The sequence below is a fragment of the Streptomyces sp. NPDC001231 genome (assembly GCF_042896885.1).
In the GTDB taxonomy this organism is placed as follows: Bacteria; Actinomycetota; Actinomycetes; order Streptomycetales; family Streptomycetaceae; genus Streptomyces.
In genome coordinates, this window is the sequence record NZ_JBIAXS010000005.1 from 53983 (window position 1) to 169325 (window position 115343).

A 115343-nucleotide genomic window follows, 5' to 3' on the forward strand; every position below is an offset into this window, starting at 1 on the left:
TCCATCGAGCCGACCACGAAGGACAAGAACGGCAAGCTCGTCTCGATGCACGGCACCCAGGTGATCGCGTTCTCCCCGAAGACCGACGCCGGATACGTCCTCTACGGCGAGGACGCCACCGTCGACGACTACACCAAGGACCTCCCCAGGATCGTCAAGGGGGAGAACCCGTGAGGCGGCCGGCACCGGCGGCGGCGCTCGTGGCCGCGGCCCTGACCGGTACCGCCCTGCTGACCGGCTGCGCCGCGTCCTCCGGGACCGGTGACGCGAAGGCCGAACTGTCCGTCCACTCCGCCTACATGCCCCAGCCGCTCTCGGCCGCGATGGCGGCCGGCTTCCTGACCATCGAGAACAAGGGCGGCGCCAAGGACGAACTCACCTCGGTCACCAGCGCCGAAGCCGAGGACGTCACCGTGCACCAGACCGCCGGCGGGGTCATGAAGGAGGCCGGCCCCCTCACCGTCCCCGCCCACGGGCGGCTCGTGTTCGAGAGCGGCGGCAACCACCTGATGTTCGACAAGCTGAAGCGCGCGCCCCGGCAGGGCCAGACGGTCCTCGTCGAACTGCACTTCGCCGAGTCCGGCACCGTCAAGGTCGAGATGCCGGTGAAATCGGCCACGTACAACCCCGCGACCGGACACTGAGGGAGGGACCACCTTGTCGCAGACCATCGCCCCACGCTTCCGGGCCCTGATGCTGCTGCTCATGGCCGTCGTCGGCGTGCTCCTCGCCGGAGCCGCCCCGGCCTCCGCGCACGCCGCGCTGACCGGCAGCGATCCGCAGCAGGGGGCGGTGGTCGACAAGGCGCCCGCCCAGGTGTCGCTGACCTTCTCCGAGCAGGTCGCCATGAGCGACGACTCGCTGCGCGTCCTGGATCCCAAGGGCAACCGCGTCGACGCCGGGAAGCCCGCCAACGTCAGCGGGACGACGTACGCCGTGCGACTGCGCAGTGGGCTGCCGGACGGCACCTACACCGTCGCCTACCAGGTGGTCTCGGCCGACAGCCACCCCGTCGGCGGTGCCTACACCTTCTCCATCGGCGCCCCCTCCAAGACTTCCGCCGCGGTCGGCGACCAGACGGCGGGCGGCGGGATCGTCGGGGGGCTCTACGGGTTCGGGCGGTACGTGTCGTACGCCGGCTTCGTCGTCCTGGCCGGCGGCGCCGCCTTCGTACTGGCCTGCTGGCAGCGCGGCTCGGGAGTGCGGGCGGTGCAACGGCTCGTCGTCTCCGGCTGGGTCGCGCTCACCGCGTCCACGCTCGCGCTGCTGCTCCTGCGCGGCTCCTACACCACCTCCGGAAAGATCGGGGACGTCTTCGACCTGACGCTCCTCGGGCAGGTGCTCCAGACCAAGACCGGGGCGGCCCTCGTCTCCCGGCTGCTGCTGCTCGCCGCGGCGGCGCTGTTCGTCGCGGTGCTCTTCGGGGAGTACCAAAAGCGCACGGACGACGAGAAGCGCGACCTGACCTTCGGGCTCGCGATCGGCGGCACCGTGGTCGCCGTCGGGCTCGCGGCCAGCTGGGCCATGTCCGAGCACGCCTCGACCGGGCTCCAGCCGGGCATCGCGATGCCGGTCGACGTCGTCCACCTGCTCGCCGTGGCCGCCTGGCTCGGCGGTCTCGTCGCCCTCCTGGTCGCGCTGTACCGGGCACCCGCCGAGACCCCGGTCGAGACAGCGGCCGTACGCCGTTTCTCCCAGGTCGCCTTCGGTTCCGTCCTGGCGCTGGTCGCGACCGGCACCTATCAGTCCTGGCGCCAGGTCGGCTCCTGGTCGGCGCTCACCGACACCCGCTACGGACAGCTGCTCCTAGTCAAGGTCGGTCTGGTGGCGCTGATGGTCGGCGTCGCCTGGACCTCCCGCCGCTGGACGGGCCGACTGGCGCAGACGGCCGCCGCGAAGGCTCCGGCCAAGGCACGCACGAAGGTCGCGGCGACCGCGGGCAGGAATCCCGGCCCGGACGCGAAGGCCGGGGCCGGGAAGACGGGGACCGGGAAGAACGAAACCGGGAAAGCCGGCGGCGGCAAGGCCAAGCCCGGTGGGAAGACGGCGAAGGGCGAGGCCGCCCGGCGGGCCGCCCAGCTCGCCCGGCAGCAGGCCGCCGTGGACACCGCACGGCAGAAGCGGCTGCGGGACGCCGACCCCCACCGCTTCGGGCTGCGCCGGTCCGTCCTGATGGAAGCGGGTGTCGCCGTCGTGCTGCTCGCCGTCACCACCGTGCTGACGCAGACCGAACCGGGGCGCACGGAGACGGAGGCCAGGACCGCCACGTCGTCGCCCGCGTCCTCGTCCTCGTCCTCCGGGGCGGGCGCGGTCACCCTCGACATGCCGTTCGACACCGGCGGCAAGGACGGCAAGGGCGTCGTACGGATCGACATCGACCCCGCGCGCGTCGGCGGCAACGAGTTGCACATCTTTTCCCTCGGGCCGAACGGGCGCCTCCGCGACATCGTCGAGCTCAAGATCGCCTTCACGCTGGCCGCGAAGGACCTCGGACCGCTCCCGGTGAACCCCGACCACGTCACCACCGGACACTGGGTGGCGAGCGGAGTACAGATCCCCATGGCGGGCGACTGGCAGGTCGTCGTGACCGTGCGGACCTCCGACATCGACCAGGTGACCGTCACCAAGAACGCGCAGATCGGCTGAACCGCACCATGACCGACCAGTCCACCCCGGAGGCCACCTCCCCGAACCCCTCGCCCGCCGCGACCGCGTCCGCGCGGGCGGGCACCGCCGCAGGAGCGGGCGTGTCGCGCCGGCGACTGCTCGGCACGGCCGGTGCCACCGGGCTCGTCCTCGGCGCGGCCGGCACGGGCCTCGGCTACACGGCGGCGCCCGTCGGTGCCACCCCGCTCACCTCGCTCGGCGCCGACCGGGCGAGGTTTCACGGGAAACATCAGCCCGGCATCACCGACGCCCTCCAGGCCCGCGGCCATCTCGTCGCCTTCGACCTCGCGCCCGGAGCGGGCCGCAAGGAGGCCGCCGCGCTGCTGCGCCGCTGGTCGGCGACGGCCGAGCGGCTGATGGCGGGTGAACCGGCCGCACACGACGACACCGACGTGGCCCGGGACGCAGGCCCCTCGGCGCTGACGGTCACCTTCGGCTTCGGCCACTCCTTCTTCGACCGGACGGATCTGCGCGGGCAGCGGCCCGGCGCTCTCGACCCGCTGCCCGACTTCTCCTCCGACCGGCTCGACAAGTCCCGCAGCAACGGCGATCTCTGGGTGCAGATCGGCGCGAACGACGCGCTGGTCGCCTTCCACGCCCTGCGCGCCCTCCAGAAGGACGCGGGCGGCGCCGCCCGCGTCCGCTGGCAGATGAACGGCTTCAACCGCTCCCCCGGGGCCACCGCGCATCCCATGACGGCCCGCAACCTGATGGGGCAGATCGACGGCACCCGCAACCCGAAGCCGGCCGACCCCGACTTCGACCAGCGCCTCTTCGTGCCCGCGAACGGCGAGCCGGCCTGGATGGCGAACGGCTCATACGTCGTCGTACGCCGCATCCGGATGCTCCTGGACGACTGGGAGAAGCTGTCGCTCACCCAGCAGGAGGACGTCATCGGGCGCCGCAAGTCCGACGGGGCGCCGCTCGGCGGGGGCACCGAGACGACCGCGATGGACCTGGAGAAGACCGGCAAGGACGGCACCTACGTCGTCCCGGTCAACGCCCACGCCCGGATCACCCGGCCCGACCAGAACGGGGGCGCGGCCATGCTCAGGCGCCCCTTCTCCTACCACGACGGCTTCGACGCCGACGGCACCCCGGACGCGGGACTGCTGTTCATCTGCTGGCAGGCGGACCCGCTGCGCGGCTTCGTACCGGTGCAGCGCAAGCTGGACCGCGGCGACGCGCTGTCGGCGTACATCCGGCACGAGGCGAGCGGTCTGTTCGCGGTCCCGGGCGGGGCGGCGAAGGGCGAGTACGTGGGACAGCGGCTGATGGAGGGCTGAGCACGGCGGGAGCAGGCGCGATCACACCCGTCACACCCGGTTCACCCGGGGGAGGGGCTTCCGTGAGACACGCGAGCCGGGTCCGGCCGAGGCCATTAGGGTGAGGTCATGCCAGCGAGCTATGCGTATCTCGGCCCCGAGGGCACCTTCACCGAAGTCGCCCTGCGCACCCTTCCCGAGACGGCCACGCGGGAACTGGTCCCGTACGTGTCCGTGCAGTCGGCGCTGGACGCCGTCCGGGCCGGCGCGGCCGAGGCCGCTTTCGTGCCGATCGAGAACTCCGTCGAGGGCGGCATCACCACCACGCTCGACGAGCTGGTCGCGGGCCAGCCGCTGATGATCTACCGCGAGGTGCTGCTGTCGATCACCTTCGCGCTGCTGGTCAGGCCCGGTACGACGCTGTCGGACATCAAGACCGTCACCGCCCACCCGGCCGCCCAGCCGCAGGTGCGCAACTGGCTCTCGGCGAACCTCCCGGACGCCGTCTGGGAGTCGGCCGCCTCGAACGCGGACGGCGCCCGCCTGGTCCAGGAGGGCCGCTACGACGCCGCGTTCGCCGGTGAGTTCGCGGCCGCGCGGTACGGGCTCGTGCCCCTGGAGACGGGCATCCACGACGCGGAGAACGCGCAGACACGGTTCGTGCTGGTCGGCCGGCCCGCTCGGCCCGCAGCGCCGAGCGGCACGGACAAGACGTCCGTGGTGCTGTGGCAGCGCGACGACCATCCCGGCGGGCTGCGCGACCTGCTGGGCGAGTTCAGCACCCGCGGTATCAACCTGATGCTGCTGCAGTCCCGCCCGACGGGCGCCGGCATCGGCAACTACTGCTTCTGCATCGACGCCGAGGGCCACATCAACGACCGCCGGATGGCGGAGGCCCTGATGGGCCTCAAGCGGATCTGCCTCCAGGTGCGCTTCCTGGGCTCGTACCCGCGGGCGGACGGCGACACGGCGGACGTACGGCCTCCGCTGGCCGGGACCTCGGACCAGGAGTTCGTGGCGGCGGCGGACTGGGTGGCACGCTGCCAGGACGGCCGTTTCTAGCCGGTTGTGCCGCGTCCGGCCGGTGCCGTCCGCGGATGCTGGTTGTCCACAGAAGTTATCCACACCCCCCTCTCTCGACCTGGGGACAAGTCGACACCCAACGGGGGGTCGGTCGACAAATCGCCCTTCAGCTCCCAAGATCGGTCGAGGCCCCACAGGTCACCCTTCGTCCACTCGTCTCCTTTGGTTCATCTTTTGGGGCGACCCCTTTCCGCCGAAAGTGGGCATCCGGGCACCTCGAGACAGGAATCCCTCCCTCCGCCCAACGCTTCTGGAGTGATCAATTCCGAAATCCACAGATCTTCCACACAGCCTGTGGATAACTCTCCGGAGGGCGTGGATCCCTGTGGACAACCCCGACCTCAAGTCCCCTTCCGCGCAAGGGAATCAGGTCAACCCGGCACCCGCCGCCTGCCTCGTTCCAGGGAAGCGGGGCCTGCCTCATTGACACCGGAAGCAATTCCTCCATAACGGTATGTAAGGCATGGTTCGGAATACTGGGTCGTGGGGTGGAACGTCGCACCGGTAGCCTTGACCGCGTGATTGACCTTCGTCTGCTCCGTGAGGACCCCGACCGTGTGCGCGCCTCGCAGCGTGCCCGTGGAGAGGACGTCGCGCTCGTCGACGCCCTCCTGTCTGCCGACGAGCGGCGCAGGTCGTCCGGCGTCCGCTTCGACGAGCTGCGCGCCGAGCAGAAGGCGCTGGGCAAGCTCATCCCCAAGGCCTCCGGTGACGAGAAGGCCGAGCTGCTGAAGCGTGCGAGCGGGCTCGCCGCCGACGTCAAGACCGCCGACGCCGAGCGCGACGCGGCCGACGCCGAGACCCAGGAGCTGCTTCTCCGGCTCGGCAACCTCATCCACCCGGACGTGCCCGTCGGCGGCGAGGAGGACTTCGTCACGCTGGAGACGCACGGCACGATCCGCGACTTCGCCGCCGAGGGCTTCGAGCCCAAGGACCACCTGGAGCTCGGCCAGCTCCTCGGCGCGATCGACGTGGAGCGCGGCGCGAAGGTCTCCGGCTCGCGCTTCTACTTCCTCACCGGTGTCGGCGCCCTGCTGGAACTGGCCCTGGTGAACGCGGCGATCGCCCAGGCCACCGCGGCCGGCTTCACGCCGATGCTGACCCCCGCGCTGGTCCGCCCCCAGTCGATGGCGGGCACGGGCTTCCTCGGCCAGGCGGCCCAGGACGTCTACCACCTCGACAAGGACGACCTGTACCTGGTCGGCACCTCCGAGGTGCCGCTGGCGGCGTACCACATGGACGAGATCATCGACGCCGACCGCCTGCCGCTGCGGTACGCCGGGTTCTCGCCGTGCTTCCGCCGCGAGGCCGGCTCGCACGGCAAGGACACCAAGGGCATCTTCCGCGTCCACCAGTTCGACAAGGTCGAGATGTTCTCCTACGTCACCCCCGAGGAGTCGCAGGAGGAGCACCGCCGGCTGCTGGAGTGGGAGAAGCAGTGGCTGACCTCGCTGGAGCTGCCGTTCCGCGTGATCGACGTCGCCTCGGCCGACCTGGGCGCCTCGGCCTCGCGCAAGTTCGACTGCGAGGCGTGGGTCCCGACCCAGGGCAAGTACCGCGAGCTGACCTCGACCTCGGACTGCACCGAGTTCCAGTCCCGCCGGCTCCAGATCCGCTTCCGTGACGGCAAGGCGGTCCGCCCGCTGGCGACGCTCAACGGCACGCTGTGCGCCGTCCCCCGCACGATCGTCGCGATCCTGGAGAACCACCAGCAGGCCGACGGCTCCGTGCGGGTGCCGGAAGTGCTGCGTCCCTACCTCGGCGGCCGGGAGGTCCTGGAACCGGTGGCCAAGTGAGACCCGCCGCCGGGCCGTTCCCCTACAAGCTGATCGCGACCGACCTCGACGGGACGCTCCTGCGCTCCGACGGCTCGGTCTCGGAGCGCACCCGTGAGGCGCTCGCCGCGGCCACCGCGGCGGGTGCCGCGCACCTCGTCGTCACCGGCCGCGCGGTGCCCTGGACCCGGCACGTCCTCGACGACCTCGGCTACCGGGGCCTCGCGGTCTGCGGCCAGGGCGCCCAGGTGTACGACGCCGGGGAGCACCGCCTGCTGACCTCGGTGACCCTGGACCGGCAACTGGCGGCGGTGGCCCTGGCCAAGATCGAGGCGGAGGTCGGTCCGCTGTACCTGGCGGCCAGCCGCGACGGTCTGGACGGCGAGGTACTGGTCGGTCCCGGCTACGCGGTCGCGGGCCCGCTTCCGGCGACGCCGTTCACGGACGTCGCGGAGCTGTGGAGCGCGCCCCTCAACAAGATCTACGTCCAGCACCCGGACCTCACGGACGACGAACTGGCCGACGTGGCCCGCCGGACCGCCGGCGGTTTCGTCTCGGTGACCATGGCCGGTGAGGGCATCGTCGAGCTGCTGCCGCTGGGCCTGTCGAAGGCCACGGGGCTCTCGCTGGCCGCGCGGCGGCTGGGCCTGAAGGCGGCGGACGCCATCGCCTTCGGCGACATGCCCAACGACGTCCCGATGTTCTCCTGGGCCTCCCGGGGCGTGGCGATGGCCAACGCCCACGAGGAGCTGAAGGCGGTCGCCGACGAGGTGACGGCCTCGAACGACGAGGACGGCATCGCGGTGCTGCTGGAGAAGCTGGTGGGCTGAGCCCTCGGTCTCTGCGGAGGATGCACGGATCGAACGTGCGCGGGGGTGACCCCGACCGCGGCTTGAACCAAGCCGGTGCCTTGCCACTCGGCCAATCCTCCGGGTGGGCGGCCCACGCGAAGGGATTCGCGTGCTCGAAGCGGCCGCCCCGGGCAGCTCCCCGTGCGAGGCGGGCTCGACGGAGCCGGTAGTTACTCCGGAGCCCGCCGCGGGCTGCCCTGTCGGGAGCTCGGCGTACTGCCGTGCATCGACATCGCCCAGCTCCTCTCCCAGAACGTGGCGCCGATGCGGTCCGGCGCGGTGAACACCACCACTGTGCCGTTACGACGGCTTCGACGCCACCGAATTACCGGGCGCCCCGGGCCTCTTCACCGCCGCCGCCACCGACGCCGGCGGGCCTTGCTGAAGAACCATCCGGCGGGCGGCTCGTCGGAGCGCCACGGCTGGGGCTCGGGCTCCTCGCGCCGCCAGCGCGCGGCGAGCATCCGCGCCCGGCCGGACGGCTCGGCGGTCCCGGCGGCGCGTATGAAGTCGGCGTCCAGGACGACGTCGTCCCACGTGTCCCCGGTCGTCCCCCGGCCCTCGCTCTCCGACACTTCGCCCGCCATCACGCCCTCCTGCCGCTTCATCCGCTTTGCCCAGTGTGCCCGGGTGAAGGTGAAGCCTCCGTCAAGGCCGGGCGGGACCGCCCGGCCTCGATCGGATGCCTCACTCCTCGCCGGCGAGGGTCAGCGATCGCAGTTTCTGCCCGGCGTACCAGGTGGCCAGGACGGTCACCACCACCAGCAGCACCGTCGCCGTCGGCAGCCCGACGTCGGAGGTGACCATGTCCCCGCCGGCGACCTTGTGCGCCACGGCCAGCGCCCACTGCTGGATGCTCAGCGTGCGCGCCCCGGGCACCAGGGAGCCGAACAACGCCTCCCAGACCAGCGCGTAGACGAGCCCGAAGACCACCGCGTGCCGGGAGACCGTGCCCAGCAGGAGGAAGAGGGCCGCGTAGGCGATGGAGGCGACCAGCGCGGCCACGGTGTAGGCAATGGCGATCTGCTGCCCGTTGCCGTTGAGGATCAGCCCGGCGACCAGGGTCGGCACCGCGGAGAAGACCATGGTCACCGCGATCGCCACGATCAGCTTGGTGAAGATGATCGTCGACCGCTTGAGCGGCTTGGACAGCAGGTACACCACCGAGCCGTCGTCGATCTCCGGCCCGATCGCTCCGGTGCCGGCGATGACGCCGATGATCGGCACCATGGTGGCGAGCGCGAACCCGCCCAGGACGTTCACCGCGGTCTGGTCGTCGGCTCCGGCGAGAGCGCGGACGGCCGCGGCGATCACGATGAGCAGCAGCGGCAGCGCGCCGAGGATGAGGGCCCGGCGGCGGCCGAGCAGGGCCCGGTAGGTGAGTCGGGCGACTGTGGGGTCGTACATCTTCGGCCTCCTACGCCGCGACCAGATACGAGAAGACGGACTCGAGGGACTCGTCGGAGGGCGAGACCGTGTGCAGCCGGATGCCGTGGTCCCGGGCCACCCGCGGCAGCAGGGTCGTGAACCGGCCGAAGTCGACGGCCTGGACGCGCAGCGCGCCCTCGGCGAGGTCGACCTCGATGCCGGACGTCGACGGGTCGGCGATCAGCGCGGCCGCCAGGGCGCGGTCGTCGCTGGAGCGCACCAGGTAGCGGTGCGGCCGGTCGGTCATCAGGCGGCGGATCCTGCGGAAGTCGCCGCTGGCGGCGTGCCGTCCGGCGACGACGACCTCGATGTGCCAGGCGAGCTGTTCGACCTCCTCCAGGATGTGGGAGGAGAACAGCACGGTGCGGCCCTCGTCGCCCATGCGCCGCAGCAGGTCCATCAACTGCATGCGCTGGCGCGGGTCCATGCCGTTGAACGGCTCGTCGAGCAGCAGCAGCGAGGGGTCGTGGACCAGCGCGGAAGCCATCTTGACGCGCTGGCGCATGCCCTTGGAGTAGGTGGAGATCTTCCGGTCCTGCGCGTACTCCATCTCGACGGTGGCGAGCGCCTTCTGGGCGGCCTTGGCGCCCAGGCCGTGCAGTTCGGCGTTGGCGACGACGAACTCGCGGCCGGTGAGGAAGTCGTACATCGCCTCCCGCTCGGGGACGATGCCGATGTGCCGGTAGATCTTCTCGTTGCGCCACACCGGCTGCCCGTCGAGGGTGACCGTGCCGGTGGAGGGGGCGAGGAAGCCGGCCATCATGTTGATCAGCGTGGACTTTCCGGCGCCGTTGGGGCCGAGCAGGCCGGTGACGCCGGGGCCGATCGTCATGGTGATGTCGTTGACGGCGACCACGTTGCCGAACCAGCGGGAGACGTGGTCGATGCTGAGGGTCGTCACAGTCCCACCTTCTTGTAGCGGCGCAGCAGGAGGCCGTATGCGGCGGCGATGAGGCCGAGGACGACGAGGACGTAGACGACGCCCTGTCCGCTGCCCGGGCCGGCGGCGCCGGGTGACGAGGAGGTCGCGCCGAGGAAGGCGGTCTGCACGCCGTCGACGAGGGTGACCGGTGAGAACAGGCCGATCCAGGGGATGGCGCCGGAGTTGTTCCGGGCCTCCGCGATGGCCTGGAGGGTGGAGACGGCGCCGTAGGAGATGACCAGTACGGCGATCACGGCGGCGATGCCGAAGCCGCGGCGCGGGGTGACGGCGGCGATGACGAGGCCGATGCCGGCGAAGAGCAGTGAGAGCAGTGCCACGGAGACGACTCCCTGGGCGAATCCCTTGGTCTGGTCGGCGAAGTCCATCTTGGCCAGCAGCGCGCCCACGTAGAGCACGAGCAGCGGGGCGGCGGTCAGGATGAACAGCGCGGAGGCCAGCGCCGCGTACTTGGCGCGCACGTAGTCGGCGGTCTCGATGGGCCGTGAGAAGTACAGCGGCACGGTCTTGAAGCGCAGGTCGCGCGAGACGGACTGGGGTGCCTGCGAGGCGATGTACAGGCTGATGACGCCCTGCATGATGATGGCGTAGCGCGTGTACTCGATGGGCAGGCCCTTGGCCTTGGTGGCGACCGCGACGGCGACGATGATGGCCGCGGGCACGCACATCACCACGAACAGCAGCATCGGCAGCACCTTGGACTTCACCGAGCGGCCGAGGCCGTAGGCGCCGCGCAGGGACTGCGAGTACAGCGAGCGGCGGGCGTAGGCGCGGCCGAGGCGGGGTCCGTCGTAGCTGCGGTAGCCGATGTTGTGGATGCGGGTCTGGTCACCCGTGGGCACTGCCGCGGTGGGTTCAACCGCCATGGCCGACCGCCTCCTTCCCCTGTGCGTCGCTCTGTTCGTCGCTGTCCCGGAAGACCTCCGAGATGTGGTGCCGTCGCTGCTCCATGCGCACCAGGCCGAGACCGAGGTCCGCGATCACGTCCCGCACCAGGTCGTACGTCTCCTCGCCCTGGGCGGTGAGCAGCAGGACGTGTCCCGCGCCCGGCAGGCCGGTGCCGTCCTGGGTCTCCACCCCGCGCGCGTGGAGCGCGTCGCGCACGGCTCGGGTGCCGTCCGGGTGCTCGTCGCTGTCGGTGACCTCGATGGCGAGGGTGGTCGTGGTCTGGGTGAAGTCGGTGGTGGAGCTGGAGCGCAGGAGCTTGCCGCCGTCGATGACGACCACGTGGTCGCAGGTGCGCTCCAGTTCACCCAGCAGGTGGGAGGTGACCAGGACGGAGATGCCGAAGTCGGTGTGGATGCGGCGGATCAGGCCGAGCATGTCGTCACGGCCGACCGGGTCGAGGCCGTTGGTCGGCTCGTCGAGGAAGACCAGCTGTGGATCGTGCACCAGGGCCTGGGCGAGCTTCACGCGCTGCTTCATACCGGTGGAGTAGCCGCCGATGGGGCGGTAGCGCTCCTCGTACAGGCCGACGTGGCGCAGGGTGTCCGCGGTGCGCTCGCGGGCGGCGGTCGGGGGCAGGCCGGACATGCGCGCCATGTGGACGACGAACTCGGTGGCCGAGACGTCGGGCGGCAGGCAGTCGTGCTCCGGCATGTAGCCGACGCGCTCACGGATGGCGGCGCCCTCGGTGGCGACGTCGAGGCCGAGCACCTCGGCGCGGCCCTCGGTGGCGGGGGACAGACCCAGCAGGATCTTGATGAGTGTGGACTTGCCGGCTCCGTTGGCGCCGACGAGTCCGGTCACACCCGGTCCGACGTCCACGGAGAGCCGGTCAAGCGCGGTCACCCGTGGGAACCGCTTGCTCAGGCTTTCGGTCGCGATCACAGTCACGTCTACGACGGTAGTGATCCGGACCACGCCGGTCGTCAGACCCCAGAGCCGTCTTGGAGTCCCCCTCGAGTATTACGGGGACCTTAGGGGTCGGGCCCCTGGGGGCCGGACGGCCTGCGGAGTCCGGATGCCGGAGACCGCACTGTTGACGACTGGTCTAACAACTGTCACAGTCGCCGGCGTCACGGCACAGCCACGTTCGGCAGCCGTATCCGACCTCGGTGGAGGAGAGCGGAGGAGAAGTGACGATGCTGAAGGGCGCGCGGGAACGCCGGGTGCGCACGGGCGGGGTCGAGCTGTGCGTGGCCGAACTGGGCGACGCACAGCGGCCCACGGTCGTCCTGGTGCACGGCTATCCGGACAGCAAGGAGGTCTGGTCGGAGGTCGCCGAGCGCCTCGCCGGCCGCTTCCACGTCGTGCTCTACGACGTCCGCGGCCACGGCCGCTCCACCGCGCCGCGGCCCCTGCGCGGAGGCTTCACCCTCGACAAGCTGACCGACGACTTCCTGGCGGTCGCGGACGCGGTGAGCCCCGGAAGGCCGGTGCACCTGGTGGGGCACGACTGGGGCTCGGTGCAGTCCTGGGAGTTCGTCAGCGTCCGGCGCACCGAGGGCCGGATCGCCTCCTTCACATCGGTGTCCGGGCCGTCCCTCGACCACTTCGGCCACTGGATCGCCGAGCGCGTCAAGCGCCCCACCCCGCGCCGGGTGGGCCGGCTCCTCGGCCAGGGCGCCAAGTCCTGGTACGTGTACCTGCTGCACACGCCCAAGCTGCCCGAGCTGGCCTGGCACGGCCCGCTCGGCAAGCACTGGCCGGGCATTCTGAGGCGTGTCGAGAAGGTGCCCGGCGACGACTACCCGACCTCGTCGCTGCCCCGGGACGCGGCACACGGCGCCTGGCTGTACCGGGACAACGTGCGGACCCGGCTGCGCAGACCACGGGCGGACGCCCACGCGCACGCGCCGGTACAGCTCATCACCCCGCTCGACGACGCCTTCCTCTCGGAGAGCCTGTACGACGACCTGGAGCAGTGGGCTCCCGGCCTGGTGCGCCGCACGCTCCCCGCCGGGCACTGGATCCCGCGCACCCGGCCCGACCAGCTGGCGGCCTGGATCACCCAGTTCGTCACGGCCACCGAGGACGGGCAGCCACGGCCGGCCGCCACCGGGAAGTACACCGACCGCTTCGCCGGGCAGCTCGTGCTGGTCACCGGCGCGGGCAGCGGCATCGGACGGGCCACGGCGTACGCCTTCGCCCAGGCCGGCGCGCGGGTGGTGGCCGTCGACCGGAACGCCGAGGCCGCGGCTCGCACCGCCGAGCAGTCGCGGCGGCTCGGGGCGCCGGCCGCCTGGGCCGAGGCGGTGGACGTCTCCGACGAGCAGGCCATGGAGAAGCTGGCCGAGAAGGTCGACGCCGAGTACGGCGTGGTGGACGTCCTGGTGAACAACGCGGGCATCGGCCTGTCCGGCTCGTTCTTCGACCACACCACCGAGGACTGGAGGAAGGTCCTCGACGTCAATCTGTGGGGAGTGATCCACGGCTGCCGGCTGTTCGGGAAGCGGATGGCCGAGCGGGGACAGGGCGGCCACATCGTCAACACCGCGTCCGCGGCCGCGTACCAGCCCTCGAAGGCCCTGCCCGCCTACAGCACCTCCAAGGCGGCGGTGCTGATGCTGAGCGAGTGCCTGCGCGCGGAGCTGGCCGGGCAGGGGATCGGCGTCACCGCGGTCTGTCCCGGCTTCGTCGACACCGCCATCACGTCCACGGCGCACTTCGCGGGTGTCCCCGCGGAGGAGGAGAAGCGCCGGCGGCGGCGCGCGGCCCGCCTGTACGGACTGCGCGGCTACCCGCCGGAGAAGGTGGCCGACGCGATCCTGCGCGCGGTCGTGCGCGACGAGGCGGTGGTACCGGTGACGCCGGAGGCCCGTCTCCTCCGCGCGATGTCCCGCTTCACCCCGCGGGCGCGGCGCCGGCTCGCACGGGCGAAGCCGCCGCTGGGTACCGCGGATCCGGGCCAACACCCCTGAATCGGAGACCAGTTGTCCACAGCTTCGCGCCTCTTTCCTGTGGACAACATCACTTGGCTGTGGATCAAACCTCCCGGGCGGAATTGACCTGCGTGATCCGCGTCTCTCCCGGCAGGCTGATGGCATGGACGAAAGACGCACCGTGAAGGTGTCGAAGTACCTCGCCAAGCACCTTCGCCACCAGCCCGAGAGGATCGGGCTCACGCTCGACGAGGGTGGCTGGGTCGAGATCGACGCGCTGATCAGGGCGGCGGCCGCGAACGGCTTCCGGTTCAGCCGTGAGGAACTGGACCACGTGGTCGCCACCAACGACAAACGGCGCTTCGCGGTCGAGGGCAGCCGCATTCGCGCCAGTCAGGGACACAGCATCGGCGTCGACCTCGGACTGCCGGCCGCGACACCGCCGCCGTACCTCTACCACGGGACCGTGGCCCGCAACCTGGAGGCGATCCGCAGCGAGGGGCTGCGGCCCATGAACCGGCATGACGTGCATCTCTCGCCCGACCGCGAGACCGCGACCCGGGTCGGCGCCCGCCGTGGTCGCCCGGTCGTCCTCGCGGTGGACGCGGCCGCCATGCACCGCGACGGCCATGTTTTCCATGTCAGTGCCAACGGTGTGTGGCTGACGCAGTCCGTGCCACCCCGGTACCTGCGGTTTTCCGAGGCCCACTGATCCACTTCAGCCCATCGCCGTCGGCCTGCTGGGGTGACCGTTTCACGTGAAACAGCCGCGTGTGTTTAGGCTCGGGGTCATGAGTCTGCGTCTGAGCACCGTGATCCTTCCGTACCGCCGCTGGCACGAGGGCGGCCGTTCGGCATGGACGCGTGCCGAACAGCTCGGCTTCCACGCCGCCTACACCTACGACCACCTGTCCTGGCGCAGCTTCCGGGACGGCCCGTGGTTCGGGGCCGTGCCGACGCTGACCGCCGCCGCGGCCGTGACGGACCGGATGCGGCTGGGAACCCTGGTGACCTCACCGAACTTCCGGCACCCGGTCACCCTCGCCAAGGAGCTGATCTCCCTCGACGACATCTCCGGGGGCCGGATCACCCTCGGCATCGGCGCGGGCGGCACCGGCTTCGACGCCACCGCGCTGGGGCAGGAGCCATGGACGCCGCGGGAGCGGGCCAACCGCTTCGCGGAGTTCGTTCCGCTGCTCGACCGGCTGCTGACCGAGGACGGCAAGGACGGAGTGTCGCACGAGGGCGACTTCTACTCGGCGCACGAGGCGCGCAACATCCCCGGCTGTGTACAGCGGCCCCGGCTGCCGTTCGCCGTGGCCGCGACCGGGCCGCGCGGGCTGCGGCTAGCCGCTCGGTACGGGCAGGCCTGGGTGACCACGGGTGACCCGAAGCTGTACGAGAACGGCACGCCGGAGCAGTCCGTTCAGGCCATTCGCGCCCAGACCGAGAAGCTCGCGAACGCGTGTGCCGCGGCGGGCCGTGACGCCTCCGCGCTCGACAAGGTCCTGCTCACCGGATTCACCCCCGACCGCGGTCGTCCGCTCGAGTCCCTCGACGCGTTCGTCGACTTCGCGGGCCGCCACCAGGAGCTGGGTTTCACCGAGATCGTGATCCACTGGCCGATCCCCGACTCGGACTTCGCCGCGGACCAGAAGGTCTTCGAGCGGATCGCCATGGAAGCGCCCTCCCAGCTGACGTGACCGAGACAACCCCTCAGATGTGCGAACTATCGCACGATCGTGCGGACATATAGACGACAATGACGCGGTGACCTCAGCGACTCGACGGCCCGAGACCCCGGCCTCATCCCAGCTCTCGACCTCGTTCGAGCCGGGGGGCATCCCCGGCGTTCCGCCTCGGCTGATCGCCACCGATCTCGACGGCACCCTGCTGCGCGACGACAAGTCGGTCTCCCCGCGCACGATCGCCGCCTTGGCGGCGGCCGAGGAGGCGGGCATCGAGGTCTTCTTCGTCACCGGCCGCCCGGCCCGCTGGATGGACGTGGTCAGCGACCATGTGCACGGCCACGGTCTGGCGATCTGCGGCAACGGCGCCGCCGTGGTCGACCTGCACGGCGGTCCCGGCGCCCACCGCTTCGTGAAGGTGCGGGAGCTGGCCCGGCAGAACGCGCTGGACGCCGTACGACTGGTGCGCGAGGCGGCACCGGGCACGGTGTACGCGGTCGAGCAGACCTACGGCTTCCATCAGGAGCCGCTCTATCCGAAGCTGCACATGGAGATACCCGACGTCCTCGCGCCGGCCGAGGAACTGCTGGCGCCGGACGGAGTCGGAGCCGGGCAGCCGATCCTGAAGATCCTCGCCTACCACCCCACGCTGGACCCCGACGCCTTCCTCACCGTCGCCCGCCTCGCCGCCGGCGAGCACGTCACCATCACCCGGTCCAGCCCCAGCGCCCTGCTGGAGATCAGCGGTCCGGACGTCTCCAAGGCCAGCACTCTGGCCCTGTGCTGCGCCGAGCGCGGCATCTCGCACGACGAGGTCGTCGCCTTCGGCGACATGCCGAACGACGTCGAGATGCTCACTTGGGCCGGCCGGTCCTACGCCATGGGCAACGCACACCCCGCCGCGATCACCGCGGCGTCCGGACGGACGGTCGCCAACAACGAGGACGGGGTCGCTGTCGTCATCGAGCGGCTGCTGGGGGAGCGGCCGTAGCGGGCGGGCCGCCCGGGAGGACGGCCCGCGAACGGGCCGCTACCGCGCGCCCACCAGCAGCTCCGTCTGCGTCTCCCGTTCGACCATCCGCCGCAGCGGTCCCGGCAGCGCGGCCAGTTCCGTGTACGGTCCCCGCTGGACGACGCGCCCCTCATCGAGGACGATCACCTCGTCCACGGCCGCCAGCCCGGCCAGGCGGTGGGTGATGAGCAGCGTCGTACGGCCCTCGGTGGCGGCCAGCAGATCGGCGGTGAGCGCGTCGGCGGTGGCCAGGTCGAGGTGTTCGGCGGGTTCGTCGAGCACCAGCACCGGGAAGTCGGCGAGCAGGGCGCGGGCCAGGGCCAGCCGCTGACGCTGTCCGCCCGACAGCCGGGCACCGTGCTCGCCGACGAGTGTGTCGAGTCCGTCGGGCAGGGCGTCGACCCAGCCGAGCAGCCGGGCCCGAGCGAGGGCGTCCCGCAGTTCGGCCTCGGTCGCGTCCTTCTTCGCGAGCAGCAGGTTCTCGCGGACCGAGCTGTCGAAGAGATGCGCGTCCTGGGCGCACAGCCCGACCAGCCTCCGTACGTCGTCGCCGTCCACGGCGTGGGCGTCGACGCCGCCGAGGGTGTACGTGCCCGTCTCCGCGTCGAGGAAGCGCAGCAGTACCTGGGCGAGCGTCGTCTTGCCGGAGCCGGACGGCCCGACCACGGCCACCCTGTGGCCCTGCTGGAGCGTCAGGTCGAGTCCGGCGAGCGCCGCCCGGTCCTGCCCCGCGTACCGCGCCGTCAGGTTCCTGACGGCGAGCGGGAACGGCGAGGCGGGCGCCGGCCGGGGCCGCTCCGGTTCACGGACGGGCTCGGGGGCGTCCAGGACCTCGTACACCCGCTCCGCGCTGCGGTGTACCCGGTGCCGGTAGCGCACGGCGAGCGGCATGCCGAGGACGGCTTCGAAGGCGGCCAGCGGCGTGAGGACGACGACCGCCATGGTCACGCCGCCGAGCCGCCCGTCGGCGACCGCCTGGGCGCCGACGAGGGCGGTCGCCGCGACGGTCAGTCCGGAGATCAGCGCGGTGAGCCCGTCGCCGAGCGCGGTGGCGGTGGCGGCACGCGAGGCGATCCGAGTGAGCAGCCGGTCGGCCCGTCGGGTCTCGGTGATACGGGCGGGCAGGGCGCCCGCGACGGTCAGTTCGGCGGTTCCGGTGAGCAGTTCGGTCACGCGGGTGGCGAGGGCGCCGCGCGCGGGGGCGAGCCGGTGCTCGGCACGCCGGGCCACGGCCACGGCGACCAGCGGGACGCCGGCCCCGGCCGCGAGCAGGCCGGCCGCGAGCACCGCCCCGGCCTCCGGAAGCAGCCAGGCCGTGAAGGCGACGGAGGCAGCGGACACGGTCAGGGCCGCGCCGGCGGGCAGCAGCCAGCGCAGCCAGTAGTCCTGGAGTGCGTCCACGTCGGCGACGAGCCGTGTCAGCAGGTCACCGCGGCGCATCCGGCGCAGCCCGGCGGGTGCCAGCCGCTCCAGCCTCCGGTAGACGGCCACCCGGGTGTCGGCGAGCATCCGCAGCACCGCGTCGTGCGAAACCAGCCGCTCCGCGTACCGGAAGACCGCACGCCCGATACCGAAGGCCCTGGTCGCGGTGACGGCCACCATCAGGTAGAGCACGGGTGGCTGCTGGGACGCCCGCGAGATGAGCCACCCGGAGGTCGCCATCAGCCCGACCGCGCTGCCGAGCGCCAGGCTGCCCAGCAGCAGGGCGAGGGCGAGTCGGCCGCGCCGGGGACCGGACATCGCCCGCACCCGGGCGAGGACGCCGCGCGCGACCGTGGTGGCCTCGGTCCCGGGTTCGACCGGAGCCGAGACCGGTCCGGGCTCCACCGTTCGCACGGGGCGTGCCTCGGCGGTGCGGGCCACGGCCGGAGCCGGCCCGGGGGACTCCGTCCCGTCTAGACGCACGACCCGGTCCGCCACGTCCAGCAGTGCGGGCCGGTGCACCACCAGGAGCACCGTCCGGCCCGCGGACAGCCGCCGCACCGCGTCCACGACCTCCGCCTCGGTCGCTCCGTCCAGGGCGGCCGTCGGTTCGTCGAGCAGCAGGACGGGACGGTCGGCGAGGAAGGCCCGGGCGAGCGCGAGCCGCTGCCGCTGCCCGGCGGAGAGCCCGACCCCGTCCTCTCCGAGCCGGGTGTCCAGTCCCTCCGGCAGCGCGTCCACGAACTCCAGCGCACCGGCGTCGGCCAGCGCCCCGCGTACGGCGGCGTCGTCCGCGTCGGGCCGTGCAAGCCGTACGTTCTCGGCGATGGTTCCCGCGTACAGGTGCGGCCGCTGCGGCACCCAGGCGATGCGCGAGCGCCACTGCTCCAGGTCGAATTCGGCGAGATCGGTCTCCGCGACGCGCACCCGGCCCGCACTGGGCTTCACGAACCCCAGCAGAACGTTCAGCAGTGTCGACTTGCCCGCACCGCTCGGCCCGACGAGCGCGACTGTCTCCCCCGGCCGCACCGAGAAGGACACATCCGTCACCGCGTCCGCGGACCGCCCGGGATAGCGGACGCTCACGTCCTCGAAGGCCAGGGCCCCGGCGGGCACGGCCCCGGTGCCGGAGTCCGGCACCGGGGCCTCCAGCACGGCGAAGATCTCCTCGGCGGCCGCCAGTCCCTCTGCCGCCGCGTGGTACTGCGCGCCCACCTGACGCAGCGGGAGGTAGGCCTCGGGCGCGAGCACGAGGATGACCAGCCCGATGTAGAGGTCCATGTCGCCGCTCACAAGCCGCATGCCGATCGTCACGGCGACCAGCGCCACCGACAGCGTGGCGAGCAGCTCCAGGGCGAAGGAGGACAGGAAGGCGATCCGCAGCGTGCGCATGGTCGCCCGCCGGTACTCCCCGGTGATGCGCCGGATCGACTCCGCCTGTGCCTTGGCCCTGCCGAACACCTTCAGGGTCGGCAGTCCCGCGACGACGTCCAGGAAGTGCCCCGACAGCTGGGACAGCAGCCGCCACTGGCGGTCCATGCGGGACTGCGTGGCCCAGCCGATCAGCATCATGAAGACGGGGATGAGGGGCAGGGTGGCGACGATGATGGCCGCCGAGACCCAGTCCTCGGTGACGATCCGGGCGAGCACCGCCACCGGGACGGCCACGGCCAGCCCCAACTGCGGCAGATAGCGCGAGAAGTAGTCGTCCAGGGCGTCGACACCCCGTGTCGCCAGGGCCACGAGCGAGCCCGTGCGCTGCCCGCTCAGCCAGCCGGGGCCGAGCGCCGCCGCACGCTCCAGCAGCCGTCCGCGCAGCTCGGACTTCACCGCCGCGCTCGCCCGGTGTGCGGCCAGCTCGGTCAGCCAGGAGACCAGCGCACGGCCACAGGCGACGACAACCAACAGCAGCAGAGGAGTGCGGAGTTCGGCGACCGGCATCCGGTGCTGGAAGGCGCCCACCACCACCTCGGCGATGAGCATCGCCTGGGCGATGACCAGGCATGCCCCGATGGCACCCAGCCCGACTACGGCCACCAGGAAGAGCCGGATGGCACGGGCGTGACGCAGAAGTCGCGGATCAATCGGTTTCATGGAGAACATGCCCTTCGGCCCCGAGGGTGTGTTTCACGTGAAACACACCCTCACCGGACTCAGTGCGCGGGTTCGGCGATGTGCTGCGTACCGATCCGCTTGCGGAACACCCAGTAGGTCCACCCCTGGTAGAGCAGGATGATCGGCGTGGCGATCCCGGCGCACCAGGTCATGATCTTCAGGGTGTACGGGCTGGACGAGGCGTTGGTCACCGTCAGGCTCCAGTCCGCGTTGAGCGTGGACGGCATGACGTTCGGGAAGAGCGACAGGAACAGCATCGCCACGGCGGCCACGATGGTGACGCCCGACAGCGCGAACGCCCAACCCTCGCGCCCCGCCTGGTTCGCCACGAGCGCGGACACCAGGGTGACCACCGCCACGAGAAGCGCTACCAGGCTCCTGCCGTTGCCCGTGTGGGCCTGGGTCCACAGCAGGAACGCCAACGCCGCCACGGCCGTCACCAGCCCCACGCGCAGAGCCAGCTTCCGTGCCCGCTCGCGAATGTCACCGACGGTCTTCAGAGCCGTGAACACCGTGCCGTGGAAGGTGAACAGCGTCAGGGTGACCAGTCCGCCGAGGAGCGCGTACGGGTTGAGCAGGTCTCCGACACCGCCGACGTACTCGAGGTTCCGGTCGATCTTCACCCCGTGCACGATGTTGCCGAAGGCCACACCCCACAGGAAGGCGGGGATCAGCGAGCTCCAGAAGATCGCGCTCTCCCAGTTGCGCTGCCAGTTCTCCTCCGGCCGCTTGGCCCGGTACTCGAAGGCGACTCCGCGCACGATCAGGCAGACCAGGATGACGAGCAGCGGCAGATAAAAGCCGGAGAAGAGCGTGGCGTACCACTCCGGGAAGGCGGCGAAGGTGGCACCGCCCGCCGTGAGCAGCCAGACCTCGTTGCCGTCCCAGACCGGGCCGATGGTGTTGATCAGCACCCGCTTCTCGGGCCGGTTCCGGGCGAGCAGCTTGGTGAGGATGCCGACCCCGAAGTCGAAGCCCTCCAGGAAGAAGTAGCCGGTCCACAGGACGGCGATGAGGACGAACCAGACGTCGTGCAGTTCCATGGCTGTGCAGCTCCCTCGGCCTAGTACGAGAAGGCCATCGGCTTGTCGGCGTCACGCTCGTCGCCGCCGATCTTCGTGGGCGGGTTGAGGTCGGCTTCCGTGAGCTCGGGCGGGCCGCCCTTCACGTACTTCACCAGCAGCTTGACCTCGATCACGGCGAGGACGGCGTAGAGCAGCGTGAAGACGGTCATCGAGGTGAGGACCTCGCCCTGGGAGACACCGGGGGAGACCGCGTGCCGGGTCTGCAGCACGCCGTAGACGACCCACGGCTGACGGCCCATCTCGGTGAAGATCCAGCCCCAGGAGTTGGCGATCAGTGGGAAGGCCAGCGTCCAGATCGCGATGCGCCAGTACCAGGTGGTCAGCCGCGGGCCGAGCGCCTTGTTCGGCAGCAGCACCAGATGCGGCACCTCGTCGTCGCCGACCCGCAGACGCTGCGGCAGCAGGAACTTCTTGCGGGTCAGCCACAGTCCCGCGAGGCCGATGGCGAAGGACGCCATGCCGAACCCGATCATCCAGCGGAATCCCCAGTAGGCGACGGGGATGTTGGGCCGGTAGTCGCCGGGCCCGAACTTTTCTTGCTCGGCCTTGTTGACGTCGTTGATGCCGGGGACGTAGGAGGTGAAGTCGTCGTTGGCCAGGAAGGACAGCAGACCGGGGACCTCGATGGCCACCGTGTTGTGGCCCTTGTCCACATCGCCGTAGGCGAAGATCGAGAACGGCGCCGGCTCCTGTCCGTCCCACAGCGCCTCGGCCGCGGCCATCTTCATCGGCTGCTGCTTGAACATGACCTTGCCGAGGACGTCACCGCTGACCGCGGTGAGCAGGCCGGCGATGACGACCGTGATCAGGCCGAGCCGCAGCGAGGTCTTCATCTCGCGCACGTGCTTCTTGCGGGCGAGGTGGTAGGCGGCGATGCCGACCATGAAGGCGCCACCGGTCAGGAAGGCGGCGGAGAGCGTGTGGAAGGCCTGGCTGAGCGCCGTGTTCTGGGTCAGCACCGCCCAGAAGTCGGTGAGTTCGGCGCGCCCCTTGGCCTCGTTGATCCGGTAGCCGACGGGGTGCTGCATCCACGAGTTGGCCGCGAGGATGAAGTACGCCGACAGAATCGTGCCGAGCGACACCATCCACATGCAGGCCAGGTGGATCTTCTTGGGCAGCTTGTCCCAGCCGAAGATCCACAGTCCGATGAACGTGGACTCGAAGAAGAACGCGATCAGTGCCTCGAAGGCGAGCGGGGCACCGAAGATGTCACCGACGAAGCGCGAGTAGTCCGACCAGTTCATGCCGAACTGGAATTCCTGCACGATGCCGGTGACCACGCCCATGGCGATGTTGATCAGGAAGAGCTTGCCCCAGAACTTGGTGGCCCTGAGGTACTTCTCCTTCTCCGTGCGCACCCAGGCGGTCTGCAGTCCGGCCGTCAGGGCGGCCAGCGAGATCGTCAGGGGAACGAACAGGAAGTGGTAGACGGTCGTGATGCCGAACTGCCAGCGCGCCAGTGTCTCCGGCGCCAAAGCCAGGTTCACGTCGTCACTCTCCTTACGTCACCGCGATCACGGCTGCGGTTCATCCCGATGTGCCCTGCACAACAGGCAACAATCGGACTCGCTTGTGAACGCGTTCACATTCACAAGCAATTATGGCGCACCTGCTTTCGAACAGCGAAGGGGGGTCCCCCCAAGCTCTGGGGGGACCCCCTCCTCATGAGATGCCGCGGCACCCTCGGCCGACCGAGGGCCGGCTCGGACCCGACCGGATCAGGCCTGCCGGACCAGGCCTGGCCGGCTCGGACCCGACCGGATCAGGCCTCCTTGCGGAACGCCTCCGCCGTCTTCAGGAAGATGTCGTTCGCCTCGGTCTCCCCGACGGTGACCCGCACGCCCTCGCCCGGGAACGGCCGGACCACCACGCCGGCCCGCTCGCAGGCCTCGGCGAAGGAGACCGTCCGCTCCCCCAGCCGCAGCCACACGAAGTTGGCGTGCGTCTCGGGCACCGTCCAGCCCTGGGAGCGCAGCGTGTCGACCACACGGGTGCGCTCGCACACCAGCGAGCCGACCCTGCCCAGCAGCTCGTCCTCGGCGCGCAGCGAGGCGATCGCCGCCTCCTGCGCCAGCTGGCTCACCCCGAAGGGCACGGCCGTCTTGCGCAGCGCCGCCGCCACCGGCTCGTGGGCGATGGCGAAGCCGACGCGCAGCCCGGCGAGGCCGTACGCCTTCGAGAACGTGCGCAGCACGCAGACGTTCGGCCGGTCGCGGTAGAGCGTCACCCCGTCCGGCACCTCGGCATCGCGGATGAACTCGCGGTAGGCCTCGTCCAGGACCACCAGCACATCGGAGGGCACGCGGTCGAGGAACCGTTCCAGCTCGGCCCGCCGCACCACCGTGCCGGTCGGGTTGTTCGGGTTGCAGACGAAGATCAGACGCGTGCGTTCGGTGATCGCGTCCGCCATCGCGTCCAGGTCGTGCACATCGCCCGGCGTCAGCGGGACCCGCACGGAGGCCGCCCCGCTGATCTGCGTGATGATCGGGTACGCCTCGAAGGACCGCCAGGCGTACATGACCTCGTCGCCGGGGCCGCTGGTGGCCTGGATCAGCTGCTGGGCGACACCGACGGAACCGGTGCCCGTGGCCACGTGCGAGGCCGGCACGGCGAACCGCTCGGCCAGCTCGTTGGTCAGGCCCGTGCACGCCATGTCCGGGTAGCGGTTGAAGGAGGAGGCGGCCGCAGTCACCGTCTCCATGACCCCCGGCAGCGGCGGGTAGGGGTTCTCGTTCGAGGACAGCTTGTACGCCACCGGACCGCCGGCCGCGGCGGGCTTCCCCGGCTTGTAGGTGGGGATACCCTCCAGCTCGGCACGCAGCTTCGGGCTTGTCTCGCTCACCGCAGTCCTCCTCGTGACCACCACCGGCATCCAATACTGCACACCTTATGAGGATTGGGCGCCGCTGCGTATGGGTCGGAAGCCATCACTCGTACGCGAGGCCCGACCTCGTCCGTCACACCGACATCCAGGGCGTCTTCATATGAATATGGATGAAATGGGGGGCGCGTCCACATATATCTATGCGCCGGTGGCTTGCGCCGTGGCGCGCATCCCTCGTGAAGGTGAGTTGAGACCTCTTCGAGACATCGAGGGGTCGGCAGGCCCATACGTGCCACCACGTCACGTCCTAACATGGCACCGGGTAACTGCCATGGTTTCAAAGGCACTTGGGCCACAACGACCATGCAGAAACGTGCCTGTCAACGCGTGCATATGCGTCCGCACTACCCCACCGCAAGAGCCCTACTATCGGCTCGCCATGACAGCAGCAGGGAAGCACCAGGTGAGCCGCGCGGAAACCTCACGCCGAGGGAGCCGGCCGGGCCGGGCGGGCATCAGAGACGTGGCCGCCGCCGCCGGAGTGTCCATCACGACCGTCTCCGACGCCCTCAACGGCAAGGGGCGCCTCCCCGACGCCACCCGGCGCCATGTCCGCGAGGTCGCCGACCGGCTGGGGTACCGCCCCTCGGCCGCGGCCCGCACTCTCCGTACCGGCAAGTCGGGCCTCATCGGCCTGACCGTGACGACGTACGGGGATGAACCTTTCACCTTCACCGAGTTCGCGTACTTCGCCGAGATGGCCCGCGCCGCCACCTCGGCCGCGCTCGCCCGCGGCTACGCCCTGGTCATCCTGCCCGCGACCTCGCGCCACGACGTGTGGTCGAACGTCGCCCTGGACGGCACGGTCGTCATCGACCCCTCCGACCAGGACCCGGTCGTCAGCGAGCTGGTGCGGCAGGGCTTACCGGTGGTCAGCGACGGCCGCCCGGCCGGCGCGCTCCCGGTCACCGCCTGGGTCGACAACGACCACGAAGCCGCCGTCCTCGGCATCCTCGACCACCTCGCCGAGGCCGGCGCCCGCCGTATCGGCCTGCTCACCGGCACCACGACGGACACCTACACCCACCTGTCGACGACCGCCTACCTCCAGTGGTGCAAGCGCGTCGGCCAGGACCCGGTGTACGAGGCCTACCCCGCCCACGACCCGTGCGCGGGCGCCGTCGCCGCCGACCGGCTGCTGGCCCGCCCCGACCGGCCCGACGCCGTCTACGGACTCTTCGACCCCAACGGCACCGATCTGCTCGCCGCCGCCCGCCGCTACGGCCTGCGCGTCCCCGACGACCTGCTGCTGGTGTGCTGCAGTGAGTCCACGGTGTACGCGAACACCGAGCCGCCCATCACCACGCTCTCCCTGAAGCCGCGCCGGATCGGCACGGCGGTCGTCCAGCTCCTCATCGACGCCATCGAAGGGGTCGAGTCGGACCAACCGGTCGAGCAGGTCATACCGACCGAGCTGATCGTGCGGACCTCGTCCCAGCGGCGCACCCAGCGCAGGACGATCAGCCCGCCCCGCGCATCGGAGGGCCGTTAGGACAGGTGGCCGCGGGATTACCCGGGACACGGGTGACCGCGGGATTGCCGAAGACTGCCCAATCGGGGCGAAAGCCACGGTGAACCGGAGTCCAGTCCCGATTCACCACCCCTGGGTCATCACATGGCGCGATCCGCGTTCCTATGATGGGCCCACGACACCGCGGGCCGCTGCGACCAGGCAGTCCGAAGCGGTGCACAGGCAGCGCGATGGTGGAGGGGTCGATGACTCAGGGGGCCGGTCAGGGACCCGAGGTGGAGCGGACGGCTACGCTGCGCGACTTCCGGGTTCCCGCGTACGTGAACGAGACCGGTCCGTACGCCCACGGCACGCAGCCCGCCGAAACGGTCCGGCCGCCCGAGGAGGCCCCCGCGGCTCCCGCGGCTCCCGCGGCTCCCGCGGCTCCCGCGGCTCCCAAGGAGGGCTACCCGGCCGCGTACACGCCCACCGAGCGCGACCTGCCGGTCATCAAGCGCGGTGACACGCTTCAGGTGGCGGTCGACCCGGTCTCCGCGCCGACCCGGCAGTCCGTCACCGCCCCGGGTCCCCTCTACGTCGTCGGTGACGTGCACGGCTACCTGGATCAGCTGGTCGCCGCGCTTCAGGAGAAGGGGCTCGTCGACTCCGCCGGCCAGTGGTGCGCGGGCACCGCGCGGCTGTGGTTCCTCGGCGACTTCACCGACCGCGGCCCGGACGGCATCGGCGTCATCGACCTCGTGATGCGGCTGTCCGCGGAGGCGGCCGCGGCCGGCGGCTACTGCAAGGCCCTCATGGGCAACCACGAGCTGCTGCTGCTCGGCGCCAAGCGGTTCGGCGACACCCCCGTCAACTCCGGCGCGGGCACCGCGACCTTCCAGGCGGCCTGGCTGCTCAACGGCGGGCAGAAGTCCGACATGGACCGCCTCCAGGACCACCACCTGCAGTGGATGGCCCGGCTCGACGCCGTCGAGGCGGTCGACGGCTACCTGCTCGTGCACTCCGACACCACCTCCTACCTCGACTACGGTGCCTCGATCGAAGAGGTCAACGACACCGTCCGCGAGACGCTCACCCGCAACGACGCGAACGAAGTCTGGGATCTGTTCCGCAAGTTCACCAAGCGCTTCTCCTTCCGCGACGAGGGCGGCGCCGACGCCGTACGCTCCCTGCTCGATACGTACGGCGGCACCCGCATCGTTCACGGCCACAGCCCCATTCCCTATCTGCTGGGCGAAGTCGGCTCCGAGGACGGCGAGGAGTCCGCGGGTCCGGTCGTGGAGGGGCCGCACGTCTACGCCGACGGACTCGCCATCGCGATGGACGGCGGCGTGACCATGGCTGGAAAGCTGCTGGTCCAGCAACTTCCCCTCAACATCTGACCGTTCACCGGGCAGCCCGCCCGTGGAGACGACCGCGCAGGTCGGCATCCAATTTGTGGAAACCCCCTGTCACCGCGCGCCGTCACGGCTCTACCATCGGCTTATCCGTAGCAGGCTCCCCTCCGTTTCTGCCCGACGGCTCGCCGCCATGCGAGCCCCAAGCCCTACGGAGCATCGGGGGATGCACATGAACAGCGTTCCGCAGCACCTGTTGAGCGAGGACCGCCAGGAATACGAGCGGATCCTCGATGAGGCGCTGCGCTCCGCCCCACACCACCCGGAACTGGCCGCTGCCGGACAGCGGCTCAACTCGGAACAACTGCGCACCATGGCGCTGAGCGCCACCGCTGTCATAACGGCGGCCGCGGCGACCGAGTACCACCACTACGTCAAGGTCCGCGAGGAACTGCGCCGGCCGGCGCCGGCCGTCCCGTCCTCCCTCATCGAAGCCGACTCGGCCGAGCCGGGCGGGCCCCTCCGACCAGCCGCCACCATGGGCGATGTCGCCGAGACTCACGGCGCGGGCGCGGGCGCCGTGGTCGCGGTGCTCGCCCCCGTCCTCGCCGGGACCGCGGCGGCCCTCTTCCTGCTCGTCGGCTACATCCTGAGGATGCTGGACCCGACCCAGGCGTTCGCCCAGTCCATGATCACCACGGGCTGGGTGTTCGGCGCCCTGACTGCGGCCGCGATCCTCGCCGCCGCCGCCGGACTGCTGCTCACCGCGCTGCGCAACCGCCCCTCGCTCGACAGCGGCGCCTACGCCGAACTGGGCGAGGAGGTCGCCCAGGCCAGGGAAGCCTGGCAGGAGGCCCTGCTCGAACGGGGCATCCTGCCGTTCCTGCGCGACGCGCTCGCCGACCCCCGCTCCCCCACACCGGGGCATACGGGCCCGGCGGCACCGACCGGCCGCATGCCACAACTCGGCTATGGCCGACCAGGTTTCAGCAGCCCGGACGACGGAGCTCCGAGCCGCCGCCCGCGCTTCTCCAGTCCCGACTTCAGCAGCCCGGACTTCGGAGGCCCGGAACACCAACCGGAGTAACCAGCGCCCCGCGCCCTCACCCCGACCAGGACCGCACCCTCGCCCCCAGGGCCCGGCGCGCACCTGCCGGGCCGGGGCGCCGGGGATGCCCGCACACGGTGAGCGTCCGAGTGATCACCGGGTCCGGCCAAGCTCTCGCCCAGGGCCAGGAGCGACAGAAGCTGCACGGGACGTCCCGCCGATGCTGCCGCCTCCAGCTTGTGGTGGCCGTCGAGCAGGAAATGCGTCAGTCCCCAAGGGCGCGCAAGAGTCGGTCGAATGGATATCCGCCGCGGGCTGACAAAGATCCAGAGTCGAAACCGCCGGTTTTTCGGGACGAGTCGACCCGCCCTCCTTCGCAGAAGCAGCATGGGTCCATGCGGCCGGCGGCTGGGCAGCCCTTTGGCAGAAGAGCTACCCGGCCACTCCATCAGTCCGCGATGGGCAGGTACACCCGGTTCCCCGCCTGCGCGAACTCCTTCGACTTCTGCGCCATCCCCTCGGCGATCTCGGCCCGGCTGGCACCGTGTTCACGGCGGATGTCCTGCGAGATCTTCATCGAGTAGAGCATTACTGGAACTCCCATATGCGCTACGGTCGTTCCAGCAGCCCAGTCATGGACCGAGGGGGGAACACCGTGGGCAAGCGCGACGAGGTGATCAGCAAGCTGCGAGGCGTGCCGGAAGGACTGCCGTCCGTCGAGGAAGTACGCGCCATGCTGGCCGCCGATCCCAACCTGAAGTGCGTTGTCTGCTATGCACGGATCTCGTTCGACGGCCGGGTGAAGGACGCCCACGGCATCGAGGACCAGCACCGGGACATGACGGAGGCCGCCGGCAGATTCGGATGGCTGGTCGTCTACCGCTACACGGACAACGACAAGAGCGCCAGCAAGGAGAGCGTCGTTCGCGACGACTTCGAGCAGTTGCTCGCCGACCTTGCGGCAGGGGCGACGCCGGAGGGGTACCCGGTCCACGGCGTCATGGCCGTGAACGACGACCGTCTGTACCGGCGCCCGAGCGATTGGGAGCGGTACCTGAAGGCGTTCACCTCACAGGAGGGACGCGTCTACCACGACTCGAACGGCATCCAGGACCTGTACGCCGAGGGGTTCGAGATCAAGGGACTTGTGGGAGTCGCCATGTCCCTCAGCGAGACCAGGAAGAAGCAGCGGAGGAGCCGGAACAGCCACCGCAGCCGAGCGATCCGTGGACAGTCCGTTTCAGCGTGGCGCCCTTTCGGGTGGGAGAACGACAAGATCACGCTGCGCCAGAAGGAGGCCGAAGCGGTCCGGAAGGCCGTGCACGACGTGATCGCCGGGGCGTCGATCTCCGAGATCACCCGTCAGTGGAAGGAGGCCGGATTCATCACGAGCCGGGGAAATCCCTTCCAGTACCAGACCGTCAAGCAGGTCCTGATGAACGCGCGGCTCTGCGGTTACCGCGAGATCAAGGGTGAGCTTGTCCGGGATGGCGACGACCAACCGATCACCGGTGAGTGGGAAACGATCATCACCCCAAAGCAGTGGTTCGCTGTCACGGCCAAGATCAGGGAGCGGGGCGGTGGGACGGGAATGCCGCGCGGTGGCTTGGTTCACAAGTACCTACTGACCGGCATCCTGCGCTGCGGCAACGTACTGGAGGACGGCACGGTCTGCAACAACAAGATGATCGGGATCAAGGCGAACGACTGGCTCAAGTACGAGCACGCCTACATGTGCAAGAAGACCGTGGACGGTGGCTGCAACAAGACCTACAAGCGCGGCGACAAGACAGACGACGCCATCGAGAAACTGGTGATCGCCAAGCTGGAACAGGACGCGGCGACCAAGGCCCAGGACGTACCGGACTGGGACAAGGCCGATGCGCTCGAACGCGCCCTGAAGAGCCGCCGGGAGCTTGAACGCCGCTGGCACGACGACGAAGACACGGACATCGACGACGAGACGTTCTTCCGTAACCTCCCAGTCCTCGAACGTCGTATCAAGGAGTTGCGCGCCGACCAGAAGGCGCACGAGGCTTTGAAGGCGGAGGCCGAAGAGGCTACGGAGGACATCAGGAAGTCTTGGAAGCCGAAGACGCTCACGCAGAAGCGCGAGGCGATCAAGAAGGTCTTGGGTGCGGTGATCGCCGTGCCTGGCGGAAAGGGCAACAAGACCTTCGATCCGAATCTTCTCAAGCCTGTGTGGCGGACCGCCGAGTGAGCTGAAGTCCGAGGATCTCCCCCACGCTCCGAAGTTGATCGTCGGAGAGTGGGGGAGACTCGCGTAGCTGTCTGTCGATCCACGATCGCACTGCCGCCTGCTCGCCGTCCGTGTTGCTCGGTTCCTTCCGTGTCGCGCTCAGGCGCCATCACCGCCAGCCCTGAGAGATTCGGAAGCGGCAGCGCGGTTCTGCGCGATGTCCTCGGCGATTCCGGCGGCGATGAGCGCGGCGCCGGGGGTGTGGCCGGAGCCCACATAACGCCAGTCCCGTTCGGTGACCGCGCCTGAGATGTCGGCATGGCCCAGGTGGTGGGCGCGTTGGGCGCGCAACGCCGCGTAGGTGGTGGAGTAGGCGCGGGATTTGGTGAGGATGTGGCCCCGGTAGCCGAGCGTATGAGTCCAGGCACGCAGGCGGAGGGGGGCGTATTCGGGTAGGCCGCCGAGGCGCCAGCAGGTCCGCATGAGGGTTCGGGTGTGTTCGCTCACGGGTGCCGACTTGATGTCGTCCCAGGTCGAGAGCGGGTGGTCAGTGCCGGCGCCTGTGTCGCTCGCGCCTTTGGTGACGTACTTGGCGACGTACGCGGCAACCGCGTCATCGTCGGGTCCGTCACCGTCGGCGCGCAGGGGCCGGGCGTCGACCTGGGCGCCCCAGCGCAAGGCCAGCTCGCCCACAGCCGGGCTGTAGGAGGTGTGGACCAGGACCCGCCGGGCGGAGGCGCGTACGGCGTCGATGAGGAGTTCGGCCGTGCCCCAGGTCGGGGGTTCGTCTCCGGGGCCGGTCGGGCCGTCGAGGCGGACGACGGCATGGACGTGGACGGCCGCCCGCTTCTGGTACTCGGCGACGCGGGCGAAGGACAGCCGGGCGTGCGCTGCGAATCGGGACTGTACGAGGCCGACGGCGGAGGCGAGGCGCCGCCGGACGTCGATGACGAAGCGGTCCCACAGCTTGGAGGCGTGTGCGTGCCACAGCACGTGGGCGGTGTAGTCGTAGCAGTCCGGGCAGAGAGGTTGGCCGACGGCAGCAGCGTCCGGGGCGTGGACGGTGCCGCAGCCGAGGGACCGTCCGTGTTCGCAGGTGCCTCCGTCGCGGCGAGGGCGGCAGTTTTCCACAGCCCTGTTGACAGGGCCGAAGGACGGGGCGGTCAGGGTGACGAAGAGCCGGGGGCGGTGGCGGACGGTGGCGGGGACGTTCTTGCCGCCGAGGAGGCCTGCGCGGACGAGGTGGTAGGTGTCTCCGGCGTGGAGGTGGGAGCAGGCCGGGCAGATGGTTGCGCGTCGGTTGCGGCAGCGGACGAGGAGGCGTTCGCCGGGTTCGCTGCGGGTGTCGTAGTGGTGGAGGATCTCGCCGGTCGCACCGTCGAGGGTGGTGGTGGAGCCGGAGAGGTGGACGGGGTGGGAGCAGCCGCCGGTTGCGGTGATCTGCTCCAGCAGGCGGGGGAACTTCGGGTCTTGTGCGAGGCGGATGGCGTCGCGGTCTGCTTCGGGGAGCTGACGCAGGCGCGCCGCGCGGTCGAGGGCGGCGCGCCGGTCAGCCGGGGTGTAGTCCGGGGTGATGGTGGTGACCTTCCGGGATGGGCCGCCGTAGCGGCCGGGTGGGTGGTGGGTGGTGCGCTGTGGTTCATGGGGATCGCCTCCGTTGCGTGGTCGGGTCGGATGGGGTGGGGTTAGCGGATGGTTCCGGTGCCCCGGCAGACGCGGCAGCGCCGCTGTCGTCCGGTCCAGGTCTTGCGGGCTCCGTCGCCCTTGCACTGGGGGCACCTCACGCGGGGCATGGGCATGCGGTTGTGTCCTTTCTGCTCAGGGGTGGGAGAAGCCGTTGATCAGCCAGGTGACGAGGCCGTGGATGGTGAAGACCACGGGGGTCTGGCCGAGGTAGAGGCCGAAGAGGCCGACGCAGACCGCTTCCCAGGCGCGGACGTCGCGGGAGCGGACGAGTAGGACGGTGATGATCCCGAAGATCACCGCGAACGTGAACGCCGTACCTTCACCGATCACCTGTCGTCTCCATCCAGTGCCTCAAGGGCGCGTGTCAGGCCGGGCAAATCAGGGGTGAGGGCTGCGTACTTCCGGGCCGCCGCTACGGCTTCTTGCGTGGGGGTGAGGTGGGAGCGGGCGCGGCTCCAGCCGCCGTTCGGGCCGGTGCACACGGCCACGCCGCGTTCCTCCGCTGTGATCGACTGGGCGACGGTCACGGCGTCCTTGTTCAGGTCGCCGAGGGTCATCTCGGCGGTGCCGGGGTCGTTGACGCGGTGGCAGATGCGGCCGCCGAGCTGGGCCCGCAGGGCGGTGACGCCGGGGCCGAGGTCGGAGCCGACGCGTTGGCCGGCGACGACCAGGTGCATCCCCAGCGCGGCCCCGAGCTGGGCCAGCCGGAGCAGGAGCGTGGAGCACTGCTCGGCCTCCGCCTTGCTCTCGCGGGTGCCGTCGGACAGGTACAGCTCTGCGATCTCGTCGACCAGGACCACGACCGGAACGGGGCGGAGCTTGTCCGAGAGCTCCCAGATCGAGCGGACCCCGGCCGACCGGCACGCGCTCATCCGCTCCTGCATGTCGACGACGAGCGCGGAGAGCACGGCGACCGCTTCCCTGCGGCAGGTCGCCAGCCCGCTCAGCCGTGCGGTGAACAGGCCGAGTTCCATGCCGCCCTTGCAGTCGATGCCGACCAGTGCCACCGGTTGTTGGGCGAGCTGGGTGATCAGTCGTGCCAGCAGGGTGGACTTGCCCGAGCGGGTGGCCCCGGCGATGAGCCAGTGCGGGACGAGCCGCAGGTTCATCACCCACGCCCCGCCGGACTCCAGCACGCCTATCAGCGCGGAGAGGAGTTCGGCCGGTGCCGTGGCTAAGCCGGGCCGCTGCAGTGGATCCGTGGCCGTCGCGGTCAGCAGGACGAGCCCGCGTTCCGGCGAGGTGACCCGCACGGCGTGCACCTTCCACGCGTGCACGAACGCGTCCGCCGCCTTCAGGTACGTCGCCGGGGTCTGGCCCGCGTGCAAGCGCACGATCACGGTCAGGCCCATGCGGGTGGCGCGCGGGAAGGAGACCCGCGGAGCCACCGGCCGCAGCGGATCACCCTTCACCACCAGGTCCCCGAGCAGCCCGCGCGGCGGGCGGCGGGACACGGCGAGGTCGTTGAGCATGGCGACCTTGCGCCAGGTGAACACCACCCGGCACGCGGCGGCCGGGTAGCCCACGAGGTACCAGTGCCAGGCCGGACGGTGCTGGCGCACCAGGTCACCGACCACCAGCGCCCAGGCCAGCACGGCCAGGGCGAAGGCGAGGAGGATCGGCCCCATCAGGCGCCACCGCCCTTGGCGTGCGCCGCTGCGCCGGGCACGGGCGTGATGGCGTCGGCGCGGAAGCTGACGCCGTGCCGCTCGCCCATCGACCAGACGAAGGCCGTCAGCCCGGTGACCTTGACGATCTGCCCTTCCTCGATGCCCTTGGGTTCACCGGTCACGGCGATCTCGATGACGGAGATCCGCCGCCGGTCCTGCCGCACGGTGACGGCCACGGTGTAGACCGGGTTGCCGTCCCGGTCCTTCTTCACCTCCTGTGTCTCGGGGTTGCTGATCTTCGCTTCGGGTGCGATGGCGCATCGCAGTACGCCGAGGCGCGTCGTGTCCACGGGAATGGACTGCATTTCTTTGGCCTCCTTGGCCAGTCAAGACGCCAGCGATGTACTGACGTCACTTGTCCTTACGAGTTACGACTATGGAGTCCTGTACGGCGGGGGTGCAACTACTTATGCTGACGAGTGATGTCGCGCGTGCGACGTGCCTACGACCTCACCCGGAGAAGCCGAGATGACCGAGATCCAGCGCCCCGGAGCCCTCTACCAGCAGGTGGCCGCAGCGATCAGGGAAGCGATCCTCACCGGCGAGTTCGCCCCCGACTCCCTGCTTCCGTCCGAGGCCCAGCTCATGGCCCGCTACGGCGTCTCCCGCCCCACGGTCCGCAACGCGATCGCCGCACTGCGCGCTGAAGGGCTGATCGATGTCCGGCACGGCAAGGGCAGCTTCGTACGCTCCGACGGACAGCCGGCCCTCACTCTCGAACGGCGCATCAGCCACACCGCCGAAGGCAAGTTCGTCATGCCCAACGGCGACGCATGGCAAGAGGCCGAGGAGCCGAACACCTACCGCACCCACACGACCAAGGACATCGGCCGACTGCTTCAACTCGACGAGGAAGAAGCGCTGTTCGGCTGCGACCGGCTGCTCACCGACCCCGGCACCGGGACGCGCGCCATGCACCGCACACTGATCCCCTTCGAGATCGCCGAGGCTGTCCCGCTGCTCGGCAAGGAGCCGTGCAAGCCTCCGGCAGCGATCTACTGGGTACTCACCCAGGCCGGACACAAGCTGTCGTGGACCGAGACGGTACGCGCCCGCATGCCGCTGCCCGACGAACGCGCCACGCTCCAGCTCCCCGACGCGACCCCGATCCTGCACATGGCCCGCGTCACGCACGACACCGACGACCGCCCCCTGATCCTCGAAGAGCTGCGCATCGGCGCGGACCGCGCCGAACTCGCCTACCGGATCACCACCGACAAACAGCCCGCCCGACGCGCCCGCGCCTGACCGGCAACCGGCATCGGTCGAAACAGCCTTCACTTCCTCAAGGGCGCGCCTACGGCGCGCCGGGCCGCCCGGCCGCCCCGGCCGGGCGTGCGGCGTGGCCGCCGGTCCCGTCCGGTCGCCGGACGCCCCACGCCGCAGCCAGCCGGAGAAGCCGCAGCGTCGACCGGCCGTCGCAGGTTGGGGTGTGGGTGGCTGGGGATCGCCGGCCTCCGAGACTTTACGCAGCTCCCATGGGGCGAGCCTCGAAGAACAGGGGGCCCATCGGGCACAACCGCGGGCAGGTCCACTACCTGCCCGATTCGCCGGGCCAGCGTAAGGCCCCCTGTTCACTCGCCCCATGGCAGCTACTGCCCAAAGTCTCTCCGGCCGGCGACGTGCCCACGCGCACCGCTCACCAGCGGAAACACCCCTCACCGCGCACCACCGTCGCCATTGGCAAGCGCCTCCAGGAGCCCGGCAAGCCGGTCCACCGCGTTCGGCCAACCCGCCAGCCGCACGACCCCGCGCCCGCCCTCACCCGTCGAGGCGACCGCCCGCACGGCGGACAACTCAAAGCCTGCACCGAGCAGCGCCCGGTTCAACCGGTCGGCAACCTCCCGAGCCTCCCGCCAGCCCGCCACGTAGTCGACCCCCGGCACCCACAAGCCGTGGTCGACACCCATCACGTCATCGAGGCCATCGCTCAGCCAGCTCTCACCCGAGCCAGTCACCTTGCCCACCTCTGCCCTGATCTAGGTAACGGATCATCAACTCTGTTTGGTCCAGGGCGGACGAGCAGCACGACGGCCCCGGTACCATCAGGCACCGGGAACCGCCGTGTTCCCAGCCGGGCCACCCTTCGCTTTCCAGGGCTGATGGGGTGGCCCGGTCTCGGTATGTGGTTGTGAGGCGCGGCCCCCAGCCGAGAGGGGAGCTCCCGCGACCCGAGGGGCCGCGCCCGTGACCGGAGTAGGTCAAGCTCCGATCGGTGTCCGGTCCGCCGCCTGCTCCCGACCACGAAGAGAACCGCAGGCGGCGGATCGGAGATCATCAGCGCGGTCTGTGCTCAGCCCCGCCGTCCAGATCGAAGCGGCACCAGACCGTCTTGCCGCCCCCGTCTCCCGGCGTCCACCACACGGCCGTGGCCAGTCGCTGGGCGATGAGCAGCCCACGCCCGCTGTCCGGCAACACCGCCTCGGACAGTTCCGCCGCCAGGCCCGGTGAGAAGGTCTCGCCCACCGGGAGCAGGGGAGGCGTCGAGTCCTCATCGGCAATGCCGATGAACAGCCACTTCGGCCACACCTTGACAATCACGTCGATGCGCCGACAGCCACCCGGCCGAGCCAGATCCCGATCCGGCACCGCGTGGTTCACCACGTTTCCAACCAGCTCCGAGACGACCAGCCGGGCATCGTCCACCACGTCAGAGGCGCCCGCGCCCCGAAGGAACTCGGCCGTCTGATCCCGCGCGACACGTGCCGTGTTGCCGCACTCGGCGAAGAGCGTCAGCGTCAGGAAGTGTCCAGCGGAGGACGCGTTCGGCGCCACGAACCAGTGGGCGTACGCGTCCAACTCGCTCGCCAGGCGCTTGGCTTTCCCCGCATCCATCACGTCCCCTTCCGACCCTGAGGCGGTCCTCACGACACCGCTTGCTGCACGCAAGCCAGTACACGGCGGAACGTCTCTGACCGGGAGCGTTCACCAAGGGGTTCACGTGAACACCGGCAAACGCAAGGGGGTTCACCAATGAACCCCCCAACAAGAGACTGCTGTGAAACGATGAACACTCGCCGTCATTCTCGGGTTGGCAGGGGAGCATGAGCCGAGAGCCGAACGCGCAGTTGATCGCCGTCATGGACGAGGCCAAGGTCTCGAACAAGGGTCTGGCGAAGCGGATGCAGGACGCCGCCGCACAGCGCGGCGTGAGCCTCGGAACGACACACGTTTCCGTGAAGCGATGGCGCGAGGGTTCAGGCATCCAGCCGCAGGCAGCAGCGATCATGGCTGAGGTCCTGAGCGCCAAACTGGGCCGTCGCATCACGCCGGGCGATCTCGGCTTCTTCGATCTCGCGCGACCGGCCGCCCCTGAGCCAGTCGGCTACCCCAGCACGGTGCCGGAGGCGCTGTCCCTGTTGGGGAGCCTTGCCGACGAGCGCGCCGAAGCCCCGGCCGTCGATCAGCTGACCATCGCGGACGGAGATCTCAGCTCAGCGGTCCTGTCATGGATGATCGCGCGCCCCGACGGCATCCAGGCCGACCGTCCCACACACCAACGAGTCGGCATGCGCGACGTCCGCGCCATCAGAGACGCCGCCAGCATGTTCATGCAACTCGACTTCAAGTACGGCGGAGGCCACGGCCACAAAGCACTACGCCACTACTTCCGCCACGAGGTCCTGCCCCTGCTGAACACCAGCTACAGCGAGAAGGTAGGCACCGCGTTATTCGGGGCCGCCGCGGAGGTCTCGCAGTTGCTCGCATGGACCGCGTATGACACCGGAAATCACCGGCTCGCCCATCGCTACCTGACCTCCACTCTGCGCCTGGCCCAGGTCATCGACGACCGCATGTTCGGCGCCCGCATCCTCGGCAACCTCAGCCACCAAGCCAACTACCTCGGTCGCCACACCCAAGCGATCCAACTGGCCCGCGCCGCAGTGGAGGGCGCCAAGGGGCGGGCCACCCCACGCGCCATGGCGAACTACTCGGCGATGGAGGCCCGTGCCCTGTCCAACGCAGGCGACCGCATCGCGGCAGGCCGCGCGATGAACGAGGCAGAACGCCACTTCGATCACGCCGACACAGCCGAAGACCCCGCATGGCTCGCCTACTTCGACTCCGCGGAACTCATGGGCGAACTCTGCCACTGCTTCCGCGACCTCAAGATGCGCCGCGAAGCAGTCGAGCAAGCGCAGCGCGCCGTGGACAGCACCGATCCGAAGTACGCCCGCACCCTCGGGTTCTGCCGCATGGTGCTTGCGCAGAGCCAGCTACTGAATGGCGAGTTGGAGGCCGCCGTCACCACCGCGAGCCTCGCAGTCGACGGCGGCGACTCCCTCCAGTCCACCCGCTTCCAGCGCTACGTCACCGACTTCCAGGCCGAGGTGAGCGCCCACACGGCGAACCCGATCGTGGCCGCCTTCAACGACCAGGTGCGGGACGCACTTGCCCGCCTGGACGACGACGAGTAGCAGCTACCAGGGCCGCCAGTCCCGAGGCGCATCGTCGTTGCGCAGGCCAGCGATGCGCCGGCGGTACTCAGCCGCCGTCCGCTCATCCTCCTGCACGTTCTGCATGAGCCACGTCGTCATGCCGAACTCTTGCAGCCCCCGCAGCGTCTCGTACCCGGGCCAGTCACACAGGTCACGCCCGTACGCGGTCACGAAGTCGGCGTACTGCTCATCGGTCTGCCACCCAAGGCTGTGATGTTCAACGGCCGTGACCATGAGATCCCACTCGGGGTGATCGAAGCAGAAGGCTTCGAAGTCGATCAGGATGACCTGCCCCTGATCGTCCACCATGAGGTTCTGCACGTGCGCGTCACCGTGCACCGGACCCTTGGGCGTCTCGAAGCGCAGTTCGGCGTACTTGTCCTGGAGTTCGCGCCAACGCTTCCGAAGGAACACCTTGTCGTCTTCCGGGATCACGGCCCGGTCGAGCCGGCGCTGTTGTTTGTCGAAGGGATCGAACGAGGGAAGTTCAAGCCCGTCCGGCACCTTCAACGCGTGGAGATCCCGGAGGGTGGCCCCCAACTCCCCATACGCCGCCTTTCGGTCCCCCTCAGCGATCAGATGCCAGAAGGTCACGGGGTGACCGTCGGCTACGAACGGCTGCTCAAGATCCTCGACGATCCGAGCGGCCGGGAACCCCTCGTCTGCCAACCACCGGGAGACAGCGACCTCTTTGCGAGCTGTGGTGAGCCACTCCCGCCCACGAGCCACGCGCACGATCACCGGCACCGAAGCCAACCGGAACAACGCGTTTTCCCCGAGCCGGATCAGCTCCGCGCCCCTGTCATCGAGCCCCGCAGCCCGGCACGCGGCACTCATCACCCGCGCAGCCCCCGCCGACGTGAACCCCTCTTCCGATCGAGCAGCGTCAACCGCCATGCCCGTACCAGCTCCCCTAGTCGCGCGCGATCAACCGGCGCACGCCTATGGGTGACCAACCCGACGTGCACTGGACACACGACCACGACGGTACCCAGGAGAAGGCCGTCTCAGCGAGAGTAGGAGCCCTCAGCTTGGGAAGCTTAGGGCATCTAGATGAGCGGTTACTTGGCTGACCTGCGCGGAAATAGCGAGGGCGTCTGATCGTCCGCCGAGTTGGTACCCGGTGCTCCCCGCGGTTCCTCGCACATTCCGGCACGCGTCTGTCACGGATCGCTGTGCCCCAAACTCTCGACTGCGCAGTCACTGACGCTTGTTGCGCTGATCGGCCAGCCTATAGATCATCGGTAGGCCGCGACAGCAGCGATGGCTAGGGCTAGACAAGTCCCCGCAGCCCCACCGCCCACGAGGACGGCCTGCGCCAAGCCATTACCAGTTCGGCTCGATACGTACCCAGCAACGAACCCCACGTTCAGGGCGATCGAAAGAGAGAGCAGAGCACTGAGGACCAATGCGACGGACACCATCACTCCTGTAGGCCGACGTCGAGGTGAGACGACAGCGACCCTGGCTGTCCAGTGGCATGCTGCGCACCCGTTCACTCGAAACTGGACATCGTCGAGGCTCTGATCAGTGTTCACAGCATCACCGCTCGTCGTACGCTCAAGGTGTCCAGACAGGTAACTGGACAGCTGGACACGAGTGGTGGGGTGGCACATGGCCTCTGAGGACGGGACGCGCACTGCCGAGACCGACTTTGTCGAAAACCTTCGGTCGCTGGGAGCCCTGTACAGAGACTTGCTGAACCGTCAGCCTTCAACTCGTGTCCTCGCGCGAGCAGCCGGAGTTTCGCCAACGACTATCGGCAAGTGGCTTGAAGGTGCACAGGTCCCCCAAAAGCCGGACTGCCTCATGGTCGCCGTCAACGTTTTGCGCACTGAGGCTGAACGCCGAGGACTTTTGAACGCTGAGTCGATTCGGCTACTCGACAGCGCTGTCTGGGCTGAAGGCCACAAAGCCGTATTACTCGAAAGAGCCGCATTCACGGGTAGGCATATAGAGCGCACTCACGCGACATCCGAGCTTGCTCGGCAAGCCCGTCAAGACCGTATGGCCAGCTTGGTCGACCTACCGCGGCCGGTAACAGATTGGACTCCAGGGCAGCTCGGGGTTCATCCAGCCATCGCTGGTTTGCGTGCCCCCATTTCAGGCTTTGTGCTCCCCAAGTACATCATGAGAAGCCATGATGAGCACCTCCGGGCACAACTGCAATCAGCCAAGAATAGCGGCAGCGTTGAGTTGATAATCCTTCGCGGAGAGTCCTGCACGGGAAAAACGCGCAGCGCATATGAAGCTGTAAACGCTTGTCTTCCCGACTGGCAGCTATTGTTCCCTAAGGACACAGAAAGCCTCATCTCGGCGCTTTCCGCTGGCGCTGTTGAGCCGAATACAGTGCTATGGCTGAACGAAGCGCAAAACTTCCTACATGGAGACAAACGAGAGTCATGTGCCAGAGCCCTTCGCCGACGGCTAGAGGGGGTTGGTCCAGTAGTCGTCATCCTCACCTTGTGGCCCGAATATCACCGCTTGCTACTCTCGGGAAGCCACTCCTTGCCTGAAGGAAGTGCTCAGGTTAAGGCTCTCCTTGCTCAAGGATCCCTCCATGTCGTGCCGAACCGGTTGAATAGTGATGAAATTCAAATTCTGGAGCGTGACGCCAAAAGAGAGCCATCGCTGATTGCCGCTCGCCAAGCTGTCGGTGAAACCGGACGAATAACTCAGATGCTGGCAGCCGGCCCTGATCTCGTCGACCACTATCAGCATCCTTCTGGCACTTACGGCTGTTATGGGCAGGCCTTGATCTCGGCAGCAATAGACGCGCGACGACTTGGACTGCGAGAACCGCTACCCCTGAACTTCCTACTTGCAGCTGTACCGGGCTATTTGACTGATTCCCAGCGTGCAGAAGCCCCTGGCGATTGGGAAGAAAAAGCTGTTGCGTACGCGCATCTTCGAGTAAAGAACGTCACTTCAGCATTTTCCCTGACCCCAAAGAGTAAGGGAATTGGTCACATCCCCGGAGTAGTCGACATCGCAGACTATCTTCATTACTACGGGCGCAGAACCCGAGCACTCCTATGCCCTCCAGAATCTTTCTGGGAAGCCGCAACCTCTCAGATCCCTGATGCCCAAGAGGTCAAGCATCTAGTAGCGGCGGCTACGAGCCGTCTACGGATTGACCATGGGGCCGCTCTGGCTGATAGGGCTGCCGCTTTGGGGGACATGGGAGGTTTGTGGGATTTGGCTTTCCATAATTCAGAGGTCGGGAATTATCAAGAAGCTGAAAGGATCTTTCGTCAACTAGGTACGTCTGGAGATCCCGAGGCATGGCTCTCCCTGGCCTCTATGAAGGAGGATATCGGTCAGGTTGAATCTTCCCGGGAGATTTATGCCAAGGCGGCGGATATGGGTCACGTCGATGGACTGCGACAGTGGGCCGACAATGAATCGATCAATGATAGGGAGGAGACAGCAATATGGATCTACCGTCTCCTAATTTCTAAAGGTGACACTGAGTCCTTCTTCGGCTTGGCCTCCCTCCTCGCACAACGAGGACAGCTTGATGACGCGGAGGAACTTTATAGGGAGGCCGCGGGGAAAGGAGACGTTAGATCCGCTTACGCCCTAGTGCAGTTGCTTGAGGAGAGTGGGCGAAAGAATGAGGTTCAGGATGTGACCCTACCTAGCTCCACGCCAGAAGACCCTTCCGTCCTTTTGGATTTGATGCTGGCGCACGAGTGGAACGGCAAGATGAAAGAAGCGGAAGAGATTTTCTGGAAGCTCATCGAACTAGGGGAGGAGAAGTCGGCGGTATTTCTTCCATGGAGTCGAGCCTCAGGTAACGTTCCCGAAGCAAAGAGGCTTGCAATCGAGGCCGCCAGTCAAGGATTTTTGAAGAGTCTTGAGCATGTCACCGTTGAGTGCATGCGGCATCATAGAGATACAGAGGCTGAATGGCTGATCAATCGGTTGACCGAATTTGGCGGTTCACCAACCTCGCTGTCGGTTGATTACGCTCTCTATCTGGAGCGTAACGGGAAAAGCGAACAAGCTGAGCGCGTTGCAGAGGACGATGAGAGGCTCGGTACCTATACATTGTTGCAGCTTGCCAAACATCGAGCGGAGCGCGGACATGTTGCATCTGCTCGAAAGCTGGCGCTGGGGCTCCTTCAAGAGGGTGAGCAGCTAGCGCTCACATTTCTTGTTGAGCTTGAAGAAATGCAAGGCAATCTTGCAGAAGCTGAGCGGCTGGCTCGTATAGCGGTCGACGCAGGCGAATTCCGTACCCTTAAGAGTTTGGCTGAGAAATATCCACGCAACGAATCGCTCCAATCCCTACTCCGGTGCGGTATATAACCAGTGATAGAGGTCCCTAGCCCAAGATCTAGGGAAGCGTGCATGGAGGCGGCGGAAGCGGCGGGAGCGTACTCACACCCAGCCTCGTAGGCTGAGCGCCCCCGCCGAAGACTCGTTCTGGCCGTGGTTTCCGCAGCCAGCGCAGCAGCCACCTCGTCCTCGTTCGCCCCGGCCAGCGCCTCAATCACCCGATCGAGTGCCTGCTCACCTCAGTGCGCGTGACCACTCGAAGCCGGCGTCGGACCAGTGTTCTTGACCGTCAGAGGCAGCAGCTTCTTGCCGGTCAGGCCGAGTACCTCAACCCCTAATCGCTGGCCAAGTTCACTGTCAGTGGGTGGCGATAGACTTGGGAATTTCGCCTGCCACAGGCTGGAGACACAACATGTAGTGGCAAGCGGAGCTGACATGCCCACAAGTTGTGGTTGAGGCGAGACTTAAGCCAATGGCACGGGGTACGATCTGACGCAGCGTGAAAGACCCCAGCTCGGATGGGCCGAGTTGGGGTCGGCACTGCCTGAGCTGGGGTCTTCATGCGTTTCCTAGGCGCCTGTCGACCCTACATGGGGTCGACTTCCTCATGAAGTACTACGGCTCTTCAGGTCCGTGCCCAGCTCGAAGGGCAGGTGATCAGAAGTGGCTGCAAAGAAGATCAACCCCGGCACCCCCGCTCCGGACTCCGGTCAGTACCGTCCGGTCGGTGGTGGTAGCGAGGTGACTGCCGTTCAGGGGAAGCCTCTGCCGCCTACCCCGAAGCCGGGACAGGGCTGGAAGCTGGTCGACAAGACCAAGCACAAGCCCAAGGGCAAGTAAGTAGCGGAGGGGGCAGGCCCCTGGGTCTGCCCCCTCCGCTACGTCAGTCCGCGATCGGCAGGTACACCCGGTTGCCCGCCTGCGCGAACTCCTTCGACTTCTGCAGCATGCCCTCGGCGATCTCCTCCGCCGTGGCTCCCTCAGCCGCTGCACCGCCGAACCGCTCTGTGATGCTTTGGCTAATCTATGCTTGGATCAGTGCCCACACGCTCCCTACGCCCGGCAGCGAGCAACACATTCAAGGCACGGGTACAAGTTCACCGGGCCGGCCGAACTCCACGGCTCAGGCTGGGCTGAGAGCGCAGGGTCGCCAACCTGCGGTGAGCATCGGGTTCGGCCAAGCTCTCGCCCAGGGCCAGGAGCGACAGAAGCTGCACGGGACGCCCCGCCGATGCTGCCGCCTCCAGCTTGTGATGGCCGTCGAGCAGGAAATGCGTCAGCCCCCAGTGCACGTAAGAGTCGGTCGACTGGATATCCAGTGCGGGCTGACACAGGTCCAGAGTCGAAACCGCCACTGCCGTCGGCACCAGCCCCCGCCCCATCTGCTCGATGTACTCGTCCACCCTTTCCCGTTCGTTCCAGGACGGGGGAACCATCGGCACGACGAACTCATAGAGATGCGCGGCGTCATCGACCGCGGTCTCAAACGTGCGGTAGTACGGCGTGCGCGGGTGCTCCGGAAGTCCCCAGAACTGGTCGATTCCCCACGTGGCCACCTGCTCATTGCTGAAGTAGTCACCCTCCTGGCCCGGAGTGACCAGCCGTGGCTCGACACGAAGCAGCCAAGGGAGGTAGTCGCCTTCCGGCAGCAAGGAGCCGAACGCATCAAGGATGTCGTCGTCCAGGTCGGAGAGCCGACCGGCGAGGCGTTCCTGCATGCTCTCCAACGACAACGTCTGGTTGGCACCCTCAAGTCGCTGGAACAGGAACTGACACGTCCCACACCAGAAGGAGAGCTCGAACGCGGGATCTCCATCGAGTACGAGCAGCCTGCGCCGTGCCCCGGAGCCCGCCTTCTGGGGCTCTGCCTCGAACCGCAGCCTCGCTTCAGGCTCGGGCACTCCGATCCTGCGCGGTTCACCGATCATGTCCATCACGCCGACGACCGTACGAGACTCCACTGCCGCCTACGAACCAGTTTTTCGAGGCGAGTCGACCTGCCCTCCTGCGCAGAAGCAGCATGGTTCCATGCGGCCGGCGGCTGGGTAGCCCCGCTCAGCAGAAGAACTACCCAGCCGCTCCATCAGTCCGCGATGGGCAGGTACACCCGGTTCCCCGCCTCCGCGAACTCCTTCGACTTCTGCAGCATGCCCTCAGCGATCTCCTCCGCCGTGGCCCCCTCAGCCGCTGCACCGCCGAACCGCTCTGTGATGCTTTGGCTAATCTTCATCGAGCAGAACTTCGGGCCGCACATCGAGCAGAAGTGGGCCGTCTTGGCGGGTTCCGCCGGGAGGGTCTCGTCGTGGAACTCCCGTGCCGTGTCCGGGTCGAGGGAGAGATTGAACTGGTCCTCCCACCGGAACTCGAAGCGGGCGTCGGACAGTGCGTCGTCCCACTCCTGCGCGCCCGGGTGCCCCTTGGCGAGGTCGGCCGCGTGGGCGGCGATCTTGTAGGTGATGACGCCGGTCTTGACGTCGTCACGGTTGGGCAGCCCCAGGTGCTCCTTGGGCGTCACGTAGCAGAGCATGGCCGTGCCCCACCAGGCGATCATCGCGGCGCCGATGCCGGAGGTGATGTGGTCGTACGCCGGGGCGACGTCCGTCGTCAGCGGGCCGAGCGTATAGAACGGAGCCTCATCGCAGATCTCCTGCTGAAGGTCGATGTTCTCCTTGATCTTGTGCATCGGGACATGGCCCGGGCCCTCAATCATGGTCTGTACGTCCAAACGCCTGGCGATCCGGCCGAGTTCCCCGAGCGTGCGCAGTTCCGCGAACTGTGCCTCGTCGTTGGCGTCCGCGATCGAGCCGGGCCGGAGTCCGTCGCCCAACGAGTACGTGACGTCGTAGGCGGCGAGGATCTCGCAGAGCTCCTCGAAGTTCTCGTAGAGGAACGACTCCTTGTGGTGCGCCAGGCACCAGGCGGCCATGATCGAGCCGCCGCGCGAGACGATTCCGGTCTTACGGTTCGCGGTCAGCGGCACGTAGGCGAGGCGTACCCCGGCGTGGACGGTCATGTAGTCCACGCCCTGTTCGGCCTGCTCGATGACGGTGTCCTTGTAGATCTCCCAGGTCAGTTCCTCGGCCTTGCCGTCGACCTTCTCCAGGGCCTGGTAGAGCGGGACCGTGCCGATGGGGACGGGGGAGTTGCGCAGCACCCACTCACGGGTGGTGTGGATGTTGCGGCCGGTGGAGAGGTCCATGACCGTGTCGGCGCCCCAGCGGGTCGCCCAGGTCATCTTCTCCACCTCCTCCTCGATGGAGGAGGACACCGCGGAGTTTCCGATATTGGCGTTGACCTTCACCAGGAACCGCTTGCCGATGATCATCGGCTCGATCTCCGGGTGGTTGACGTTGGCCGGCAGCACCGCGCGGCCCGCCGCGATCTCCTCGCGGACGGTCTCGGGAGCAACGTTCTCCCGGATGGCCACGAACTCCATCTCCGGCGTGATCTCCCCGCGGCGCGCGTAGGCGAGCTGCGTCACCGCTCCTCCGTCGCGGCCGCGGCGCGGCTGGCGCGGCCGTCCCGGAAACACCGCGTCGAGGTTGCGCAGACCGCCGCGTGGCGAGGTGTGCTTGATCCCGTCGTCCTCGGGACGGACGGGACGGCCCGCGTACTCCTCGGTGTCGCCGCGGGCCACGATCCAGTTCTCCCGCAACGGCGGCAGGCCCCTGCGGACATCGGTACCGACGAGTGGATCGGTGTACGGGCCGGAGGTGTCGTACAGCGTGACGGACTGCCCGTTGGTGAGGTGCACCTGACGGACCGGCACTCGCAGATCGGGGCGTGAGCCCTCCACGTAGCCCTTGTGCCAGCCGATGGACTTCCCGGCCTCCCCGCCGGAGGCGTCGGAATCGATCCGCTCCGCGTCGCTGGAGATCTGCTTGGAGGCAGGCGTGCGTACGTCCTTGTTGGTCATGAGACCTACTCCCTACGCCGGCATTACCCGGTAACAGGTTCAGCGGTCGACGCAGCGGTGTCCGTCTGCCGGCGTTTCCTGTGAAACATCGCACGTTCCACGTGAAACATCGCAAAGACGGAGGTCAGCGCCCTCTCAGCCCGGTGCTCCGAGCTCCCGCGTGTGCAAAGGTGCCTCCACGCTAGCGTCATTTGTGGCGCGGTGAACAGTGGGCCTGTGCCGTTCTTGCGATGATCGGGCGGTGACCACGACAGAGCAGTTCCCCCATCCGCCGCCCGAGCCCCGACGCGGACAGGACTTCCGGCACGGCCAGGAAGCCACCGCCACGGGCCACGGACACGGACCCGCGACCGGTGGCGGGCACGGGCCGGGGAGCAGTACCGGGCACGGCCCGGGGAACGGCACCGGGCACGGCCCGGGGAACGGCACCGGGCACGGCCCGGGAAGCGGTGGCGGGCACAGTCACAGCCACGGACCGGCCGCACCCGTGTCGAAACACCTCCGCAAGGTGATCGCGGCGATCCTCATCCCGTTCGCCGCACTGGTGGCTGCCGGACTCGCCGTGCTGTGGCCCGGCGGCGCCCCGTCGCACGAGCGCACCGGGGTGGGCTTCGACCGGCAGACGCAGCAGGCCACCGTCGTCGAGGTGCTCCGGGTCAGCTGCCAGTCGGTGAACGCCTCCGGGGGCACACCGACCGGCGACACCTCCACCGCCGAGGGTTCCTCCGCGCAGCAGCAGGCCGGGAACTGCAAGAAGGCCACGATCCGGGTGGACGGCGGCAAGGACAAGGGCCGTACCTTCACCGAGATCGTGCAGCCCGACCAGTCCCGGCAGCTGCACCAGGGCGAGAAGGTCGTGGTCGCCTACGAGCCCTCGGCACCCAAGGACTTGCAGTATTCGGTCACCGACGTCAACCGGCGCTTCCCGATGGCGCTGCTGGCCGGTCTCTTCGCACTCGCCGTCGTGGTCGTCGGGCGGATGCGGGGCGTGATGGCGCTGGTCGCGCTGGCCATCAGCTTCCTGGTGCTGAACCTCTTCATCCTGCCCGCGATCCTGCAGGGCTCGAACCCTCTGGTCGTGGCGGTGGTGGGGGCCAGCGCCATCATGCTGATCGCGCTGTACATGTGTCACGGCCTGTCCGCCCGTACCTCGGTCGCGGTGCTCGGCACGCTGATCTCGCTGATGCTGATCGGCTTCCTGGGCTCGCTGTTCATCGGCTGGGCCGCGCTGACCGGCAACACCGACGACAGCACCGGTCTGATCCACGGCCTGTATCCGTCGATAGACATGAGCGGCCTGCTGCTCGCCGGTGTCATCATCGGCTCGCTCGGCGTCCTGGACGATGTGACGGTGACACAGACCTCGGCGGTCTGGGAGCTGCACGAGGCCAACCCCGCGATGGGCTGGCGCGGGCTGTACCGTGCGGGCATCCGTATCGGACGCGACCACATCGCCTCCGTCGTCAACACCCTCGTCCTCGCGTACGCGGGTGCCGCGCTCCCGCTGCTGCTGCTGTTCTCCATCGCGCAGAGCAGCGTGACGACCGTCGCCACCAGTGAGCTCGTCGCGGAGGAGATCGTGCGCACACTGGTGGGCTCGATCGGCCTGGTCGCCTCCGTTCCGGTCACCACGGCGCTGGCGGCACTCGTGGTCTCGGCCGACCGCACGGGACGGACGCAGGCCGCGGCACAGGCCACCCTGCCCGCTCCGACGCGCGGTGGAAGGGGCAGGCGTCGCAGGCGCTGACTGCGTACGCGGGGGCTGCTTGGACGGCCGACGAAGCGTTCCTGCACCCCCTGAGGCCGTGGCGAAGCGTTACACCACCACCCGCGTCCGCTGCCGTGACGCCTCAGCCCGCGCTCTGCTCCTCCGCCAGGATGCGGTCCAGGGCTTCGTCGAGGTGGGCGTCGAAGTCGGCCAGCGCACCCTCCTGGCCCAGGGGCACCAGCTTGTCCGTACGGTCCAGGAACGCCACCAGCGGCGCCGTCGAGGAGCGGAACAGCGCCCGGTCGCCGCCGACCTGAAGCCGGATCAGGACCTCGCTCAGCGAGTCGCGGCCGGCCGGTGAGATGCGCACGTCACCGTCCCCGCACGGCGTCCCCACCCCGTCGATCAGCAACTCCCGCCCGAACGCCCAGGTCACCGGGGCGTCTCCCGGCAAATGGAAGGTCAGCCGCACGGCATAGGGATCACAGGTCTCGTACCGCAACTCCACCGGGATGCGGAAGGAGAGCTCCTCGGACACGAGAAAGCTCATCATGACCTCTGCCTGTACGGACTCGCGCATCGCTACCCCGTTGTTTGCCGTCGACTGGCCGGGAATCCATCCCGCAACAATGGTGCATCTTGCTGAACGTGCACATCAGATCACAAGGAGTGAGTTTTCAGATACTGATAGAGAGCGCGAGGGAGCCCAGACGCCGCCCCACCTCGTGTTGCAGCCGACGCGCGGCGGGCAGCAGCCGGTCCGCCTGATGGGCCGGCAGGGAGAGGGCCATCGCGGCCGCCGTGGTGCCCACCGTGATGGGAATCGCCGCGCACACCGCCCCCAGCGCGTACTCCTGGCGCTCGGTCACCGGCTCCATCGGCCGGGCCCGTTCCAGGCGGCGCAGCACCGTGTGCTCGTCACGGACCGTGTACGGGGTGAGGGACCGCACGGGGTAGCGGTCGAGATGGTCGCGGCGGCCCCTGTCGTCCAACTGGGACAGCAGGCACTGGCCGATCGCGTGCGCGTGCCCGGTCTCGCGGAAGCCGGCCCATTCCTCGACTGCCGGGATGGCCGCGGTGGCGGAGACGCACATGAGCTCGATCTCGCCCTCGCGGTACATCGCGTAGTACAGCGGCGCACCGATGGAATCCCGCCACTGGGCGAGCGCCTCGACGATCGTGGTGCGACGTTTCTGCGCCGCTCCGCTGCTACTCAGCCGCTCGGCGGCCTCACCCAGGAAGAACAGGCCCCGGTCGCGGCGCAGATAGCCCTCGTGGACGAGGGTGCGCAGCAGGTGGTAGGCGGTGGGCAGGGCCAGACCCGTCTCACGGGCGAGCTGCTTGGCGGGCGCTCCGTGCTCGTGCCGCGCGACGGTCTCCAGCAGGCGCATCGCGCGCTGCACGGATCCGATGAGGGTCGGCGGCTGCTGGGGCCTCGGCTGCTCCGGGACTGTGGCCCTCGGCCGTTCCAAGGGGGCCGACGAACGTGGCTGCGCCGGGAGGGCCGTCGAGCGGGACGGCCCCCGGGGTGCGGGCGGCGCGTGCCGTTCTGCGGGTGCGGTGTCAACCGTGGCCAAGGGGTCACTCCCGTAGCGCGAGGGGGCAGCCGTGCGGGGAACACGAATGGGGGTGTAAGCCGCCCGCGGGGGCCGGCCCCCGCTTCGATCTCCGGACCTTATCCGCCTGTCACCGCACACGGACGGCTTGTCCGGGAAACTTCCCTCCCGCGAGGGAACCGGCGACTCCCGTTAACGGTTCACCGGTACCCCCTGGCACTCACCAGTCGCTGCGTGAGGACGATCCCGCCATGAACTTCCGCACGATGTAGATCAGTCCGCCGACCAGCGCGACGAAGATCAGCACCTTGAACAGCAGCCAGACCACGAAGCCGATCACGCTCGCTATCACGCCGCCGAAGACGACCAGAGCGATGACGGGCACCGCGATCCACTTCACCCACCACGGCAGACTCGCGAAGATCTCTCGCATTGCCCTCGTCCTCATCTCTTCGCCGGCGCTGTGCCGGGCCCTGTCGGCATCCCGCACCCCCCGGTGCGGGGCCCTGTCGATGTTCTGCACTCGATGCTAGAGCCGGGAGGGCGCCCCGCGGAGCCCTCGCACCCCTTGTCCTGCCCTGACCGGTCCCCTAGGGAACCCCGAGACGCCGCCTCAGGCTTCCGGGGGAGAGAACACCACCAGGACCCTCAGATCCTCGCTGATGTGGTGGAACTTGTGGGCGACTCCGGCCGGCACGTACACCACGCTGCCGCGGGCCACCTCGGTCGTCTCCGGACCGACCGTGATCGAGGCGCGGCCGCTCACGACGAAGTACACCTCGTCCTGGTTGTGCGGCTTCTGCGGGTCGTGCTCGCCCGCGTTGAGCGCGTACAGACCGACCGACATGTTCCGCTCGCGCAGAAACTGAAGGTAGGCACCCTCGTTGGCGGCTCGCTCCGCCTCCAGCTCGTCCAGTCGGAATGCCTTCATCGCCCTCGCCCGTACTCGTAGTCGATCTGGTCTGCCACGATCAGACACATGAAGAATTTCGTAGTCAAGACGATCGCCAACGCGGGCGCCCTGGCGGTCGCCGTGTGGCTGCTCGACAAGATCACCCTGACCGGCGACAGCACCGCCAAGAAGGCCGGCACGCTGATCGTCGTCGCTCTGATCTTCGGGCTGGTGAACTTCCTGGTCAAGCCGATCGTGAAGGTACTGACCTTCCCGTTGTTCATCCTGACGCTGGGCCTGATCACCCTGGTGGTCAACGCTCTGATGCTGCTGCTGACGTCGTGGGTGTGCGGCAAGCTCAACCTGAGCTTCCATGTCGAGGGCTTCTGGACGGCCGTCCTGGGCGGCCTGATCGTCTCGGTCGTCTCCTGGGCGCTGAACCTGGTCCTCCCGGACGAGGACTGATCCGAGGGGCCGAGGGAGCGCCCCGAGAGGGAAGTGGGCGGCGGGCCGCGCAGCGCTCGCCGCAGGACGACAGCAAGCGAAGGAAGGCAGAGCGGTATGAACGACTCCGCTGCGGACGACCCGAACGGCACCCGGGAGCAGACCCGTTTCCCCACCGGCGCCGGTGACGGCACGCGTGCGGTGCGGGCCGGGCTGCCCGAGCCGGTCAAGCACGAACCGACGCTTCCGGGACCGGTGTTCGCCGCCCACTTCCATCTGCCGGGCGACCCTACGGGCCCCTACACCTACGGCCGCGACGAGAACCCGACCTGGACGCTGCTGGAGCGCGCCATCGGCGAGCTGGAGGCACCCGGGCAGGACGGCGTCGAGACGCTCGTGTTCGCCTCCGGCATGGCCGCCATCTCGTCGGTGCTCTTCTCCCAGTTGCGCGCCGGGGACGCGGTGGTGCTGCCCAGCGACGGCTACCAGGCGCTGCCCCTGGTGCGTAAGCAGCTTCAGGAGTACGGGATCGAGGTACGCACGGCGCCGACCGGCGGGGACGCCCAGCTCGACGCGCTGGACGGGGCACGGCTGCTGTGGATCGAGTCCCCGTCGAACCCGGGGCTGGACGTGTGCGACATCCGGCGGCTGGTCGAGGCGGCACACGCGCGTGGCGCCCTGGTCGCCGTGGACAACACCCTGGCGACCCCGCTCGGGCAGCGGCCGTTGGCGCTGGGTGCGGACTTCTCCGTGGCCAGCGGCACCAAGCAGCTCAGCGGGCACGGCGACATCCTGCTGGGATACGTCGTCGGCCGCGACGGTGAGGCCATGGCGGCCGTACGCCGCTGGCGCAAGATCGTCGGTGCCATCCCGGGACCGATGGAGGCCTGGCTGGCCCACCGTTCGATCGCCACCCTGCAACTGCGCGTCGACCGGCAGAACGCCTCCGCCCTCGCTCTCGCCGAGGCGCTGCGCGGTCGGCCCGAGGTGACCGGGCTGCGCTACCCCGGGCTGCCCGACGACCCCTCCCACAAGATCGCTTCACGGCAGATGCGGCGCTACGGGTGCGTGGTGTCCTTCACACTGGCCACGCGTGCGCGTGCCGAGCACTTTCTCGACGCGCTGCGGCTCGTGGACCCCGCGACGAGCTTCGGAGGGGTGCGCTCCACGGCCGAGCGGCGAGGACGCTGGGGCGGCGACGCGGTGCCGGAGGGCTTCATCCGGATGTCCGTCGGTGCGGAAGACCCCGAGGACCTGGTGGCGGATGTGCTGCGGGCGCTGGACGAGTCGGCCGAGCCGGCTCGCTGACCGCCTCCCGGACGCCGGCCGGTCCCCACGGGCCCCTGACGGGTCTCCTGCGAGCCTCCCGGCGGTCTCCGTCCGTTTCCGTCCGTGCACAGCGGGCGGTCCGAGCCTCCCCCCTCGTGGCTCGGACCGCCCTCGGTTCCGCGCGCGAAGAACCGCGCAAACAAGGCTAGTTGACTCAGTGTCAGTGTCCAATCACGGTAGCGACAGGGACCTATCGACATATTTATAGTTGGGCGGGGCCGGGGGGTCACACCAAAAGGCACCAAGAGGGGTGGGCGTGCCATGGATCTGGCATTGCTGCGCACGTTCGTGACCGTGCACCGAGCGGGCTCCTTCACCCGCGCCGCGGCGCTCCTCGGTCTCTCCCAGCCGGCCGTCACCTCCCAGATCCGCACGCTGGAACGGCAGCTGGGACGTCCCCTGTTCCTGCGCCAGGCCCGCGGTGTGACGCCCACGACCATCGGCGACGAGCTCGCACACAAGGCCGCGCCGCACCTGGACGCGCTCGTGGAGATCACCGAGACCGGCCTCGACGACGAGTCCTCCCTGCGCACTCTGCATCTGGCCGGGCCGCCGGAGTTCATCGCGGAACGGGCCCTGCCCGCGCTGACCGGGCTGACCGGCGACGACGGGCAGGGCTTCGCGCTGCGCACCTCCTTCGGGACCGCCGAGGAGGCCCTGGACGGCCTGTCCGCCGGACATCACGATCTGGCCATCAGCACGGCCCGGCCCCGCGGCGGACTGCTCACGGCGGCTCCGCTGTGCGACGAGGAGCACGTCCTGGTCGCCGCTCCGCGCTGGGCCGAGCGAATCGATCAGGCGACACCGCGCCGCACGGTCGTGCCCGCCCTGGACACCGTCCCCGTGATCGAGGTCCACGAGTCGCTGCCCTTCGCCTCCCGCTACTGGGGCTCGGTCTTCGACGCCCGGCCCGCGGCCTCCGGCACGGTGATCGTCCCCGATCTGCGCGCGGTCCTGGCCTGCGTGGTGGCGGGCGCGGGGCTCGCGGTGCTGCCCCGGTATCTGTGCACGGCCGCCCTGGGGCGGGGGGAGATCGTGCCGCTGCACGAGCCGGCGGTGCCACCGCTGCGCACCTACTTCCTCGCGGTCCGTACCGGAACGCTGGCGATGCCGCACATCGCGCGGGCCCATGAGTGGCTGCTGCGGGCGGCCACCGCCTGGTGCTGAGCGGAGAAGAAGGGAGGACTAGAAAGGGAGGACTAGAAAGGACAAGGGAGGACAAGGAAAGCCGAGGCAGGAGAAGGGCGCGGCATGAGACCGGGGCGGCGTGCGATGTTTCACGTGGAACCAGCCGGGCCACATTTCTCCCATGACCGTCCGACCCGTGGTCAAGCGCACCGCCCGTGCCGTTCTCCTCGACGGTGACGACCTGATCCTGATCAAGCGCACCAAGCCCGGTGTCGATCCCTACTGGGTCACCCCCGGTGGCGGGGTCGAGCCGGGGGACGCGACCGTCGTGGACGCTCTGCACCGCGAGGTGCACGAGGAACTCGGCGCCAAGATCACCGACGTGGTGCCCTGCTTCGTGGACACCGTGGAGCACATCGGCGAGGACGGCGGCGCGACCGGTGTGAAGGTGCAGCACTTCTTCGTCTGCCGGCTGGAGTCCATGAACCCCTCCCAGCGGCATGGCCCCGAAGTGGACCAGCCCGCCGGCGAGTACGAGATCGTACGGGTGCCGTTCACCCGGGTCGGCATCGCCTCCGTCCATCTGGTGCCGCTGTCCCTGCGCCACTACCTGGACGGAAACATCGAGGGCGTGCGGGCCATGCACGCTCCCGACCTGGGCTGAGGAACGGGTCACCCGGGCGTGGCCAAAAGCACGTACGTCCGGTCCGAAACGGGTGGACGCCGAGGGGGTCCTTCGGACAGCCTGACCTGCGTGTCGACTCCTTCTCCCGCTCACTCCCCCATCCGCCGCCTGACGCTTCGCGATCTCACCGCCTGCGCCGACTTGTCCGAGAACCGGGGGTGGCCGCGGGAGGAGCACAAGTGGAGCTTTCTTCTGACGGCCGGGACGGGCTACGGCATCGACGACCCGGACGGAGGACTCGTCGCCGCGTGTGTCGTGAGCGAGTACGGACCGCAGGGCCGCCCGGATCTCGGCGCCATCGGCATGGTCCTGGTCGCCGAACGACATGCCCGCCAGGGCATCGGACGGCGGCTGATGCGCCACGTGGTCTCGACGATGGACAGCACCCCCCTGACCCTCCACGCGACCCCGCTCGGCCGCCCGCTCTACGAGGAGCTGGGCTTCAAGGTCACCGGCAGGGCGGAGATGGTGGTCGGGCCCTTCACATCGGACGAGTCGCGGACTCCTGTCGCCACGCGCGCGGCCACCGCGGCGGACCTCCCGGGCATCCTGCGGCTCGACGAGGAGGTGTTCGGCATTGACCGAACCCCGGTCATCACGCGACTGCCCGCGTTCGCCGACCAGTTGCGCGTCGCCGAGGAGCACGACCGGATCATCGGGTACGCGGCGGCCTGGCCCAACATGGACACCCATGTCGTGGGTCCCCTGATCGCCCGGGACACGGAAGCGGCCAAGGCCCTGATCGCCTCCCTCGCCGCCCGAACCGACCGCCGGCTGCGCACGGACATCGACGTACGCCACGAAGAGCTGCTGGCCTGGGTGACGGAACGCGGCCTGGCGCCGGTGATGCGCAATGACGTCATGATGTACGGCGTCGCGGAGCCGCCCGGGGACTGGACCCGCCGGTTCGCACCGCTCACCGTGGCGGCGGGCTGAGGCAACCGCTCCGGGCAAGCCGGAAGGGCGCAATAGTTGTGCACGCGCTATACCTTCAAAGGCTGTCTATCGTTGCGCTGCCCTATCCTGGATTCAGCCGCTCCGGGACGGAGGAAACGCCCATGACAGCGACGGACCCCGCGCTGACCGCCCTGGCCCAGGGCTGGTCCGCGCTCGCCCTGCTGCACGACAGGATCGAGGCACACGTCGAGCGCGCCCTTCAGGCCGGGCACGATCTCAGCGTGCGCGAATACTCGCTGCTCGACGTGCTCAGCCGGCAGCACGACGGTGAGGGCGGTCATCTGCAGATGAAGCAGGTCGCGGACGCGGTCGTCCTCAGCCAGAGCGCCACCACACGGCTGGTCACCCGGCTGGAGGACCGCGGTCTGCTCGAGCGCTATCTGTGCCCCACGGACCGCCGCGGCATCTACACCAACGTCACCGAAGCCGGTCTCAAACTCCTGGCCCAGGCCCGGCCGACCAACGATGGCGCCCTGCGCGAGGCACTCGACGAAGCCGCGAAGAACCCCGATCTGGCACCGCTGGTCCGGGCCGTCGAGTCCTTGCACGCGACCGCCCCGGCATAGACCTGCCCCGGCATGGCCCGGTGCGGGCCGGACCAGCCCATAGGGTGCGGGGCATGGAAGATCTCGCCATACGAGCCGCTGTCGCCGCCGACGTCCCCGCCATCGTGGCCATGCTCGCGGACGACCCGCTGGGGGCGCAGCGTGAGTCCCCGGACGACCTCGCGCCCTATCTGACCGCGCTGGAGCGGCTCAGCGCCGATCCCCACCAGCACCTGGTGGTCGCCGTGCGCGAGGACCGCGTCGTCGGCACGCTCCAGCTCACGATCATTCCGGGCCTGTCCCGGCGCGGCTCCACCCGGTCGATCATCGAAGGGGTCCGCATCCACGCGGACGAGCGCGGCAGCGGCCTGGGCACACGGCTCATCGAGTGGGCCGTCGACACATCACGACGCGAAGGCTGCCAGCTGGTCCAGCTGACCTCGGACAGGACACGCGCCGACGCCCACCGCTTCTACGAGCGGCTGGGCTTCGAGGCCTCGCACCTGGGCTTCAAGCTCCACCTGTGAGCACCTCGAACACGCCGAGGGGTGGGCGTTTCACGTGAAACGCCCACCCCTCAGGGCTTCCGGGCGCTATCCGATGCCGCGCCACCCCTCCGGGTCCACGCCGCCAGGCACGGAAGCGTCTACGTCGTACGGCTGACGCGTGAACACGAACGACCCGAGGTCCAGATGGTCCACGGACCCGTCCGGCCGTCGCACCACCCGCAGCACCTCTCCGGCGTAGTAGCCCTCCAGTCCCGTCCAGGTCCCGTCACCGTTCGACCGGAACCGCGAACGCCGGCCGTTGCCGGACAGCGGCTCCAACGAGGCGAATCCGTCGGCCGTCAGCCGCAGGCCGAACCCGTAGGTCCCCCAGTACCACTGCCCCGCCAGTTCCAGCACCGACGGCTCGACCTTCCGCAGCGGCCGCCAGGGCTCCGGGATCCGCGGCTCGGCGTCGGCGACGATCCGCACGAGGTCGGCCCCCACCGTGGCGACCGCCGGCCCGGACGTGCAGTTCGCCAGCACCACCGCGGCCACGTCGTCCTCCACACCGATGGTGAGTGAAGCCAGGAAGCCCGGAAGCGACCCGCTGTGCCCGACGAGGAGGCGCTCGCCCCACCGCCGCGCCTCGAGTCCCAGGCCGTACGCGTACCCGGACGCCACATCCGCCGCCTCGGGCGGAGCTGCCGGAGTCCTCATCTCCCGCAGCGACTCGGCGCTCAGCACCCCGTCGTCCCCCTGGACCAGGAAGACGGCGAAGCGGGCCAAATCACCTGTCGTGGACCACAGTTGCCCGGCCGGAGCCATCCGCCCGAGGTCCTCGGCGGGCTCGGGCATCAGCGCATCGGCCCAGGGATGCACGGCCCAGCCCTGCGCGTGCGGTGCCTCGGGGCGGGCACTCGTGCGGTGCAGAACCAGGGGTTCGAGCACTTCACGCCGCAGAACCTCCTCCCAGGGAGCGCCCCGCAGCTCCTCGACGAGCGCACCCAGCAGGGTGTAGCCGGGATTCGAGTAGTGAAACCGCCGGCCGACCGGATGCCGCAGCGGTTCCTCGCCCAGTACATCGGCCAGTTCGGGACGCAGCGACCCCGGCGATCTCTCCCACCAGGGCGCCGGCGACTCGGCTGCCAGCCCGCCCGTGTGCGCCAGTAGATCGGCTACGGTCGCCTCCCCCACGCCGGTGCCCGGCAGATGCTTCTCCAGCGGGTCCCCGAGGTCGAGCAGGCCCTCGTCGCGCAGCCGCAGAACGAGCACGGCGGTGAAGGTCTTGGTGATCGAGCCAATGCGGTACTGCGTGTTCTGGTCCGGTGCGTGTCCGTCCACCGACGTCCGCGCACCGTGCCAGACCGTCCGCCCGTCCCGCGCAACCGCGGCGACGAGCGACGGCACCCGTCCCTCGGTCTGGGCCACGGCGATCCGGTGCAGCAGCGCCCGGCGGGTACCGGGAAGCAGGTCATCCTGAGATGTCGTCATGCCCCCAGTCCACCCGGAGCGTCCGGCACACGTCGAGCAGATTTCTCCGAACGGCCACGGAGAGCCGTGCTCGGGCGGCCCGCGGGCGTGTAGGGTCTCGCCGCCGATGACATGTCGATCTTCTGTGACCTGCTGGTTCTCTGTTGTCTCACCGCGATGTCACCCAAGATCAGTCTCAGATCGATGCCATTTCCTCGGCGGAACGATGAGTCTGCGGCTGAGCCACCGAGCACGAGGACTACATGTGAGCTCAGATCGCGCACCGATGAGTTTCCCGCGCCGCGCCGGTCTGTACGCGTGAGACCGACTCACGGAAGGCTGGCGCCATGCGGAAACTGATCTACGGCATGAACCTGACCCTGGACGGCTACATCGCCGCGCCCGGCGACGACATCGGCTGGAGCGTGCCGAGCGACGAGCTGTTCCAATTTTGGTCCGACCAGTTGCAGGCGACCGACCTGTCGCTGTACGGGCGCAAGCTGTGGCAGACGATGAGCTCCTACTGGCCGACCGGCGACCAGCAGCCCAACGCCACCCCGGCGGAGAGCGAGTTCGCGCGCCGCTGGCGGGACATGTCGAAGGTGGTGTTCTCCTCGACGATCGACAAGGTCGACTGGAACACCCGCCTGGTCACCGGCGACGCGGTCGCCGAGATCACCCGGCTCAAGGCCGAGGACGGCGGCCCGATGGACATCGGCGGCGCGACGCTCGCCGGGGCGGCCATGCGGGCCGGGCTGATTGACGAGTACGTGCTGGCCACCGCGCCGGTCCTGGTGGGCGGCGGCACGCCGTTCTTCACCGCGCTGGACAACTGGGTGAACCTGAACCTGGTGGAGACGCGGACGTTTCCCGGCGGCGTGGTCCTGACCAGGTACGAGACGAGGCGCTGAGCGCCCGTCCGGGAGTCACGGGCCATATGCTCCGCGGGTGACACCCCCTGGGTGACCCGGACTACCGCCCGAGTCACCCAAACGAGTGAAGCCCCTGAACTGCAAGTCTCATGGCGGTGGCATTTCTGCCATCCATCTGCCAACTGCCCTGAGATTCTGCCAAGGCTTTTGAGACCCTACAGGTCGCCGGATCAGGTCTGTGCCATGTCCACGAACCGCGAGTAGTGGCCCTGGAAGGCGACCGTGATCGTCGCGGTCGGACCGTTTCGGTGCTTGGCGACGATCAGGTCGGCCTCGCCGGCGCGCGGCGACTCCTTCTCGTAGGCGTCCTCGCGGTGCAGCAGGATGACCATGTCGGCGTCCTGCTCAATGGATCCCGACTCACGCAGGTCGGAGACCATCGGCTTCTTGTCGGTGCGCTGCTCGGGGCCACGGTTGAGCTGGGAGAGCGCGATGACCGGGATCTCCAGCTCCTTGGCCAGCAGCTTGAGGTTTCGGGACATGTCCGAGACCTCCTGCTGCCGGCTCTCGGCACGCTTGGAACCGCCGGACTGCATCAGCTGGAGATAGTCGATCACGACCAGCTTGAGGTCGTTGCGCTGCTTCAGGCGCCGGCACTTGGCACGGATCTCCATCATCGACAGGTTCGGGGAGTCGTCGATGTAGAGCGGGGCGGCCGAGACGTCCGGCATCCGGCGGGCCAGCCGCGTCCAGTCCTCGTCGGTCATCGTGCCCGAACGCATGTGGTGCAGGGCGACCCGGGCCTCGGCGGACAGCAGACGCATCGCGATCTCGTTGCGCCCCATCTCCAGCGAGAAGATGACGCTGGGCAGGTTGTTCTTGATCGACGCCGCCCGCGCGAAGTCCAGCGCGAGCGTCGACTTGCCCATCGCGGGACGCGCGGCGATGACGATCATCTGACCCGGGTGCAGACCGTTCGTCAGCGAGTCGAAGTCGGTGAACCCGGTGGGCACACCGGTCATCTCCCCGCTGCGCGAGCCGATCGCCTCGATCTCGTCGAGCGCGCCCTCCATGATGTCGCCCAGCGGCAGGTAGTCCTCGCTGGTGCGCTGCTCGGTGACCGCGTAGACCTCGGCCTGGGCGCGGTTGACGATCTCGTCGACGTCGTCGTCGGCCGCGTATCCCATCTGGGTGATACGCGTACCTGCCTCGACCAGGCGGCGCAGGATCGCCCGCTCGTGGACGATCTCGGCGTAGTACGCGGCGTTCGCCGCCGTCGGCACGGTCTGCACGAGCGAGTGCAGATACGAGGCACCGCCGACCTTGTTGATCTCGCCGCGTCTGGTGAGCTCGGCGGCGATGGTGATGGGGTCGGCCGGCTCGCCCTTGGCATAGACGTCGAGGATCGCCTGGTAGATCGTCTCGTGAGCCGGCTTGTAGAAGTCATGGCCCTTGAGGATCTCCACCACGTCGGCGATGGCGTCCTTCGACAGGAGCATCCCGCCGAGGACCGACTGTTCGGCATCGAGGTCCTGTGGGGGAACGCGTTCGAAGGCGGAGCCCCCGTCGTCCCACGTGCCGTTCTCCCGGCCGCGGTCGTGCTGCTCGCCCCGGCCGCGCTCCGCGTCGGGGCGGCGACGGGAGGCGGGCAGACGATCACCTGGACCGCTGTCGGCCCACGGGTCGTCCAAGGGCTCGGAAATGCTCACCGAGCAGCCTCCTCCCGTCCGCCGAGCGGACCTCGCCGTGCCCCTCTTTTGTACGGGACGGCACTGACAAATGAGAGGCCCAACTCCGCTTCAGGCGCGTCAGGTTTATGACGCTTTGGAAGCCGGCGGACGGAGCGGGCGCCGGACCACGGTAGGGCCCAGAACAGCGTCAGCCAATCTGGTTATCCACAGGCCATGTGGACGAGCGCCCCGATGCTGTGGAGAACTCGGCGAAACCTGTGCACGAGCCGGTGGACAGCCCTGTGAAAAAGCCCTCGGCTCCACCCACAGGACCCCGTTGGCCTGCTGTTTTCCCGTCCACCGGCTGTGCAGAAGAAAAACTTTCCCAGTCGGACCAAGATCGCCTCGAACGGTACGCACAAGCGAACGCCACCAAACCTCAAGTAAGGACTGCAAGGGCTTTGCATCTCTTACCTGTGGACGATTACATTGGTGCTCATGACACAGGCCCCCGCACGCCGCCCGGCCACCCGGCGCCGGCACGACCGAGAGATCGTCGCGCTGGCCGTACCGGCCTTCGGCGCACTCGTCGCCGAGCCCCTGTTCGTGATGGCCGACAGCGCGATCGTCGGCCATCTCGGCACAGCGCAGCTCGCCGGACTCGGTATCGCCTCGGCCCTTCTGACCACCGCCGTCAGCGTCTTCGTCTTCCTCGCCTACGCCACCACGGCGGCCGTCGCCCGCCGCGTCGGCGCGGGCGATATCCGGGCAGCCATCCGCCAGGGCATGGACGGCATCTGGCTGGCACTGCTGCTCGGGGCCGCCGTCATCGCGGTCGTCCTGCCCACCGCGCCCACCCTGGTGGACCTTTTCGGCGCCTCGCACACGGCGGCACCGTATGCGACGACCTATCTGCGCATCTCCTCATTCGGGATTCCGGCCATGCTCATCGTGCTGGCCGCGACCGGAGTCCTTCGTGGGCTCCAGGACACCCGGACGCCGCTGTATGTCGCCGTCGCCGGGTTCGTCGCCAACGCCGCCCTCAATGTCGGGCTCGTCTATGGCGCCGGACTCGGCATCGCGGGCTCGGCCTGGGGCACCGTCATCGCCCAGTTCGGCATGGCGGCGGTCTACCTCTGTGTGGTCGTCCGTGGGGCCCGCCGGCACCACGCCTCCCTGCGGCCCGATCGGGCCGGCATCAGGGCATCCGCACAGGCCGGTGCCCCGCTGCTCGTCCGTACGCTCTCCCTGCGAGCGATCCTGATGATCGCCACGGCCGTGGCGGCCCGCCTCGGTGACGCGGACATCGCCGCCCACCAGATCGTCCTGTCCCTGTGGAGCCTGCTCGCGTTCGCCCTCGACGCCATCGCGATCGCCGGACAGGCCATCATCGGCCGTTATCTCGGCGCTGGCGATCCGGAGGGCGCTCGCGAAGCCTGTCGGCGCATGGTGCAGTGGGGGATAGCCGTCGGATTCGCCCTCGGGCTCCTGGTGATCCTGAGCCGACCGCTCTTCCTGTCGCTGTTCACCAGTGACGCCCTCGTCAAGGACACGGCACTGGCCGCACTGCTCCTGGTGGCGTTCTCCCAGCCGATCTGCGGCGTGGTCTTCGTCTTGGACGGTGTGCTGATGGGCGCGGGGGACGGACCGTATCTCGCCGGCGCCATGCTGGTGACCTTGGCGGTCTTCACGCCTGTGGCGTTGCTCGTTCCCCTTCTGGGCGGCGGGCTCACCGCGCTCTGGGCGGCCATGACGTTGATGATGACCGTGCGGATGCTGACGCTGTGGCTGCGTTCCCGCTCGGGCCGCTGGGTCGTCACGGGAGCGACACGCTGACCGTTTCACGTGAAACACCGCGGGCTGCCACGTTTCACATGAAACGCCGTTCCCGCGCCCCTGACCTCAGCGCCACTGACCCCAAGTCACGCGGAAGGGGGCCGCATCCTCGACGGATGCGGCCCCCTTCCCGACTACTCAAGCCGAGCGGAGTGCCTTACGCGGCGACGACCTCGATGCTGACCTTGGCGGCAACCTCGGGGTGCAGACGCACGGACGTCTCGTGACCGCCCAGGGTCTTGATCGGCGTGCCCAGCTCGATGCGGCGCTTGTCGACCTCGGGACCGCCGGCAGCCTTGATCGCCGAGGCGACGTCGGCCGGGGTGACGGAGCCGAACAGGCGGCCAGAGTCGCCGGAGCGGACGGCCAAGCGGACCTTCACGCCCTCGAGCTGGGCCTTGATCTGGTTGGCCTGCTCGATGGTCTGGATCTCGTGGATCTTGCGAGCACGACGGATCTGCTCGACGTCCTTCTCGCCGCCCTTGGTCCAGCGGATCGCGAACTTCCGCGGGATCAGGTAGTTGCGAGCGTAGCCGTCCTTGACGTCCACGACGTCGCCCGCGGCACCGAGGCCGGAGACCTCGTGGGTGAGGATGATCTTCATGTGTGGCTCACCCTTCCCTTAGCGCGCGGTGGAGGTGTAGGGCAGCAGCGCCATCTCACGGCTGTTCTTGACAGCCGTGGCGACGTCACGCTGGTGCTGCGTGCAGTTGCCGGTCACGCGACGGGCACGGATCTTGCCGCGGTCGGAAATGAACTTCCGCAGCATGTTCGTGTCCTTGTAGTCCACGTACGTGACCTTGTCCTTGCAGAAAGCGCAGACCTTCTTCTTAGGCTTGCGCACAGGCGGCTTCGCCATGGTGTTTCTCCTGTGTGATCAAGAAGTGTGGTACGGCCCGCCTAGAAGGGGGGCTCGTCCGAGTAGCCGCCACCGCCGCCGGAGCTGCCGCCCCAGCCGCCGCCACCCTGGTTGCCACCGGCGGGAGCGCCGGTCGCCCACGGGTCGTCGGCGGGAGCACCGCCGCCCTGCTGGCCGCCGCCGGGGCCACCGCCCCAACCGCCGCCACCCTGGCCGCCACCGCCGCCGCCGTAACCACCCTGACCACCGCGGCCCGAGGTCTTGGTGACCTTGGCCGTGGCGTTGCGCAGGCTGGCACCGACTTCGTCGACGTCCAGCTCGTAGACCGTGCGCTTGACGCCCTCACGGTCCTCGTAGGACCGCTGCTTCAGCCGGCCCTGCACGATGACGCGCATGCCTCGCTGGAGCGACTCGGCGACGTTCTCCGCCGCCTGACGCCAGACCGAGCAGGTGAGGAAGAGGCTCTCGCCGTCCTTCCACTCGTTCGTCTGGCGGTCGAAGGTGCGGGGAGTGGACGCGACGCGGAACTTCGCGACCGCCGCACCGGACGGGGTGAAGCGCAGCTCGGGGTCGTCGACAAGATTGCCGACGACCGTGATGACGGTCTCGCCTGCCATGGGGGAACCTCTCGGCGGGTTTGCTCTGGCTGCTTGCTACTCGAATCCCGAGATCAGCTGAGCGAAGGGCTCAGTGGGTCTCGGGGCGGAGGACCTTGGTCCGGAGGACCGACTCGTTCAGGTTCATCTGGCGGTCGAGCTCCTTGACGACCGCAGGCTCGGCCTGCAGGTCGATGACCGAGTAGATGCCCTCGGGCTTCTTCTTGATCTCGTACGAGAGACGACGACGGCCCCAGGTGTCGACCTTCTCGACCTTTCCGCCACCGTCACGGACGACAGAAAGGAAGTTCTCGATCAGCGGGGAGACAGAACGCTCCTCGAGATCGGGGTCGAGGATGACCATCACCTCGTAGTGACGCATGTGGAACCCACCTCCTCTGGACTCAACGGCCACGGTCGTTCCGTGGCAGGAGGGTTGTTATGCGTACGCAACAGTGCTTGCAGTACATCAGCCGCCACTGACAACGAGGGCCGGCTGACGGACTCTCCAGGTTGGCCGTGGCTCAGCCTGGGCAGACACCGTGCAGAACGTACAGACTACCCGCACACCCGCTTCCGGTTGAAATCGGGGCTCCGGACCCGTCAACCTGGACACCTCGGGTGTGCACCGCGCTAAGATGCGCCGCTTTTCGCTGGAGGTGCTCCATGGCACAGACGATGCGACCGAACACCGCCGCGGGTGGTGGCCTCTTCGCCACCGACGGCAAGTCCCACCCGGTCCAGGACACCCTGCTCGTGGTGACCCTGGTGCTGGGCGTGCTGGCGTTCATCACCGGGCTCCTCTTCCACAGCCTGCACCTGCTGAGCTCCTGGGCCGGTCTGGTGGGGATCCTCACCGGGGCGTACGGACAGTGGATCTCCGTGACGACGCGCGAGCGCTTCGGGCTGATCCTCGGCCTCGGCGCCTCCGCGGTCGGCTTCTATCTCGGCCTGGCGCACGGCGGCCTCTTCGGCGGCCTGTTCAGCTGACAACGGGCACGCCCGGCCGCTCCTTATGGACGGCGTCCGCCGGACACCGCGGACGCCGCCCGTATGACCGCACGCCCGGCGCCACGGCGGTGAACAGGCCGGGGCGAAGGTTGCGTGCGGCCAGTCTGCGCGCTCCCAGGGCGCAGTAGGCTTCGGCGCGAGAGCCGGAGCCCCTGTACCCATGGGGACACGCCAGCCCGAGGAGCGCCCCGAATGAGCCTGACCCTGAGGACCATCAGTCGAGAGCAGCATCTGGCCTACATCCAGAACCTGCCCGCGGCGAGTCACATGCAGGTCCCGGCCTGGGCAGAGGTCAAGGCGGAGTGGCGCTCGGAGAACCTGGGCTGGTTCGACGACCGCACCGGCGAACTGGTCGGCGCGGGTCTCGTCCTGTACCGCCAACTGCCCAAGATCAAGCGGTATCTCGCCTACCTGCCCGAGGGCCCGGTCATCAACTGGTTCGCGCCGAATCTCGACGACTGGATCCAGCCGATGCTGGCGCATCTGAAGCAACAGGGCGCCTTCTCGGTGAAGATGGGCCCGCCGGTGATCATCCGCCGCTGGAACGCCGAGACCATCAAGAAGGGCATCCAGGACTCGGACGTCAAGCGCCTGCGCGACCTGGAGGCCGACTTCATCGAGCCCCGCGCCTTCGAGGTCGCCGACAAGCTGCGCCGTATGGGCTGGCAGCAGGGCGAGGACGGCGGCGCCGGCTTCGGCGACGTGCAGCCCCGTTACATCTTTCAGGTGCCGCTCGCCAACCGGTCCCTGGAAGAGGTGCACAAGAACTTCAACCAGCTGTGGCGCCGCAACATCAAGAAGGCGGAGAAGGCCGGGGTCGAGGTCGTCCAGGGCGGCTACCAGGATCTCGAGGAATGGCAGCGGCTGTACGAGATCACCGCGGTGCGCGACCACTTCCGGCCCCGCCCGCTGTCGTACTTCCAGCGCATGTGGACGGCCCTCAACACCGAGGACCCCAACCGCATGCGGCTGTACTTCGCCCGGCACAACGGCGTGAACCTGGCCGCGGCGACGATGCTGATCGTGGGCGGGCACGTCTGGTACTCCTACGGCGCCTCCGACAACATCGGCCGTGAGGTCCGGCCCTCGAACGCGATGCAGTGGCGGATGCTGCGCGACGCCTACGCGCTCGGCGCCACCGTCTACGACCTGCGCGGCATCTCCGACTCGCTGGACGAGACCGACCACCTCTTCGGTCTGATCCAGTTCAAGGTCGGCACCGGCGGCCAGGCCGCCGAGTACCTCGGGGAGTGGGACTTCCCGCTGAACAAGCTGCTCCACAAGGCGCTCGACATCTACATGTCGCGCCGCTGACCTGACGCTCTTCGCTTCGACCCCGTCGACACCTTCCATACTTCTGATACACCGCACCCCCGAGAAAGGTTCCAGGTCCGGCCATGGCGCTCACGCTCTACGTCGACACCGCGCGCTGGCGGGCGCACCACAAGCACGTGCAGGAGCAGTTCCCCGGGCTGGTCCCGGTCTGCAAGGGCAACGGCTACGGATTCGGGCACGAGCGGCTGGCGGAGGAGGCCACCCGGCTGGGCTCCGACATCCTCGCCGTCGGCACGACGTACGAGGCCGCCCGCATCAAGGACTTCTTCAGCGGTGACCTGCTGGTGCTGACGCCCTACCGCCGCGGCGAGGAGCCGGTACCGCTGCCCGACCGTGTGATCCGCTCGGTGTCATCGGTCGATGGGGTGTACGGCCTCGTCGGGGCCCGTGTCGTCATCGAGGTGATGTCCTCGATGAAGCGGCACGGCATCAGCGAGCAGGACCTGCCGCAGCTGCACGCCGCCATCGAGAACGTCCGGCTGGAGGGCTTCGCCATCCATCTGCCGCTGGACCGCACGGACGGTTCGGACGCCGTGGAGGAGGTCATCGGCTGGATGGACCGGCTGCGCGCGGCCCGCCTGCCGCTGCACACGATGTTCGTCAGCCACCTCAAGGCGGAGGAACTCGTCCGGTTGCAGCAGCAGTTCCCGCAGACGCAGTTCCGTGCCCGTATCGGCACGCGGCTCTGGCTGGGGGACCACGAGGCCACCGAGTACCGCGGCGCGGTCCTGGACGTCACGCGGGTCACCAAGGGCGACCGTTTCGGCTACCGCCAGCAGAAGGCGGCCTCGGACGGCTTCCTGGTGGTCGTGGCGGGCGGTACGTCGCACGGAGTGGGCCTGGAGGCCCCCAAGGCGCTGCACGGCGTCATGCCGCGCGCCAAGGGCGTCGCCCGCGCCGGCCTGGCCACGGTGAACCGCAACCTCTCCCCGTTCGTCTGGAGCGGCAAGCAGCGCTGGTTCGCGGAGCCGCCGCACATGCAGGTGTCGATCCTGTTCGTTCCCTCGGACGCACAAGAGCCCAAGGTCGGTGACGAGTTGGTGGCCCATCTGCGCCACACCACCACGCAGTTCGACCGGCTCATGGATCACTGAGCCGTCCCCCCGAGCACCCGTTCTCGCACGACAGGCCGTACCCGGCAGTGCCGGGTACGGCCTTTCGCATGACCTCCTGAATCCCTGTTCGCTCAGAGCGAACCGCTCTGGGGTGCCGACGTGCCCTGTCCGCCCCACTCCACCTGCGGTCCGCCGAAGTCGGCCTCCCGGTGCGGCGGACGGGCCCGGGTGCCGAGGACGAAGACGTCCTCGGCACCGTCGAGGACACCGCCCGAGGGGTCGTCGTCGCCGGCGCGGCGCACCACGTCCCGTTCCGGCATGAGGATGTCGCGCACGACGACCGCGCTCAGGTACAGCGTGCCCAGCAGGTGCACGGCGATCGCCCAGTGGTAGCCGTCGGTCGGCAGACCCTTGTGGGCGTCTCCGCTGGTCGTGTACGCCAGGTACATCCAGATGCCGAGGAAGTAGGCCACCTCGCAGGCCTGCCAGATCAGGAAGTCCCGCCACTTGGGGCGGGCCAGCGCGGCCAGCGGGACCAGCCACAGGACGTACTGCGGCGAGTAGACCTTGTTGGTGACGATGAAGGCCGCCACGATCAGGAAGGCGAGCTGGGCGAAGCGCGGACGGCGCGGGGCGTACAGCGTCAGCGCCGCGATACCGAGGGCGCACAGCACCACGAGCAGTGTGGCCGTGGTGTTGACGAAGTCGGTACTCGGCGGGCTGCTCGAGTTCTGGGCCCAGATGAGCCAGAAGGAGCCGAAGTCGACACCCCGGTCATGGCTGAACTTGTAGAACTGCCACCAGCCCTCCGAGGCGAAGGCCATCACCGGCACGTTCACCACCAGCCAGGTGACGACGGCGCCCGCCAGGGCCTTGCCGAAGTCCCGCCACTTGCCCGCCCGCCAGCACAGCACGAACAGCGGGCCGAGCAGGAAGACGGGATAGAGCTTGGCGGCCGTGGCGAGACCCAGCAGGACGCCGAAGGCCACCGAGCGCCCGCGAGACCACATCAGCATCGCGGCGGCCGTCAGGGCGACCGCCAGCAGGTCCCAGTTGATGGTGGCGGTCAACGCGAAGGCCGGCGCGAGGGCGACCAGCAGACCGTCCCACGGTCGCCGGGCGTGTGTGCGGGCCACGCAGACGGCGATGACGGCGGCGCACACCATCAGCATCCCGGCGTTGACCATCCAGTACCACTGTTCCTGGTGCTGGATGCTGCCGCTGTGCGGGGTCAGCCAGGAGGCCACCTCCATGAACACCCCGGTCAGTACGGGGTACTCCAGGTACGGCATGTCGCCGGGGAGCTTGTCGAAGTAGGGCACGAGGCCCTCGGCGAAGCCGCGGCCCTGGTAGAGGTGCGGAATGTCCGAGTAGCAGGCCTTCGTGTACTGCGAACTCGCGCCGAAGAACCAGGCACCGTGGTAGCAGGGCACCTTCTGGACCAGGCCGAGGGCGAACATGCCGATCGCGACGAGCGCGACGACCCGTACGGGGGTCCACCAGGACCTCCCGAGCAGGACACGCCGCCCGACGGGGCCGCCGATCAGCTCACTGCCGGCCGCCGCGACCTCGTCCTCCTTGGTGGGCCGCACCGGGTCCGGCTCGTGCACGCTCGCTTGCGTCGATTCAGCACTGGGCATGGGGCACATCCTGCCGTACACGTCCGGGAAAAGGCCTAGGGCCGCCGCACCCGGCAGGTGCGGCGGCCCTCGTTTCACGTGAAACACCCTCGTGGGGCGGCCAGGCGGCTAGTTGCCCGTGCCTCCGAAGAAGCCTCCGTTGCCGTTGCCTCTGTTGCCGCCTCCGTTGCCGTTGCCTGAATCGGTCGGTGACGGCGGCGCGCTGACGCCTCCGTCCGTACCGCCGTCGCCCGTACCACCGCCGTTACCGTTACCGTTGCCGTTGCCGTTGCCGTCGCAGCCGAAGAAGCCGCAGCGCGACGGGGTCGGCGAGGGGGTCGGGCTGGGCTCGACCTCGCTGGGCGTGGGAGACGGTGTCGGGCTGGTCTCCTCGGTCGGGGTGGGCGAGGGCGTCGGCGTGGGGCTGGGCACCGGGTTGACGATCTCGCCGATGGGCTCGGGCTTCGGGAACTTCTCGGCCGGCACGCCCTGGAGCGCCTCCAGCATGTAGTCGTGCCAGATCTCGGACGGGAACGAGGCGCCATGGATCTTGTCCTGGCCACCCGTGCCGTACATCTCCTCGAACTTGCGCGACTTGTTCTTCTCGTTGTCGTCCAGCCGGAACATGCCGATCGCGGTGGACAGCTGCGGGGTGTAGCCGACGAACCAGGCGGACTTGTTCCCGTCCGTGGTACCGGTCTTGCCGGCCACCTCACGCCCGGGCAGCTGGGCGTTGGCGCCCGTACCCTTCTCGACCACGGTCTTGAGGATGTCCGTGACGTTGTCGGCGACGGCCGACGTGAAGGCCCGCGTGGGCTTGCCCTCGTGCTTGTAGACCTGCCCGTCCTTGCTGTTGACCTCCAGGACGGAGAACGGGTCGTTCTGCTCACCACTCTTGGCGAAGGTGGCATAGGCGCCCGCCATGCGGATGGCGCTGGGGTCGGAGATACCGATGGAGAAGGACGGGAAGCCGGTGCCGGTCAGGCTGTTCTCCTTCAGACCGGCATCGAGAGCGGCCTGCTTGACCTTGTCCAGGCCGACGTCCATGCCGAGTTGCACGAAGGCGGAGTTCACCGACCACTGCATCGCCTCGCGCAGGTCGATCATGTAGCTCGGGGGCTTTCCGAGCGACTCGTTACCGTCGTTGGTCTGCAGCCACTCCCCGTCCTTCTCGTCCCTCCAGACGGTCCCGTCGTAATTCTTGATCTTGAGCTTGTTCTTACCGCTGAACCGGCTCTTGGGCGACACCTGGGTGCGTTCGTCCTGTGACTGCGATTCGCCCAGGCTGGGGTCACGGACGCCGTCCCGCATGGCCGCGGCCAGTACGAACGGCTTGAAGGTCGAGCCGACCTGGGCACCGGTCGCGTCGGCGTTGTTGGTGAAGTGTTTGGTCGCGTCCTCACCGCCGTAGATCGCCACGATGGCACCCGTCTTCGAGTCCACCGAGGCCCCGCCGAACTGGACGTGCGTGTCCGTCTTCGGGCGCAGCTTGGGGTTGATGTTGGCCTTCTGGACCTTCTTGACCGCGTTCTCCAGCTTCGCGACCTTCTTCTTGTCGAAGGTCGTCCTGATCGTGTAGCCGCCCAGCCGCAGCTTGTCCGCGGTGATGCCGGTCTCGTCACTGTGGGTGACCAGATAGCTGTTGGCCAGGTCCACGAGGTAGCCGATCTGGCCGCTCAGCTGGGTGCTCGACCGGGGATTCTTCCAGTCGGGGAGCTTGGTGTACTTGGCCCGCTCGGTCGCGCTCAGATGCTGGCCCTGGACCATCTTGTCGAGCGTGTCCTGCATCTGCGTCAGGGCCCGCTGTGTGTTCTTCTCCGCGGTGGCACCGGTGGGGTCGATGGACGTCTGGCCCGCCGGGTCGTAGTACGTCGCGCCCTTGAGCATCGCGGACAGGAAGGCGCACTCGCCCGGGTTCAGGTCGATGGAGTCCTTGTTGAAGTAGGCACGCGCGGCCGCCTGGATCCCGTAGGCACCCCGGCCGTAGTAGGCCGAGTTCAGGTAGCCCGCGAGGATCTCCTTCTTTTTGACGGTGGTGCCGACCTTGACCGAGATGAAGATCTCCTTGAACTTACGGGAGATCGTCTGCGACTGGTCGTCCAGCCTCGCGTTCTTCACGTACTGCTGGGTGATGGTGGAACCACCCTGGGTCTGGCCACCGGTGGCCATGTTGAAGAACGCGCGGGCGATGCCCTTGGGGTCGACGCCGCTGTCGGAGTAGAAGGTCTTGTTCTCCTGGGAGATGACCGCCCACTGCATCGCCTCGGGGATCTGCGACAGGTTGACGATCTGCCGGTTCGTCTCGCCACCCGTCGAGACCATCGGCGTCTTGTCGGACCAGAGGTAGACGTTGTTCTGCGCGGTCGCGGTCGCGGCGACATCGGGCACGCCCACCATGGCGTACCCGATACCGGCGACCGCCACCAGGCTCCCGAGGAAGCCGATGAACAGTCCCGTCACGAGTTTCCAGGACGGCATCCAGCGGTGCCATCCGTCCTTGCCCGCGCGCGGGTAGTCGACGATCCGGTTCTTGGCGGGCGGCGCCGCCCGGCCACGGCCGCGCCCGGGCCCGTTCGGGCCATCGGGCCCGCCGGGCCGGCCACGACGGCCGCCACCTCTCTGTGCCGCCCGCCGAGCGGCGGCACGACCCTCGTACGGGCGCTCCTCACCTCCCGCGCCATACGAACCCGACCCCGGGCCCGGCCCTTGGGAACCGGATCCATAGGAATCGGCTGGAGATCCGCTGGCGCCTCGCGGTGCCGCGCGGCGGCCGGAGGACGAGCCGGACTGGCCACGTCGGGCCGCGGCACGTCCGCCTCCCTGCGGCTGCGGCGGTTTGCGACGGTGCTCGCTCATCGAACGATTACTCCTCGGGCAGGCGCACCCTTGCGCGCCTGGAAACGGCGGCTGGTTTCCGGTCCCCCCGAAGTACGGATGTGGTCGGTCGCGTATTCACCCGTACCGCACCGGGGACGAGGATGTCCCCCGGGCGTCACTTGGTTCCCGGCGGTGTGCATGGCGCACAGACTACGCACTGGCAAAACCCGCTGAGCCTCGAAGTTCACCCCAAATCAGGCAACTTGCCTCCGACCGACTTGCGATGTGATCCCGTTCACCCTGCCTCCTCTTGTCGCATCCGGGGCTGGGATCTATCGTCGTGATGTATCGAGTCGATACATCAGTCCGAGATAAGCATCGCCATGGCACCCGGAACGGCCCCCGCCGCCGCCGGATCGCGGGAGAGAGGAGGCGACGATGGGCCGGCGTTCCGGCATCCTCGAGTTCGCCGTTCTCGGCCTGCTCCGCGAATCTCCGATGCACGGCTACGAGCTGCGCAAACGACTCAATACGTCACTGGGTGTGTTCCGTGCGTTCAGCTACGGGACGCTCTATCCCTGCCTCAAGACGCTGGTCGCCAACGGCTGGTTGATCGAGGAGCCGGGGAACGCTCCTGAGGACGCCGTCTCCGCCGCGCTCGCAGGGCGCCGCGCCAAAATCGTCTACCGGTTGACGGCCGAAGGTAAGGAGCACTTCGAGGAGCTGCTCTCTCAGACGGGCCCCGACACGTACGAGGACGAGCACTTCGCCGCGCGCTTCGCCTTCTTCGGGCAGACGTCGCGCGACGTACGCATGCGCGTGCTGGAGGGCCGCCGCAGCCGGCTGGAGGAGCGTCTGGAGAAGATGCGCACCTCTCTGGCACGCACCCGGGAGCGCCTCGACGACTACACACTCGAGCTCCAGCGCCACGGGATGGAGTCCGTGGAGCGCGAAGTGCGCTGGCTGAACGAGCTCATCGAGAGCGAGCGGGCCGGGCGGGACCTCAAGGGTTCCGCCTCCGGGGGACCCGCGTCGCTGGACACCACCACTGGAACGACGGGCGGCCTGCCCCGGTCCGGGGAGTCTCCCCGGCCGGATACGCCCGACGACACCGCCACGTGAGGTCCCGTCGGGGCTTCACCGAATACACACAGGGAGCAACCGGAATGGGTTCGGTTCGCGTAGCCATCGTCGGCGTGGGCAACTGCGCCGCGTCGCTGGTGCAGGGCGTCGAGTACTACAAGGACGCCGACCCGGCGTCGAAGGTCCCGGGCCTCATGCACGTGCAGTTCGGCGACTACCACGTGCGTGACGTCGAGTTCGTCGCCGCCTTCGACGTCGACGCGAAGAAGGTCGGCCTGGACCTCGCCGACGCCATCGGCGCCTCCGAGAACAACACCATCAAGATCTGCGACGTGCCCAGCACCGGTGTGACGGTTCAGCGCGGCCACACGCTCGACGGTCTCGGCAAGTACTACCGGGAGACCATCGAGGAGTCCGCCGAGGCCCCGGTCGACATCGTCCAGGTCCTCAAGGACAAGCAGATCGACGTCCTGGTCTGCTACCTGCCCGTGGGCTCCGAGGACGCGGCGAAGTTCTACGCCCAGTGCGCCATCGAGGCCAAGGTCGCCTTCGTCAACGCGCTCCCGGTCTTCATCGCCGGCACCAAGGAGTGGGCGGACAAGTTCACCGAGGCAGGCGTCCCGATCGTCGGCGACGACATCAAGTCGCAGGTCGGCGCGACCATCACGCACCGCGTCATGGCGAAGCTGTTCGAGGACCGCGGTGTCATCCTGGACCGCACCATGCAGCTGAACGTCGGCGGCAACATGGACTTCAAGAACATGCTGGAGCGCGACCGCCTGGAGTCCAAGAAGATCTCCAAGACGCAGGCCGTCACCTCCCAGATCCCCGACCGGGACCTCGGCGAGAAGAACGTCCACATCGGCCCGTCCGACTACGTGGCCTGGCTCGACGACCGCAAGTGGGCCTACGTCCGCCTCGAGGGCCGCGCCTTCGGCGACGTCCCGCTGAGCCTGGAGTACAAGCTCGAGGTCTGGGACTCCCCGAACTCCGCCGGTGTCATCATCGACGCCCTGCGCGCCGCGAAGATCGCCAAGGACCGGGGCATCGGCGGCCCGATCCTGTCGGCGTCCTCGTACTTCATGAAGTCCCCGCCGGTGCAGTACTTCGACGACGAGGCCCGCGAGAACGTGGAGAAGTTCATCCGCGGCGAGGTCGAGCGCTAGAGAGCGCTTCGCAAAACCGCTCCTGCCAGGGCTGTTGGGCCCCCGTCCGTGTACGCCGTGCGTGCACCCGGGGGCCCTCCCACATGTGAGGCTGTGCCCCATGGCCGTCGTCCGTGACCTGCGTGTCCTGCTGCGCTTGAGGAACTTCAGACGCCTGCTCGCCGTGCGGGTGCTCTCCCAGAGCGCCGACGGCGTCTACCAGGTCGCGCTCGCCACCTACGTCGTCTTCTCCCCGGAGAAGCAGACCTCGCCCGCCGCGATCGCCTCCGCAATGGCGGTCCTGCTCCTGCCGTACTCCCTGGTCGGCCCCTTCGCGGGCGTCCTGCTGGACCGCTGGCGCCGCCGCCAGGTCTTCCTCTACGGCAACCTGGCGCGTGCCGTGATGGCGACCGCCACGGCCGTGCTGATGGTCGCCGCCGTGCCGGACTGGCTGTTCTACGTCTCCGCGCTGTGCGTCACCGCCGTCAACCGCTTCGTCCTCGCCGGCCTGTCGGCCGCGCTGCCGCGCGTCGTCGACGCCGAGCGGCTGGTGATGGCCAACTCCCTGTCGCCGACCGCCGGCTCCCTGGCCGCGTTCGCGGGTGGCGGTCTCGCCTTCGTCGTACGGCTGGTGGGATCGGACTCCGACGCGGCCGTGGTACTGCTGGGGGCCGCCCTGTATCTGTGCGCGGCCCTGACCTCGCTGCTCATGGCACCAGATCTGCTCGGGCCCGACCGGGGGCCGGAGCGGACACGGCTGGGCACGGCACTGACCGTCACCGCACGCGACCTGGCGGCGGCCGTACGGCACCTCGCCGCGCCGTCCCGGCGGCAGGCCGCCTGGGCACTGGCCTCGATGACGTTGATGCGTTTCTGCTACGGGGCACTGACCGTCATGGTGCTGATGCTGTGCCGCTACGGCCTGACCTCGAACACACGGGAGGGACTGCGTCTGCTCGGGCTGGCGCTGGCCCTCTCCGGCGCCGGGTTCTTCGCGGCGGCCGTGATGACACCGTGGGCGGCCGGCCGGCTCGGGTCGGCCCGCTGGATCGCCGTGTGCGCCGGCTCCGCGGCGGTTCTCGAGCCCGCCCTGGGCCTGCCGTTCGCCACCGGCCCCCTGCTCGTCGCGGCGTTCGTGCTGGGGCTGACCACCCAGGGCGCGAAGATCTCCACGGACACGATGGTGCAGTCCGCAGTCGACGACGGCTTCCGCGGCCGGATCTTTTCCGTGTACGACGTGCTGTTCAACATGGCGTTCGTCGGCGCCGCGGGGGTCGCCGCGCTGATGCTGCCACCGGACGGCCGGTCGGCCCTGCTCGCCGTCATGATCGCCGTGATCTACGGCGCGGTTGCGGCCGCTATGACCCGCTTTGCAGGCCGATAAGTGTCACATCAACGCCACAGAGTCCCACCGGGCTACAGCAGTGTCAGTCATGGCCTGTAACTTACGTGCGTCTTATTTCGACAGCATGTTCCTGCCATCATGCCCAAGTTCCAGGGGGACCCCCAAGTGACCACTCCGCCGCCGCCCCAGGGCCAGAACCCGTACGCCCAGGCGCCCAACGCTCCCATGGGGCAGCAGCCCGGTCAGCCCGGATCCCCGCAGCAGCCTTACCCGCCGCAGGCTCCGTACGCCCCCTTCCCGCAGCAGCAGGGTGCACCGGTCCCGCCGCCCGTTCCGCCGAAGTCCGGGGCCAAGAAGGCGCTGGGCATCATCGGTGCGGTCGTCTTCGCCATCGCCATCCTCCTCGTCAAGTTCGGCATCGGCTGGTGGTTCAGCCAGAACGACGCCGAGACGACCTCGGTGGGTTCCTGCCTGCACAACAAGGGAACGGACTCCAGCCCCGACCTCAAGGAGGTCGATTGCTCGTCCAGCGACGCGGAGTTCAAGGTGGTCCAGAAGTTCGACGGCTCCTCCGACGAGGACAAGTGCGAAGGCGTCAAGGGGTGGACCATCTCCTACATCCAGTCCGGAGGCGGGCACGACGTGGTGCTGTGCCTGAAGGAAACGCAGTAACACCCGCATGACCCATGACTGAGGGGCGATGTTTCACGTGAAACATCGCCCCTCGGTGTTTCCCGGGCCTGTGTTTCACGTGAAACACAGGCCCTTTTCACACGACCTCAGCCCTGCTCCTCCTGCTCGACCCACCACTCCTTGAGGGCCGCCACCGCCGCATCGTGCTCCATCGGGCCGTTCTCGAGGCGGAGCTCCAGCAGGTACTTGTACGCCTTGCCGACGGCCGGACCAGGCTTGACGCCCAGGATCTCCATGATCTGGTTGCCGTCGAGGTCCGGGCGGATCGCGTCGAGCTCCTCCCGCTCCTGGAGCTGGGCGATGCGCTCCTCCAGACCGTCGTACGCCCGGGACAGAGCGGCCGCCTTGCGCTTGTTGCGGGTGGTGCAGTCCGAGCGGGTCAGCTTGTGAAGACGGTCGAGCAGCGGACCGGCGTCGCGGACGTAGCGGCGGACAGCCGAGTCCGTCCACTCGCCGGTGCCATAGCCGTGGAAACGCAGGTGGAGTTCGACCAGCCGCGAAACGTCCTTCACCAGTTCGTTGGAGTACTTCAGCGCGGTCATGCGCTTCTTGGTCATCTTCGCGCCGACCACCTCGTGATGGTGGAAGGAGACCCGGCCGTCCTTCTCGAAGCGGCGCGTGCGCGGCTTGCCGATGTCGTGCAGTAGAGCGGCAAGGCGGAGGGCCAGGTCGGGTTCCTCCTCCAGCGCCATTGCCTGCTCCAGCACGATCAGCGTGTGGTCGTAGACATCCTTGTGCCGGTGGTGCTCGTCGCTCTCCAGACGCAGGGCGGGCAGCTCGGGCAGGACATGACCGGCGAGACCGGTGTCGACGAGCAGGGTCAGGCCCTTGCGCGGGTGAGCCGACAGGATCAGCTTGTTCAGCTCGTCCCGGACCCGCTCGGCCGAGACGATCTCGATGCGCCCCGCCATGTCCTTGATCGCCGTGACGACCTCGGGGGCGACGTCGAAGTCGAGCTGGGCGGCGAAGCGCGCCGCCCGCATCATGCGCAGCGGGTCGTCGGAGAAGGACTCCTCGGGTGTGCCCGGGGTGCGCAGCACACGCGCCTCGAGGTCGCCGATCCCGCCGTGCGGGTCGATGAACGTCTTCTCCGGCAGCGCCACGGCCATGGCGTTGACCGTGAAGTCACGGCGGACGAGGTCCTCCTCGATGGAGTCGCCGTACGACACCTCAGGCTTGCGCGAGGAGCGGTCGTAGGCCTCGGACCGGTAGGTGGTCACCTCGATCTGGAAGCACCGGTCGACGTCCCCGACGCGGGCCTGCTTCTGCGCCCCGACCGTGCCGAAGGCGATCCCGACCTCCCAAACGGCATCCGCCCATGGCCGCACGATCTTCAGTACGTCCTCGGGGCGGGCGTCGGTCGTGAAGTCCAGGTCGTTGCCGAGCCGGCCGAGCAGTGCGTCCCGGACCGAGCCTCCGACCAGGGCGAGAGAGAACCCGGCCTCCTGGAAACGGCGCGCGAGGTCGTCGGCGACGGGGGCCACCCGCAGCAGCTCGCTCACCGCGCGCTGCTGCACCTGGTTCAGGGCAGGGGAAGTGTCTTCGTTGGCGTTCGGCACAACAGAAAAGGGTACGTGGCCCGGGCACTCGACCGCGCCGTCATTGTTCGGGCACCGGGCTCGGCCGGTCCGTCGGAACGACACCACCGGAGGTACCGCGGCAGACCCCTTTATTACCTACTCAAACCCTGCCTTTGTGACGTAATGAACAGCATCCCCGGATACCGGCATATCCAGGGCGTCCACCCTCGTCCAACGATCTTGAGACCGCCTCCGTGGCACTTCCCCTCGGCGCGCATCGTTACCATGCGTGGACGCACATCCGACGACCACTGACGACGAGGGACGGGCGAGCGCGTGGCCGAGGCGGCAGAATTCCAGGGGACCAGTCCCTCACCTGCCCGCCGCCGGTTGCGGCGTGCCGGGGCGCTGCTCGCCGGAGCGCCGCTGCTGGCCGCTCTGCTCCAGCTGCCCGCCATGCCGTCCGCACACGCCGCCGGGCAGGAGTCCCAGCAGGCCGCGTCGGGCTCGCGCACGGTGGCCGTCTCCCTCGACTCGCTCAGCCCCAGCGCCCCCTCGGACGGGGACACGCTGACCGTCTCCGGCACGGTGACGAACAAGGGCAAGCAGGCCGTCACCGACGCCCACGTGGGCCTGCGCGTGGGCCCGGAGCTGGACACCCGCTCGGCGATCGACAGCGTGGCCCAGCGCACCCGGTTCGACCCGGCCGCCGACGGCCCCGAAGTCGGCGACAAGTACGTCCAGAAGTTCACCCGGCTCGCTCCGGGCGTCGCCCAGCACTTCAGCCTCTCCGTGCCGATCGACAAGCTGAACCTCGGCACGAACGGGGTCTACGAGCTCTCCGTCTCGCTGTCCGGCCAGACCTCCGCCCAGCCCTGGGAGCAGGTCCTGGGCATCCAGCGCACGTTCCTGCCGTGGCAGCCGAACGACGCGGGCACGAAGACGAAGACGACCTATCTGTGGCCACTCGTGTCCGACGTCCACATGACGGCCGAGACGGGCCCCGGAGCACAACAGACGCCGGTCTTCCTCGACGACGACCTCGCCAAGGACATCGCTCCCGGCGGACGCCTGGAGCAGATGCTGTCGCTGGGCAAGGATCTCGACGTCACCTGGGTGATCGACCCCGACCTGCTGGCGTCCGTCGACGCCATGACCCGCAACTACCGCATCCAGACCGGCGACGGCACACCCGTGCCGGGCACCCATCAGGACGTCGCCAAGAAGTGGCTCGCCGAGCTCCAGCAGGCGGTGGCGGGCAAGGACGTCGTGGCACTGCCCTTCGCAGACCCGGACCTGGCCTCCCTCGCTCACAACGGCACGAGCGTCACCGGCTCACTGAGTCAGCTCAAGGACGCCACCGACGTCGCCGCCAGCACGGTGGAGACAGTGCTCCACGTGAAGCCGGGCACGGACTTCGCCTGGCCCGTGGACGGCGCCATCGACCGGTCGATCGTCAAGGTCGCCACGTCCGCGGGCGCCGACAAGGTCATCACACGCAGCGACAGCCTCCAGGAAACCGGCGGGCTCACCTACACGCCCTCCGCCGCCCGTCCGATCGGCGGCGGCACCACGGCGATCGTCGCGGACGCCCGTCTGTCGACGGCGTTCGAGGGCGATATGACGCAGGCCGACGCCACCACGCTCGCCGTGCAGCAGTTCCTCGCCCAGAGCCTGGAGCTCGGCAGCCAGACGAGCCAGCAGCGCAGCATCGTCGTGGCCCCGCAGCGCATGCCCACCGCCCCCCAGGCCCAGGCCATGGCGCAGGCGCTGACGGCGCTCCAGCAGAGCACCTGGTCCCAGTCGCAGGACCTGAACGCGGCCGCCGCGGCCAAGCCGGACCCCGACGCCACCACGAAGATCCCGTCCACCGCGGACTACCCCTCCTCGCTGCGCAAGAAGGAACTCAGGCGAGCCGCGTTCTGGGCGATCGCCAGGACGCAGGACAAGGTCGACAACTTCCAGGTCGTCCTCACCGACCCGTCCCGGGTCGTCACGCCCTTCGGACGGGCCATGAACCGAGAGATGGCCACGTCGTGGCGTGGCCGGACCGGTGAGGCGTCCAGCTTCCGGGACGGCGTGGAGGCGTACCTCGACGACCTCTCCGAGCAGGTCAAGCTGATCGACAAATCGGAGACGAAGCTCTCCGGCCGCAGCGCCACGATCCCGGTGACGGTGCAGAACAACCTGGTGCAGGGCGTCGACCATCTGATGCTGCGCCTCACCTCGACCAACCCCACCCGCCTCAAGATCCGCGGCAAGGCGTACGCGGAGCAGCCCGTCGCGGTCTCGGGCGGGCACAGCCAGTCCGTGAAGTTCCCCACGTCGGCCAACGCCAACGGCCCCGTGACGGTGGTCGCCCAGCTCTACACGCAGGACGGCCGGGAATACGGCGCGCCCGTCACCTTCGACGTGAAAGTCACCGAGATCACGGCCACGGTGATGCTGGTCATCGGCGGCGGCGTCCTGCTGCTCGTCCTCGCCGGCTTCCGCATGTACACCCAGCGCAAGCGCGCGGCGGCCAAGGAGGCCGCTCAGGACCCGCGGGACACCGACAGCGCCGAGGAAGCGCACAGCGGTGAGGACGGCGCCGGAGAAGCCGGTGACAGCACGGACGAGACGGAAGGCCGCGAGCCGGAGAACCTCGAAGGCACCGCCGGTCGTCTCACAGAAGAGTCCGGCACCCGGTCCCGGGCAGACGACCCGGAGCAGCCGAGTGACCCGACACCGGACACCGCAGCGGAAAGCGCAGACCCGTCCGGCACGGGTGAGAAAGTGGACCGTTGAGGATGTCGTGGCCCGGAGGGCCCGGGACGATGAGGTGGGGTAAGCATGAACGCGCCGTACGACGGTGACCGCGACCAGGCCGTGGGCGGCTCGGGTCACCCCGACGCGCCGCCGCCCGGACACGGCCAGACGCCGCCGCAGCCTCCCGCGGACATGTACCTCCAGGACGCCTACGACGAGGACCCCTACCGGGCACAGGACCTCACCGCCCAGGACCCGGTCGGCGAGGCGCTGTACGACCGCGCCGCGCACCCTCCGCCTGCCCCGGGCACGAACGGGCCGCAGCAGCCTCTGTACGGCCGTCCCACGCAGTCTCCGTACGCCCCCGACCCGCGGGTGTGGGCGCAGACCCCGCCGCCGGAGCCGTCGGGCCCCACCCAGTACCTGCCGCACGGCGAGGATCCCCGCACCACGCAGTTCGTCGGCGTCGACGACCTGGTCAGCCACTCCGGCGAGGAGCACCACGAGCCGGACGCCTTCGCCCACCTCTTCCGTGACCAGCAGCAGGGCGGCCGTCCGGACATGCGCCAGGGCGGCTACGGTCACCAGGGCCCGGGACAGCACGGCTACCAGCCACCGCAGGACATGGGCGGACGCCCTCAGATGGCTGTCCCCTCGGTTCCCGGCCCCGCCCCGGCCCCGGCCGCCGGTCAGGGACCGATGGGACCGTACGCCGCCGCACCGGCCGTCGCCCAGGCCCCTGCACCGGCGACCGAGCCCGCCCCCGCCCCGGCGGCGAAGAAGGGCGGGAAGGCCGCGGGACTGCTGAAGTCCAGCGCCGTCATGGCGGCGGGCACGATGGTCTCCCGGCTCACCGGGTTCATCCGCTCGGCGATGATCGTGGCCGCACTGGGCACGGCCCTGCTGGGCGACACCTTCCAGGTGGCCTACCAGCTGCCGACGATGATCTACATCCTGACCGTCGGCGGCGGCCTGAACTCCGTGTTCGTCCCGCAGCTCGTCCGCGCCATGAAGGAGGACGACGACGGCGGCGAGGCGTTCGCCAACCGGCTGCTCACCCTGGTGATGGTCGCACTCGGCGCACTCACCGCCGTCACGATGCTCGCGGCACCGCTACTGGTCCGGATGCTCTCCAACTCGGTCGCCAGCAACCCGGCGGCCAACGAGGTCGGCATCACCTTCACCCGGTACTTCCTGCCCTCGATCTTCTTCATGGGCGTCCACGTGGTGATGGGGCAGATCCTCAACGCCCGGGGCAAGTTCGGCGCGATGATGTGGACACCGGTCCTGAACAACATCGTCATCATCTTCACGCTCGGCACGTTCCTGTGGGTCTACGGCACGGCCGCGAACTCCCACATGACCGTCACGAACATCCCGCCGGAGGGCCAGCGGCTGCTCGGTGTCGGCGTGCTCCTCGGCCTCGTCGTGCAGGCACTCGCGATGATCCCGTACCTGCGCGAGACCGGGTTCAAGCTCCGTCTGCGCTTCGACTGGAAGGGGCACGGCCTCGGCAAGGCCGCCATGCTGGCCAAGTGGACGGTCCTCTTCGTCCTCGCCAACCAGGCAGGTGCCCTGGTGGTCACCCAGCTGGCCACCTCCGCGGTCGCCCGCACGCACATCGACGGCACCGGCTTCAGCGCCTACGCCAACGCCCAGCTGATCTGGGGACTGCCCCAGGCCATCATCACGGTCTCGCTGATGGCGGCCCTGCTGCCCCGTATCTCGCGCTCGGCCGCCGAGAACGACGCCGGCGCGGTCCGGGACGACATCTCGCAGGGTCTGCGGACGACGGCGGTCGCCATCGTGCCGATCTCCTTCGGGTTCCTCGCGCTCGGCATCCCCATGTGCACGCTGATCTTCGGCTCCCAGGGCACCACGGCCGCCACCAACATGGGCTACATGCTGATGGCCTTCGGACTCGGCCTGATCCCGTACTCCGTGCAGTACGTCGTCCTGCGCGCGTTCTACGCCTACGAGGACACCCGCACGCCCTTCTACAACACGGTCATCGTGGCCGCGGTCAACGCGGGTGCCTCACTCCTGTGTTACTTCCTGCTTCCGGCCCGCTGGTCCGTGGCCGGCATGGCGGCCGTGTACGGTCTCGCGTACGCGATCGGCGTCGGGGTCGCCTGGCGCCGGCTGCGCCAGCGGCTGGGCGGCGACCTCGACGGCTCCCGTGTGCTGCGGACGTACGCGCGGTTGTGCATCGCCTCGGTGCCGGCGGCACTGCTCAGCGGCGCGGCCTGCTACGGCATCGGCCACTCGCTGGGCCAGGGCGTCTTCGGGTCGTTCGTCGCGCTGCTGGCCGGTGGCGCACTCCTGCTCGGGGTCTTCTTCGTCGCCGCCCGCAGGATGCGCATCGAGGAAATCAACGGTCTCGTGGGCATGGTCCGCGGGCGCCTGGGGCGTTGAGTCGGGGGTAGGCGCACAACCATCGTCCGCGGCCGTGTGTCGTGCATAGCGGCGAACTGTGGGCACAATTGGATTCGGCGTCGGACAGCGCGCGAATGGATGGGGAGGCAGGAGCGACGGTGGCGGAACGGATCACGGCTGCCGTCGACGTGGCAGACAACAGCGGCGAGCAGTCGCTGACCGCCGAGGCGGACCAGTCCACGTCCGACGGGGTGGCCCAGAATCGGGATCGGGGCACGGACAACGACGAGGCACAGGGGAGCGACGGGACGGAGAGTTCCGGGAAGAAGGCCTCACCGACCGAACTTCACAGCGGCCACAAACTGGCCGGACGCTACCGCCTTGAGGAGTGCGTCACCCGTCTGGACGGCTTCAGCAGTTGGCGAGCGGTGGACGAGAAGCTCCGTCGCGCCGTCGGGGTGCACATCCTGCCCGCGGACCATACGCGAGCCCGGTCCGTGCTGGCCGCGGCACGCTCCTCCGCGCTGCTCGGCGATCCCCGCTTCGTGCAGGTGCTCGACGCCGTCGAGGAGAACGACCTCGTCTACGTCGTCCACGAATGGCTGCCCGACGCGACGGAACTGACCACGCTTCTGGCCTCGGGCCCTCTGGAGCCGCACGACGCCTACCAGTTGGTCAGCCAGATCGCCTCCGCCATGGCCGCCGCGCACCGCGAGGGCCTCGCCCATCTGCGTCTGAACCCCAATGCCGTGCTGCGCACCTCCACCGGTCAGTGGCGGGTCCGCGGCCTCGCCGTGAACGCCGCGCTGCGCGGCATCAGTTCCGACACCCCGCAGCGCACCGACACCGAGGCGATCGGCGCCCTGCTGTACGCGGCGCTCACCCAGCGCTGGCCGTACGAGAGCGACGCCTACGGCCTGTCCGGACTGCCCAAGGACATCGGCCTCATCGCCCCCGACCAGGTGCGCGCGGGCGTCCACCGCGGCCTGTCCGAACTCGCCATGCGCGCCCTCGTCAACGACGGCGCCACCGCCTCCCGCCACGAGTCGGCGTGCACCACCCCGGAGGAACTGGTCAAGGCGATCGGTGAGATGCCGCGCGTCCGGCCGCCGGAGCCGACGTTCACCGCGCCGCCGGAGTACCAGGGCACCTCCTACCAGCAGGGCTCGTACGGCCGTCCGGCACCGCACCCCGGCGTCACCCAGCCGGTCCCGGCCCCGCCGCCTCCGCTGCAGAGCCGCACCGGCAAGGCGCTGAAGTGGGCCGTCTCGGCCCTCCTCATCGCCGCCCTGGGCCTGGGCAGCTGGCAGCTCGCGGACGCCCTGCTGGAACAGGGCGGCAAGTCCGACGACACCCAGACGCAGACCCAGGACGGCAGCGACAACGACGAGAAGCAGCCGAAGCCGGTCTCGCCGCTCAAGATCTACGGTGCGCAGGAGTACGTCGCGAAGGGTGATGCCCAGCACCCCGCCGATGTCGTCAAGACATACGACGGGGACAGCTCGACGTACTGGCGCACCGCCAGCTACAAGGAGGGGCCGGACATGAACCCGGCCTTCAAGCCCGGCGTCGGCATCGTCTATGACCTCGGTTCGGCACAGGAGGTCTCCTCCGCGTCCATAGGGCTCCTGTTCGGCGGAGACCACACGACTGTCACGTTGTACGGCACGGACTCGATGAGCTCGTCGGTGCCGATCACCTCGATGACGAAGCTGGGGTCCGTGACGACGGCCGGCACGACCGCGGAGGTGAAGGTGGCCAAGCCGGTGAAGTCCCAGTACGTGCTGGTGTGGTTCACCGCTCTGCCGTACGCGCAAGGTGACGCGTACAGCGACTCGGGATACAAGCAGGCTGTGACGGACCTCAAGTTCACCGGCTGAGCGCGGACGCGAGGGGGGAGGGGCCTGTGGCGGACGGCACCGCTTTTGGCGACGTCAGCGATCAGGACCTCTTGACCCGTCACGTGGAGGGCGACCCCGAAGCCTTCGGTGAGCTGGTGCGCCGTCACCGTGACCGGCTCTGGGCGGTCGCCCTGCGCACGCTGGGCGACCGTGAGGAGGCCGCTGACGCCGTGCAGGACGCGTTCGTCTCCGCCTACCGGGCCGCGGGCACCTTCCGCGGCCAGTCGGCCGTCACGACCTGGCTGCACCGGATCACGGTGAACGCCTGCCTGGACCGGGTCCGCAAGGCCGCCTCCCGCAAGACCTCGCCCACGAATGACACCGAGCGCCTGGAGCAGCTGCTGGAGCCGCACGAGTCGGCCTCGGCACCCGCCGAGAGGAACGACGTGCAGCGGCAGCTCATCGAGGCGCTGGGCACCCTGCCGCCCGACCAGCGGGCCGCCCTGGTGCTCGTGGACATGCAGGGCTACCCGGTCGCCGAGGCCGCCCGCATCCTCGATGTGCCGACCGGAACGGTGAAGAGCCGTTGCGCCCGGGGCAGAGCCAGGCTCCTGCCGCTGCTCACCCATCTGCGACCGGGACGCGCCGGCGACGAGAAGGAATCGGGCGCGGGGCGGAACCGGGCGCAGGGGACATCCGTCCCACCGGCGACAGGTCCTGAAGGCACGGGTCCCAAGGGCACGGGTCTTGAGGGCACGGGTCCTGAGGCCACGCACACGCAGGACACGGGATCAAGCGATTCAGCTGCTGTGAAGGGCGGAGGTGGGCAAGCGTGACATCCACGACAGACGCGGCCGGGCACCCGGACGTCATGGAGATCTCCGACCTCATCGAAGGCCTCCTCGGCCCCGCCCGGGCCGCAGAGCTAGAGCGGCATCTGGACGAGTGCGAGCCGTGCGCCGACGTCCACGCGTCGCTGACAGAGATCCGTGGCCTGCTCGTCGCCCTGCCGGATGTGCCCGCCATGCCGGCCGACGTGGCGGACCGTATCGATGCGGCTCTCGCCGCCGAGGCCCCTGTCGCGGTCGGCGTGCGTGTTTCACGTGAAACATCGGCCGCGGATCGCCCCTCCGGTCACCCTCGCGCCTCCAGCACCGGACCGGGTCGCAAGACAGGCACCCGGCGGGGACGTCGCAGGGTCGCCGTTCTGGGGTCCGTCGTCGCCCTCGCCGCCCTGGGCGTGACGTCCGTGGTCCTGGCGACGCTCCACGACAACAAGGGATCCAACACCGCGGCGCACGACCGTCCGATCACGTCCGCGGACACCTTTTCCGCGAGCACTCTCAAGAACGAGGTCGCCGACCTCCTCGACCAGGAGCAGCAGCCGCAAAGCGACACCCATGCCCCGCACAGCTTCGGCGTGGACTCCGCTCCCGGTACCGGCAAGCCGAAGCTGCTGAAGAGCCGGCCGCCGACGGTCCCCTCGTGCGTACGGCAGGGCATCAACGACAGCGGCACTCCGCTCGCCGCCCGGGTGGGCACCTATGACGGCAAGGAGGCCTATCTCGTCGTGCTGCCCGACGCCTCCGGCGACAGCACCCGCGTCACGGCCTACCTGGTCGACGCGACCTGCGTCCGCCACCCGGACGTCACGGCCAAGGTGCTGCTGTCGCACTCCTACGCGCGTTCCTGAACCCGCACGCTCGGTCCTCGCGCTGCATGGCATCCCGTGCGCTGTCGCGCCTCCGTGTGCCCCGGCACACCGGGAATGCACGCCCCTTAGGATCCGTTGGGTGGGGTGAGAGCTGTGAGAGAGGCTCCCACCGGCCGTACGACACAGTCCAGAGACGAGGAATCAAGCCGTGAGCGATGTCCGTAACGTGATCATCATCGGCTCCGGGCCCGCCGGCTACACGGCGGCGCTCTACACCGCGCGCGCGTCGCTGAAGCCGCTGGTTTTCGAGGGTGCGGTCACCGCGGGTGGTGCGCTGATGAACACCACCGACGTGGAGAACTTCCCCGGCTTCCGCGACGGCATCATGGGCCCCGAGCTCATGGACAGCATGCGTGCGCAGGCCGAGCGTTTCGGCGCCGAGCTCATCCCGGACGACGTGGTCTCCGTCGACCTGAGCGGTGAGATCAAGACCGTCACGGACACCGCGGGCACGGTGCACCAGGCGAAGGCCGTCATCGTCACCACCGGCTCGCAGCACCGCAAGCTCGGTCTGCCGAACGAGGACACGCTCTCCGGCCGGGGGGTCTCCTGGTGCGCCACCTGTGACGGCTTCTTCTTCCGGGAGCAGGACATCGCCGTGATCGGTGGCGGTGACACCGCCATGGAGGAGGCCACCTTCCTCTCCCGGTTCGCCAAGTCCGTCACCGTCGTCCACCGCCGGGACACCCTGCGTGCCTCCAAGGCGATGCAGGAGCGCGCCTTCGCCGACCCGAAGATCAAGTTCGTCTGGGACAGCGAGGTCGCGGAGATCCAGGGCGATCAGAAGCTCTCCGGCCTGAAGCTGCGCAACGTCAAGACCGGCGAGCTGTCGGACCTGCCGGTGACGGGCCTGTTCATCGCGATCGGCCACGACCCGCGCACGGAGCTCTTCAAGGGCCAGCTGGACCTGGACGAGGAGGGTTACCTGAAGGTCGACTCGCCGTCCACCCGCACCAACCTGACCGGTGTCTTCGCCGCCGGCGACGTGGTCGACCACACCTACCGCCAGGCGATCACCGCGGCCGGTACCGGCTGCTCCGCCGCCCTCGACGCCGAGCGCTTCCTCTCGGCCCTCGCGGACAACGAGCAGAAGGCCGAGCCCGAGAAGTCCACCGTCTGAGACCCCCAACCACCCCACCGCACGACCAGTTAAGGAGCCCGCTGTGGCCGGCACCCTGAAGAACGTGACCGACGACTCCTTCGAGCAGGACGTCCTGAAGAGCGACAAGCCCGTCCTGGTGGACTTCTGGGCCGCTTGGTGCGGTCCCTGCCGCCAGATCGCTCCGTCCCTCGAGGCGATCGCCGCCGAGTACGGCGACAAGATCGAGGTCGTCAAGCTCAACATCGACGAGAACCCGAACACCGCCGCCAAGTACGGGGTCATGTCCATCCCGACCCTGAACGTCTACCAGAACGGCGAGGTCGCCAAGACCATCGTGGGGGCGAAGCCGAAGGCAGCGATCGTTCGCGACCTCGAGGACTTCGTCGCCGAGTAACCACAGCAGGGCCGCCGAGCCGGCGGCGATGTTTCACGTGAAACACGAATGGGCCAACCCTTCAGGGTTGGCCCATTCGTATGTGGCTGCTCGCTTACAGCGGCCTCAGCGCCGGTTCCTTCTGCACGGCGCCCAGCAGCCGGTCGATCGCCATCTCCACGTCTTCCTTCCAGGACAGCGTCGTCCGCAGTTCCAGCCGGAGCCGCGGGTGGGCCGGGTGGTGCCGGACGGTCTTGAACCCCACGGCCAGCAGATGGTCGGCGGGGAGCATGCAGGCGGGTTCCTTCCATCGGGCGTCCCCGAATGCCTCGATGGCCTTGAAGTCCCGCCGCAGCAGGTCCTTCGCGACCGTCTGGACCATCACACGACCCAGCCCCTGCCCTTGGTAACCCGGCATGATGAAGCCGGTCATCAGCTGCACCGCGTCCGGAGAGACGGGGCTCGTGGGGAACGCCATGGAGCGAGGGACATAGGCGGGGGGAGCATAAAGCACGAAGCCCACGGGCGCGTCATCGACGTAGACGACACGGCCGCAGGAGCCCCAGTCCAGCAGGACGGCGGAGATCCACGCTTCCTTTTCCGCCGCGGACGTGCCGGCCTTCAGCGCTGCTTCACTACTGACGGGGTCCAGCTCCCAGAAGACGCACGCACGGCAGCGCCGGGGAAGGTCTTGAAGGTTGTCCAGCGTGAGCGGTACGAGCCTACGGCCCATGAAGGCTGTTCCTCGCTTCCTTCGCCCGCGGCGCCACGCGCGGCTGTCAGAGCGCTGCGTTCCTTGAGCAGGCTACCGACGAATCCTCCGACCGCGCCCAGCCCCAAGACCGCGCCGAGCATTCCGTTGCGGCTCACCGTTCGCATGCCCCTGCCTCCCTCTAGAGGTACCGCCGGGTGAATGCGCCATACCCGAACGCATCGTATCGACGATGCGATTGCATCGATACCGCCTGAAAGCAAAGAGCAGGCCGTGTTCCGGTACACACCGGACACGACCCGCCCGTGCTGATCGATCGAGACCAAACCGTCCCTCGGACGGGCTCAGCCCTCCATCTCCTCCTCCGGCTCTTCGCCGTCCAGAAGGCTCTTCTGCATGACCGGGCCCTCGCCCGGAGCCAGTGTGCCGAGGATGCGCTCCAGGTCCTCCATGGAAGCGAACTCGACGGTGATCTTGCCCTTCTTCTGTCCCAGGTCGACCTTCACCCGCGTCTCGAAGCGGTCGGACAGACGCGTCGCAAGATCGGACAGCGCCGGAGAGACCCGCCCACCGGCACGCGGGCCCTTGGAGCGAGGAGCCATCGTCGGCCGCGACGCCATCAAGGTCACGATCTCCTCGACCGCCCGCACCGACAGGCCCTCGGCGACGATCCGATGGGCCAGCCGGTCCTGCTCCTCCGAGTCCTCGACGGAGAGCAACGCCCGGGCATGTCCGGCCGAGAGAACTCCGGCGGCGACCCGTCGCTGCACGGCCGGGGAGAGCTTCAGCAGACGCAGGGTGTTGGAGACCTGCGGGCGGGAACGGCCGATCCGGTCCGCCAGCTGGTCGTGCGTGCAGTTGAAGTCCTTCAGCAGCTGGTCGTAGGCGGCCGCCTCTTCCAGCGGGTTCAGCTGGGCCCGGTGCAGGTTCTCCAGCAGGGCGTCCAGGAGAAGCTTCTCGTCATCCGTGGCCCGCACGATCGCCGGGATGGCCGCGAGCCCCGCCTCACGGCAGGCCCTCCAGCGCCGCTCACCCATGATGAGCTCATAGCGCCCGGAACCGAGCTGGCGGACGACGACGGGCTGGAGGAGTCCGACCTCCTTGATGGAGGTGACAAGCTCGGCCAGCGCGTCCTCGTCGAAGACCTCACGCGGCTGGCGCGGGTTCGGCGTGATGGAGTCGAGGGGGATCTCGGCGAAGTGGGCGCCCATCACCGACGCGCTCATCTCAGTCGGGCTACTCGCCGGTGGCAGCGACGTTTCACGTGAAACAGGCGGCAGTGTGGTCACCTTTGCCGCCGCCACCCCCCGGTCACCGCGGTCACCGGTCAGCACCGGGACAGCCGTGGACGACGCGGAGCTCGCGCCCCCCGCCGTCGCCGGAGCCTGCGGTTTCTCCCCAGTCGGGGCAGCGGGGATCAGCGCGCCGAGCCCGCGACCCAACCCCCTCCGTCGCTCACTCACTGAATCCCCTCCACCATGTTCGGATCACCCTGTGCGCCGAGGTGGGCGTGCGTGGCGTCGTAGCTGACACCGACGCCCCTCAGCGCGATTTCTCGTGCCGCCTCAAGATAGGAGAGGGCACCGCTTGACCCTGGATCGTAAGTCAGCACCGTCTGCCCATAGCTCGGTGCCTCGGAGATGCGGACGGAGCGGGGAATGCTCGTCCGCAGCACCTCGTCACCGAAGTGGCTGCGCACCTCTTCCGCGACCTGGGACGCAAGGCGCGTCCGGCCGTCGTACATGGTGAGCAGGATGGTCGACACATGCAGGGCGGGGTTGAGGTGCCCCCGTACCAGGTCGACATTGCGGAGCAACTGGCCCAGGCCTTCCAGCGCGTAGTACTCGCACTGGATCGGGATGAGGACCTCCCGGCCGGCGACGAGCGCATTGACCGTCAGCAGGCCAAGTGAGGGCGGACAGTCGATGAGGATGTAGTCCAGCGGCTGCTCGTAGGCCTGGATCGCTCGCTGCAACCTGCTCTCCCGCGCCACCAGGGACACCAGCTCGATCTCCGCACCGGCGAGATCGATCGTGGCGGGAGCGCAGAAGAGACCCTCGACATCAGGGACGGGCTGGACGACCTCGGCCAGCGGCCTGCTCTCCACCAGGACGTCGTAGATAGAGGGGACTTCCGCGTGATGGTCGATGCCCAGCGCAGTGGAGGCATTGCCCTGCGGGTCCAGGTCGATCACCAGGACGCGGGCACCGTGCAGAGCCAGCGAAGCGGCAAGGTTGACGGTCGTCGTCGTCTTGCCCACGCCACCCTTCTGATTGGCGACCACCATGACGCGGGTCTGTTCAGGCTGGGGCAGACCCTCGCCGGCACGGCCCAGAGCCTCGACCGCCAGTTGGGCAGCACGACCGATGGGAGTGTCGTCCATCGGGGGTGGCGTTTCACGTGAAACATCCTCCCCCATCGATTCGGTACGGGGACCGGGGACCGGATCGGTCATCGGTCCCGCAATGTTGGCGTCGGACCGCAAGGATTCACTCTCCTCGACTTCAGGCTCGCAATGAACAGAGCCTCCCATGCCTTCGGGGTTGCGAACCAGTGAGGCCTGACGTTCTGTGGAGAAATCCACCTCTGTGGACAACTCCGTTCCCTGTCCGAGTGAGCTGAGAGGCTTGCGGTCGCGGGGTTGGGCCGCAGCGCGGCCACGGTTGATGATGCCGTGCAGCAGTGAGCGACGTTTCACGTGAAACACGATGCACAGCGGCCGTGGCCGGACTGTCGCGACACTCCGGCATGCGGAGGTTTGGCAGCTTGTGTGGAGTAGGGGCGACTATCGGCGCCGTCGCGTCCGCCCCGTCCGCGCCGCCTTCGCCCGCTTGGCCGCGAAGCGTACGCCGCCCGGGCTTTCCCCGACCTCGACCCGAACGACGGTGGAGGACGGATCCACGATGCCCTCACCCACATGCAGGATGGAGGTCTCCACCGCGCCGAGCTTGCTCAGGGCGGCGGCCGCGCTCTTCAGCTCTTCCTCGGCGGTGTCCCCCTTGAGGGCGAGCATCTCCCCGTAGGGACGCAGCAACGGAATGCCCCACGTGGCCAGGCGGTCCAGCGGCGCGACCGCGCGGGCGGTCACCACATGCACTGGCGGGATCTTGCCCATCACTTCCTCGGCACGCCCCCGGACGACGGTGACGTGGTCGAGCCCCAGCAGTTCCACGACCTCGGTGAGGAAGTTGGTGCGCCGCAGCAGCGGCTCCAACAGCGTGATCTTCAGGTCCTCCCGGACCAGGGCCAGGGGGATGCCCGGCAGGCCGGCGCCCGAGCCGACGTCGCACACCGTCACCCCCTCGGGAACCACCTCCGAGAGCACCGCACAGTTCAGCAGATGCCGCTCCCACAGACGGGGCACCTCACGCGGGCCGATGAGCCCTCGCTGCACTCCTGCCTCGGCCAGCAGCTCGGCGTACCGGACCGCATCCGTGAAGCGATCACCAAATACGTCACGTGCCTGCTCGGGCGCAGGGGGGAGTTCCGCTTCCGCCGTCACGGGGACCGTCCTTCCGTACCACATCGGCGCTCTCGACGCCGACCATCAGAACTACCAGGCTGACAAAGTACGGCCCCGCCTGCGCAACAGACGGGGCCGGTGGAACGTGGGACCGCTCAGGCGGGAAGCACGACGACGAAGCGCTGTGGCTCCTCGCCCTCCGACTCACTGCGCAGGCCGGCGGCCTTGACCGCGTCGTGCACGACCTTGCGCTCGAACGGAGTCATCGGCTTCAGCTTCACGGGCTCGCCGCTGCTCTTGGCCTCGGCGGCGGCCTTCGCTCCCAGCTCGGACAGCTCGGTCCGCTTCTTGGCGCGGTAGCCCGCGATGTCCAGCATCAGACGGCTGCGGTCGCCGGTCTCCCGGTGCACGGCCAGGCGTGTGAGCTCCTGCAGTGCCTCCAGCACCTCACCGTCACGGCCGACCAGCTTCTGCAGGTCGCGACCGCCGGTGTCACTGATGATCGAGACAGAGGCGCGGTCGGCCTCGACATCCATGTCGATGTCACCGTCGAGGTCGGCGATGTCCAGTAGACCCTCGAGGTAGTCCGCCGCGATCTCGCCCTCCTGCTCCAGGCGGGTCAGGGCGTCCGCGCCCTCGGCAGCGGCGGAGGTGGTGCCTTCCGTCACGGGATGGGCTCCTTCTTACTTCTTGGACGGGGACTTGGGCCGCTGCGGACCCTTGCGCTGTCCGGACTGGGCCTTGCTGCGAGCGCCGTTGCCGGGCTTCGAGGCGGGTTTCTTGCCGGCTGCGGCCGGAGCGTCCTCCGGCTCGTCGGACTTGGTCAGCGACGGAGACTCCGTCGCCTCACCGGCCGGCTTCGTGCCGCCCGACTGACGCTGCGACTTGGACTGCCGCTTGGGCTGCTGGCGCCGGGGAGCAGTGGCGGTGGCGGTGGTGGTGGTCGTACCGTCCTCGGCCTGCGCGACGGCGGCGCTGTCGCTCTTCACCACGGAACCGTCGGACTGGGCCGCGAGACCCGTCTTGTTCAGACCGTTGATGAACTTGCGCTCGAACTCGTTGCGGTCCCGGCCCTTGACGACGATCGCCTTGACGATGGCCTTCTCACGCCGGTTGCGGGTCTTGCCGTGGCGCGTGACGTGCTTGAAGAGCCGCTCCAGGTAGGCGGCCTGGGCCTTGGAACCCGGGGTCGGGTTGTTGTGGATGACGTACATCTGCTGGCCCATGGTCCACACGTTGGTGGTCAGCCAGTAGACAAGGACACCGACCGGGAAGTTGATGCCGAAGATGGCGAACATGACCGGGAAGACGTACATCAGCATCTTCTGCTGCTGCATGAACGGCGTCTTCACCGTCGTGTCGACGTTCTTCGTCATCAGCTGGCGCTGCGTGTAGAACTGCGACGCCGACATCAGGATGATCATGACCGCGGTCACCACGCGGACGTCGGCCAGCGTGGCGCCGAGCGCGGTGACCTTGTCGGTGCTGTCCATGAACTTCGCGGCGAGCGGCGCCCCCACGATGTGTGCCTTACGGGCACTGGCCAGCAGCTGATCGTCGATGACGCCGATCGTCTTGCCCGTCGCGATGCCGTTGAGCACGTGGTACAGGGCGAAGAAGAACGGCGACTGCGCCAGGATGGGAAGGCACGAGGAGAGCGGGTTGGTACCCGACTCCTTGTACAGCTTCATCATCTCTTCGGACTGACGCTGCTTGTCGTTCTTGTAGCGCTCCTGGATCTTCTTCATCTCGGGCTGGAGCGTCTGCATGGCCCGGGTCGCCTTGATCTGCTTCACGAAGAGCGGAATCAGGCAGATGCGGATCAGGATCACCAAGGACACGATGGACAGGCCCCAGGCCCACCCGGTGTCAGGGCCGAAGATCGTGCCGTACACCGTGTGGAACTGGACGATGACCCAGGAAACGGGTGTCGTGATGAAGCTGAAGAGGCTGGCAATCGTGTCCACTAATCATGCTCCTTGGGCATGGGACGAGGTCTCTGCGGCCGGGACCGCCGGCATCTTCCCGTCGGTGGCCGTTTCGGCGGCGGAGGACCCGCCCCTGCGCGCACGCCAGGCGTCACGCAGCATTTCGTGCCACCGCGGACGCTTGCGCGGCGGAACATGGTCCACACCGCCGAGCGACCACGGATTGCACCGCAGGATGCGCCACGCGGTGAGCGCGGTTCCCTTGATCGCACCGTGCCGGTCGATGGCCGTGTAGCCGTAGTGGGAACACGACGGGTAGTACTTGCACACCGGCCCGAGCAACGGGCTGATGGTCCACTGGTACAGCTTGATCAGAGCCAGCAGCGGGTACTTCATCGCGTGCCCCCTCCCAGCAGCCGTCGAAGGGCGGCATCCAGGTCTCGGGCCAGCTGTGCGTGATCGGCGTCGCCCGCACCGGGCAGCGCTCGTACGACTACCAGGCTACCGGGGGGCAGCAAGGCGACTCGGTCGCGCATCAGATGGCGAAGTCTGCGCTTCACCGCGTTGCGGACGACCGCGCCGCCCACCGCCTTGCTCACGACGAAACCCGCACGCGACGGGGGAGCGCTCTCCCCTGGCGCGTGCGGGTCCGTGGCACCGCTGCGTAGATGGACGACGAGAAGCGGGCGTCCGGCTCGACGCCCTCGTCGTACCGCGGTCGCGAAGTCCTCGCGCCGCCTCAGCCGGTTCTCGGTGGGCAGCACGACGTCATGACCTGACCGGAATCAGGCGGACAGACGGGCGCGACCCTTGCTACGGCGAGACGCGAGAATCGCGCGGCCGGCACGGGTGCGCATACGCAGCCGGAAGCCGTGGGTCTTCGCGCGACGACGGTTGTTCGGCTGGAAGGTGCGCTTGCTCACTCGGGGGCTCCAGAAAGAATCAGTAGTGGCGGGGTGCCGTCCTGGCTGTCACCGTGCGCCCACGATCAGCTCGCAGTAACGCCCGAGTGCACCGCTTTCCGATCACCCTATGACGCGATCTGTGCCCTTCGGAGGCAGGCGGCAGCAGCCATCGACAACTCGACCTGGTTACGGTACGCGCGGCTACGCCATTCGGTCAAACCAGCCGCCTCCGAGAGACACTGTCCACAGCCTGGGGACAACGACTTGAACCGCACCCGTGGCGCTGACTACCTTGACTGGACTCCGATTCGTTCCCATGTCCCCCGCCCCACCCGTTTTAGATACCGACCCGTCCCGCACCACACGTTCGCGGGACCTGCGAGAGAGCGTGCCCTGTGGCTGACGTACCTGCCGATCTTGCCGCAGTGTGGCCACGAGTTCTGGAGCAGCTTCTCGGCGAGGGACGCGGACAGGGCGTCGAGACGAAGGACGAACACTGGATCCGGCGCTGCCAGCCCCTCGCGCTGGTCGCGGACACCGCGCTGCTCGCCGTACCGAACGAGTTCGCCAAGGGCGTACTCGAAGGGCGCCTCGCCCCCGTCGTCAGCGAGACGCTGAGCCGTGAGTGCGGTCGCCCGATCCGGATCGCGATCACCGTCGACAGCTCCGTCGGCGAGCCCCAGGCCCCCGCGCCCGCACCGGCGCCGCGCTACGAGGACCAGGAACTGCCCGCGGGCCAGGGCGGCGGCTACGAGGGCTACGGCCGGCGCCGGGCGGACGTCCACCGTCCCGCCCGCCCCGACCAGTTCCCGGGCGCCCAGAGCGACCATCTGCCGCCCCCGCGCACGGGCCCGCAGCCGGCGGACGGCGGCGACCAGCTCCCGACCGCCCGCCCGGCCTATCCGTCGGAGTACGCCGAGTACCAGCGTCCCGAGCCCGGCGCCTGGCCGCGTCACCACCAGGACGACTACGGGTGGCAGCAGCAGCGGCTCGGCTTCCCGGAGCGGGACCCCTACGCCTCGCCGTCCCAGGACCCCTACGGCCCGCAGGACACCGGGTACGGCCGCCAGGACGCGTATCCGCCGGCCAAGGACTCCTACGCGCAGGACTACCGGTCCCCGTCGATGGAGCGCCCGCCGTACGACCAGCCGCGCTCCGACTACGACCCGTCCCGCGGCGAGTACGACGCCCGCGACTACGACCAGCGCGACGCCGGCCACCGCGAGCCACCGGAGCCGCCGGTCGGCTCCGGCCAGGTGCACCGCGGCGGCCCGGTGGGCCCGAACCCGCCCTCCAGCGGCGCCCCCGGCCCGCTGGCCGCGCAGCCCGCACCGGCGGCCGGCCCCGGCGAGCCGACGGCGCGCCTGAACCCCAAGTACCTCTTCGACACGTTCGTCATCGGCGCGTCCAACCGCTTCGCGCACGCGGCCGCGGTCGCCGTCGCCGAGGCACCCGCCAAGGCGTACAACCCCCTGTTCATCTACGGGGAGTCCGGACTCGGCAAGACCCACCTGCTGCACGCGATCGGCCACTACGCGCGCAGCCTGTACCCGGGCACGCGCGTGCGCTACGTGAGCTCCGAGGAGTTCACCAACGAGTTCATCAACTCCATCCGCGACGGCAAGGGCGACAGCTTCCGCAAGCGCTACCGCGAGATGGACATCCTGCTCGTCGACGACATCCAGTTCCTCGCGGACAAGGAGTCGACGCAGGAGGAGTTCTTCCACACCTTCAACACCCTCCACAACGCCAACAAGCAGATCGTGCTCTCCAGCGACCGGCCGCCCAAGCAGCTGGTGACCCTGGAGGACCGGCTGCGCAACCGGTTCGAGTGGGGACTGATCACCGACGTCCAGCCGCCCGAGCTGGAGACCCGTATCGCGATCCTGCGCAAGAAGGCGGTGCAGGAGCAGCTGAACGCCCCGCCGGAGGTGCTGGAGTTCATCGCCTCCCGGATCTCGCGCAACATCCGCGAGCTGGAGGGCGCGCTGATCCGGGTGACGGCGTTCGCCTCGCTCAACCGGCAGCCGGTGGACCTGGGCCTGACGGAGATCGTCCTGAAGGACCTGATCCCCGGTGGCGAGGACACGGCCCCGGAGATCACGGCGCCGGCCATCATGGCGGCCACGGCCGACTACTTCGGCCTCACCGTCGAGGACCTGTGCGGCACCTCGCGCGGCCGGGCCCTGGTCACCGCCCGCCAGATCGCCATGTACCTGTGCCGTGAGCTGACCGATCTATCGCTGCCGAAGATCGGCGCCCAGTTCGGCGGCCGCGACCACACGACCGTCATGCACGCCGACCGGAAGATCCGCGCGCTGATGGCCGAGCGGCGCTCCATCTACAACCAGGTCACGGAGCTGACCAACCGCATCAAGAACGGCTGAGAACACGCAGAGCGGCGCTCAGGGCGCCTCCGGGAGCGGATCCCGGGGGCGCCCTGAGTCGTTGTGGCGTCCGCCGCTGTTCGAATCCGCACCGGGTTACGGCCGTCCTCCACAGATTCGGCGACTTTCTTCCGTCCACATCCTGGGGACTGGGAAGTTGTCCAGATCGCTTCCACAGGCTGTGTGGTGGAAACACCATCACACCAGCTCAGGGGCCTGTGGAATCGTGGACGAGCACTCTCCACAGACTGTGGACGAAGCGATGATCCACAGGCCGCGGCCAAAGTTGTCCACCGGCAACCCACAGGCTGGAGACCGTTGTCCCCAGTGATCGGCTGCTTCTCCACACCCCTGTCCACTGTTCGGCAACGCGACGCCGCCGGTCACCGCGTCGAGTGAAAGCCGTCACACCAAGGTGCGCGATTGGCGTGTGGGAAACGTGGGTAAACCTGGGGACGCAGCTGGGGAGAACTGCCCTCGGGCTGTGGGCAGGGTGTGCAGAACTTCCCGTTCTCCACAGAGACGCCCGGTTGTCCACCGGTCCCACCCACAGGGGCAGTGGACAAAATTTCCGCGCTGAGCTGGGCAAACGTGGTTATCCACGGTATCCACAGGGCCTACTACTACTCCCAACTGGAGAGAGTGCGGAATCCGTTTCGAAGCGGGGCCTGTGCACAACTCGAGCTCTCGAGCCCGACCGCCCCTCGGAGCGACTTGACCCCGACAGGCGCCTACTGTCAGTGCCGTGCGTCAGACTGGTCCCCGGTGTCCTTCCCGTCCCAGTGGGCGGTGACACCGAGTCGGAGGACTCAGTAGCAACAGCAGGAGGCGGCTTACGGTGAAGATCCGGGTGGAACGCGACGTACTCGCGGAGGCAGTGGCCTGGGCGGCACGCAGCCTCCCGGCCCGTCCGCCGGCGCCTGTTCTCGCCGGCCTGCTGCTCAAGGCGGAGGACGGCCAGCTGAGCCTGTCCAGCTTCGACTACGAGGTCTCCGCGCGGGTGTCCGTGGAGGCCGAGGTCGACGAGGAGGGCACGGTCCTCGTCTCCGGTCGCCTGCTCGCCGACATCTCGCGCGCCCTGCCCAACCGCCCGGTGGAGATCTCCACAGACGGTGTACGGGCGACGGTGGTCTGCGGCTCCTCGCGCTTCACCCTCCACACCCTGCCTGTGGAGGAGTACCCGGCGCTCCCGCAGATGCCGAACGCGACGGGCACGGTCCCCGGCGAGGTCTTCGCCTCCGCCGTGCAGCAGGTGGCGATCGCGGCCGGCCGCGACGACACGCTGCCCGTGCTGACCGGTGTCCGCATCGAGATCGAGGGCGACACCGTCACGCTGGCCTCCACCGACCGCTACCGCTTCGCGGTCCGCGAGTTCCTGTGGAAGCCGGAGAACCCGGACGCCTCCGCGGTCGCCCTGGTGCCCGCCAAGACCCTGCTGGACACCGCCAAGGCGCTGACCAGCGGCGACAGCGTGATCCTGGCGCTGTCCGGCTCGGGTGCCGGTGAGGGCCTGATCGGCTTCGAGGGTGCCGGGCGGCGCACGACCACGCGTCTGCTGGAGGGCGACCTCCCGAAGTACCGCACCCTGTTCCCGACGGAGTTCAACTCCGTGGCCGTCATCGAGACCGCCCCCTTCGTGGAGGCCGTCAAGCGCGTGGCGCTGGTCGCCGAGCGCAACACCCCGGTGCGTCTGAGCTTCGAGCAGGGCGTGCTGATCCTGGAGGCCGGCTCCAGCGACGACGCACAGGCTGTGGAGAGGGTCGACGCGCAGCTGGAGGGCGACGACATCTCGATCGCCTTCAACCCGACGTTCCTGCTGGACGGCCTCAGCGCGATCGACTCCCCGGTGGCCCAGCTGTCCTTCACGACGTCCACCAAGCCGGCGCTGCTCAGCGGCAAGCCCGCGGTGGACGCCGAGGCGGACGAGGCCTACAAGTACCTGATCATGCCGGTACGGCTGAGCGGCTGAGCCGGCTGACGGCCGGGCGCGTTTCCGCAGGTGGCGACCCCAGGTCCGGGCATACGTATGAGCGCTTATGCCCACGGATGTGCGCGAGCGTCCGGGTCTAGGCTCGGACGCAGGTACGAAAGTGCCGGAACGTCACGTCGTGAAACCTAAGGAACGCAACTGATGGAGCTCGGTCTCGTCGGCCTCGGCAAGATGGGTGGCAACATGCGCGAGCGGATCCGCCGCGCAGGCCACACCGTCATCGGATACGACCGCAACCCGGACCTCGCCGATGTCCACAGCCTGGAAGAGCTTGTGGGCAAGCTGCACGGCCGGCGCGTGGTCTGGGTGATGGTCCCGGCCGGCGAGCCCACCCAGGGCACGATCGACGCCCTCGCCGAGCTGCTGGAGCCCGGCGACGTGGTCGTGGACGGCGGGAACTCCCGCTGGACGGACGACGAGAGGCATGCGGAGGAGCTGGCCGCCAAGGGCATCGGCTTCGTCGACTGCGGCGTCTCCGGCGGCGTGTGGGGCCTGGAGAACGGCTATGCGCTGATGTACGGCGGCGACGCGGAGAACGTCGCCCAGGTGCAGCCGGTCTTCGACGCGCTCAAGCCGGAGGGCGACCTCGGCGCGGTGCACGCCGGCAAGGTCGGGGCGGGCCACTTCGCCAAGATGGTCCACAACGGCATCGAGTACGCGATGATGCAGGCCTACGCCGAGGGCTGGGAGCTGCTGGAGAAGGTCGACTCCGTGGAGAACGTCCGCGAGGTCTTCCGCTCCTGGCAGGAGGGCACCGTCATCCGCTCCTGGCTGCTGGACCTGGCGGTGAACTCCCTCGACGAGGACGAGCACCTGGAGCAGCTGAGGGGTTACGCGCAGGACTCCGGCGAGGGCCGGTGGACGGTGGAGGCCGCCATCGACAACGCCGTGCCGCTGCCCGCGATAACGGCCTCGCTGTTCGCGCGGTTCTCCTCGCGCCAGGAGGACTCGCCGCAGATGAAGATGATCGCCGCGCTGCGCAACCAGTTCGGCGGTCACGCCGTGGAGAAGAAGTAGTCCACCGGACCGCCTCGGCGGTCCGCAACGCCGGGGGAGGTCGGCGAACGACCATGCACGTCACGCATCTGTCGCTGGCCGACTTCCGCTCGTACGGCCGGGCCGAGGTTCCGCTCGACCGGGGTGTCACGGCGTTCGTCGGCCCCAACGGCCAGGGCAAGACGAACCTCGTCGAGGCGATCGGCTACCTGGCCACGCTCGGCAGCCACCGGGTCACCTCCGACGCCCCGCTGGTCCGCATGGGCGCCGAGCGTGCGGTGATCCGGGCGCAGGTGCGGCAGGGAGAGCGGCAGCAGCTGGTCGAGCTGGAGCTGAACCCCGGCCGGGCCAACCGCGCCCGTATCAACCGGTCCTCGCAGGTCAGGCCGCGGGATGTGCTGGGCATCGTCCGCACCGTGCTGTTCGCGCCCGAGGACCTGGCCCTGGTCAAGGGCGATCCCGGGGAGCGGCGGCGTTTCCTCGACGAGCTGGTGACGGCGCGTTCTCCACGCATGGCCGGGGTGCGCTCCGACTACGAGCGGGTGCTCAAGCAGCGCAACACGCTGCTGAAGTCGGCCGCGCTGGCGCGTCGGCACGGTGGCCGTTCGATGGACCTGTCCACGCTGGACGTGTGGGACCAGCATCTGGCGCGGGCGGGCGCCGAAGTGCTCGCCCAGCGCCTGGACCTGGTCGGCGCGCTGGAGCCGCTGGCGGACAAGGCGTACGAGCAGCTGGCTCCCGGCGGCGGTCCGGTCGTGCTGGAGTACAAGCCGTCGGCGCCCGGCGAGGCACACACGCGTGAGGATCTCTTCGCGCAGCTGATGGCCGCGCTCGCGGACGTCCGCAAGCAGGAGATCGAGCGGGGCGTGACGCTGGTGGGGCCGCACCGGGACGACGTGGTGCTCAGACTCGGTCAGCTGCCGGCGAAGGGATACGCCTCCCACGGGGAGTCCTGGTCGTTCGCGCTGGCGCTGCGGCTGGCGTCGTACGACCTGCTGCGCGCGGAGGGCAATGAGCCGGTGCTGATCCTCGACGACGTCTTCGCGGAGCTGGACACCCGTCGCCGTGAGCGGCTGGCGGAGCTGGTGGCGCCCGGTGAACAGGTCCTGGTGACCGCCGCGGTCGACGACGACGTGCCGCACGTGCTGACGGGTACGCGGTTCGCCGTGTCGGACGGAACGGTGGAGCGCGTATGAGCGGCGAGCGGGACCCGGGCCGGGGGAAGGTGCCCGAGCCGTCGGGCGTCGACCTCGCGCGGGTGGCGCTGCGCGCGGCGAAGGAGGCGGCACGCGCGCGTGGGGACGCGGCGCAGCAGCGCAGGCAGGCGCGGCGTGGTGGTCTGCGTTCCGGCGCGCGGGCCGACGGCCGTGATCCCATGGCTCTGGGCGCCGCGATCAACCGGCTGATCACCGAGCGCGGCTGGGAGGCGCCGGCCGCGGTGGGCGGCGTGATGGGGCGCTGGCCGCAGATCGTCGGGGCGGATGTGGCCAAGCACTGCGTGCCGGACCGGTACGACGAGGACGAGCGAGTGCTGACGGTGCGCTGCGACTCGACGGCGTGGGCGACGAACCTGCGTCTGCTCGCTCCGACGCTGGTGGCCCGGCTCAACGAGGACCTGGGGCACGGCGCGGTGCGGACGATCAAGGTCTTCGGGCCGGGCGGCGGCGGCCGCAGGTACGGTCCGCTGCGGGTGCCGGGCAGCACGGGCCCCGGCGACACCTATGGGTGACAGACGTCACACAACGGGTTTGTGGCGGTCATCTCCGGGCGCCTGACGGCCGTCCTTCGTACAACCGCACGCTCTTGCGAATCCAGACCTGACCCGGGAGTAGCGAAGTGTTGACGTCCGGAAGCGCTGAGTGCCGCTGTGAGCCTCTTGGAGCCCCCTTGTGCATATCGGGACCCGGCCAAGACCGGTTGAGGGCGCCACATGCGTACTCAGGTACCGGCAAACCCCCATCACTGTCAGCGCTACCGGTAGACTGGAAGGCAATCCCGCCCCAATCGTGGGGACCGTCCGGGAAAAGCTGAGCAACGCTGAGCAAGGCTTACCAACGCAACATGCCGCAGCCGCTCCGGCAACCCGCCGACGAGCCCGGCTCGTGCTGTGCCAGAAAGGGCGCTTCGTGGCCGATTCCGGCAACCCCAACGAGAACATCCCGTCCACCGAAGCCGGCGTGAACGGGGCCGCATCCTCGAACGGTGAGGTCGCGGCCTCTTACGACGCCAGCGCGATCACCGTGCTCGAGGGCCTGGACGCGGTCCGCAAGCGACCCGGCATGTACATCGGTTCCACCGGTGAGCGTGGCCTGCACCACCTCGTGTACGAGGTGGTCGACAACTCCGTCGACGAGGCGCTGGCCGGGCACGCGGACACCATCGACGTGACGATCCTGGCCGACGGCGGCGTGCGTGTGGTCGACAACGGCCGTGGCATTCCGGTGGGCATCGTCCCCTCCGAGAACAAGCCGGCCCTGGAGGTCGTACTGACCGTTCTGCACGCGGGCGGCAAGTTCGGCGGCGGCGGTTACGCGGTCTCCGGTGGTCTGCACGGCGTCGGCGTCTCCGTGGTGAACGCCCTGTCCTCGAAGGTCTCCGTCGAGGTCAAGACCGACGGCCACCGCTGGACCCAGGACTACAAGATGGGCGTCCCGACGGCGCCGCTGGCCCAGCACGAGGCGATCGAGGAGACGGGCACCTCGGTCACCTTCTGGGCCGACCCGGACATCTTCGAGACCACCGACTACTCCTTCGAGACGCTGTCGCGGCGTTTCCAGGAGATGGCGTTCCTCAACAAGGGCTTGACGATCAAGCTCACCGACGAGCGCGAGTCCGCGAAGGCCACCTCCGGCGCGGACGAGGCGGGCGCGGACGAGAAGGACGAGGTCAAGGCCGTCGTCTACCGCTACGACGGCGGCATCGTCGACTTCGTGAAGTACCTCAACTCCCGCAAGGGGGAGGTGGTGCACCCCACGGTCATCGACCTGGAGGCCGAGGACAAGGACAAGAGCCTGTCCCTCGAGGTCGCCATGCAGTGGAACGGCGGCTACAGCGAGGGTGTGTACTCCTTCGCGAACATCATCCACACGCACGAGGGCGGTACGCACGAGGAGGGCTTCCGCGCGGCCCTCACCAGCCTGATCAACAAGTACGCGCGCGACAAGAAGCTGCTGCGCGACAAGGACGACAACCTCACGGGCGACGACATCCGCGAGGGTCTGACCGCGATCATCTCGGTCAAGCTGAGCGAGCCGCAGTTCGAGGGCCAGACCAAGACCAAGCTGGGCAACACGGAGGCGAAGACCTTCGTCCAGAAGGCCGTCTACGAACACCTGAACGACTGGCTGGACCGCAACCCGGTCGAGGCGGCGGACATCATCCGCAAGGGCATCCAGGCGGCCACCGCGCGCGTGGCGGCCCGCAAGGCCCGCGACCTCACCCGCCGCAAGGGCCTGCTGGAGTCCGCCTCCCTGCCGGGCAAGCTCTCCGACTGCCAGTCGAACGACCCCACCAAGTGCGAGATCTTCATCGTCGAGGGTGACTCCGCCGGCGGCTCGGCCAAGTCCGGCCGCAACCCGGAGTACCAGGCGATCCTGCCGATCCGCGGCAAGATCCTCAACGTCGAGAAGGCGCGGATCGACAAGATCCTCCAGAACCAGGAGATCCAGGCGCTGATCTCCGCGTTCGGCACAGGTGTGCACGAGGACTTCGACATCGAGAAGCTCCGCTATCACAAGATCATCCTGATGGCGGACGCCGACGTCGACGGCCAGCACATCAACACCCTGCTGCTGACCTTCCTGTTCCGCTTCATGCGGCCCCTGGTCGAGGCCGGGCACGTGTTCCTGTCCCGCCCCCCGCTGTACAAGATCAAGTGGGGCCGGGAGGACGTCGAGTACGCGTACTCCGACCGCGAGCGCGACGCGCTCCTGGAGCTGGGCCGCCAGCGCGGCAAGCGGGTGCGGGAGGACTCGATCCAGCGCTTCAAGGGCCTCGGCGAGATGAACGCCGAGGAGCTGCGTGTGACCACCATGGACCAGGAGCACCGCGTACTCGGCCAGGTCACCCTCGACGACGCCGCCCAGGCCGACGACCTGTTCTCGGTCCTGATGGGCGAGGACGTCGAGGCCCGCCGCCAGTTCATCCAGCGCAACGCCAAGGACGTCCGCTTCCTCGACATCTGAGTCGGTCTCAGCTGACCGAACCAGGAAGGATCCTCACCAGCAATGGCCGACGAGAACACTCCAGTCACCCCTGAAGAGGGCGGCGACCTCGCCATGCGCGTCGAGCCCGTCGGGCTCGAGACGGAGATGCAGCGCTCCTACCTCGACTACGCGATGTCCGTCATCGTCTCGCGTGCGCTGCCCGACGTCCGGGACGGTCTCAAGCCCGTCCACCGCCGCGTCCTGTACGCCATGTACGACGGCGGCTACCGCCCCGAGCGCGGCTTCTACAAGTGCGCCCGCGTCGTCGGCGACGTCATGGGCAACTACCACCCGCACGGCGACTCCTCGATCTACGACGCGCTGGTCCGCCTGGCGCAGCCGTGGGCGATGCGGATGCCGCTGGTGGACTCCAACGGCAACTTCGGTTCGCCGGGCAACGACCCGGCGGCGGCCATGCGCTACACCGAGTGCAAGATGGCGCCGCTGTCGATGGAGATGGTCCGCGACATCGACGAGGAGACCGTCGACTTCACGGACAACTACGACGGCCGCTCCCAGGAGCCGACCGTCCTGCCGTCCCGCTTCCCGAACCTGCTGATCAACGGCTCGGCCGGTATCGCGGTGGGCATGGCGACCAACATCCCGCCGCACAACCTGCGCGAGGTCGCCTCCGGTGCCCAGTGGTACCTGGAGAACCCGGAGGCCTCCCACGAGGAGCTCCTCGACGCGCTGATCGAGCGGATCAAGGGCCCGGACTTCCCCACCGGAGCGCTCGTCGTCGGCCGCAAGGGCATCGAGGAGGCGTACCGCACCGGCCGCGGCTCGATCACCATGCGCGCCGTGGTCGAGGTCGAGGAGATCCAGAACCGCCAGTGCCTGGTGGTCACGGAGCTGCCGTACCAGGTCAACCCGGACAACCTCGCGCAGAAGATCGCCGACCTGGTGAAGGACGGCAAGATCGGCGGCATCGCGGACGTCCGCGACGAGACCAGCTCGCGCACCGGTCAGCGCCTTGTGATCGTCCTCAAGCGGGACGCGGTCGCCAAGGTCGTCCTGAACAACCTGTACAAGCACACCGACCTCCAGACCAACTTCGGCGCCAACATGCTGGCGCTGGTCGACGGCGTGCCGCGCACCCTGTCGCTGGACGCGTTCATCCGCCACTGGGTGACGCACCAGATCGAGGTCATCGTCCGCCGGACCCGCTTCCGGCTGCGCAAGGCCGAGGAGCGCGCCCACATCCTGCGCGGCCTGCTCAAGGCCCTGGACGCCATCGACGAGGTCATCGCGCTGATCCGGCGCAGCGCGACCGTCGAGGTCGCGCGCGAGGGCCTGATGGGCCTGCTGGAGATCGACGAGATCCAGGCCAACGCCATCCTCGAGATGCAGCTGCGTCGTCTGGCCGCCCTGGAGCGCCAGAAGATCGTCCAGGAGCACGACGAGCTCCAGGCGAAGATCACCGAGTACAACGAGATCCTCGCCTCACCGGTCCGCCAGCGCGGGATCGTCAGCGCGGAGCTGGCCGCGATCGTCGAGAAGTTCGGCGACGACCGCAAGACGAAGCTGATCCCCTACGAGGGCGACATGTCCATCGAGGACCTGATCGCCGAAGAGGACATTGTCGTCACGGTCAGCCGCGGCGGCTACATCAAGCGGACCAAGACCGACGACTACCGCGCCCAGAAGCGCGGCGGCAAGGGCGTGCGCGGCACGAAGCTGAAGGAAGACGACATCGTCGACCACTTCTTCGTCTCCACCACGCACCACTGGCTGCTGTTCTTCACCAACAAGGGCCGGGTGTACCGGGCGAAGGCGTACGAGCTGCCGGACGCCGGCCGGGACGCGCGCGGCCAGCACGTGGCGAACCTGCTGGCCTTCCAGCCGGACGAGGCGATCGCCCAGATCCTCGCGATCCGCGACTACGAGGCGGCGCCGTACCTGGTGCTCGGCACCAAGGCCGGCCTGGTCAAGAAGACGCCTCTGAAGGATTACGATTCGCCTCGCTCCGGCGGTGTCATCGCGATCAACCTGCGCGAGCAGGAGGACGGTTCCGATGACGAACTGATCGGGGCCGAGCTGGTCTCCGCCGATGACGATCTGCTTCTGATCAGCAAGAAGGCGCAATCGATCAGGTTCACCGCCTCCGACGACACTCTGCGTCCGATGGGCCGTGCCACCTCGGGTGTCAAGGGCATGAGTTTCCGCGGGGGCGACGAACTGCTCTCGATGAATGTTGTTCGACCCGGTACGTTCGTGTTCACTGCCACCGATGGCGGGTACGCCAAGCGGACCCGAGTCGACGAGTACCGCGTCCAGGGTCGCGGCGGCCTCGGCATCAAGGCCGCCAAGATCGTGGAGGACCGCGGTTCGCTCGTGGGGGCGCTGATTGTCGAGGAGACCGACGAGATCCTCGCCATCACGCTCTCGGGCGGTGTGATTCGTACGCGAGTCAACGAGGTCAGGGAGACGGGCCGTGACACCATGGGCGTCCAACTGATCAACCTGGGGAAGCGCGATGCCGTCGTCGGTATCGCACGTAACGCCGAGGCGGGGCGCGAGGCGGAGGAAGTCGACGGCGACGTGGCCGTGGACGAGACCGTCGAGGGGGCCGCGACCAGCGGCACGGACGAGGGCGAGGTGCCCTCGGCCGAGTAGCACGAGGAGAGAGTCATCGTGAGCGGAGCCACGGGCGCCGGATCGGCCGGTACCTCCACGGGTACAGGAGCGGACGGCGGCGGCCGTGGCTCCGCCGCGCCTGCGACGGACACGCATACGACCAATCTGCAAGCGATCAAGTCGCCCGCGACCGATGCGCACACGCCCCACACTCACGGATCCCAGGGGGGAACGGTGACGGACACCCGAGGTCCGCAGGCCCAGCAGGCGAACGCCGCGGCCGGTCAGCAGGCGGCGGGCTCTCCGCTGCCGGGGGAGCGGCAGCCGCAGCAGCCCTCCGGGCCGTACCACCCGCCGCAGGCCTACCAGTCGGCCGAGCCCGCCTCCCAGGCGGTGCGCCGGCCGCGCACGGGCGTGCGTACCACACCGCGCACCCGCAAGGCCCGGCTGCGCGTGGCCAAGGCCGACCCGTGGTCGGTGATGAAGGTCAGCTTCCTGCTCTCCATCGCCCTGGGCATCTGCACGATCGTGGCGTCCGCCGTGCTGTGGATGGTCATGAACGCGATGGGCGTGTTCACCACGGTCGGCGGGACGATCTCGGAGGCCACCGGCTCCAACGAGTCGAACGGCTTCGACCTCCAGTCCTTCCTGTCCCTTCCCCACGTGCTGATGTTCACGTCGATCATCGCCGTGATCGACGTGGTGCTGGCGACGGCCCTCGCGACCCTCGGAGCGTTCATCTACAACCTCTCCGCGGGCTTCGTCGGCGGCGTCGAGCTGACGCTGGCCGAGGACGAGTAGACGGACCGACCGCGCCCGCGCCGGTGTGGTGGAACGTCCGCTGACGGTCCTCCGACAACCGATTTTGGGACTGCCCCCCTCGTGCGCTAATCTTCAGGAGTCAGCGCGCGGGACACACACCGCAGAGCGCGGCGGGGCTATAGCTCAGTTGGTTAGAGCGCATCCCTGATAAGGATGAGGCCACAGGTTCAAATCCTGTTAGCCCCACCAGCGAGACCCCCAACCGATCATGGTTGGGGGTCTTTGGCATCACTGGCTGACATCATCAGCCATTGGCTCCAGGGCACAGCAGCGCTCAGCGCTCACCTGGGCGGGGAAGTGTGCGGCGCAGGGGCGAAAGACAGGCTGGCTGCGGCCTGGAGCGTCCTGACTCCCCTGACTCCGAAGTCGCGGTCATGCCGCGGCAGACTGCGCCGTTGCCTCCGTGGGCAGGCGGCGGATCGTCCACTGGCTGGGCACGGCAAACAGAACGATCGAGGCCAGGAAGATGAGGACGGCACTCGTCAGGAGGACGGGAGCCGTGCCGGTGGAGGTAGCGGTCAGGCCAACGATGACGTATCCGAGGGGAACAGCCATGAGTTCTCCGATGGAACTGAAAGACGTGACTCGGCCCAATACGTCTGTGGGGAGTTGTTACTGCAGTGCGGTGTTCCAATACGCGATTGACAGGTCGAGTCCGATTCCGGCCACGGCTGCTGACGCTGCCAGAGCGACAAGGTGAGGTCCGGTCGCGAGTATCACGAGTGGCAATGCCAGGGGAAGGCCGGTGGCCACACACGCGATCATGAGCTGGTCGGGCTTCCAGCGAAGGGCGATGAGGCCACCGAGAACGAGCCCGACAGCGAGACTGCCCTGCACTGTTCCCCAGGCTGCGGCACCCAGGTCGGTACGGTCCAGGACGACAGGGCCCAGTAGCTGGTAGCTGCCGAGCCACAGGGCTACGACGACGGTGCCCGAGAGGGTGTAGGACCAGAGTCGGGAACGCTGCGCGAACTCCCGCCAGCCGGTGCGGAAATCGTGCAGCACGGAGGTGCCCGGGCCGGGTTTCGCTGTCCCGGCGATGGTCAAGAACGCGCACAGTAGAGCCGCGAGGGCGAAACTGGCGGCGTCCCAACCGAGGATCCATTGCGGGCCGATCATCCTGGTGCTTTCCCCAGCGGCGTACGCGTGTTCTATGAGCGTCTCGGCTTCGTCCCTGCCGAGGTTGTCGGCCCGGGACCGGAAGAGGGCTCCCGGCAGGTCTTTCGCCTGGCCGTCTCCGGACTGTCCGAGACGAACGGGTGTTGACCGATGACGACAGCCGGGCCGTCTCCGGGCCGTCCGTGCCGAACCGGCGTCGACGGGTGACGACGGCCGGCTCAGGTATCCACGCAGGCGAAGCTCCCCGATCGTGATGACCGGGGAGCTTCGCGTCTGCGGCAGTGCTGTACGCGAATCGCCGTTACGTCATGGGTGCTGGTGGTGGCACCGGCCGGGCCGGTGCGGCACTGTCAGCGCTGGAGGGGGATGGTCGGGCGGGCCGGCGGTTCGGCCGGGAGGCATCGGGGTTCGGCGGCGAGGGAGAAGGCATCGGTCGGCGGGCGGTGGCGGCAGCCGGGGGTCCTTCCGTGGGCCTCGGCGCGGATGCGCTGTTTCATCGTGGGAGGCAGGGACCGGGTGGGGGGACTGGACAAGGACGTCGTCGCCTGTGCCGGCACCGGTGCGGTGCTCTTGGGCGCCGTCTCGGGCTGCGGTGCGGCCGCGGCCGCGGAGGCGGTCGTGGTGATGAGTCCGAGCGCCGTGCAGAGCGCGAGGAAGGCGGTGACGATGGCGGTCCACAGCTTCATGATCTTGTGCTGGTCCATGGCCCCTCACTTTCGGGTTGGTCGATTTGCGTACTTTGCTCATCATGTGTATGAGCGTCGCGAAGTGGTGGACCGACGCCCGTGGCGCAGCGATCTTCGGATGAACACCACTCGGATGGGCGCATGAGTGGTGAAAAGGTGCGAAGCCGGGAGGAGGCTGGCCAAAGTCACCGTCCGTGCGGATGTGGTCACCCTCAGATCGGAGCGGTTTCGACCTCATCTATTGCGCTCACGCGCACGGCAGTTGACAGCCGACGCAGGTCACCGATCGGTATCGGCCGGTGTGTATAGTCGGGCGCCAGAGGTCCCCTACGTCAAGGAAAGACGAGGTCGCGCGGTGAAGAAGCTTCTCCTGGTCGCACTGGCCGCCATCGGCGGGCTCCTCGTGTACCGCCAGATCCAGGCGGATCGCGCCGAGCAGGATCTGTGGACGGAGGCGACTGACTCCGTGCCCACGGGTTCGTGAGCACTGATTCCCGAACTGAGCAGGCCCCGACCGCCGTAGCGGTCGGGGTTTTGTGTTGTGGTCCCCCGAACCGGCTGGGTCGGGCCGGGTCCCGTGTTGCGCGGTCGCGGAGGGTGGGGTAGGCGTCGCTCCTGAGGCCGCTGTTGCGCACGCGCCTGGGGAAAGCGCGGATGGCGTAGCGGCCCTCGGGGCAGGATGGGCGACGTCCGGAGCGACGGAACGCGAGGGGTGGCGCGGCATGGTACGGCGTGGGGCGGGACGGCAGGCGAGGACAGGGCGCCTCCGACGTGACCGGCGCGGCCGGCATCCCTCGCACAAGCCGGCCGGGCGCCTGGGCGCGGCCGCGGCGGCGCTGTGCCTCGCGGCGGCCGTACCCGGCCCGAGCGCGTTCGCGGCCGGTGAACCGGACCCGTACGCCTTCACCGACGGCGCCCGGTCCGTCACCGGAGCCGCGAGCACCACGGACGCCGCACGCCTCGAGCCCGGCAACACCTACAGGAGTTCCCTGCCGGGCAGCGGCAAGCTCTACTACCGCCTCGACCTGGACGCCACCTCCACCGCCTACGTCTCCGTCACGGCGGTGCCCGGAGCCGGCACCACGGTCGCCGCCACCGACGGCCTCAGGATCTCGGTGCAGAGTGCCCAGGGCATCCCCTGTTCCTCGCAGGCCGCTCGCTTCGGCCCGAGCCGCAGTCCGCACCCCATCGCCGCGTGGGGAGCGCGCGAGGCCTCCTCCGGGCGCAGCCTGTGCCAGGGCGCCGGTGCGTACTACGTGCTCGTCGAACGCGTCGGCGCCAAGGGATCCTCGTCCGACGCCTGGCCCCTGGAACTCGCCGCCGTCTCGGAACCGCCGCTGAAACGCACCGGGGCCACCGGCGCGCCCGAGGCCTGGAACTCAGCCTCGCCCGAACCGGTCACCAGCCAGGCGGTCGAACGGGCCGGCGGCGCCGGGTTCGCCGCGGCGAGCACGGTCGGGCAAGGCGTCTGGCGGACCCGGATCAGGCCCGGCCAGACGCTCTTCTACAAGGTCCCGGTCGACTGGGGACAGCAGCCGAACGCCATCGTCGAGCTGGGCAGTTCCAGCGGCGGCAGCGGCTACGTGAGCGGAGCGCTGACCCTGTCGCTCTACAACCCGGTACGCGGATACGTCGAGGAGGCGTACGCCGGATACACCGGCCGGCAGACGTCCGCCACCCTCGCTCCTCTGCCGCCCGTCGCCCACGCCAACCGCCACGGCTTCGCCGACCAGGTCAAGGGGATGCGGTTCGCCGGCCTCCACTACCTGGTCGTGCACCTCGCCGCTCAGACCGCCGACTCCTTCGGCGAGGGGCCCTACGGACTGATCCTGCGTGTGCGGGTGGACGGCGCGGCACAGCCGGGACCGGACTACGCGGGTCGGTCCGAGCCCGGCCGGCTCTTCGAGGTCACCGCTCACGACCGGGCCGCGGCGACTCCGGCCGGGGCGGACGGCTCTTCGGCACTCCGGGCGCTCGCCGTCGGCGGGATCGGCGCGGGAACGGTCCTGCTGGCCGTCCTCGGAGTGTGGACCGTGCTTGCCCGGCGCAGGGCCGAAGCCCGGTAGGGCGGCGGGAGGGGATAGGGGGACCGGGACCCGGCCGGGATCGGCCCCGGCGGGCCTCACAGACGGCTCAGTGCCCAGAAACCGACGGCGTAGCAGGCCAGCGCGAGGAGCAGGAGCGGGACCGCCACCGCCGCGGGTGGGCCGGGGCGGCGCGGGCGCCCGGCACGGTGGCGTGAGATTCCCCGCGCCGGAACGGGAACCTGCGGGGACTGGGCGGTGTACGAAGCAGTAGAGACATCAGCACGCTGCCGTGGATCGGGGGAGGACAGCACATGGGTGGGGTCGTGAGGGGAGACGTGGACCATGGGCTGGGCCGCGGGCTGGACCGAGGGTTGGACCGGGGGTTGGGTCGCGGGCTGGACCACGGGTTCGAGCGGCACGCCGCCGGAGGGCGGGGCGGCCGGTGCCGGGGGGACGGCTTGCGGAGGCGTGGCGGGGGGTGGCACAGCCTGCGGGGGAGCGGCCTGGTGCCGTGGGACTTCCCGCTCCGGGGCGGCGGTCCGGGGCGGCGGCAGGTGGAAGCTGCCTGTGTCGGACATGGTGGAGGGCTGGGGCGGTCCGGTCGACAAGCCGCTGCCGTCCGCTCTCGGAGCCGACCCGCTCCCCTCCCGTGGATCGAGACGCGGGTCCGGCACACCCCCGGTACCGGAAGCGGTACGAGAACCGGAAGTCGCGAAGCCGGTACCGGAAGACACGGAGCCGGTATTGGAAGCGGCGGTACCGGTACTGGCACCGGGAACCACAGACCCGGTGGCCGAACCGGCGGAGGCGGACGCGGCCGTACGCCCGACCGTCACCCCAGGGCTCCGGGTGAGCGGTCCCTCGTGTCCGAACCCCGGTGGCAGCGGGCCGAGTTGGTCGAAGATCTCGATCAGCTCGTCGTCGGGGCCCGGCTCCGGCAGCAGCTCGGCGCACGCGACGAGGGCCTTGCGCGCACCCGTCGCGGTACGGAACCTGGCCTGCGGATCGGGTTGCAGCAAGGTGGCCACGACCTGCCACAGCGGCTCGGGAACACCCTTGGGCGCACCGGGAGTTCCATGCTCCGCGAAGTACTCCACGAGTGCCCTGGCGTCCGGCTTGGCGCCCTGGAGCAGATAGAGGGCGACCAGACCGGTGGCGAACAGGTCGGCGGGGAAGTCCGGTTCGGCTCCCATCATCTGCTCGGGAGCGAGGTACCCCGGTGTTCCTACCACCAGGTTGGTCTCCGTCAGCCGCGGTTCGCCCAACCGCATCGCGATACCGAAGTCCGACAGCCGCAGCCTGGGCCGGCTGGTCCCGGTGGCCTCCAGCAGGATGTTCGCGGGCTTGATGTCGCGGTGCACGACACCTTCCGCGTGCACCGCGGCGAGGCCGGACAGCAACTGGTCGAGCAGGGTGCAGACGAACGCCGGGGGCAGCGGGCCGTAGTCCCCGACCAGGTGGACGAGCGAGCCGCCGGCCACCAGGTCCATCGTGAACAGGACCTTGTCGTCGTCAGCGGCCCAGCTGGCCGGTGCGAGCACATGGGGGTGATCGATCCTCAGCGCTTGCTCACGCACGAAGCGCAGCAGGGAGTGCGCGTCGCGCTGCTGAAGGACCTTGGCGGCCACGTACCGGCGGCGGCGGTGGTCCCAGGCCCGCCAGACGGCGCCGACTCCCCCGCGTCCGACCGGGTCGGCCAGCTCGTACCGGCCGGCGAAGACCTCACCCATGGCTGTGCGTCGCTCCTCCCCCTGCGGTTGTCCCCCTCGCACTCCCCTCGACGCGCGATACGACCCCCGCGGCGTCAGTTCTGGTGGGACTGGTAGTGCGCGACCGCGTCCGAGGTGCGGCCGGCGCCGTACACCCGGAGGAATTCCGCCAGTTCGGGGTGGGTCGGGGCGAGGGTGTTCGCGGCCTCGATGATGTCACCGGCCGCCGCGACCGAGCGGAGCAGCGACTGGATCTCGCGGACCACCCGCTTGACCGTCGGCGCCCCTGAAGTGCTCGTCGTCTGCGTGGTGTTGCTGAGCACCGAGCCGCCCTGCGACCGCTTGATCTCCTCCATGCGCCCGGTCGCCTCGGCCGCGCTGACGCTGCCGTCCGCCACCTGGCCCGCCAGGTCCTGGAGCAGCTGCACCCGCTGGACCACCGCGGGGTTGCCGATCTTCGCGCGCTGGCCGCTCATCAGCTGCGACAGCATCGGGGCGGACAGTCCCAGTACCCCTGCCAGCCGGGCCTGGTTGAGCCCGAGGTCGTCTATGAGCTTGCGGAAGAGCGCCCCCAACGGCTCCCCGTACCAGTTCCGCTGCAGTTCCCGCGCTCTTGCGGTGGCTTCCTGCTGTGCGGCGTCCATTGCGTCTCCCCATCGCTTCCCCAAGTACCGCGGTTCGCTGTAGCGAACCACGCGGAGCATCTTACGGAGAGTGGTCGGCCGCGGGGAGCCCCAATCTTTTTGCGAGATCCGGGGGGTGACCCGGTACTCTGGTCTGCGGCACCGACCGGTGAGCGGATCTTCCGGCCGGATGCTCTCGTCCGGGGCCTTAGCTCAGTTGGTAGAGCGCTGTCTTTGCATGGCAGATGTCAGGGGTTCGACTCCCCTAGGCTCCACCGGTGAAATGCCCTCTGACCTGTGGAAACGCGGTGTCGGGGGGCGTTTTTCGTGCGCATGCGGTACGCCCGGGCAGGCCGTCGGCGTGTGTGCGCTTGTCCGTCCGCCTCCGGAACGCGCCCCGATGGATGCTTCCGAGGAGGGGTCCCTCGGCTACGCCGGGAGTTCTTCTACGTAGCGCTTCGCGAGGAAGAGCGGGACGTACGGGTAGGTCTGACGTACCACCTTGATGGCGACGACGTCGCCCTGTTCCCTGCGCACCCGCTGGATCTTCTCCTCGTCGACCTGGCCCCGGAACCCTTCGAAGGATCCATAGCGCTCCCAGTAAGCCTTCTTGCGCTTTCTCGGGGCACGGTCGCCGGCGACTGCTGACGCCACTGTGACGCCGATGGCAACGGTTGCCGTGATTCCATCGAGCATGGTCCCCCTTCACCCCTTGTTGGTGCCCCAGGGAACCTCAACCCACCCGCTCGCGGTCCGGGAACCACGTGCACGCGCAAAAGCCCGCCTGACCTGTGGAAACATCGGTCGGGCGGGCTCTTTTGCCGCTGGCGGTCAGCCCTGTTCGTCGCGGTCCGCCGCCTCCTCGGCCTCCTTCGCCCGGACCTCGGGGTCCAGCACGGACTGGCCGGTGCCGTCCACGGACGTCAGCCGGCCCGAATCGGGTACATCGGTCGCGGCCGGCGGTTCCACCAGCCAGTCGGGGTTGGCCTGCTTGTCCCACCACTTCCAGGCGGCGAAGGCACCGCCGGCGAGCGCGCCCGCCAGCGTGAGCAGTTTCACGACGCGCCCGGCCCGCGCCCGCCGCTGCTGTGTGCGGGCCAGCTTCTGGATCTTCCGGGCCGGGACCTGACCGCGCAGCGCCACCAGCGCGGCGGCACCGCGCGCGGCGGCCTCGTCCGCGACCGGCCCCGCCGCGGCCATCGCCTGCTCGATCCGCGGCCGGGAGTACTCGGCGGCCTGCCGCGCGGCCCGGCGCGTCCGCTCGACGGCCTCCTGGGCGGCCTGGTCGACCTTGGGCGGCACATGGGCCATGGCCTGCGTACGGGCTTGCTCCAGCCGGGGTGCGACATAGGCGCCGTACTGGACGCGGGCCTGGTCGGCGGCCAGCGTCACCTTCGGCGCGAGCCGTACGCGTGCCTCGTGTGCGTAGTGCGCGGCCCTGTCCCTGGCCGTGTCGGCGTAGGGCGCCACCACTTCCGCGGCGTGCAGCACGCTGTCCCTCGCCGAGCCGGTCGCGGCGCGCACGCTGTCGATGCGGGTCACGGGTTCCTCCTCCTCGGTGGCGTACGGTAATTCGACTTTCCACCCTTTTACGGATCATGCCTGCCAACGGGCCCGGCGGCATGTGCGAACGGGCATCCGGGTCACGGGTGACGACCGCGGTCACCGCGGTGGCCCTGCCGATCGGGAGTCCGCCGGGAGACGATCACGTGCGATAGGGGATGAATACGGAGCAACATGAGCTTGTCGTCGACAATGCCACGGATCGCCGTGCCGCGCTCCCGTCCGGGAGGACTCGCCCGGTTTTCCGCAACCGAATCCGGCGGATCTCCCCTGGGAAGCGACCGCTGGGCGACGCACGGCGCGGGCCGTGCGAGGATCGGGGAGTCACAGGAAGACAACGGAAGGCAGATCGTGGCTGAGCAGCTCTACGCCACCCTGAAGACCAACCACGGCGACATCGAGGTCCGGCTCCTGCCGAACCACGCTCCCGAGACGGTCCGGAACTTTGTCGAACTCGCCAAGGGCGAGCGCGAGTGGACCCACCCCGCCACCGGCGAGAAGTCCTCGGCGAAGCTCTACGACGGCACGGTCTTCCACCGGGTGATCAGCGGTTTCATGATCCAGGGCGGTGACCCGCTGGGCAACGGCACCGGCGGTCCCGGCTACCAGTTCAAGGACGAGTTCCACCCGGACCTCTCCTTCGACAAGCCCTACCTGCTGGCGATGGCCAACGCGGGCCCGGGCACCAATGGCTCGCAGTTCTTCATCACCGTCGCCCCGACGTCCTGGCTG

Annotated in this window: 101 protein-coding genes, 3 tRNA genes, 1 pseudogene and 1 riboswitch (2 of these 106 only partly in view); of the genes and pseudogenes, 56 read left to right on the forward strand and 49 right to left on the reverse strand. The window is 68.9% G+C overall.

What is annotated here, in order from left to right; genetic code table 11:
* The 7 genes from ACFY3J_RS07980 to ACFY3J_RS08010 all read left to right on the forward strand — a co-directional run.
* A protein-coding gene (locus ACFY3J_RS07980) for an SCO family protein (RefSeq protein ID WP_390840545.1) crosses the window boundary here: on the forward strand, window positions 1-174 show its end. It extends 477 nt beyond the left edge of the window; the window shows 174 of its 651 coding nt (coding positions 478-651); its start codon lies off the left edge, out of view; the stop codon is at window positions 172-174.
* Window positions 171-644 carry a copper chaperone PCu(A)C gene (locus ACFY3J_RS07985; RefSeq protein WP_384174236.1) on the forward strand — a complete coding sequence of 158 codons (474 nt, stop codon included), beginning with the start codon at window positions 171-173 and terminating at the stop codon, window positions 642-644. Before ACFY3J_RS07980 ends, ACFY3J_RS07985 begins: the two co-directional genes overlap by 4 nt.
* Window positions 645-657: 13 nt before the next feature.
* A complete protein-coding gene (locus tag ACFY3J_RS07990; protein ID WP_390840546.1) occupies window positions 658-2646 on the forward strand; it encodes a copper resistance CopC/CopD family protein in 1989 nt (662 codons plus the stop codon).
* An 8-nt stretch (window positions 2647-2654) separates the two neighbouring features.
* The gene (efeB, locus tag ACFY3J_RS07995) at window positions 2655-3953 is read left to right on the forward strand and encodes an iron uptake transporter deferrochelatase/peroxidase subunit (protein WP_390840547.1); all 1299 of its coding nucleotides are present in this window, start codon (window positions 2655-2657) and stop codon (window positions 3951-3953) included.
* 108 nt (window positions 3954-4061) lie between these two features.
* Window positions 4062-4994: a prephenate dehydratase gene (pheA, locus tag ACFY3J_RS08000; RefSeq protein WP_225076398.1), complete on the forward strand. Its 933-nt coding sequence runs from the start codon at window positions 4062-4064 to the stop codon at window positions 4992-4994.
* Between the two features lie 539 nt (window positions 4995-5533).
* Window positions 5534-6811, forward strand: a complete 1278-nt coding sequence (gene serS, locus ACFY3J_RS08005; protein ID WP_384174245.1) for a serine--tRNA ligase — start codon at window positions 5534-5536, stop codon at window positions 6809-6811.
* Complete coding sequence (locus tag ACFY3J_RS08010) at window positions 6808-7620, forward strand: HAD family hydrolase (protein ID WP_390840548.1); 813 nt, start codon at window positions 6808-6810, stop codon at window positions 7618-7620. The genes serS and ACFY3J_RS08010 overlap by 4 nt, the downstream gene beginning before the upstream one ends.
* Before the next feature lie 14 nt (window positions 7621-7634).
* Here ACFY3J_RS08010 and ACFY3J_RS08015 read toward each other — a convergent pair.
* From ACFY3J_RS08015 to ACFY3J_RS08040, 6 genes are all read right to left on the reverse strand, one after another.
* A tRNA-OTHER gene (locus tag ACFY3J_RS08015) sits at window positions 7635-7721 on the reverse strand.
* Between the two features lie 267 nt (window positions 7722-7988).
* Window positions 7989-8228 carry a hypothetical protein gene (locus tag ACFY3J_RS08020; RefSeq protein ID WP_390840549.1) on the reverse strand — a complete coding sequence of 80 codons (240 nt, stop codon included), beginning with the start codon at window positions 8226-8228 and terminating at the stop codon, window positions 7989-7991.
* A 100-nt stretch (window positions 8229-8328) separates the two neighbouring features.
* Window positions 8329-9048, reverse strand: a complete 720-nt coding sequence (locus tag ACFY3J_RS08025) for an ABC transporter permease (RefSeq protein WP_365423937.1) — start codon at window positions 9046-9048, stop codon at window positions 8329-8331.
* A 10-nt stretch (window positions 9049-9058) separates the two neighbouring features.
* Entirely contained in the window at window positions 9059-9970 is a 912-nt protein-coding gene (locus ACFY3J_RS08030; protein ID WP_390840550.1) for an ABC transporter ATP-binding protein, read from the reverse strand.
* Complete coding sequence (locus ACFY3J_RS08035) at window positions 9967-10875, reverse strand: ABC transporter permease (RefSeq protein ID WP_390840551.1); 909 nt, start codon at window positions 10873-10875, stop codon at window positions 9967-9969. Before ACFY3J_RS08035 ends, ACFY3J_RS08030 begins: the two co-directional genes overlap by 4 nt.
* Entirely contained in the window at window positions 10865-11839 is a 975-nt protein-coding gene (locus ACFY3J_RS08040) for an ABC transporter ATP-binding protein (RefSeq protein ID WP_384175046.1), read from the reverse strand. Before ACFY3J_RS08040 ends, ACFY3J_RS08035 begins: the two co-directional genes overlap by 11 nt.
* 254 nt (window positions 11840-12093) lie before the next feature.
* Here ACFY3J_RS08040 and ACFY3J_RS08045 point away from each other — a divergent pair, with 254 nt between their 5' ends.
* The 4 genes from ACFY3J_RS08045 (at window position 12094) to ACFY3J_RS08060 (ending at window position 16512) form a co-directional block, all read left to right on the forward strand.
* Window positions 12094-13872, forward strand: a complete 1779-nt coding sequence (locus tag ACFY3J_RS08045) for an SDR family oxidoreductase (RefSeq protein WP_384175048.1) — start codon at window positions 12094-12096, stop codon at window positions 13870-13872.
* Between the two features lie 124 nt (window positions 13873-13996).
* Complete coding sequence (locus tag ACFY3J_RS08050) at window positions 13997-14545, forward strand: RNA 2'-phosphotransferase (protein ID WP_384174262.1); 549 nt, start codon at window positions 13997-13999, stop codon at window positions 14543-14545.
* Between the two features lie 79 nt (window positions 14546-14624).
* Window positions 14625-15536: an LLM class flavin-dependent oxidoreductase gene (locus ACFY3J_RS08055; protein ID WP_390840552.1), complete on the forward strand. Its 912-nt coding sequence runs from the start codon at window positions 14625-14627 to the stop codon at window positions 15534-15536.
* Window positions 15537-15603: 67 nt separating this feature from the next.
* Window positions 15604-16512 (forward strand): HAD-IIB family hydrolase, encoded by a 909-nt coding sequence (locus ACFY3J_RS08060; protein WP_384174268.1) that lies wholly within the window; start codon window positions 15604-15606, stop codon window positions 16510-16512.
* A 39-nt stretch (window positions 16513-16551) separates the two neighbouring features.
* Here the strand turns inward: ACFY3J_RS08060 and cydD are convergent, their stop codons facing one another.
* The 4 genes from cydD to hisC form a co-directional block, all read right to left on the reverse strand.
* Window positions 16552-20049 (reverse strand): thiol reductant ABC exporter subunit CydD, encoded by a 3498-nt coding sequence (gene cydD / locus ACFY3J_RS08065; protein ID WP_390840553.1) that lies wholly within the window; start codon window positions 20047-20049, stop codon window positions 16552-16554.
* A gap of 59 nt (window positions 20050-20108) precedes the next feature.
* The gene (cydB, locus tag ACFY3J_RS08070) at window positions 20109-21113 is read right to left on the reverse strand and encodes a cytochrome d ubiquinol oxidase subunit II (RefSeq protein WP_384174274.1); all 1005 of its coding nucleotides are present in this window, start codon (window positions 21111-21113) and stop codon (window positions 20109-20111) included.
* Window positions 21114-21133: 20 nt separating this feature from the next.
* Window positions 21134-22642, reverse strand: coding sequence for a cytochrome ubiquinol oxidase subunit I (locus tag ACFY3J_RS08075; RefSeq protein ID WP_384174277.1), 1509 nt, complete (start codon window positions 22640-22642; stop codon window positions 21134-21136).
* Window positions 22643-22917: 275 nt separating this feature from the next.
* A complete protein-coding gene (gene hisC / locus ACFY3J_RS08080) occupies window positions 22918-23997 on the reverse strand; it encodes a histidinol-phosphate transaminase (RefSeq protein ID WP_384174280.1) in 1080 nt (359 codons plus the stop codon).
* Between the two features lie 421 nt (window positions 23998-24418).
* On the opposite strand from hisC, the gene ACFY3J_RS08085 reads away from it, so the two are divergent.
* The 3 genes from ACFY3J_RS08085 to ACFY3J_RS08095 all read left to right on the forward strand — a co-directional run bounded on the left by ACFY3J_RS08085 (window position 24419) and on the right by ACFY3J_RS08095 (window position 27931).
* Window positions 24419-25531, forward strand: coding sequence for a LacI family DNA-binding transcriptional regulator (locus ACFY3J_RS08085; protein ID WP_384174283.1), 1113 nt, complete (start codon window positions 24419-24421; stop codon window positions 25529-25531).
* Between the two features lie 209 nt (window positions 25532-25740).
* Complete coding sequence (locus ACFY3J_RS08090; protein ID WP_390840554.1) at window positions 25741-26889, forward strand: metallophosphoesterase; 1149 nt, start codon at window positions 25741-25743, stop codon at window positions 26887-26889.
* 181 nt (window positions 26890-27070) lie between these two features.
* Window positions 27071-27931 carry a hypothetical protein gene (locus tag ACFY3J_RS08095; protein WP_384174289.1) on the forward strand — a complete coding sequence of 287 codons (861 nt, stop codon included), beginning with the start codon at window positions 27071-27073 and terminating at the stop codon, window positions 27929-27931.
* Window positions 27932-28340: 409 nt separating this feature from the next.
* Here the strand turns inward: ACFY3J_RS08095 and ACFY3J_RS08100 are convergent.
* Window positions 28341-28472 (reverse strand): annotated as a pseudogene (locus ACFY3J_RS08100) (thiamine biosynthesis protein ThiC); the annotation flags it as partial.
* Between the two features lie 75 nt (window positions 28473-28547).
* Between ACFY3J_RS08100 and ACFY3J_RS08105 the strand changes: the two are divergent.
* The gene (locus tag ACFY3J_RS08105; protein WP_390840555.1) at window positions 28548-30113 is read left to right on the forward strand and encodes a recombinase family protein; all 1566 of its coding nucleotides are present in this window, start codon (window positions 28548-28550) and stop codon (window positions 30111-30113) included.
* 138 nt (window positions 30114-30251) lie between these two features.
* Here ACFY3J_RS08105 and ACFY3J_RS08110 read toward each other — a convergent pair whose 3' ends face one another.
* From ACFY3J_RS08110 to ACFY3J_RS08125, 4 genes are all read right to left on the reverse strand, one after another.
* On the reverse strand, window positions 30252-31610 hold the full coding sequence (locus ACFY3J_RS08110; protein WP_390840627.1) for a replication initiator: 1359 nt from the start codon (window positions 31608-31610) through the stop codon (window positions 30252-30254).
* 300 nt (window positions 31611-31910) lie between these two features.
* Window positions 31911-32108 (reverse strand): hypothetical protein, encoded by a 198-nt coding sequence (locus ACFY3J_RS08115; protein WP_361411960.1) that lies wholly within the window; start codon window positions 32106-32108, stop codon window positions 31911-31913.
* The gene (locus ACFY3J_RS08120; protein ID WP_390840556.1) at window positions 32105-33406 is read right to left on the reverse strand and encodes an FtsK/SpoIIIE domain-containing protein; all 1302 of its coding nucleotides are present in this window, start codon (window positions 33404-33406) and stop codon (window positions 32105-32107) included. Before ACFY3J_RS08120 ends, ACFY3J_RS08115 begins: the two co-directional genes overlap by 4 nt.
* Window positions 33406-33753, reverse strand: a complete 348-nt coding sequence (locus ACFY3J_RS08125; protein WP_390840557.1) for a hypothetical protein — start codon at window positions 33751-33753, stop codon at window positions 33406-33408. Before ACFY3J_RS08125 ends, ACFY3J_RS08120 begins: the two co-directional genes overlap by 1 nt.
* Before the next feature lie 163 nt (window positions 33754-33916).
* Between ACFY3J_RS08125 and ACFY3J_RS08130 the strand changes: the two genes are divergently transcribed.
* Entirely contained in the window at window positions 33917-34696 is a 780-nt protein-coding gene (locus ACFY3J_RS08130) for a GntR family transcriptional regulator (protein ID WP_390840558.1), read from the forward strand.
* Between the two features lie 410 nt (window positions 34697-35106).
* Here ACFY3J_RS08130 and ACFY3J_RS08135 read toward each other — a convergent pair whose 3' ends face one another.
* Window positions 35107-35406, reverse strand: coding sequence for a hypothetical protein (locus ACFY3J_RS08135; protein ID WP_390840629.1), 300 nt, complete (start codon window positions 35404-35406; stop codon window positions 35107-35109).
* A gap of 319 nt (window positions 35407-35725) precedes the next feature.
* The gene (locus tag ACFY3J_RS08140) at window positions 35726-36283 is read right to left on the reverse strand and encodes an ATP-binding protein (RefSeq protein WP_390840559.1); all 558 of its coding nucleotides are present in this window, start codon (window positions 36281-36283) and stop codon (window positions 35726-35728) included.
* Between the two features lie 209 nt (window positions 36284-36492).
* On the opposite strand from ACFY3J_RS08140, the gene ACFY3J_RS08145 reads away from it, so the two are divergent.
* Complete coding sequence (locus ACFY3J_RS08145) at window positions 36493-37866, forward strand: sporulation protein (RefSeq protein ID WP_390840560.1); 1374 nt, start codon at window positions 36493-36495, stop codon at window positions 37864-37866.
* Window positions 37867-37869: 3 nt separating this feature from the next.
* Here ACFY3J_RS08145 and ACFY3J_RS08150 read toward each other — a convergent pair whose 3' ends face one another.
* Window positions 37870-38784, reverse strand: coding sequence for a phosphotransferase enzyme family protein (locus tag ACFY3J_RS08150; RefSeq protein ID WP_390840561.1), 915 nt, complete (start codon window positions 38782-38784; stop codon window positions 37870-37872).
* 1611 nt (window positions 38785-40395) lie between these two features.
* Here ACFY3J_RS08150 and ACFY3J_RS08155 point away from each other — a divergent pair.
* Both ACFY3J_RS08155 and ACFY3J_RS08160 read left to right on the forward strand, forming a co-directional pair.
* Complete coding sequence (locus ACFY3J_RS08155; RefSeq protein WP_390840562.1) at window positions 40396-42201, forward strand: hypothetical protein; 1806 nt, start codon at window positions 40396-40398, stop codon at window positions 42199-42201.
* Between the two features lie 633 nt (window positions 42202-42834).
* The gene (locus ACFY3J_RS08160) at window positions 42835-43011 is read left to right on the forward strand and encodes a hypothetical protein (protein ID WP_390840563.1); all 177 of its coding nucleotides are present in this window, start codon (window positions 42835-42837) and stop codon (window positions 43009-43011) included.
* A 257-nt stretch (window positions 43012-43268) separates the two neighbouring features.
* On the opposite strand, the gene ACFY3J_RS08165 is transcribed toward ACFY3J_RS08160, so the two are convergent.
* Entirely contained in the window at window positions 43269-44105 is an 837-nt protein-coding gene (locus tag ACFY3J_RS08165; protein ID WP_390840630.1) for a hypothetical protein, read from the reverse strand.
* A 149-nt stretch (window positions 44106-44254) separates the two neighbouring features.
* On the reverse strand, window positions 44255-46087 hold the full coding sequence (thiC, locus tag ACFY3J_RS08170; protein WP_390840564.1) for a phosphomethylpyrimidine synthase ThiC: 1833 nt from the start codon (window positions 46085-46087) through the stop codon (window positions 44255-44257).
* A riboswitch (TPP riboswitch) is annotated at window positions 46080-46257 on the reverse strand. It overlaps the preceding gene by 8 nt.
* Window positions 46258-46328: 71 nt before the next feature.
* Between thiC and ACFY3J_RS08175 the strand changes: the two genes are divergently transcribed.
* Window positions 46329-47834, forward strand: a complete 1506-nt coding sequence (locus tag ACFY3J_RS08175; RefSeq protein WP_390840565.1) for a YibE/F family protein — start codon at window positions 46329-46331, stop codon at window positions 47832-47834.
* Between the two features lie 103 nt (window positions 47835-47937).
* Here the strand turns inward: ACFY3J_RS08175 and ACFY3J_RS08180 are convergent, their stop codons facing one another.
* From ACFY3J_RS08180 to ACFY3J_RS08195, 4 genes are all read right to left on the reverse strand, one after another.
* On the reverse strand, window positions 47938-48375 hold the full coding sequence (locus ACFY3J_RS08180; protein ID WP_141359892.1) for an SsgA family sporulation/cell division regulator: 438 nt from the start codon (window positions 48373-48375) through the stop codon (window positions 47938-47940).
* A gap of 97 nt (window positions 48376-48472) precedes the next feature.
* Window positions 48473-49372 carry an IclR family transcriptional regulator gene (locus ACFY3J_RS08185; protein WP_384174299.1) on the reverse strand — a complete coding sequence of 300 codons (900 nt, stop codon included), beginning with the start codon at window positions 49370-49372 and terminating at the stop codon, window positions 48473-48475.
* Between the two features lie 199 nt (window positions 49373-49571).
* Window positions 49572-49784, reverse strand: a complete 213-nt coding sequence (locus tag ACFY3J_RS08190) for a DUF5326 family protein (RefSeq protein WP_141359891.1) — start codon at window positions 49782-49784, stop codon at window positions 49572-49574.
* A 180-nt stretch (window positions 49785-49964) separates the two neighbouring features.
* Window positions 49965-50282, reverse strand: a complete 318-nt coding sequence (locus ACFY3J_RS08195; RefSeq protein WP_384174302.1) for a cupin domain-containing protein — start codon at window positions 50280-50282, stop codon at window positions 49965-49967.
* A gap of 48 nt (window positions 50283-50330) precedes the next feature.
* Here ACFY3J_RS08195 and ACFY3J_RS08200 point away from each other — a divergent pair, with 48 nt between their 5' ends.
* The 7 genes from ACFY3J_RS08200 (at window position 50331) to ACFY3J_RS08230 (ending at window position 55858) form a co-directional block, all read left to right on the forward strand.
* Window positions 50331-50708 (forward strand): phage holin family protein, encoded by a 378-nt coding sequence (locus ACFY3J_RS08200; protein WP_141359890.1) that lies wholly within the window; start codon window positions 50331-50333, stop codon window positions 50706-50708.
* Between the two features lie 96 nt (window positions 50709-50804).
* Entirely contained in the window at window positions 50805-51995 is a 1191-nt protein-coding gene (locus ACFY3J_RS08205; protein WP_384174306.1) for a cystathionine gamma-lyase, read from the forward strand.
* A gap of 282 nt (window positions 51996-52277) precedes the next feature.
* Window positions 52278-53183: a LysR family transcriptional regulator gene (locus tag ACFY3J_RS08210; RefSeq protein WP_384174309.1), complete on the forward strand. Its 906-nt coding sequence runs from the start codon at window positions 52278-52280 to the stop codon at window positions 53181-53183.
* 142 nt (window positions 53184-53325) lie between these two features.
* Window positions 53326-53808 carry an NUDIX domain-containing protein gene (locus ACFY3J_RS08215; protein WP_225076418.1) on the forward strand — a complete coding sequence of 161 codons (483 nt, stop codon included), beginning with the start codon at window positions 53326-53328 and terminating at the stop codon, window positions 53806-53808.
* A 90-nt stretch (window positions 53809-53898) separates the two neighbouring features.
* Window positions 53899-54765, forward strand: coding sequence for a GNAT family N-acetyltransferase (locus ACFY3J_RS08220; RefSeq protein ID WP_390840567.1), 867 nt, complete (start codon window positions 53899-53901; stop codon window positions 54763-54765).
* A 122-nt stretch (window positions 54766-54887) separates the two neighbouring features.
* Entirely contained in the window at window positions 54888-55352 is a 465-nt protein-coding gene (locus ACFY3J_RS08225; RefSeq protein ID WP_384174316.1) for a MarR family winged helix-turn-helix transcriptional regulator, read from the forward strand.
* A 53-nt stretch (window positions 55353-55405) separates the two neighbouring features.
* Window positions 55406-55858 carry a GNAT family N-acetyltransferase gene (locus tag ACFY3J_RS08230; protein ID WP_384174319.1) on the forward strand — a complete coding sequence of 151 codons (453 nt, stop codon included), beginning with the start codon at window positions 55406-55408 and terminating at the stop codon, window positions 55856-55858.
* A 66-nt stretch (window positions 55859-55924) separates the two neighbouring features.
* Here ACFY3J_RS08230 and ACFY3J_RS08235 read toward each other — a convergent pair whose 3' ends face one another.
* The gene (locus ACFY3J_RS08235; protein WP_390840568.1) at window positions 55925-57310 is read right to left on the reverse strand and encodes a serine hydrolase domain-containing protein; all 1386 of its coding nucleotides are present in this window, start codon (window positions 57308-57310) and stop codon (window positions 55925-55927) included.
* 326 nt (window positions 57311-57636) lie between these two features.
* On the opposite strand from ACFY3J_RS08235, the gene ACFY3J_RS08240 reads away from it, so the two are divergent.
* Window positions 57637-58200 carry a dihydrofolate reductase family protein gene (locus tag ACFY3J_RS08240; RefSeq protein ID WP_384174325.1) on the forward strand — a complete coding sequence of 188 codons (564 nt, stop codon included), beginning with the start codon at window positions 57637-57639 and terminating at the stop codon, window positions 58198-58200.
* A gap of 191 nt (window positions 58201-58391) precedes the next feature.
* Here ACFY3J_RS08240 and dnaB read toward each other — a convergent pair whose 3' ends face one another.
* On the reverse strand, window positions 58392-59870 hold the full coding sequence (gene dnaB, locus ACFY3J_RS08245) for a replicative DNA helicase (RefSeq protein WP_384174328.1): 1479 nt from the start codon (window positions 59868-59870) through the stop codon (window positions 58392-58394).
* 459 nt (window positions 59871-60329) lie between these two features.
* Here dnaB and ACFY3J_RS08250 point away from each other — a divergent pair, with 459 nt between their 5' ends.
* On the forward strand, window positions 60330-61667 hold the full coding sequence (locus ACFY3J_RS08250) for an MATE family efflux transporter (RefSeq protein WP_384174331.1): 1338 nt from the start codon (window positions 60330-60332) through the stop codon (window positions 61665-61667).
* Between the two features lie 157 nt (window positions 61668-61824).
* Here ACFY3J_RS08250 and rplI read toward each other — a convergent pair whose 3' ends face one another.
* The 4 genes from rplI to rpsF all read right to left on the reverse strand — a co-directional run bounded on the left by rplI (window position 61825) and on the right by rpsF (window position 63504).
* On the reverse strand, window positions 61825-62271 hold the full coding sequence (gene rplI, locus ACFY3J_RS08255) for a 50S ribosomal protein L9 (protein WP_384174334.1): 447 nt from the start codon (window positions 62269-62271) through the stop codon (window positions 61825-61827).
* A gap of 18 nt (window positions 62272-62289) precedes the next feature.
* A complete protein-coding gene (gene rpsR, locus ACFY3J_RS08260) occupies window positions 62290-62526 on the reverse strand; it encodes a 30S ribosomal protein S18 (protein WP_003949403.1) in 237 nt (78 codons plus the stop codon).
* Window positions 62527-62567: 41 nt separating this feature from the next.
* The gene (locus tag ACFY3J_RS08265; RefSeq protein WP_384174337.1) at window positions 62568-63143 is read right to left on the reverse strand and encodes a single-stranded DNA-binding protein; all 576 of its coding nucleotides are present in this window, start codon (window positions 63141-63143) and stop codon (window positions 62568-62570) included.
* 70 nt (window positions 63144-63213) lie between these two features.
* A complete protein-coding gene (gene rpsF, locus ACFY3J_RS08270; RefSeq protein ID WP_019324683.1) occupies window positions 63214-63504 on the reverse strand; it encodes a 30S ribosomal protein S6 in 291 nt (96 codons plus the stop codon).
* 284 nt (window positions 63505-63788) lie between these two features.
* Here rpsF and ACFY3J_RS08275 point away from each other — a divergent pair, with 284 nt between their 5' ends.
* From ACFY3J_RS08275 to ACFY3J_RS08285, 3 genes are all read left to right on the forward strand, one after another.
* Entirely contained in the window at window positions 63789-64112 is a 324-nt protein-coding gene (locus ACFY3J_RS08275; protein WP_365426485.1) for a hypothetical protein, read from the forward strand.
* A gap of 213 nt (window positions 64113-64325) precedes the next feature.
* A complete protein-coding gene (gene femX / locus ACFY3J_RS08280) occupies window positions 64326-65447 on the forward strand; it encodes a peptidoglycan bridge formation glycyltransferase FemX (RefSeq protein WP_384174342.1) in 1122 nt (373 codons plus the stop codon).
* Window positions 65448-65530: 83 nt separating this feature from the next.
* The gene (locus ACFY3J_RS08285; protein WP_384174344.1) at window positions 65531-66562 is read left to right on the forward strand and encodes an alanine racemase; all 1032 of its coding nucleotides are present in this window, start codon (window positions 65531-65533) and stop codon (window positions 66560-66562) included.
* 92 nt (window positions 66563-66654) lie between these two features.
* Here the strand turns inward: ACFY3J_RS08285 and ACFY3J_RS08290 are convergent, their stop codons facing one another.
* Entirely contained in the window at window positions 66655-68163 is a 1509-nt protein-coding gene (locus tag ACFY3J_RS08290; protein ID WP_384174347.1) for a glycosyltransferase family 87 protein, read from the reverse strand.
* Window positions 68164-68271: 108 nt separating this feature from the next.
* Window positions 68272-70998, reverse strand: coding sequence for a transglycosylase domain-containing protein (locus tag ACFY3J_RS08295; RefSeq protein WP_390840569.1), 2727 nt, complete (start codon window positions 70996-70998; stop codon window positions 68272-68274).
* Window positions 70999-71397: 399 nt separating this feature from the next.
* Between ACFY3J_RS08295 and ACFY3J_RS08300 the strand changes: the two genes are divergently transcribed.
* The 4 genes from ACFY3J_RS08300 to ACFY3J_RS08315 all read left to right on the forward strand — a co-directional run bounded on the left by ACFY3J_RS08300 (window position 71398) and on the right by ACFY3J_RS08315 (window position 75204).
* Window positions 71398-72081, forward strand: a complete 684-nt coding sequence (locus ACFY3J_RS08300; RefSeq protein ID WP_384174353.1) for a PadR family transcriptional regulator — start codon at window positions 71398-71400, stop codon at window positions 72079-72081.
* Window positions 72082-72125: 44 nt separating this feature from the next.
* Complete coding sequence (locus ACFY3J_RS08305; RefSeq protein WP_388482647.1) at window positions 72126-73208, forward strand: inositol-3-phosphate synthase; 1083 nt, start codon at window positions 72126-72128, stop codon at window positions 73206-73208.
* Window positions 73209-73308: 100 nt separating this feature from the next.
* Window positions 73309-74571, forward strand: a complete 1263-nt coding sequence (locus tag ACFY3J_RS08310) for an MFS transporter (protein WP_390840570.1) — start codon at window positions 73309-73311, stop codon at window positions 74569-74571.
* Between the two features lie 99 nt (window positions 74572-74670).
* Entirely contained in the window at window positions 74671-75204 is a 534-nt protein-coding gene (locus tag ACFY3J_RS08315) for a hypothetical protein (RefSeq protein ID WP_390840571.1), read from the forward strand.
* 107 nt (window positions 75205-75311) lie between these two features.
* Here the strand turns inward: ACFY3J_RS08315 and ACFY3J_RS08320 are convergent, their stop codons facing one another.
* Entirely contained in the window at window positions 75312-76784 is a 1473-nt protein-coding gene (locus ACFY3J_RS08320; RefSeq protein ID WP_390840572.1) for a CCA tRNA nucleotidyltransferase, read from the reverse strand.
* Between the two features lie 297 nt (window positions 76785-77081).
* Here ACFY3J_RS08320 and ACFY3J_RS08325 point away from each other — a divergent pair, with 297 nt between their 5' ends.
* The 7 genes from ACFY3J_RS08325 (at window position 77082) to trxA (ending at window position 86920) form a co-directional block, all read left to right on the forward strand.
* Window positions 77082-79532: a DUF6049 family protein gene (locus ACFY3J_RS08325; RefSeq protein WP_390840573.1), complete on the forward strand. Its 2451-nt coding sequence runs from the start codon at window positions 77082-77084 to the stop codon at window positions 79530-79532.
* A 45-nt stretch (window positions 79533-79577) separates the two neighbouring features.
* Window positions 79578-81908 (forward strand): murein biosynthesis integral membrane protein MurJ, encoded by a 2331-nt coding sequence (gene murJ, locus ACFY3J_RS08330; protein WP_384174370.1) that lies wholly within the window; start codon window positions 79578-79580, stop codon window positions 81906-81908.
* A gap of 119 nt (window positions 81909-82027) precedes the next feature.
* Entirely contained in the window at window positions 82028-83749 is a 1722-nt protein-coding gene (locus ACFY3J_RS08335; RefSeq protein ID WP_384174373.1) for a protein kinase family protein, read from the forward strand.
* A 26-nt stretch (window positions 83750-83775) separates the two neighbouring features.
* Window positions 83776-84546 (forward strand): RNA polymerase sigma factor SigM, encoded by a 771-nt coding sequence (gene sigM / locus ACFY3J_RS08340; RefSeq protein WP_390840574.1) that lies wholly within the window; start codon window positions 83776-83778, stop codon window positions 84544-84546.
* A complete protein-coding gene (locus ACFY3J_RS08345) occupies window positions 84543-85403 on the forward strand; it encodes an anti-sigma factor family protein (protein ID WP_390840575.1) in 861 nt (286 codons plus the stop codon). The genes sigM and ACFY3J_RS08345 overlap by 4 nt, the downstream gene beginning before the upstream one ends.
* Window positions 85404-85572: 169 nt before the next feature.
* Complete coding sequence (trxB, locus tag ACFY3J_RS08350; protein ID WP_384174382.1) at window positions 85573-86544, forward strand: thioredoxin-disulfide reductase; 972 nt, start codon at window positions 85573-85575, stop codon at window positions 86542-86544.
* Between the two features lie 43 nt (window positions 86545-86587).
* Window positions 86588-86920, forward strand: coding sequence for a thioredoxin (trxA, locus tag ACFY3J_RS08355; protein WP_141359862.1), 333 nt, complete (start codon window positions 86588-86590; stop codon window positions 86918-86920).
* Window positions 86921-87014: 94 nt separating this feature from the next.
* On the opposite strand, the gene ACFY3J_RS08360 is transcribed toward trxA, so the two are convergent.
* From ACFY3J_RS08360 to rpmH, 9 genes are all read right to left on the reverse strand, one after another.
* Entirely contained in the window at window positions 87015-87632 is a 618-nt protein-coding gene (locus tag ACFY3J_RS08360) for a GNAT family N-acetyltransferase (protein WP_390840576.1), read from the reverse strand.
* Between the two features lie 323 nt (window positions 87633-87955).
* A complete protein-coding gene (locus tag ACFY3J_RS08365) occupies window positions 87956-89074 on the reverse strand; it encodes a ParB/RepB/Spo0J family partition protein (RefSeq protein ID WP_384174388.1) in 1119 nt (372 codons plus the stop codon).
* Window positions 89071-90144: a ParA family protein gene (locus ACFY3J_RS08370; protein ID WP_384175050.1), complete on the reverse strand. Its 1074-nt coding sequence runs from the start codon at window positions 90142-90144 to the stop codon at window positions 89071-89073. Before ACFY3J_RS08370 ends, ACFY3J_RS08365 begins: the two co-directional genes overlap by 4 nt.
* Before the next feature lie 252 nt (window positions 90145-90396).
* Window positions 90397-91113 carry a 16S rRNA (guanine(527)-N(7))-methyltransferase RsmG gene (gene rsmG, locus ACFY3J_RS08375; protein ID WP_384174391.1) on the reverse strand — a complete coding sequence of 239 codons (717 nt, stop codon included), beginning with the start codon at window positions 91111-91113 and terminating at the stop codon, window positions 90397-90399.
* Between the two features lie 116 nt (window positions 91114-91229).
* A complete protein-coding gene (locus tag ACFY3J_RS08380) occupies window positions 91230-91742 on the reverse strand; it encodes a R3H domain-containing nucleic acid-binding protein (protein WP_141359858.1) in 513 nt (170 codons plus the stop codon).
* A 15-nt stretch (window positions 91743-91757) separates the two neighbouring features.
* Window positions 91758-93041, reverse strand: a complete 1284-nt coding sequence (gene yidC / locus ACFY3J_RS08385; protein WP_384174395.1) for a membrane protein insertase YidC — start codon at window positions 93039-93041, stop codon at window positions 91758-91760.
* 3 nt (window positions 93042-93044) lie between these two features.
* Complete coding sequence (yidD, locus tag ACFY3J_RS08390; RefSeq protein WP_100570530.1) at window positions 93045-93398, reverse strand: membrane protein insertion efficiency factor YidD; 354 nt, start codon at window positions 93396-93398, stop codon at window positions 93045-93047.
* The gene (rnpA, locus tag ACFY3J_RS08395; protein WP_326803255.1) at window positions 93395-93766 is read right to left on the reverse strand and encodes a ribonuclease P protein component; all 372 of its coding nucleotides are present in this window, start codon (window positions 93764-93766) and stop codon (window positions 93395-93397) included. The genes yidD and rnpA overlap by 4 nt, the downstream gene beginning before the upstream one ends.
* A gap of 21 nt (window positions 93767-93787) precedes the next feature.
* On the reverse strand, window positions 93788-93925 hold the full coding sequence (rpmH, locus tag ACFY3J_RS08400) for a 50S ribosomal protein L34 (RefSeq protein ID WP_003956500.1): 138 nt from the start codon (window positions 93923-93925) through the stop codon (window positions 93788-93790).
* A 377-nt stretch (window positions 93926-94302) separates the two neighbouring features.
* Here rpmH and dnaA point away from each other — a divergent pair, with 377 nt between their 5' ends.
* The 9 genes from dnaA (at window position 94303) to ACFY3J_RS08445 (ending at window position 107073) form a co-directional block, all read left to right on the forward strand.
* A complete protein-coding gene (gene dnaA, locus ACFY3J_RS08405) occupies window positions 94303-96294 on the forward strand; it encodes a chromosomal replication initiator protein DnaA (RefSeq protein ID WP_390840577.1) in 1992 nt (663 codons plus the stop codon).
* Between the two features lie 838 nt (window positions 96295-97132).
* Window positions 97133-98263 (forward strand): DNA polymerase III subunit beta, encoded by a 1131-nt coding sequence (gene dnaN / locus ACFY3J_RS08410; RefSeq protein ID WP_141359853.1) that lies wholly within the window; start codon window positions 97133-97135, stop codon window positions 98261-98263.
* 162 nt (window positions 98264-98425) lie between these two features.
* Window positions 98426-99301 (forward strand): phosphogluconate dehydrogenase (NAD(+)-dependent, decarboxylating), encoded by an 876-nt coding sequence (gene gnd / locus ACFY3J_RS08415; protein ID WP_390840578.1) that lies wholly within the window; start codon window positions 98426-98428, stop codon window positions 99299-99301.
* A 53-nt stretch (window positions 99302-99354) separates the two neighbouring features.
* Window positions 99355-100476, forward strand: a complete 1122-nt coding sequence (gene recF, locus ACFY3J_RS08420) for a DNA replication/repair protein RecF (protein WP_384174407.1) — start codon at window positions 99355-99357, stop codon at window positions 100474-100476.
* Entirely contained in the window at window positions 100473-101009 is a 537-nt protein-coding gene (locus tag ACFY3J_RS08425) for a DUF721 domain-containing protein (RefSeq protein ID WP_384174410.1), read from the forward strand. The genes recF and ACFY3J_RS08425 overlap by 4 nt, the downstream gene beginning before the upstream one ends.
* A gap of 373 nt (window positions 101010-101382) precedes the next feature.
* On the forward strand, window positions 101383-103464 hold the full coding sequence (gyrB, locus tag ACFY3J_RS08430) for a DNA topoisomerase (ATP-hydrolyzing) subunit B (RefSeq protein ID WP_384174413.1): 2082 nt from the start codon (window positions 101383-101385) through the stop codon (window positions 103462-103464).
* A 42-nt stretch (window positions 103465-103506) separates the two neighbouring features.
* Window positions 103507-106101 (forward strand): DNA gyrase subunit A, encoded by a 2595-nt coding sequence (gene gyrA, locus ACFY3J_RS08435; protein ID WP_384174416.1) that lies wholly within the window; start codon window positions 103507-103509, stop codon window positions 106099-106101.
* Window positions 106102-106119: 18 nt separating this feature from the next.
* On the forward strand, window positions 106120-106863 hold the full coding sequence (locus ACFY3J_RS08440) for a DUF3566 domain-containing protein (RefSeq protein WP_390840579.1): 744 nt from the start codon (window positions 106120-106122) through the stop codon (window positions 106861-106863).
* Between the two features lie 133 nt (window positions 106864-106996).
* Window positions 106997-107073 (forward strand) — tRNA-Ile (locus ACFY3J_RS08445).
* A 183-nt stretch (window positions 107074-107256) separates the two neighbouring features.
* Here ACFY3J_RS08445 and ACFY3J_RS08450 read toward each other — a convergent pair.
* The 3 genes from ACFY3J_RS08450 to ACFY3J_RS08460 form a co-directional block, all read right to left on the reverse strand.
* Complete coding sequence (locus ACFY3J_RS08450) at window positions 107257-107439, reverse strand: hypothetical protein (protein WP_390840580.1); 183 nt, start codon at window positions 107437-107439, stop codon at window positions 107257-107259.
* Window positions 107440-107496: 57 nt separating this feature from the next.
* On the reverse strand, window positions 107497-108003 hold the full coding sequence (locus ACFY3J_RS08455) for a hypothetical protein (protein ID WP_390840581.1): 507 nt from the start codon (window positions 108001-108003) through the stop codon (window positions 107497-107499).
* A gap of 350 nt (window positions 108004-108353) precedes the next feature.
* A complete protein-coding gene (locus tag ACFY3J_RS08460) occupies window positions 108354-108707 on the reverse strand; it encodes a DUF6344 domain-containing protein (protein WP_384174422.1) in 354 nt (117 codons plus the stop codon).
* Between the two features lie 337 nt (window positions 108708-109044).
* Here ACFY3J_RS08460 and ACFY3J_RS08465 point away from each other — a divergent pair, with 337 nt between their 5' ends.
* Together ACFY3J_RS08465 and ACFY3J_RS08470 are read left to right on the forward strand one after the other, a co-directional pair.
* Complete coding sequence (locus ACFY3J_RS08465; RefSeq protein WP_003999697.1) at window positions 109045-109173, forward strand: DLW-39 family protein; 129 nt, start codon at window positions 109045-109047, stop codon at window positions 109171-109173.
* A gap of 238 nt (window positions 109174-109411) precedes the next feature.
* Window positions 109412-110755, forward strand: a complete 1344-nt coding sequence (locus tag ACFY3J_RS08470) for a hypothetical protein (RefSeq protein ID WP_390840582.1) — start codon at window positions 109412-109414, stop codon at window positions 110753-110755.
* Between the two features lie 56 nt (window positions 110756-110811).
* Here the strand turns inward: ACFY3J_RS08470 and ACFY3J_RS08475 are convergent, their stop codons facing one another.
* Window positions 110812-112446, reverse strand: coding sequence for a serine/threonine-protein kinase (locus tag ACFY3J_RS08475; RefSeq protein ID WP_390840583.1), 1635 nt, complete (start codon window positions 112444-112446; stop codon window positions 110812-110814).
* A 74-nt stretch (window positions 112447-112520) separates the two neighbouring features.
* A complete protein-coding gene (locus ACFY3J_RS08480; RefSeq protein WP_384174431.1) occupies window positions 112521-113069 on the reverse strand; it encodes a helix-turn-helix domain-containing protein in 549 nt (182 codons plus the stop codon).
* A gap of 181 nt (window positions 113070-113250) precedes the next feature.
* Here ACFY3J_RS08480 and ACFY3J_RS08485 point away from each other — a divergent pair.
* Window positions 113251-113323, forward strand: a tRNA-Ala gene (locus ACFY3J_RS08485).
* 154 nt (window positions 113324-113477) lie between these two features.
* Here ACFY3J_RS08485 and ACFY3J_RS08490 read toward each other — a convergent pair.
* Window positions 113478-113744 (reverse strand): hypothetical protein, encoded by a 267-nt coding sequence (locus tag ACFY3J_RS08490; RefSeq protein WP_384174434.1) that lies wholly within the window; start codon window positions 113742-113744, stop codon window positions 113478-113480.
* A gap of 135 nt (window positions 113745-113879) precedes the next feature.
* Window positions 113880-114590 (reverse strand): DUF5324 family protein, encoded by a 711-nt coding sequence (locus tag ACFY3J_RS08495; RefSeq protein ID WP_384174435.1) that lies wholly within the window; start codon window positions 114588-114590, stop codon window positions 113880-113882.
* A 372-nt stretch (window positions 114591-114962) separates the two neighbouring features.
* Between ACFY3J_RS08495 and ACFY3J_RS08500 the strand changes: the two genes are divergently transcribed.
* Window positions 114963-115343 carry the 5' portion of a peptidylprolyl isomerase gene (locus ACFY3J_RS08500; RefSeq protein ID WP_225076460.1) on the forward strand. The gene runs 153 nt beyond the window's last position, so only the first 381 of its 534 coding nucleotides appear in the window; its start codon is at window positions 114963-114965; the stop codon falls past the right edge of the window.

Bases quoted from the DNA above. Each gene is read 5' to 3' on its own strand.
- efeB (WP_390840547.1), top strand. From the start codon at position 2,655: ATGACCGACCAGTCCACCCCGGAGGCCACCTCCCCGAACCCCTCGCCC.
- pheA (WP_225076398.1), top strand. From the start codon at position 4,062: ATGCCAGCGAGCTATGCGTATCTCGGCCCCGAGGGCACCTTCACCGAA.
- ACFY3J_RS08020 (WP_390840549.1), bottom strand. From the start codon at position 8,228: ATGGCGGGCGAAGTGTCGGAGAGCGAGGGCCGGGGGACGACCGGGGAC.
- ACFY3J_RS08025 (WP_365423937.1), bottom strand. From the start codon at position 9,048: ATGTACGACCCCACAGTCGCCCGACTCACCTACCGGGCCCTGCTCGGC.
- ACFY3J_RS08035 (WP_390840551.1), bottom strand. From the start codon at position 10,875: ATGGCGGTTGAACCCACCGCGGCAGTGCCCACGGGTGACCAGACCCGC.
- ACFY3J_RS08045 (WP_384175048.1), top strand. From the start codon at position 12,094: ATGCTGAAGGGCGCGCGGGAACGCCGGGTGCGCACGGGCGGGGTCGAG.
- ACFY3J_RS08050 (WP_384174262.1), top strand. From the start codon at position 13,997: ATGGACGAAAGACGCACCGTGAAGGTGTCGAAGTACCTCGCCAAGCAC.
- ACFY3J_RS08055 (WP_390840552.1), top strand. From the start codon at position 14,625: ATGAGTCTGCGTCTGAGCACCGTGATCCTTCCGTACCGCCGCTGGCAC.
- cydD (WP_390840553.1), bottom strand. From the start codon at position 20,049: ATGAAACCGATTGATCCGCGACTTCTGCGTCACGCCCGTGCCATCCGG.
- cydB (WP_384174274.1), bottom strand. From the start codon at position 21,113: ATGGAACTGCACGACGTCTGGTTCGTCCTCATCGCCGTCCTGTGGACC.
- ACFY3J_RS08085 (WP_384174283.1), top strand. From the start codon at position 24,419: ATGACAGCAGCAGGGAAGCACCAGGTGAGCCGCGCGGAAACCTCACGC.
- ACFY3J_RS08090 (WP_390840554.1), top strand. From the start codon at position 25,741: ATGGTGGAGGGGTCGATGACTCAGGGGGCCGGTCAGGGACCCGAGGTG.
- ACFY3J_RS08095 (WP_384174289.1), top strand. From the start codon at position 27,071: ATGCACATGAACAGCGTTCCGCAGCACCTGTTGAGCGAGGACCGCCAG.
- ACFY3J_RS08120 (WP_390840556.1), bottom strand. From the start codon at position 33,406: ATGGGGCCGATCCTCCTCGCCTTCGCCCTGGCCGTGCTGGCCTGGGCG.
- ACFY3J_RS08125 (WP_390840557.1), bottom strand. From the start codon at position 33,753: ATGCAGTCCATTCCCGTGGACACGACGCGCCTCGGCGTACTGCGATGC.
- ACFY3J_RS08130 (WP_390840558.1), top strand. From the start codon at position 33,917: ATGACCGAGATCCAGCGCCCCGGAGCCCTCTACCAGCAGGTGGCCGCA.
- ACFY3J_RS08140 (WP_390840559.1), bottom strand. From the start codon at position 36,283: ATGGATGCGGGGAAAGCCAAGCGCCTGGCGAGCGAGTTGGACGCGTAC.
- ACFY3J_RS08145 (WP_390840560.1), top strand. From the start codon at position 36,493: ATGAGCCGAGAGCCGAACGCGCAGTTGATCGCCGTCATGGACGAGGCC.
- ACFY3J_RS08150 (WP_390840561.1), bottom strand. From the start codon at position 38,784: ATGGCGGTTGACGCTGCTCGATCGGAAGAGGGGTTCACGTCGGCGGGG.
- ACFY3J_RS08165 (WP_390840630.1), bottom strand. From the start codon at position 44,105: ATGGACATGATCGGTGAACCGCGCAGGATCGGAGTGCCCGAGCCTGAA.
- thiC (WP_390840564.1), bottom strand. From the start codon at position 46,087: ATGACCAACAAGGACGTACGCACGCCTGCCTCCAAGCAGATCTCCAGC.
- ACFY3J_RS08180 (WP_141359892.1), bottom strand. From the start codon at position 48,375: ATGCGCGAGTCCGTACAGGCAGAGGTCATGATGAGCTTTCTCGTGTCC.
- ACFY3J_RS08190 (WP_141359891.1), bottom strand. From the start codon at position 49,784: ATGCGAGAGATCTTCGCGAGTCTGCCGTGGTGGGTGAAGTGGATCGCG.
- ACFY3J_RS08195 (WP_384174302.1), bottom strand. From the start codon at position 50,282: ATGAAGGCATTCCGACTGGACGAGCTGGAGGCGGAGCGAGCCGCCAAC.
- ACFY3J_RS08200 (WP_141359890.1), top strand. From the start codon at position 50,331: ATGAAGAATTTCGTAGTCAAGACGATCGCCAACGCGGGCGCCCTGGCG.
- ACFY3J_RS08205 (WP_384174306.1), top strand. From the start codon at position 50,805: ATGAACGACTCCGCTGCGGACGACCCGAACGGCACCCGGGAGCAGACC.
- ACFY3J_RS08210 (WP_384174309.1), top strand. From the start codon at position 52,278: ATGGATCTGGCATTGCTGCGCACGTTCGTGACCGTGCACCGAGCGGGC.
- ACFY3J_RS08215 (WP_225076418.1), top strand. From the start codon at position 53,326: ATGACCGTCCGACCCGTGGTCAAGCGCACCGCCCGTGCCGTTCTCCTC.
- ACFY3J_RS08225 (WP_384174316.1), top strand. From the start codon at position 54,888: ATGACAGCGACGGACCCCGCGCTGACCGCCCTGGCCCAGGGCTGGTCC.
- ACFY3J_RS08230 (WP_384174319.1), top strand. From the start codon at position 55,406: ATGGAAGATCTCGCCATACGAGCCGCTGTCGCCGCCGACGTCCCCGCC.
- ACFY3J_RS08235 (WP_390840568.1), bottom strand. From the start codon at position 57,310: ATGACGACATCTCAGGATGACCTGCTTCCCGGTACCCGCCGGGCGCTG.
- ACFY3J_RS08240 (WP_384174325.1), top strand. From the start codon at position 57,637: ATGCGGAAACTGATCTACGGCATGAACCTGACCCTGGACGGCTACATC.
- ACFY3J_RS08250 (WP_384174331.1), top strand. From the start codon at position 60,330: ATGACACAGGCCCCCGCACGCCGCCCGGCCACCCGGCGCCGGCACGAC.
- rplI (WP_384174334.1), bottom strand. From the start codon at position 62,271: ATGAAGATCATCCTCACCCACGAGGTCTCCGGCCTCGGTGCCGCGGGC.
- rpsR (WP_003949403.1), bottom strand. From the start codon at position 62,526: ATGGCGAAGCCGCCTGTGCGCAAGCCTAAGAAGAAGGTCTGCGCTTTC.
- ACFY3J_RS08265 (WP_384174337.1), bottom strand. From the start codon at position 63,143: ATGGCAGGCGAGACCGTCATCACGGTCGTCGGCAATCTTGTCGACGAC.
- rpsF (WP_019324683.1), bottom strand. From the start codon at position 63,504: ATGCGTCACTACGAGGTGATGGTCATCCTCGACCCCGATCTCGAGGAG.
- ACFY3J_RS08275 (WP_365426485.1), top strand. From the start codon at position 63,789: ATGGCACAGACGATGCGACCGAACACCGCCGCGGGTGGTGGCCTCTTC.
- femX (WP_384174342.1), top strand. From the start codon at position 64,326: ATGAGCCTGACCCTGAGGACCATCAGTCGAGAGCAGCATCTGGCCTAC.
- ACFY3J_RS08285 (WP_384174344.1), top strand. From the start codon at position 65,531: ATGGCGCTCACGCTCTACGTCGACACCGCGCGCTGGCGGGCGCACCAC.
- ACFY3J_RS08290 (WP_384174347.1), bottom strand. From the start codon at position 68,163: ATGCCCAGTGCTGAATCGACGCAAGCGAGCGTGCACGAGCCGGACCCG.
- ACFY3J_RS08295 (WP_390840569.1), bottom strand. From the start codon at position 70,998: ATGAGCGAGCACCGTCGCAAACCGCCGCAGCCGCAGGGAGGCGGACGT.
- ACFY3J_RS08300 (WP_384174353.1), top strand. From the start codon at position 71,398: ATGGGCCGGCGTTCCGGCATCCTCGAGTTCGCCGTTCTCGGCCTGCTC.
- ACFY3J_RS08305 (WP_388482647.1), top strand. From the start codon at position 72,126: ATGGGTTCGGTTCGCGTAGCCATCGTCGGCGTGGGCAACTGCGCCGCG.
- ACFY3J_RS08310 (WP_390840570.1), top strand. From the start codon at position 73,309: ATGGCCGTCGTCCGTGACCTGCGTGTCCTGCTGCGCTTGAGGAACTTC.
- ACFY3J_RS08315 (WP_390840571.1), top strand. From the start codon at position 74,671: ATGCCCAAGTTCCAGGGGGACCCCCAAGTGACCACTCCGCCGCCGCCC.
- murJ (WP_384174370.1), top strand. From the start codon at position 79,578: ATGAACGCGCCGTACGACGGTGACCGCGACCAGGCCGTGGGCGGCTCG.
- ACFY3J_RS08360 (WP_390840576.1), bottom strand. From the start codon at position 87,632: ATGGGCCGTAGGCTCGTACCGCTCACGCTGGACAACCTTCAAGACCTT.
- ACFY3J_RS08370 (WP_384175050.1), bottom strand. From the start codon at position 90,144: ATGGGAGGCTCTGTTCATTGCGAGCCTGAAGTCGAGGAGAGTGAATCC.
- yidD (WP_100570530.1), bottom strand. From the start codon at position 93,398: ATGAAGTACCCGCTGCTGGCTCTGATCAAGCTGTACCAGTGGACCATC.
- gnd (WP_390840578.1), top strand. From the start codon at position 98,426: ATGGAGCTCGGTCTCGTCGGCCTCGGCAAGATGGGTGGCAACATGCGC.
- recF (WP_384174407.1), top strand. From the start codon at position 99,355: ATGCACGTCACGCATCTGTCGCTGGCCGACTTCCGCTCGTACGGCCGG.
- ACFY3J_RS08425 (WP_384174410.1), top strand. From the start codon at position 100,473: ATGAGCGGCGAGCGGGACCCGGGCCGGGGGAAGGTGCCCGAGCCGTCG.
- gyrA (WP_384174416.1), top strand. From the start codon at position 103,507: ATGGCCGACGAGAACACTCCAGTCACCCCTGAAGAGGGCGGCGACCTC.
- ACFY3J_RS08450 (WP_390840580.1), bottom strand. From the start codon at position 107,439: ATGGCTGTTCCCCTCGGATACGTCATCGTTGGCCTGACCGCTACCTCC.
- ACFY3J_RS08455 (WP_390840581.1), bottom strand. From the start codon at position 108,003: ATGATCGGCCCGCAATGGATCCTCGGTTGGGACGCCGCCAGTTTCGCC.
- ACFY3J_RS08460 (WP_384174422.1), bottom strand. From the start codon at position 108,707: ATGGACCAGCACAAGATCATGAAGCTGTGGACCGCCATCGTCACCGCC.
- ACFY3J_RS08470 (WP_390840582.1), top strand. From the start codon at position 109,412: ATGGTACGGCGTGGGGCGGGACGGCAGGCGAGGACAGGGCGCCTCCGA.
- ACFY3J_RS08475 (WP_390840583.1), bottom strand. From the start codon at position 112,446: ATGGGTGAGGTCTTCGCCGGCCGGTACGAGCTGGCCGACCCGGTCGGA.
- ACFY3J_RS08480 (WP_384174431.1), bottom strand. From the start codon at position 113,069: ATGGACGCCGCACAGCAGGAAGCCACCGCAAGAGCGCGGGAACTGCAG.
- ACFY3J_RS08490 (WP_384174434.1), bottom strand. From the start codon at position 113,744: ATGCTCGATGGAATCACGGCAACCGTTGCCATCGGCGTCACAGTGGCG.